This window comes from Amycolatopsis orientalis DSM 40040 = KCTC 9412, assembly GCF_000478275.1.
GTDB classification, from domain to species: Bacteria; Actinomycetota; Actinomycetes; order Mycobacteriales; family Pseudonocardiaceae; genus Amycolatopsis; species Amycolatopsis orientalis.
Map to the genome: position 1 here is coordinate 1 of NZ_ASJB01000091.1, position 115,343 is coordinate 115,343.

102 protein-coding genes, 1 tRNA gene and 2 pseudogenes (1 of these 105 running past the window's edge) are annotated in these 115,343 nt (G+C 68.9%); 73 read left to right on the plus strand and 32 right to left on the minus strand.

Annotated elements, in window-relative coordinates; genetic code table 11:
- The first annotated feature begins 201 nt into the window (after window positions 1–201).
- Window positions 202–1,473: an aminotransferase family protein gene (locus L324_RS36660; RefSeq protein WP_037320094.1), complete on the plus strand. Its 1,272-nt coding sequence runs from the start codon at window positions 202–204 to the stop codon at window positions 1,471–1,473.
- On the opposite strand, the gene L324_RS36665 is transcribed toward L324_RS36660, so the two are convergent.
- Window positions 1,470–2,648 carry an alpha/beta hydrolase fold domain-containing protein gene (locus tag L324_RS36665; RefSeq protein WP_037319890.1) on the minus strand — a complete coding sequence of 393 codons (1,179 nt, stop codon included), beginning with the start codon at window positions 2,646–2,648 and terminating at the stop codon, window positions 1,470–1,472. The genes L324_RS36660 and L324_RS36665 overlap by 4 nt on opposite strands.
- A 107-nt stretch (window positions 2,649–2,755) precedes the next feature.
- On the opposite strand from L324_RS36665, the gene L324_RS36670 reads away from it, so the two are divergent.
- Genes L324_RS36670 through L324_RS36680 form a run of 3 tightly spaced genes read left to right on the plus strand, consistent with a single transcriptional unit; the run spans window position 2,756 to window position 4,678 of the window.
- Window positions 2,756–3,166, plus strand: a complete 411-nt coding sequence (locus tag L324_RS36670; RefSeq protein ID WP_051174313.1) for an alpha/beta hydrolase fold domain-containing protein — start codon at window positions 2,756–2,758, stop codon at window positions 3,164–3,166.
- Window position 3,167: 1 nt separating this feature from the next.
- Entirely contained in the window at window positions 3,168–3,773 is a 606-nt protein-coding gene (locus tag L324_RS36675) for a dihydrofolate reductase family protein (RefSeq protein ID WP_037319894.1), read from the plus strand.
- The gene (locus tag L324_RS36680; RefSeq protein ID WP_037319896.1) at window positions 3,770–4,678 is read left to right on the plus strand and encodes an NAD-dependent epimerase/dehydratase family protein; all 909 of its coding nucleotides are present in this window, start codon (window positions 3,770–3,772) and stop codon (window positions 4,676–4,678) included. The genes L324_RS36675 and L324_RS36680 overlap by 4 nt, the downstream gene beginning before the upstream one ends.
- 226 nt (window positions 4,679–4,904) lie before the next feature.
- Here the strand turns inward: L324_RS36680 and L324_RS36685 are convergent, their stop codons facing one another.
- The 5 genes from L324_RS36685 to L324_RS36705 form a co-directional block, all read right to left on the minus strand.
- Entirely contained in the window at window positions 4,905–5,099 is a 195-nt protein-coding gene (locus L324_RS36685; RefSeq protein ID WP_037319897.1) for a hypothetical protein, read from the minus strand.
- Window positions 5,100–5,231: 132 nt separating this feature from the next.
- Window positions 5,232–5,837 (minus strand): dihydrofolate reductase family protein, encoded by a 606-nt coding sequence (locus L324_RS36690; protein ID WP_037319899.1) that lies wholly within the window; start codon window positions 5,835–5,837, stop codon window positions 5,232–5,234.
- A 73-nt stretch (window positions 5,838–5,910) separates the two neighbouring features.
- A complete protein-coding gene (locus L324_RS36695) occupies window positions 5,911–6,660 on the minus strand; it encodes a helix-turn-helix domain-containing protein (protein WP_037319901.1) in 750 nt (249 codons plus the stop codon).
- 38 nt (window positions 6,661–6,698) lie between these two features.
- The gene (locus L324_RS36700; RefSeq protein ID WP_037319903.1) at window positions 6,699–7,193 is read right to left on the minus strand and encodes a GNAT family N-acetyltransferase; all 495 of its coding nucleotides are present in this window, start codon (window positions 7,191–7,193) and stop codon (window positions 6,699–6,701) included.
- 52 nt (window positions 7,194–7,245) lie between these two features.
- Window positions 7,246–8,025 (minus strand): IclR family transcriptional regulator, encoded by a 780-nt coding sequence (locus tag L324_RS36705; protein ID WP_037319905.1) that lies wholly within the window; start codon window positions 8,023–8,025, stop codon window positions 7,246–7,248.
- A 113-nt stretch (window positions 8,026–8,138) separates the two neighbouring features.
- Here L324_RS36705 and L324_RS36710 point away from each other — a divergent pair, with 113 nt between their 5' ends.
- Entirely contained in the window at window positions 8,139–9,047 is a 909-nt protein-coding gene (locus L324_RS36710; protein ID WP_037319906.1) for an SDR family oxidoreductase, read from the plus strand.
- Here the strand turns inward: L324_RS36710 and L324_RS36715 are convergent.
- Window positions 9,038–10,546, minus strand: coding sequence for a PH domain-containing protein (locus L324_RS36715; RefSeq protein WP_037319908.1), 1,509 nt, complete (start codon window positions 10,544–10,546; stop codon window positions 9,038–9,040). The genes L324_RS36710 and L324_RS36715 overlap by 10 nt on opposite strands.
- Window positions 10,543–11,055, minus strand: coding sequence for a PH domain-containing protein (locus L324_RS36720; RefSeq protein WP_152547111.1), 513 nt, complete (start codon window positions 11,053–11,055; stop codon window positions 10,543–10,545). Before L324_RS36720 ends, L324_RS36715 begins: the two co-directional genes overlap by 4 nt.
- Window positions 11,056–11,202: 147 nt before the next feature.
- On the opposite strand from L324_RS36720, the gene L324_RS36725 reads away from it, so the two are divergent.
- The 3 genes from L324_RS36725 (at window position 11,203) to L324_RS36735 (ending at window position 13,957) form a co-directional block, all read left to right on the plus strand.
- Complete coding sequence (locus L324_RS36725) at window positions 11,203–12,126, plus strand: proteasome assembly chaperone family protein (protein WP_037319912.1); 924 nt, start codon at window positions 11,203–11,205, stop codon at window positions 12,124–12,126.
- 785 nt (window positions 12,127–12,911) lie between these two features.
- Window positions 12,912–13,547 (plus strand): DddA-like double-stranded DNA deaminase toxin, encoded by a 636-nt coding sequence (locus tag L324_RS41115; protein WP_161780907.1) that lies wholly within the window; start codon window positions 12,912–12,914, stop codon window positions 13,545–13,547.
- Window positions 13,544–13,957, plus strand: coding sequence for an Imm1 family immunity protein (locus L324_RS36735; protein ID WP_037319914.1), 414 nt, complete (start codon window positions 13,544–13,546; stop codon window positions 13,955–13,957). Before L324_RS41115 ends, L324_RS36735 begins: the two co-directional genes overlap by 4 nt.
- A 506-nt stretch (window positions 13,958–14,463) precedes the next feature.
- Here the strand turns inward: L324_RS36735 and L324_RS36740 are convergent.
- Entirely contained in the window at window positions 14,464–15,117 is a 654-nt protein-coding gene (locus tag L324_RS36740; protein WP_081736586.1) for an NAD(P)-dependent oxidoreductase, read from the minus strand.
- 140 nt (window positions 15,118–15,257) lie between these two features.
- Here L324_RS36740 and L324_RS36745 point away from each other — a divergent pair, with 140 nt between their 5' ends.
- From L324_RS36745 to L324_RS36755, 4 genes are all read left to right on the plus strand, one after another.
- A complete protein-coding gene (locus tag L324_RS36745) occupies window positions 15,258–16,085 on the plus strand; it encodes a class I SAM-dependent methyltransferase (RefSeq protein ID WP_037319917.1) in 828 nt (275 codons plus the stop codon).
- 215 nt (window positions 16,086–16,300) lie between these two features.
- A complete protein-coding gene (locus L324_RS43785) occupies window positions 16,301–16,861 on the plus strand; it encodes a sigma factor (protein WP_235783754.1) in 561 nt (186 codons plus the stop codon).
- Window positions 16,779–17,078, plus strand: coding sequence for a nuclear transport factor 2 family protein (locus L324_RS43320; RefSeq protein ID WP_328286163.1), 300 nt, complete (start codon window positions 16,779–16,781; stop codon window positions 17,076–17,078). Before L324_RS43785 ends, L324_RS43320 begins: the two co-directional genes overlap by 83 nt.
- A gap of 190 nt (window positions 17,079–17,268) precedes the next feature.
- Window positions 17,269–18,084, plus strand: coding sequence for a DUF11 domain-containing protein (locus L324_RS36755; RefSeq protein ID WP_152547112.1), 816 nt, complete (start codon window positions 17,269–17,271; stop codon window positions 18,082–18,084).
- A 63-nt stretch (window positions 18,085–18,147) separates the two neighbouring features.
- Here L324_RS36755 and L324_RS36760 read toward each other — a convergent pair whose 3' ends face one another.
- From L324_RS36760 to L324_RS36770, 3 genes are all read right to left on the minus strand, one after another.
- A complete protein-coding gene (locus L324_RS36760) occupies window positions 18,148–19,383 on the minus strand; it encodes an RNA polymerase sigma factor (protein ID WP_037319921.1) in 1,236 nt (411 codons plus the stop codon).
- A complete protein-coding gene (locus tag L324_RS36765) occupies window positions 19,384–19,779 on the minus strand; it encodes a YciI family protein (RefSeq protein WP_235783764.1) in 396 nt (131 codons plus the stop codon).
- 169 nt (window positions 19,780–19,948) lie between these two features.
- Window positions 19,949–21,172 (minus strand): MFS transporter, encoded by a 1,224-nt coding sequence (locus tag L324_RS36770; protein WP_051174319.1) that lies wholly within the window; start codon window positions 21,170–21,172, stop codon window positions 19,949–19,951.
- Between the two features lie 233 nt (window positions 21,173–21,405).
- Here L324_RS36770 and L324_RS36775 point away from each other — a divergent pair, with 233 nt between their 5' ends.
- The 16 genes from L324_RS36775 to L324_RS36850 are packed head-to-tail and all read left to right on the plus strand — an operon-like array spanning window position 21,406 to window position 51,021.
- Window positions 21,406–22,095 carry a thioesterase II family protein gene (locus L324_RS36775; RefSeq protein WP_235783755.1) on the plus strand — a complete coding sequence of 230 codons (690 nt, stop codon included), beginning with the start codon at window positions 21,406–21,408 and terminating at the stop codon, window positions 22,093–22,095.
- A 23-nt stretch (window positions 22,096–22,118) separates the two neighbouring features.
- Window positions 22,119–23,444 (plus strand): salicylate synthase, encoded by a 1,326-nt coding sequence (locus L324_RS36780; RefSeq protein WP_235783756.1) that lies wholly within the window; start codon window positions 22,119–22,121, stop codon window positions 23,442–23,444.
- Window positions 23,441–24,526, plus strand: coding sequence for a Gfo/Idh/MocA family oxidoreductase (locus tag L324_RS36785; RefSeq protein WP_037319927.1), 1,086 nt, complete (start codon window positions 23,441–23,443; stop codon window positions 24,524–24,526). The genes L324_RS36780 and L324_RS36785 overlap by 4 nt, the downstream gene beginning before the upstream one ends.
- Window positions 24,527–24,528: 2 nt before the next feature.
- Window positions 24,529–25,206 (plus strand): VOC family protein, encoded by a 678-nt coding sequence (locus L324_RS36790; protein WP_037319929.1) that lies wholly within the window; start codon window positions 24,529–24,531, stop codon window positions 25,204–25,206.
- A gap of 29 nt (window positions 25,207–25,235) precedes the next feature.
- Window positions 25,236–26,780: an ABC transporter substrate-binding protein gene (locus tag L324_RS36795; protein ID WP_037319931.1), complete on the plus strand. Its 1,545-nt coding sequence runs from the start codon at window positions 25,236–25,238 to the stop codon at window positions 26,778–26,780.
- Window positions 26,777–27,724 carry an ABC transporter permease gene (locus L324_RS36800; RefSeq protein WP_037319934.1) on the plus strand — a complete coding sequence of 316 codons (948 nt, stop codon included), beginning with the start codon at window positions 26,777–26,779 and terminating at the stop codon, window positions 27,722–27,724. The genes L324_RS36795 and L324_RS36800 overlap by 4 nt, the downstream gene beginning before the upstream one ends.
- The gene (locus L324_RS36805; RefSeq protein WP_037319937.1) at window positions 27,721–28,482 is read left to right on the plus strand and encodes an ABC transporter permease; all 762 of its coding nucleotides are present in this window, start codon (window positions 27,721–27,723) and stop codon (window positions 28,480–28,482) included. Before L324_RS36800 ends, L324_RS36805 begins: the two co-directional genes overlap by 4 nt.
- Window positions 28,479–29,948, plus strand: a complete 1,470-nt coding sequence (locus L324_RS36810) for an ABC transporter ATP-binding protein (protein ID WP_051174321.1) — start codon at window positions 28,479–28,481, stop codon at window positions 29,946–29,948. The genes L324_RS36805 and L324_RS36810 overlap by 4 nt, the downstream gene beginning before the upstream one ends.
- A complete protein-coding gene (locus tag L324_RS36815; protein WP_037319938.1) occupies window positions 29,945–35,260 on the plus strand; it encodes a non-ribosomal peptide synthetase in 5,316 nt (1,771 codons plus the stop codon). Before L324_RS36810 ends, L324_RS36815 begins: the two co-directional genes overlap by 4 nt.
- Window positions 35,257–36,984 (plus strand): ABC transporter ATP-binding protein, encoded by a 1,728-nt coding sequence (locus L324_RS36820; RefSeq protein ID WP_037319940.1) that lies wholly within the window; start codon window positions 35,257–35,259, stop codon window positions 36,982–36,984. Before L324_RS36815 ends, L324_RS36820 begins: the two co-directional genes overlap by 4 nt.
- Entirely contained in the window at window positions 36,981–38,717 is a 1,737-nt protein-coding gene (locus L324_RS36825; RefSeq protein ID WP_037319943.1) for an ABC transporter ATP-binding protein, read from the plus strand. Before L324_RS36820 ends, L324_RS36825 begins: the two co-directional genes overlap by 4 nt.
- On the plus strand, window positions 38,714–39,706 hold the full coding sequence (locus L324_RS36830) for a saccharopine dehydrogenase family protein (protein ID WP_037319945.1): 993 nt from the start codon (window positions 38,714–38,716) through the stop codon (window positions 39,704–39,706). The genes L324_RS36825 and L324_RS36830 overlap by 4 nt, the downstream gene beginning before the upstream one ends.
- Window positions 39,703–41,949: a class I SAM-dependent methyltransferase gene (locus tag L324_RS36835; protein WP_051174322.1), complete on the plus strand. Its 2,247-nt coding sequence runs from the start codon at window positions 39,703–39,705 to the stop codon at window positions 41,947–41,949. The genes L324_RS36830 and L324_RS36835 overlap by 4 nt, the downstream gene beginning before the upstream one ends.
- Window positions 41,950–41,951: 2 nt before the next feature.
- Entirely contained in the window at window positions 41,952–43,544 is a 1,593-nt protein-coding gene (locus L324_RS36840) for a (2,3-dihydroxybenzoyl)adenylate synthase (protein ID WP_037319947.1), read from the plus strand.
- The gene (locus L324_RS36845; protein ID WP_037319948.1) at window positions 43,541–44,710 is read left to right on the plus strand and encodes a cytochrome P450; all 1,170 of its coding nucleotides are present in this window, start codon (window positions 43,541–43,543) and stop codon (window positions 44,708–44,710) included. Before L324_RS36840 ends, L324_RS36845 begins: the two co-directional genes overlap by 4 nt.
- A 14-nt stretch (window positions 44,711–44,724) precedes the next feature.
- Complete coding sequence (locus L324_RS36850) at window positions 44,725–51,021, plus strand: non-ribosomal peptide synthetase (RefSeq protein WP_201769698.1); 6,297 nt, start codon at window positions 44,725–44,727, stop codon at window positions 51,019–51,021.
- 381 nt (window positions 51,022–51,402) lie between these two features.
- Here the strand turns inward: L324_RS36850 and L324_RS36855 are convergent.
- Window positions 51,403–52,647 (minus strand): annotated as a pseudogene (locus tag L324_RS36855) (HNH endonuclease signature motif containing protein); the annotation flags it as partial.
- 263 nt (window positions 52,648–52,910) lie between these two features.
- Between L324_RS36855 and L324_RS36860 the strand changes: the two are divergent.
- From L324_RS36860 to L324_RS36890, 7 genes are all read left to right on the plus strand, one after another.
- Window positions 52,911–53,651, plus strand: a complete 741-nt coding sequence (locus tag L324_RS36860; protein WP_037319951.1) for a class I SAM-dependent methyltransferase — start codon at window positions 52,911–52,913, stop codon at window positions 53,649–53,651.
- Complete coding sequence (locus L324_RS36865; protein ID WP_438938479.1) at window positions 53,641–54,726, plus strand: FecCD family ABC transporter permease; 1,086 nt, start codon at window positions 53,641–53,643, stop codon at window positions 54,724–54,726. The genes L324_RS36860 and L324_RS36865 overlap by 11 nt, the downstream gene beginning before the upstream one ends.
- Window positions 54,726–55,514, plus strand: coding sequence for an ABC transporter ATP-binding protein (locus L324_RS36870; protein WP_081736588.1), 789 nt, complete (start codon window positions 54,726–54,728; stop codon window positions 55,512–55,514). Before L324_RS36865 ends, L324_RS36870 begins: the two co-directional genes overlap by 1 nt.
- The gene (locus L324_RS36875) at window positions 55,511–56,494 is read left to right on the plus strand and encodes an ABC transporter substrate-binding protein (RefSeq protein ID WP_037319956.1); all 984 of its coding nucleotides are present in this window, start codon (window positions 55,511–55,513) and stop codon (window positions 56,492–56,494) included. Before L324_RS36870 ends, L324_RS36875 begins: the two co-directional genes overlap by 4 nt.
- Complete coding sequence (locus L324_RS36880; RefSeq protein WP_037319958.1) at window positions 56,491–57,546, plus strand: cysteine synthase family protein; 1,056 nt, start codon at window positions 56,491–56,493, stop codon at window positions 57,544–57,546. Before L324_RS36875 ends, L324_RS36880 begins: the two co-directional genes overlap by 4 nt.
- On the plus strand, window positions 57,543–58,745 hold the full coding sequence (locus tag L324_RS36885) for an ATP-grasp domain-containing protein (protein ID WP_037319961.1): 1,203 nt from the start codon (window positions 57,543–57,545) through the stop codon (window positions 58,743–58,745). Before L324_RS36880 ends, L324_RS36885 begins: the two co-directional genes overlap by 4 nt.
- Before the next feature lie 68 nt (window positions 58,746–58,813).
- Complete coding sequence (locus L324_RS36890) at window positions 58,814–59,728, plus strand: SDR family NAD(P)-dependent oxidoreductase (RefSeq protein ID WP_037319963.1); 915 nt, start codon at window positions 58,814–58,816, stop codon at window positions 59,726–59,728.
- A gap of 2 nt (window positions 59,729–59,730) precedes the next feature.
- Here the strand turns inward: L324_RS36890 and L324_RS36895 are convergent, their stop codons facing one another.
- Both L324_RS36895 and L324_RS36900 read right to left on the minus strand, forming a co-directional pair.
- Window positions 59,731–60,318 carry a hypothetical protein gene (locus L324_RS36895; protein ID WP_037319965.1) on the minus strand — a complete coding sequence of 196 codons (588 nt, stop codon included), beginning with the start codon at window positions 60,316–60,318 and terminating at the stop codon, window positions 59,731–59,733.
- 56 nt (window positions 60,319–60,374) lie between these two features.
- The gene (locus L324_RS36900) at window positions 60,375–60,992 is read right to left on the minus strand and encodes a TetR/AcrR family transcriptional regulator (protein WP_037319968.1); all 618 of its coding nucleotides are present in this window, start codon (window positions 60,990–60,992) and stop codon (window positions 60,375–60,377) included.
- A gap of 95 nt (window positions 60,993–61,087) precedes the next feature.
- Between L324_RS36900 and L324_RS36905 the strand changes: the two genes are divergently transcribed.
- Entirely contained in the window at window positions 61,088–61,792 is a 705-nt protein-coding gene (locus L324_RS36905; protein ID WP_037319970.1) for an SDR family NAD(P)-dependent oxidoreductase, read from the plus strand.
- On the opposite strand, the gene L324_RS36910 is transcribed toward L324_RS36905, so the two are convergent.
- On the minus strand, window positions 61,793–62,170 hold the full coding sequence (locus tag L324_RS36910) for a RidA family protein (protein WP_235783757.1): 378 nt from the start codon (window positions 62,168–62,170) through the stop codon (window positions 61,793–61,795).
- Window positions 62,171–62,379: 209 nt separating this feature from the next.
- Between L324_RS36910 and L324_RS36915 the strand changes: the two genes are divergently transcribed.
- The 3 genes from L324_RS36915 to L324_RS36925 are packed head-to-tail and all read left to right on the plus strand — an operon-like array spanning window position 62,380 to window position 64,465.
- Window positions 62,380–62,925, plus strand: coding sequence for a YbaB/EbfC family nucleoid-associated protein (locus tag L324_RS36915; protein ID WP_037319972.1), 546 nt, complete (start codon window positions 62,380–62,382; stop codon window positions 62,923–62,925).
- Entirely contained in the window at window positions 62,922–63,254 is a 333-nt protein-coding gene (locus L324_RS36920) for a DUF2563 family protein (protein ID WP_328286162.1), read from the plus strand. Before L324_RS36915 ends, L324_RS36920 begins: the two co-directional genes overlap by 4 nt.
- A complete protein-coding gene (locus L324_RS36925; RefSeq protein ID WP_037319977.1) occupies window positions 63,251–64,465 on the plus strand; it encodes a WXG100 family type VII secretion target in 1,215 nt (404 codons plus the stop codon). The genes L324_RS36920 and L324_RS36925 overlap by 4 nt, the downstream gene beginning before the upstream one ends.
- A gap of 54 nt (window positions 64,466–64,519) precedes the next feature.
- On the opposite strand, the gene L324_RS36930 is transcribed toward L324_RS36925, so the two are convergent.
- Window positions 64,520–65,161: an SRPBCC family protein gene (locus L324_RS36930; protein WP_037319980.1), complete on the minus strand. Its 642-nt coding sequence runs from the start codon at window positions 65,159–65,161 to the stop codon at window positions 64,520–64,522.
- 431 nt (window positions 65,162–65,592) lie between these two features.
- On the opposite strand from L324_RS36930, the gene L324_RS36935 reads away from it, so the two are divergent.
- Window positions 65,593–66,366 (plus strand): helix-turn-helix domain-containing protein, encoded by a 774-nt coding sequence (locus L324_RS36935; protein ID WP_037319983.1) that lies wholly within the window; start codon window positions 65,593–65,595, stop codon window positions 66,364–66,366.
- A gap of 47 nt (window positions 66,367–66,413) precedes the next feature.
- The gene (locus L324_RS36940) at window positions 66,414–67,322 is read left to right on the plus strand and encodes a sterol desaturase family protein (RefSeq protein ID WP_037319987.1); all 909 of its coding nucleotides are present in this window, start codon (window positions 66,414–66,416) and stop codon (window positions 67,320–67,322) included.
- Between the two features lie 636 nt (window positions 67,323–67,958).
- Here the strand turns inward: L324_RS36940 and L324_RS36945 are convergent.
- The 6 genes and pseudogenes from L324_RS36945 to L324_RS36975 form a co-directional block, all read right to left on the minus strand.
- Window positions 67,959–69,155, minus strand: a complete 1,197-nt coding sequence (locus tag L324_RS36945; RefSeq protein ID WP_235783758.1) for a serine hydrolase domain-containing protein — start codon at window positions 69,153–69,155, stop codon at window positions 67,959–67,961.
- A gap of 11 nt (window positions 69,156–69,166) precedes the next feature.
- Window positions 69,167–70,060 (minus strand): alpha/beta hydrolase, encoded by an 894-nt coding sequence (locus tag L324_RS36950; protein ID WP_173426443.1) that lies wholly within the window; start codon window positions 70,058–70,060, stop codon window positions 69,167–69,169.
- A 633-nt stretch (window positions 70,061–70,693) separates the two neighbouring features.
- Entirely contained in the window at window positions 70,694–71,287 is a 594-nt protein-coding gene (locus L324_RS36955) for a hypothetical protein (protein WP_037319989.1), read from the minus strand.
- 4 nt (window positions 71,288–71,291) lie between these two features.
- A complete protein-coding gene (locus L324_RS36960; RefSeq protein WP_235783759.1) occupies window positions 71,292–72,494 on the minus strand; it encodes a NucA/NucB deoxyribonuclease domain-containing protein in 1,203 nt (400 codons plus the stop codon).
- Window positions 72,495–73,515: 1,021 nt separating this feature from the next.
- Window positions 73,516–73,956, minus strand: a pseudogene (locus L324_RS41935) (transposase); the annotation flags it as partial.
- 561 nt (window positions 73,957–74,517) lie between these two features.
- Window positions 74,518–74,590, minus strand: a tRNA-Arg gene (locus L324_RS36975).
- 209 nt (window positions 74,591–74,799) lie between these two features.
- On the opposite strand from L324_RS36975, the gene L324_RS36980 reads away from it, so the two are divergent.
- Together L324_RS36980 and L324_RS36985 are read left to right on the plus strand one after the other, a co-directional pair.
- Window positions 74,800–75,924, plus strand: coding sequence for an epoxide hydrolase family protein (locus L324_RS36980; protein WP_037320000.1), 1,125 nt, complete (start codon window positions 74,800–74,802; stop codon window positions 75,922–75,924).
- Between the two features lie 151 nt (window positions 75,925–76,075).
- The gene (locus tag L324_RS36985) at window positions 76,076–76,993 is read left to right on the plus strand and encodes a cation diffusion facilitator family transporter (RefSeq protein WP_037320002.1); all 918 of its coding nucleotides are present in this window, start codon (window positions 76,076–76,078) and stop codon (window positions 76,991–76,993) included.
- A 90-nt stretch (window positions 76,994–77,083) separates the two neighbouring features.
- On the opposite strand, the gene L324_RS36990 is transcribed toward L324_RS36985, so the two are convergent.
- Both L324_RS36990 and L324_RS36995 read right to left on the minus strand, forming a co-directional pair.
- Window positions 77,084–77,797 (minus strand): DUF305 domain-containing protein, encoded by a 714-nt coding sequence (locus tag L324_RS36990; RefSeq protein WP_037320004.1) that lies wholly within the window; start codon window positions 77,795–77,797, stop codon window positions 77,084–77,086.
- Between the two features lie 8 nt (window positions 77,798–77,805).
- Window positions 77,806–78,603, minus strand: a complete 798-nt coding sequence (locus L324_RS36995) for a thioredoxin-like domain-containing protein (RefSeq protein ID WP_037320006.1) — start codon at window positions 78,601–78,603, stop codon at window positions 77,806–77,808.
- Window positions 78,604–78,803: 200 nt separating this feature from the next.
- Between L324_RS36995 and argS the strand changes: the two genes are divergently transcribed.
- The 7 genes from argS (at window position 78,804) to L324_RS37030 (ending at window position 88,231) form a co-directional block, all read left to right on the plus strand.
- On the plus strand, window positions 78,804–80,459 hold the full coding sequence (gene argS, locus L324_RS37000; RefSeq protein WP_037320008.1) for an arginine--tRNA ligase: 1,656 nt from the start codon (window positions 78,804–78,806) through the stop codon (window positions 80,457–80,459).
- Between the two features lie 5 nt (window positions 80,460–80,464).
- Entirely contained in the window at window positions 80,465–81,898 is a 1,434-nt protein-coding gene (gene lysA / locus L324_RS37005; protein ID WP_037320010.1) for a diaminopimelate decarboxylase, read from the plus strand.
- A gap of 3 nt (window positions 81,899–81,901) precedes the next feature.
- Window positions 81,902–83,212 (plus strand): homoserine dehydrogenase, encoded by a 1,311-nt coding sequence (locus L324_RS37010; RefSeq protein WP_037320013.1) that lies wholly within the window; start codon window positions 81,902–81,904, stop codon window positions 83,210–83,212.
- Window positions 83,209–84,270, plus strand: a complete 1,062-nt coding sequence (thrC, locus tag L324_RS37015; RefSeq protein WP_037320015.1) for a threonine synthase — start codon at window positions 83,209–83,211, stop codon at window positions 84,268–84,270. The genes L324_RS37010 and thrC overlap by 4 nt, the downstream gene beginning before the upstream one ends.
- Window positions 84,267–85,148 carry a homoserine kinase gene (thrB, locus tag L324_RS37020; protein ID WP_037320017.1) on the plus strand — a complete coding sequence of 294 codons (882 nt, stop codon included), beginning with the start codon at window positions 84,267–84,269 and terminating at the stop codon, window positions 85,146–85,148. Before thrC ends, thrB begins: the two co-directional genes overlap by 4 nt.
- 418 nt (window positions 85,149–85,566) lie before the next feature.
- Complete coding sequence (rho, locus tag L324_RS37025) at window positions 85,567–87,603, plus strand: transcription termination factor Rho (RefSeq protein WP_037320019.1); 2,037 nt, start codon at window positions 85,567–85,569, stop codon at window positions 87,601–87,603.
- 91 nt (window positions 87,604–87,694) lie between these two features.
- Entirely contained in the window at window positions 87,695–88,231 is a 537-nt protein-coding gene (locus tag L324_RS37030; RefSeq protein ID WP_037320021.1) for an AAA family ATPase, read from the plus strand.
- Between the two features lie 48 nt (window positions 88,232–88,279).
- Here the strand turns inward: L324_RS37030 and L324_RS37035 are convergent, their stop codons facing one another.
- On the minus strand, window positions 88,280–88,825 hold the full coding sequence (locus L324_RS37035; RefSeq protein ID WP_037320023.1) for a hypothetical protein: 546 nt from the start codon (window positions 88,823–88,825) through the stop codon (window positions 88,280–88,282).
- A gap of 223 nt (window positions 88,826–89,048) precedes the next feature.
- Here L324_RS37035 and rpmE point away from each other — a divergent pair, with 223 nt between their 5' ends.
- The 3 genes from rpmE to L324_RS37050 all read left to right on the plus strand — a co-directional run bounded on the left by rpmE (window position 89,049) and on the right by L324_RS37050 (window position 91,114).
- Window positions 89,049–89,276, plus strand: a complete 228-nt coding sequence (gene rpmE, locus L324_RS37040) for a 50S ribosomal protein L31 (RefSeq protein WP_007028345.1) — start codon at window positions 89,049–89,051, stop codon at window positions 89,274–89,276.
- Between the two features lie 86 nt (window positions 89,277–89,362).
- A complete protein-coding gene (gene prfA, locus L324_RS37045) occupies window positions 89,363–90,433 on the plus strand; it encodes a peptide chain release factor 1 (protein WP_037320124.1) in 1,071 nt (356 codons plus the stop codon).
- Between the two features lie 6 nt (window positions 90,434–90,439).
- Entirely contained in the window at window positions 90,440–91,114 is a 675-nt protein-coding gene (locus L324_RS37050) for a hypothetical protein (RefSeq protein WP_037320028.1), read from the plus strand.
- On the opposite strand, the gene L324_RS37055 is transcribed toward L324_RS37050, so the two are convergent.
- Window positions 91,111–91,848, minus strand: coding sequence for a hypothetical protein (locus L324_RS37055; protein ID WP_037320031.1), 738 nt, complete (start codon window positions 91,846–91,848; stop codon window positions 91,111–91,113). The two genes, L324_RS37050 and L324_RS37055, sit on opposite strands and share 4 nt — an antisense overlap.
- 146 nt (window positions 91,849–91,994) lie before the next feature.
- On the opposite strand from L324_RS37055, the gene L324_RS37060 reads away from it, so the two are divergent.
- Window positions 91,995–93,449 carry a hypothetical protein gene (locus tag L324_RS37060; protein ID WP_037320033.1) on the plus strand — a complete coding sequence of 485 codons (1,455 nt, stop codon included), beginning with the start codon at window positions 91,995–91,997 and terminating at the stop codon, window positions 93,447–93,449.
- A gap of 3 nt (window positions 93,450–93,452) precedes the next feature.
- Here L324_RS37060 and wsfD read toward each other — a convergent pair whose 3' ends face one another.
- Both wsfD and L324_RS37070 read right to left on the minus strand, forming a co-directional pair.
- Window positions 93,453–94,886, minus strand: coding sequence for a glycan biosynthesis hexose transferase WsfD (gene wsfD, locus L324_RS37065; RefSeq protein ID WP_037320126.1), 1,434 nt, complete (start codon window positions 94,884–94,886; stop codon window positions 93,453–93,455).
- A 31-nt stretch (window positions 94,887–94,917) separates the two neighbouring features.
- Window positions 94,918–95,703 carry an alpha/beta fold hydrolase gene (locus L324_RS37070; RefSeq protein ID WP_037320034.1) on the minus strand — a complete coding sequence of 262 codons (786 nt, stop codon included), beginning with the start codon at window positions 95,701–95,703 and terminating at the stop codon, window positions 94,918–94,920.
- A gap of 59 nt (window positions 95,704–95,762) precedes the next feature.
- Here L324_RS37070 and L324_RS37075 point away from each other — a divergent pair, with 59 nt between their 5' ends.
- The 18 genes from L324_RS37075 to L324_RS43790 all read left to right on the plus strand — a co-directional run bounded on the left by L324_RS37075 (window position 95,763) and on the right by L324_RS43790 (window position 111,751).
- On the plus strand, window positions 95,763–96,110 hold the full coding sequence (locus L324_RS37075; RefSeq protein ID WP_037320036.1) for a MerR family transcriptional regulator: 348 nt from the start codon (window positions 95,763–95,765) through the stop codon (window positions 96,108–96,110).
- An 8-nt stretch (window positions 96,111–96,118) separates the two neighbouring features.
- Entirely contained in the window at window positions 96,119–96,667 is a 549-nt protein-coding gene (locus L324_RS37080) for an HD domain-containing protein (protein WP_037320038.1), read from the plus strand.
- A gap of 84 nt (window positions 96,668–96,751) precedes the next feature.
- Window positions 96,752–97,618 carry a peptide chain release factor N(5)-glutamine methyltransferase gene (prmC, locus tag L324_RS37085; protein WP_037320040.1) on the plus strand — a complete coding sequence of 289 codons (867 nt, stop codon included), beginning with the start codon at window positions 96,752–96,754 and terminating at the stop codon, window positions 97,616–97,618.
- A gap of 195 nt (window positions 97,619–97,813) precedes the next feature.
- Complete coding sequence (locus tag L324_RS37090; RefSeq protein ID WP_037320042.1) at window positions 97,814–99,799, plus strand: M6 family metalloprotease domain-containing protein; 1,986 nt, start codon at window positions 97,814–97,816, stop codon at window positions 99,797–99,799.
- A gap of 79 nt (window positions 99,800–99,878) precedes the next feature.
- Window positions 99,879–100,529, plus strand: a complete 651-nt coding sequence (locus L324_RS37095) for an L-threonylcarbamoyladenylate synthase (RefSeq protein ID WP_037320044.1) — start codon at window positions 99,879–99,881, stop codon at window positions 100,527–100,529.
- A gap of 88 nt (window positions 100,530–100,617) precedes the next feature.
- Window positions 100,618–101,769, plus strand: coding sequence for a glycosyltransferase family 4 protein (locus L324_RS37100; protein WP_037320046.1), 1,152 nt, complete (start codon window positions 100,618–100,620; stop codon window positions 101,767–101,769).
- Between the two features lie 56 nt (window positions 101,770–101,825).
- Entirely contained in the window at window positions 101,826–102,281 is a 456-nt protein-coding gene (locus L324_RS37105) for a Cg1360 family ATP-synthase-associated protein (protein ID WP_037320048.1), read from the plus strand.
- A 379-nt stretch (window positions 102,282–102,660) separates the two neighbouring features.
- A complete protein-coding gene (gene atpB / locus L324_RS37110; RefSeq protein WP_037320050.1) occupies window positions 102,661–103,458 on the plus strand; it encodes a F0F1 ATP synthase subunit A in 798 nt (265 codons plus the stop codon).
- A 62-nt stretch (window positions 103,459–103,520) separates the two neighbouring features.
- Complete coding sequence (locus L324_RS37115) at window positions 103,521–103,775, plus strand: ATP synthase subunit C-like protein (RefSeq protein ID WP_005150354.1); 255 nt, start codon at window positions 103,521–103,523, stop codon at window positions 103,773–103,775.
- 33 nt (window positions 103,776–103,808) lie between these two features.
- Complete coding sequence (locus L324_RS37120; protein ID WP_037320052.1) at window positions 103,809–104,366, plus strand: F0F1 ATP synthase subunit B; 558 nt, start codon at window positions 103,809–103,811, stop codon at window positions 104,364–104,366.
- A gap of 6 nt (window positions 104,367–104,372) precedes the next feature.
- Complete coding sequence (locus L324_RS37125) at window positions 104,373–105,194, plus strand: F0F1 ATP synthase subunit delta (RefSeq protein ID WP_037320055.1); 822 nt, start codon at window positions 104,373–104,375, stop codon at window positions 105,192–105,194.
- A gap of 53 nt (window positions 105,195–105,247) precedes the next feature.
- Window positions 105,248–106,885 carry a F0F1 ATP synthase subunit alpha gene (gene atpA, locus L324_RS37130; RefSeq protein WP_037320057.1) on the plus strand — a complete coding sequence of 546 codons (1,638 nt, stop codon included), beginning with the start codon at window positions 105,248–105,250 and terminating at the stop codon, window positions 106,883–106,885.
- An 11-nt stretch (window positions 106,886–106,896) separates the two neighbouring features.
- A complete protein-coding gene (locus L324_RS37135) occupies window positions 106,897–107,835 on the plus strand; it encodes a F0F1 ATP synthase subunit gamma (RefSeq protein WP_037320059.1) in 939 nt (312 codons plus the stop codon).
- Window positions 107,835–109,259: a F0F1 ATP synthase subunit beta gene (atpD, locus tag L324_RS37140; protein WP_037320060.1), complete on the plus strand. Its 1,425-nt coding sequence runs from the start codon at window positions 107,835–107,837 to the stop codon at window positions 109,257–109,259. The genes L324_RS37135 and atpD overlap by 1 nt, the downstream gene beginning before the upstream one ends.
- Before the next feature lie 114 nt (window positions 109,260–109,373).
- Complete coding sequence (locus L324_RS37145; RefSeq protein ID WP_007028324.1) at window positions 109,374–109,739, plus strand: F0F1 ATP synthase subunit epsilon; 366 nt, start codon at window positions 109,374–109,376, stop codon at window positions 109,737–109,739.
- A 25-nt stretch (window positions 109,740–109,764) separates the two neighbouring features.
- Window positions 109,765–110,199 (plus strand): DUF2550 domain-containing protein, encoded by a 435-nt coding sequence (locus L324_RS37150; RefSeq protein WP_037320063.1) that lies wholly within the window; start codon window positions 109,765–109,767, stop codon window positions 110,197–110,199.
- A 33-nt stretch (window positions 110,200–110,232) separates the two neighbouring features.
- Complete coding sequence (aroA, locus tag L324_RS37155) at window positions 110,233–111,468, plus strand: 3-phosphoshikimate 1-carboxyvinyltransferase (protein ID WP_037320066.1); 1,236 nt, start codon at window positions 110,233–110,235, stop codon at window positions 111,466–111,468.
- A 130-nt stretch (window positions 111,469–111,598) separates the two neighbouring features.
- Window positions 111,599–111,751, plus strand: a complete 153-nt coding sequence (locus L324_RS43790; protein WP_235783760.1) for a hypothetical protein — start codon at window positions 111,599–111,601, stop codon at window positions 111,749–111,751.
- An 80-nt stretch (window positions 111,752–111,831) separates the two neighbouring features.
- Here the strand turns inward: L324_RS43790 and L324_RS37165 are convergent, their stop codons facing one another.
- The gene (locus tag L324_RS37165) at window positions 111,832–112,404 is read right to left on the minus strand and encodes a cob(I)yrinic acid a,c-diamide adenosyltransferase (RefSeq protein WP_037320070.1); all 573 of its coding nucleotides are present in this window, start codon (window positions 112,402–112,404) and stop codon (window positions 111,832–111,834) included.
- Window positions 112,405–112,465: 61 nt separating this feature from the next.
- On the opposite strand from L324_RS37165, the gene murA reads away from it, so the two are divergent.
- Window positions 112,466–113,740 (plus strand): UDP-N-acetylglucosamine 1-carboxyvinyltransferase, encoded by a 1,275-nt coding sequence (murA, locus tag L324_RS37170; RefSeq protein WP_037320072.1) that lies wholly within the window; start codon window positions 112,466–112,468, stop codon window positions 113,738–113,740.
- 76 nt (window positions 113,741–113,816) lie between these two features.
- Here the strand turns inward: murA and L324_RS37175 are convergent, their stop codons facing one another.
- Both L324_RS37175 and L324_RS37180 read right to left on the minus strand, forming a co-directional pair.
- Window positions 113,817–114,689 (minus strand): trypsin-like serine protease, encoded by an 873-nt coding sequence (locus tag L324_RS37175; protein WP_037320074.1) that lies wholly within the window; start codon window positions 114,687–114,689, stop codon window positions 113,817–113,819.
- Window positions 114,690–114,767: 78 nt separating this feature from the next.
- Window positions 114,768–115,343: the 3' portion of a hypothetical protein gene (locus L324_RS37180; RefSeq protein ID WP_235783761.1), read on the minus strand. It continues 96 nt past the right edge of the window; only the last 576 of its 672 coding nucleotides appear in the window; the start codon falls outside the window, past its right edge; its stop codon occupies window positions 114,768–114,770.

Genomic DNA, 115,343 nt, shown 5'->3' on the forward strand with positions numbered 1-115,343 from the left:
TAGGCAAGGGGACCTTCACGGCATCGAGTCGATCACGCCACGTTTGCCTTACCTCTCAAATAACCGTCATCACCACTCACGAGTCCGATGGGGTGCGCCGACAGACCGGCCAGGTCCGCGGCGCGAACTGTGCACGATGGAGTGTTCGCACCCGAGGCCGATCTGGGTGAGGATGGGGGCACGAGCACGAGGAGGAAGATCATGGTGTCGTCGGCATCCGCGCGCAATCCGCTGTGGCACCCCTTCGCGGACATGGGAGCGGTCGACGGCGACCGGCTGGTCATCACCCGCGGCGAGGGTTCCTACGTCTGGGACGACGAGGGGAAGCGCTACTTCGACGCGACGGCGTCGCTCTGGTACGCGAATTTCGGGCACGGGCGCGAGGAGATCGCGGTCGCCGTCGCGGACCAGTTGCGGACGCTCGATTCCTACAATCTCTTCGGATACAACGCCAACGAGCCCGCGCTGAAACTCGCCGAGCGGGTCTCCGCGCTGGCGCCGGAACCGGGCTCGAAGGTGTTCTTCGGTTCGGGTGGCGGCGACGTCATCGACACCGCGGTCAAGATCGCCCGGTCGTATTTCGCGCATACCGGACGGCCGGAGAAGGTGCACGTCATCGGGCGCGTGCAGGGATATCACGGCACGCACGGGTTCGGCACGGCCGTCGGCGGCATCGCGGCCAACGCGGCGGGTTTCGGGCCGCTGCCGGGCGACATCTCGCACGTGCCGTACGACAGCGCCGAAGCACTCGAAGCCGAGATCCAGCGGGTCGGGCCGGATCGCGTCGCGGCGTTCTTCTGTGAACCGGTGATCGGCGCGGGCGGCGTCCTGCTCCCGCCGGACGGGTACATCGAGAGGGTCGCCGAGATCTGCCGCGAGCACGGTGTTCTGTTCGTCGCGGACTGCGTGATCGCCGCGTTCGGGCGGCTGGGGACCTGGTTCGGAATCGACCGCTGGGCGGTGAAACCGGACATGATCACGACCGCCAAGGGCATCACCGGCGGGACGATCCCGCTGGGCGCGCTGATCGTCGCGCCGCGGGTGACCGAGCCGTTCTTCACCGGCGAACCGGGCGCGCCGGTGCTGCGGCACGGCGCGACGTACGCGGGGCATCCGGTCGCGTGCGCCGCGGGGAACGCGACGCTGGACATCTACGAACGCGACGGACTCATCCCGCGCGGACGGGAACTGGAGAAACCGCTGGCGGACGCGCTTTCCGGGCTGGCGTCGCATCCGCTGGTCGCGGAGGTCCGGGCCGGGCTGGGCTTCCTCGGCGCGGTGGAGCTGAAGGCGGACGTCATCGCGGCGAACCCCGGCGCGGCGAACCGGCTGCAGCGGCTGGCGCGGGACGAAGGCGTTCTCGTGCGGAACCTGGCGAAGGGGATCGCGGTGTCGCCGCCGTTGATCGCCGGGGAGGCCGAACTCGACCTGCTCGCGTCGGCCTTGCCGCGCGCACTGGACAAGCTGGCCTAACCGGCTTCGGCCGCGGAACCGTTCTCGTCCGTACGGAGGAAGCCGGCGACCTGTTCGAGGGCGTCGGCCGCCTCCGGCAGGAACGACCAGAACAGATGGAAGACGTGCGTGCTGACCGGGTACAGGTCGAAACACACGTCGAGACCCTGCCCGCGGGCGTGGTCGACGAAGCGGCGCGTCTCGGGCAGGGTCACGTCTTCGGTACCGGACTGGACGAGCAGCGGCGGCAGTACCGACAGGTCGGCCTCGAAGACGTTCAGCAGGGGATCGGTCACCGGGTGGTCGCGGACGTAGAGCGAGAACCACCGGGCGACCGGGCCGCCGCCGGGTGGCTCCACCACGTCCAGCGCCGGGCACAGCAGGACCGCCTTGCCCGGCTGGGGAAGTCCTTCCTCCGCCAGTCTGAGCATGAGGGAAACGGCCAGACCGCCACCCGCCGAGTCGCCGCTGATGGTCAGTTGCCCCGGATCCGTGCCCTGGCCGAGCAGCCAGCGGTACGCGCGGAGCGCGTCTTCCAGCGCGGCGGGGAAGGGATGCTCCGGCGCGAGCCGGTAGTCCGGCACCAGGACGGCGGCGCCGGTCGCCGCCGCCAGCGCGCCGGCCAGCGGGCGGTAACCGAAGGCGGAGCCCGCGATGTACCCGCCGCCGTGCAGGTGCAGCACGGTCGGCCGATGACCCTGTCCGGGGGCGACCAGCAGTGAGGACACGCCGTCCGCCTGGACCGGTCTCACCACGGTGCCCTCCGGGATGGGCAGTTGCGCGTTGAACGCTTCGAAGGCTTCGCGCAACGCCGCGAGACCGCGCGCACCGTCCTCCACGACCGAATTCCACAGCAGCGTGACCCGCGCGTTCACCTCGCCACCGACCGAGCGCGTGAGGGCGATGGCGTCGTCCATGTCGGACAGCAGCGGGAGCGTGGCGCCGAGCAGCGCCTCACCGGCGAGGGTGAGTTCGACACGGTGGGTCGAACGGCGCAGCAACTGACAGCCGATCAGCTGTTCCAGCGCCTTGATCTGGCGGCTGAGGGCGGGCTGGGAGACGAACAGCCGGTTCGCGGCGCGGCTGAAGTTGAGTTCGTCGGCGACCGCGACGAAGGCCCGCAGATGCTTGAGTTCGATCGCGTCGGCAGCCGAGGGCATACCCAGCAGCCGCGGCCCGGCGGGACGTTCGGACATGGCGTCGAGTATCCCCGCCGGGGCCCGCGGGGGTGATGCGTTCCGCGCAAGACGGTGATGCGGGATCGGCCTTTCCCTTCCCCGCCTCGTCCGTGACAGGGTTGCTCATGACCGAAAAAGCAGGTCAGCGCGTTGCGGAACTCCGGATGCGGAGCGGTGTGGCGCGGGTGCATTGGCCTTCCGGGCGGCCTGCCGCCCCGCCGTTGGTGCTCTGGTTCGCCCCGGACGGAGCGGGTGCCGAACGGGTCGCGGCCTGCGGGGCGGTGGTCATCGCCGCCGGAGTGCCCGCGTTCCCGGCGGCGCGGGCGGTGCTCGAGTGGGCGGCGGCCCATCCCCGGAGCCTCGGGGCCGATCCGGGGCCGGTGCTGATCGCCGGGGAGGGGCCGGGGGCCGAACTGGCCGCCCGGGTCGCGAGGTACGCGCGGGAGCAGGGCTGGCCGCCGGTCAGCGAGGTCGACGGTGGTCCGAGGGGGATCGCCGCGCATCTCGGAAGAGCGAAACGAATCGTGGAGGAATGACATGAGCAAGGTCTTCACCGGCCTCGCCGTCTCGGTGGACGGGTACATCAGCGGAAAGCGGCTCGAGGGCGCCGACGAGTTCGGGAGTGGCCTCGGCGACGCGCCGACGTTGTTCGACTGGTACTTCGACGGCGACACCCCGAGCGAGGTGTTCGACGGGTTCAAGCTGAGCGAGCCGAGCGCGCGCTTCTTCGACTCCATCGCGAGCCGGATCGGTGCGATCGTCGTCGGGCGCACCACCTACGAGCACTCCAGCCGGTTCGGTGGCGGAAGCCCGCATCCGGCCGCGCCGATGGTCCTGCTCAGTCACCGGCCCGTGCCCGAAGCCGGCGAAAGACAGACCGTGATCACCACCGGTGTCGAGGACGCCATCGCCGCCGCGCGGGAGATCGCCGGGAGCAAGGACGTCGGCCTGATGGGCGGCGGGCTGGTCAGTTCCGCGCTGGCGGCGGGGCTGGTCGACGAGGTGATCCTTCATCAGGTGCCCATTCTGCTCGGCGGCGGCAGGAGGTTCTTCCACGAACTCCCGGAACAGGTGGAACTCCGTCTGCTGCAGGCGATTCCGGCTCCCGGTGTGACCCACCTGCACTACGGGGTCGGCCGATGATCCTCATCACCGGCGGGCTGGGCATGATCGGCGCGCACACCGCCCGCGCGCTCACCGACCTCGGTCACGACGTCGTGGTCACCGCGCATCGCCGCACCGATGTCCCGTCGTTCCTCGAAGGCCGGGTCACCGTCGAATCCGTCGACGTCACCGACCGGGACGCGTTCCTGGCCCTGGCCGATCGTCACGACATCGGCGACATCGTCTATCTCGCCGGGAGCATCCCCGGTGACGACCCGGTCGGCTTCTTCCGCGCGGACACCACCGCCCTGCTCAACGGGCTGGACGCCGCCCGCGCGTGGGGTGTCCGCCGGTTCGCCGTCGCCGGCAGTCTCGGTGTCTACATCGGACAGAAGGTTTCCCCGTGGCAGGAGGAACTCGCCCTGCCCGCCGTGGAGCTGCCGCATCCGATCGTAGCCTTCAAGAAGGCCGTGGAGCCGATCACCACCCACGCTTTGGCAGGCAGCGGGGTCCAGCCGGTGGTGCTCCGGATCGGGAGCATCTGGGGTCCGCTGATGGATCCGGAATCGCCGTTCAACCCCCTCCCGCCGTACATCAGCGCCGTCCTGCGCGGTGAGCGGCCGCCGCCACTGAACGCCGACGACGGGGGCGACAGCTGCTACGCACCCGACGCCGGCCGTGCGATCGCTTTACTGATGACCGCGGACACCTTGCGGCACACCACTTACAACGTGTCCCGCGGCCGCCCGTTCGTGCATCGCGAGCTCGTGGGCGCGCTGGAGGCGATCATCCCCGGACTCCGGCTCGACCTCCGGCCCGGCGGACAGACCGGGCCGTATCTCGACATCTCGCGACTCGTCGAGGACACCGGCTTCGAACCGGGTTTCGACGTCGCGGCCGCCGTCGCCGACTATGTCGCCTGGCGGGGGAACAACTCGCGGTAAACGACTGAAGTACGTGAAGGCCCCTTCATCACGCTAGGCGCGAAGAAAGGGGCCTTCACGTACTCGTGCACGAGGGCCTCGTGCCCGGTCATGAAGGGCGCGGCCGACGGGACAGTTCCCTTCATGACACCCCCAGTGCGACGGGCCCACGTGGGCCCGCCTCAGCGGAGGCGGAGTGCGAGGCCCCCGGGGTCCGCGATGGTGCTCGACACGGACGATCCCGGCATCACCTGGAAGTCATACGCCATACCGGCACATTAACGACCCGCCCCGACAATTCCGGGAACTCCGGCCCGCCGACCACGGTGAACCGCCACTTGTCGACCCCGCCGCCGATGATCTCGGCGTAGCGGCGGGCGCCGTCAGCGTTGGCGAAGCGCACCTGCTGGCCATTGGTGAGATGGGTGATCTTGACCGCCATCCGTGTCTCCTCTGCTCCGGTGCCGGCCCGCGGAGCTTCCCCCTCCGGGGCCGGCGCGCACAGTAGAACACACGTTCGATCGATGCGGCCAATCGAGTCCCCCGCCCGGGGTAGCCGTCCACCCCATCGGGGTCAGTGGCGCACCTTGAACCGCAGGTGGAGGACGCCCTCGCCCTGGATGACCACATGCGGATCCGCCAACAGATGCTGCCCGTCGATGCCGCCGAAGTAGCGCTTCCCCGAGCCGAACACGACCGGCACCACGTCCATCGCCACCTCGTCCACGAGGCCGGCCGCGAGGATCTGGCCACCCACTTCGCCGGCGTTCACGGCGACGAGCCGGTCTCCCGAGAGCTCCTGTGCCTTGTCGGTCGCGGCCTTCACGTCGTCGACGAAATGGTAGGACGCCTCGGGGTGCCAGCCCTCGGGTTTGGGCCGGTGCGACACCACGACCACGTGGTCGCCCGTGGGCGGACGGCCCTCCCAGCCGTTCACCAGGTCGAACAACGTGCGGCCCATCACGATCGTGCCGATCGCGGTCCACGTCGACCGGACGTATTCGGCCGACGCCTTCGAAACCTTGAAGGGGCTCCCGGATCCGGAATGGTCGAACTCGTCGTCACCCTCGATCGGGGTGTCCCCGTTGAAGTACCACTCGTGGAGCGGGCCGACGTCGTCGTTCTTGTCGGCGATGAAGCCGTCCACCGACACCACGTTGTGCATGATCACCGAGCCCACAGCGTCTCCTCGAGTCTCTTGCGCGTTCGCTTCCGATCCTTCCGGCTCGGGGGTGACCCGGTCTTGTAAAAAATCACTCGGCGGGCATCGGGCCGTTGTCCGGCGGGAAGTCCCGGTCGGCGGGGAACCGGCGCCGCAGGGCCAGGTACTCCGTCGGGGTGTGGCCGGTGAAGTCCTTGAACTCCTTGCTGAAGTGGGCCTGGTCGAAATACCCCGCCGAGTGGGCGTACTCCGACCAGTCGATCGGGCGAAGGGTGTCCACGGAATTGATCAACCGCGCGAACCGGTAGATCCGCGCCAGCCGCTTCGGCGTGATCCCGACATGAGCCTTGAACTGCGCGGCCAGGTGATTGCCGCTCACCCCGGCGGCCTCGGTCAGCGCGGCGACCGCGACGACGCCGTGGGAAATCTCCAGTCGCCCGCCGGTGTGCTGGACCAGCTCCAGGCCGCGCGAAGGTGCGTCGGCGAGTCGCGATCGCAGCTCGTCTTCCACCGCCCGCAGGGTCGCGGCGGGCGAGGCGAGGTCGCCGATCCGGTTGCGGATCCGGTCGACGGAGCGTCGCCAGACGTCGTCGACGGGCACCCATCGGTTCCGCAAACGCCTGGTCCACACGCCCATGAACCATCCGTCGGAGAACACCGCAGGCGGAACCGAGGGGTCGGAATCCCACAGGCGCGCCGGCTCGCCGAGGGTGAGGAACAGATGGGCCGACGGCATGGGCGGGATGTTCATCCGGCGATGGCGCGGCACCCCGGTCAGGCAGTAGATGTCGTCGATGAACCGGTCGAGCGGCGGGGCGGGCACCTGACCGACGTAATCCATGGCCTCAGTGTGGCCGACAAGGGACTCGCGACCGGCCGTTATCGCCGCATCGTCACCCGCGGCCAGGCGTCCAGTCCACGGGCGATCTCCTGGGCACGGATGGCTCGCAGACCGTCGGTGAGATCCCGGTCGTCGAGCGTCACGAAGCCGAGCCGGGAGTAGTACGGCGCGTTCCACGGCACCTCGGCGTACGTCGTCAGCGTCAGCCCCGCGAGGCCTTCCCGCGCCGACCAGTCCGCGGCGTGGTCGATCAGCCGCCGCCCGAGGCCCTTCCGCGCGTGGTCCGGATGCACGGACACCTGCTCGACATGGCCGTGGCCGTCGACGACCTCGGCGATCAGGTACGCCACCGGGCCGTCGCCGTCATCGCAGACCCAGGCCCGGCCCGCGCTCTGGTACACCGCGAGATCCGCGAGCGAGGGCGGGTCGTCGTCGGCGATCGCGGTCATGCCGAGCGCGCGGAACGGTTCGCCCGCGGCGCGTTCGATGTCCTGGAGCACGGGCAGGTCTTCGGGGACGGCGAGTCGGATCACGGATCGAGTTCTACTCCGCCGCGGGTGCCGGCGCGCGCGAATTACCCGCGCATCAGAGGGAAAACGACGAAACGGCGCGGTAGATCCGGTTCGCGTACGACTGGAGCGCGACGATGGCGGCCCGTTTCGCGTCGTCGCCGATGCGGGTCGCCGGGGCGGCGAGGCTCAGCACCGCGGGCCGGTGCCCGGAGCTCGGGATCGGCACCGAACACGACCAGACGCCGTCGTCGAGTTCGCCCCAGCTGACCGCGTACCGGTTGACACCGGCGCGTTTGACCTCTTCCCGCACGCTGGGCCCGCGACGCTGGACGATCGACGAAAGCCGTCTCTCGCGTTCTTCTTCCGGGAGCATGGCGAGCAGCATCTTGCCCGACGCGCCCGCGCCGAGCGGGACGGAATGGCCGGGCTGGAAGGTGAAGCGCATCGCGCGTTCGCATTCGACCCGGTCCGCGCAGACCGCGGCGTCGCCGAAATGCTGGAACAGCAGGACGGTCTCGCCGAGATCGCGCGCGGCCTCCTCCATCGCCGGACGCGCCAGCCGCGCGAGGTCGTTGGCCAGTTGCGCGGCCCGCGCGAGCGGCATCACCTGGCTCGTCACGTGGTAGCGCCCGGTCTTGCCCTCCTCCAGGAGCTGGAGTTCCTTCAGCAGTGCGACATAGCGGTACGTCGTGGCGACCGGGGTGCCGATCCTCGCGGCGAGTTCGGCGACGCTCGCGTCCCAGCGGCGTTCGGAAAACGAAAGCAGGAGCTGCAGGACCTTGCGTGAGCTGCTGGCGCCGGGGGTGCGTTTCGGGGGAGCGGTGGTGTCCAGGGATCGTGCGGCAGGCGTCATCTCGACCTCTCGCCGGGGCAATCACAAAGAGTCAAGAAAGTAGCACATTGTGTGAATTGCGGACCAGGGACTTTGGTCCACGAACAAGCGGACTTCTTGCTAGGTTCGGACGCATGGAAAAGCCATTGGCGGGCAAGATCGCCTTGGTCGCCGGCGCGACTCGCGGGGCCGGGCGGGGAATAGCGGTGCGGCTGGGGGCGGCGGGCGCGACCGTTTACGTGACCGGCCGCAGCACTGCTTCCCGGAGATCGGAAATGAATCGTCCGGAGACGATCGAGGAGACCGCGGCGCTCGTCGACGAGGCGGGCGGCCGGGGGATCGCGATCGGTGTAGACCATTTGGAGGCAGCGCAGGTTCGCGAGCTGGTGGCGAGGATCGACGCCGAACAGGGCGCGCTGGACGTACTCGTCAACGATATCTACGGGGCGCCCATCGAATGGGGCAAGACGGTCTGGGAGTCCACTTTGGACACCGGGTTGCGCACCCTTCGGCTCGCCATCGACACCCATGCCATCACCAGCCATTTCGCGCTGCCGCTCATGATCAGGAAACCGGGGGCGCTGGTCGTCGAGGTCAATGACGGGACCACCGCGTACAACTCGGAGAACTACCGGGTCTCGTTCTTCTACGATCTCGCCAAGACCGCGGTGAACCGGATGGCGTTCGCGCTGGGCCACGAACTGAAACCGCATGGCGGTACCGCGGTGGCGGTCACGCCCGGCTGGTTGCGTTCCGAAGCGATGCTCGACGCTTATCAGGTCACCGAAGAGAATTGGCAAGACGCGACGAAGGTGCAACCACATTTCGCGATTTCTGAAAGCCCTGCGTTCGTCGGCAGGGCGGTCGCGGCGCTCGCCGGTGACGCGGACGTGGCCCGCTGGAACGGGAAATCGGTGTCCAGCGGTGAATTGGCGCGGGAATACGGATTCACCGACCTCGACGGCAGCCGTCCCGACTGCTGGCGCTACCTCGTCGAGGTCCAGGATCCGGGCAAGCCCGCGGACGTCACCGGCTATCGCTGAGGCGTACGACGCAGGAACGGGGTGAGCAGGCCGGGCGAGGCCTGCTCCGCCATCGCCAGCCCGGCCGCTTCGCCGACGTCGACCACCTGATAGCCGCCCCTGCCGGCCGCGAGCGGCGCGGTCACGGTGATCAGCCCGGCGCGGCGCTGGAAGAACGAGCGGCTGACGACGATCCCGGTGATCCCCTCGCGCCGGATCGCCACCGTCGACCTGGCCAGCGAACCGGAGCGGCTGACCAGGTACCGCCCGACGATCGCGTGGCCGAGATTGCGGTAGCGGTCCCAGCCCACGAGCGCGGCGAACGGCAGAAGGCCGAGCGTGACCTGCCACATCCAGCCCGGCAGGAACTCGATCCACGCCAGGCAGGCCAGCACCGTCGCGAGGATCAGCACACCGCCGACGGCCCGGGTGAGCCGCCGGGTCAGCGCGCGCCGCGGATGCCGGTTCAGCGGCACGGTGGCCGGGTCGAAGTTCTCCCGTAGCACCTCGGCGGCGACCTCGTGGACCCGGCCGACGGGCGCGGGCGGCAACAGGAGACCGCCGCCCTTGCCCTCGCGCAGTCCGCCCGCGATCGCGGTGAGCCGCGCCCCGCCCGCGAGCCGCAGCGGCAGCGGTTCCTTCACCTCGACGCCGCGAAGCCGGGCCTCTTCGATGGACACCGAACGCGTGGTGATCAGCCCGCGCCGGATGTGCAGGGTGCCCTCCGTCTCCCGGGTGAGCTTGAAGTTCCAGAACGAAAGGACGTATCCGCCCACGGAAAGCAGCGAGACGACCACCAGCAGGGCGACCGCCGCGACGACGACGATCAGCCAGACCGCGGTGTTCTCCAGGTCGTCCAGGAGATCCCGCAGCGGGCCGACGCTGACCGGGTCGATCTGCAACTGGTTCGCGAAATGCCAGACCGCGGCGAACACCGCGCCCACCACGGCGAGCCCGGACAGCGTGAACGGCGCGTACCGCAGCCATTTCCGGTCCACCTCCGCCACGACCTGCTCCGGCGCGGGCGCCGCTTCGTTGTCGATGACGACTTCCTTGCGGTGCAGGAGAACCGTGCGCAGCCGCTGCGCCTCGGTCCCGCTGACGGCGTCGAGCACCAGCTGGTCGGAGCCCGGCCCCTGCGCATGCCGTCCGGTGCCGATGCGCACGGCGCTGAGGGAGAACAGGCGGTGCTTCGGCTCCGAGGTGACGTCGACCGTGCGGACCCGGTCCAGCGGGATCGCGCGATGCTTGCGCAGCAACAGGCCCGTGGTCCATTCCACCTGGCCGTCGGCGACGCGGTACCGCGACGTGAGGACGTGCGAGATGCCGATCAGCACGGTCAGCGCGGTGATGCCCAGCCCGAACCACTCCCAGCCGTTGCCCCGTCCGAGGATCACCGTCCCGATCAGCACCGGCAATGACTTGACGAGGTCGAGGACCGGCCGGATGAGCAGCATCCGGCGGTCCAGGCGGTGCCAATGGGTCAGCTCGGCGTCGTCGGTCGCCTCGGCGGTGCTCATGTCGCGTCGCCGGGGGTGGCTTGGGTGGTCTTCGTGAGTTCCGCGGCCAGCGCGAGCGCCTCGGTGTGATCGAGACCGGCGATCTTCACCGGACCCGCGGCCGAGGCCGTCGTCACGGTGATCTTCGCGAGCCGGAACAGCTGCTCGACGGGGTCGCGTTCGATGTCGACGGTCTGGATCCGGGAGATCGGCGCGATCCGCCAGTCCTGTTTGAGCCAGCCTTCCTGGGTGTACACGGCCTCGCCGGTGACCTCCCAGCGGTGGATCCGGTACCGCCACTGCGGCATGACCAGCAGATGCAGCGGAGCGAGCACGCAGGAGATAGTCAGCGTCACCGTGAGCCACGTCGGCGGGTCGTCGCTCGTGAGCACGAACACCGTCTGGATCCCGACGAACACCGTCCAGCCGACCGCGGCCCACACCGTCCAGTACCCGATCGCGCGACGGCTCACCCGGTTGGCGGGCGGGCGCAGACTGAGCCGTACGGGCGGTGCTGTCTCCTCGGTCACCCCTCCAGCCTGCACCACTTCGCTATGGACCCCCACGACAACCGTCACGCCATGGATAGGATCTCGGCCACCATCGGCGGAATGGATGCCCCCTGTCGGGGCGTTGCCACCCTGAGACGGTTGTAAGCACGAACGCTGGAGGATCTGGTGGCGCTGGACCCGGAAGACCTGTACGAGGTGGACTCGGACGTCCCTGACCTCGGCGGGGCGGTGCTCCTGCACTACTTCGACGGGTTCATGGACGCTGGTTCGGCGGGCAAGCTCGTCGCCGAGCACCTCCTGAACTCGTTCGAGCACCGGGTGATCGCCCGGTTCGACGTCGACCGCCTCATCGACTACCGCTCGCGCCGCCCGACGATGACCTACTCGATCGACCACTGGGAGGCCTACGACGCCCCCGAACTGGTCGTCCACCTGCTGCACGACGCCGACGGCGTGCCGTTCCTGCTGCTCACCGGCCCGGAACCGGACCACGACTGGGAGCGGTTCTGCGCGGCCGTGCGCGGCCTGGTCGAGCGTTGGGACGTCCGGCTCACCACCGGTTTCCACGGCATCCCGATGGGCGCGCCGCACACCCGCCCGCTCGGGGTGACCGCGCACGCGACCCGCGACGAACTGGTCGGCGAGCACCGGCCGCTGCCGAACCGGATGCAGGTTCCGGGCAGCATCGCGGCCCTCCTGGAGTTCCGCTTCGGCGAATGGGGGCACGACGCCGCCGGTTTCGCCGCGCACGTGCCGCACTACCTGGCGGAGTCGACGTACCCGAGCGCGGCGCTGCACCTGCTCGAGGCGGTCGCCAGGGCGACCGGGCTGAACCTGCCGGACGGGGACCTGCGGGAAGCCTCGCGTGAGGCGGACGCGGAGATCGACCGGCAGGTCGCCGAGTCGGACAAGGTCGCCGACGTCGTGCGCGCGCTGGAGCGGCAGTACGACACGTTCATGGAGGCGTCCGGCAAGGAGAGCCTGCTCGCGGAGTCGGTCGAGCACATGCCGACCGCGGAGGAGCTGGGCAACCAGTTCGAGCGGTTCCTGGCCGAGCAGCAGAACGGTGGCGACACCCCGGAGCGTTAGCCGCTCCTGATGCGCGCGTGAAGGCCTCCTTCCCTCGGCTCAGCCGAGGGAAGGAGGCCTTCACGCGCATCGGGGATCGGTAGCGTCTGGTCTGTTGCTAACACGGCTACCGGCCTTCGGTGGTAAGCAGTGGGCGCGACGGCTGAGTCCGTCCCCGGTTGGTGTGCACACCACAAGACGGCAGGCATCTACATATTCGAGTCGCCGGCGCCCACGTCGTCTGAGGCGGTTGGGCTGCTGACCACGACTCAACCGATTGTTTGAACCGAATCGGGGGGTTAAGGACCTCGGCGATCTTCGGAAGATCCTCCGGTCGGGCCTTGGCTGCGAAAGTTCGCGCGGTCAGCCACTTACAGACCGGTCGAGTGATTCCGCCGATCACTACACCGGAGGCGGCAAGAATCGTCGTCAGTTCGGTTGGACCAATCGCCATCGTCGCACTCTCTGCGTGCCTGACCAGGCAGACAAAGGCGCGTCAAAGCCTGGCCAGTGTTTCCACTGGGCAAGCTAAGGCAAATCCCCGAACTTCCTCAGCGCGGCTGAAAGATGCCTCACCGCATCACCTGCCTCAAGGGCTTTCGCGTTCGTTTCCCCTCGAATCCGCGAACTTGAGACGTGTGGATGCGGTTTGAACTCGCCGCATCGCGCGCCTACCAGGCCACTCCGAGTCGGATGGTCTCATGTCCGCTCCCTGTCGAACTCTCGTGTCATGATCCTCGCCGGGGAGACAAGGAAGCTACTTTGAGCCATGCCGAAGCAGTCGCCGCAGCGCTGACCCTGAGATGGTGGCCTTGCCGGGGGTGTACGACGGACTACGCCAGTCCGCAGAGCAGGCGATCAGCCATTTCAGGACCGTGAAAGCGAGCATTTCGGCATATCTGGGCGATCTCGGCATGTCGGAAACTCCGGCAAATTTCGAGGTCAGCGTGTCGAGGGCCGAAGATGGAGCCCGAGGCCGGCCTGGTGTGCACACGACAACCGCCCAGACGAAGCCAGGCCCGGTCTCACGGGACCGCGTGGATGAGCTGAAGCGAGATCTTCCGCCACGCGTCGACCGTGCGGAAGGGCACAAGACGCACGGGCGGTGGGTCACGGGCTCGGGCGAAGGGGACGTCGGGCACATCGTGAGCGGCCGTGACGACATGGAAGCCGCAGCCGTCCAGTTCTTCAAGGACCAGGGCGCCCGGCGGATGCCTTCCACGACTGCCGACGTCGAGGTCAAGTTGGCGGTTCATATGCAGAAGAATGGCGTCACCAGTGCAACCGTCGTCGTCAACAACGAAGTGTGCAAAGGCCCGTTCGGCTGTGAGACGTTGGTCCCTAAGATCTTTCCTCAAGGAAGCGCGCTCACCGTGTACGGGACAGCGCCGGATGGCACCCCGATCGGGACGACCTACCTCGGACAGAGAAAGAAGCCATGATCGAAGCTTGGTACGACGGCAACGTGACCGGAGCGACCACGGTCACCACGGCGGCCGATCTCGACCGTGTTCTGGACGCTGTGGCGGCTATGAAAGGGCCGACGCTCGCCGAGCTGTACACGGACGGTGACCCGGAAAAGTCGTGGCTTGAGATCGGCTTGCACGGCGAACGGGCGAGCCTGCGGTACGTGGGCGACGACGCACCGAACGGGGCGCACTCGAAGGGCGGGACGTTCCCGCTGCCGCCGGGCGGAGAGGTTCTCTACTACTTCATGAACAACCCTCGGGAGTACCCGGACGACGCGGAGATCCCCGTAGACGTCGCCCGGCAGGCCGCCCATGACTTCCTCACCTCCGGCGGGCAACGGCCGTCCGGCGTGGACTGGACCGAGCAGGATGGGCCGCTGTAGTACTTGGCCCGCGCACGGCTGTGCTACGTTCGTCGCTAGACAAAGTCTTCTGTCCGGGGCATGCCCCGCTGACCAGATCAGCTGGTTCACTTCGACGTGCTGCGGGGTCGGAACTTTGTACGCGCTCCTTATCGGGCTTCCATGCCTGACATTGATCATCTTGGTGTGGCTCACCTACAAATACGATCGGCCAGTGTCGATCTCTGTAGGGCGATGGCTCAAGGTCATCGCACCGCGCCGTAACGACCGGTCGCTGCATCCGCCACCTGCGGGTGCAGCCTCATGGGAATCGGACAGCAGTTCGGCCCGCGGCGCATGATCGACGCCCGGAGACACCACGTCGCCAAGGACGCCGCACCTGCACATCGTCCGCCCGTCGTGTCCCGTGCGCCATGGGCTGGCCATGACCGATAAGGCAGAAGGCCCCCAACTGTCGAAAGCTCCGACGCGTTTGCGCAGGTCGGAAACAAGCCACTGCAGAAGGGGGCCTTCACGCGCATCAGGGATCAGTGGTCGATGGCGACCATTTCCCTCGAATGCTTCGGCCGTTCGATCTCGTCGACCAGCGCGACCGCGAGATCCGCGTAGGAGAACGGTCCGGCGTCCTCGGCGCGCGGCAGCACGCGGTGATCCCCGCTGCGGTACTCGCCCGTGCGGTCGGCGTGCTCGTCGATCATCGCGGGCGGCGGCGCGATGACCACCCAGTCCAGCGTGCCGCCGGACGCACGGAGGACCTCCAGCTCCGCCGTGTGCCCGAGCGAGAACTCGCGGTGCTCCGCGGGCCAGCCGGGTTGGTCGTGGAACGCGACACCCGGTGCTATCTCCAGCGCCGACCCGACGCCGACGACGACGAGCCTCGCGACGCCGGCCCGGCCGAGGCCGTCGATCAGGGCGTGCGCGGCGGCCGGGTAGTACTCCCGCGCCGGGAGATCCGCGCGATAGATGGAACTGATCGCGGCGTCGTGCCCGGCGGCGGCCTTCGCGACGTCGTCCGCGACCGTGACGTCGGCGGCGATCACCGTGACGTTGTCACCGGCGAGATCCGTGTGACGGCGGGGATCCCGGACGGCGGCGGTCACCTGGTGCCCGCGGCTCACGGCTTCGGTGACGGCACGGCGTCCTCCGCGGCCGCCTGCCCCGAAAATGACGATCTTGCTCATCGTGCTCCCTTTTCCGCGCCGGTGACCGGATCACCGGCGGCGAACGCGATGGTAGGAGCGGACCCCTCGGTTACCGCAACGAAACCGGTGCCGGTGTTCTGAAGCCGTTCACCCGAACGGTGCTGGTGTATCGTCCCGGAATGCGTCACCTGGTACCCCATTCGGCCCTGAACACCTTGCGCTATTCGGCCCGCGGCGCCCTCGGCCGCGGCCTGCACCGGCTCGCCCGCCGGTTCCACGATCCCTATACCGAAGAGCTGAACAGGGTCGCCGCGGAACTGCGTGCGGAGATCGTCCGGCAGGGGGATCGCTGTTTCGATCGCGTCATCGAGTTCGAGATCCGGAGCCGCCGCGACATGATCTACGCCGGTGATCAGGAAGCGGCGCGGGACAGCAATCGGTTCGCTCGCGAGCATCTGACCGGCACTCGCCACTTCGCTCGTCCACAAGAGACACTCGCGTACGCGCTTTCCCTTGCCCCGACTGGCGGAATGGCCCTCGAATTCGGCGTCGCGAGCGGGAACACCTTGCGCGTGATCGCCAAGGCGCGCGGCGGTGTCGAGACCTACGGCTTCGACTGGTTCCAGGGCCTGCCCGAGAACTGGCTCAACGGGATGCCCGCCGGTTCGTTCGCCCGCGACGATCTGCCGGACGTTCCCGGTGCCGAACTCGTCGTCGGACTCTTCGCCGACACACTGCCCGGATTCCTGGAGCAGCACGAAGGCGTCGTCGATTTCCTTCACGTGGACGGAGATCTGTACAGCTCGGCGAAAACCGTGCTGGATCTGGCGGGCCCGCGGCTGCGGCCGGGCAGCATCGTGCACTTCGACGAGTTCTTCAATTACCCCGGCTGGCAGCAGCACGAACACAAGGCGTGGCTGGAGTACGTCGAACGCACCGGCGTCGAATTCGAGTACGTGGCCTACACCTACGCCGACAACCAGGTCACCGTGCGCATCACCGGCTAACGAGAGGTCAGCGTGGTTCCACACTGGGCGACGGGAGTCAGTGGCACGCTTTCTGTCCGCAAGGGACAAGCTAGAGATGCGCCGTGTCTTACCGCGGAGTCTCTCACGGTCGCCATGTAGTGAAGGCCTCCTTCCCTACCTTGAGGGTAGGTAAGGGGGCCTTTCACGGCGGCGAGCCGTGCCTTGCCGCCGCGTCGAGCTGGCACGATGTCGCCATGACCGACCTGGATCTGCTGGAGGCCGCCCGCGGTGACGAGGCCGCGTTCGGCCGTCTCGTCCAGCCGTACCGTCGCGAGCTGCACGCGCACTGCTACCGGATGCTCGGCGGTGTCCAGGTCGCGGAGGACGCGGTGCAGAACACGCTCCTCGGCGCGTGGCAAGGGATCGCCGGATTCGAAGGCCGCAGTTCGGTGCGGTCGTGGCTCTACCGGACCACCACCAACGCCTGCCTCCGGCTGGCCGACCGTGCGCCGAAACGGTTGCTGGCGCGGGAGTACGGCCCGCTGCGGACCGGCACGCGGGATCTGGGCGCGCCGGTGACCGAATCGGTGTGGATCGAGCCTGGACGACCGGGTCGGCGGGCCCAGTCGGCAGGCGATCCTGCGCGAGCTGGGGGAGGACAAACAGCGGGAGCTGGTCGACGCTTTTGTCACAGCTTGGGAACAGGCCGACGTCCCCGCGCTGCTCGAACTGCTGACCGAAGACGCGCGGTTCACCATGCCGCCGTTGCCCGCCTGGTTCTCCGGACGGGAGGCCGTCGGCCGGTTCCTTCGTGAACGGGTCGCCGAAACGCGGTGGAAGTTGTTCCCGATCCACGCGAACGGACAGCTCGCTTTCGTGGCCTACCAGGGAGAACACGGTGCGGAGGAGCTGGGGCTCGGTGCCGTCACCGTGCTCACGCTCTCGGCGGGACGGATTCTCGAGATCTCCGGTTTCGCGGACCCGGCCATGTACGCGGGCTTCGGCCTCGCCGAACGGATCTCGGCGCGGTAGGAGGGGAAGACGCGCCAGGGTTACCCCGAGCGGGTGAACGCGGCGGGCCACTTGGCGGGAGACGGCGGTAACGAATGTCCGTTCTGCGGCGACTGATCGTTGTCCGCACCGATCGGCGCGACGCCCCCGACCGGAATAGTGAGAACCGATGAAGCTTCGAAGAGCCTCACTTCTGTCTCTGGTGGCCGCTGTGGCCACGATCATGCTGGTGGCACCGGCCTCCGCGCTCGCGGCGCCGCCGACCAGCGCGGTGGAGGTCTCGCCGACCACAGTCCAACGTGGACAGACGTTCACCGTCACACAGACCGTCTACAACGCCGACCCGACTTCGACCATCGAAGGGGGTAAGGCCACCCTCTACGGCAAGGAATCCTCGCTGCCGGCGCTCGTCGACCTGGTTTCCTGTCCCGGCGCCTTCGCCTGCGACATGCTCGGCAGCAGCATCCGCGGCGGGGTCGGCACCGTGACACCCGGTCAGAGCAAGACCGTGGTGTTCACCTTCCGGGTCAAGGACGACGCCGCCCTGGGCAGTGTCACCCTGCAGCACCAGTTCGTCGGCGACAACTACAGCTTCGAGATCCTCGACGGTCCGGTGCTGACCATCACTGACGTGCCGACCACGGCCGACCTCGGCGTCACGTTGACCGCGTCGCCGCGCGGGATCCTGACCTCGTCGATCGAGTACACGGTCAAGGTCACGAACGCGGGGCCGGCCACGGCGTCCGGGATCCGGGTGGCTTCGACCCTCGGCAACGGGCTGCGCTTCACCGGCTCGTCCACCTGCTCGAACCCGAGCGGTACGAAGGTCGTCAACTGCGACTTCTCCTCGGTCGCGACCGGATCCAGTGGTACGGCCAAGTTCTCGGTGGCCGCCGGACTGCTGACGCTCGGACCGGTCAAGACGACCGCGAAGATCACGCAGAGTTCCGTCACCGACCCTAACGCGGCCAACAACACCGCGTCGTCCACCTGCACCGCGATCACCGGGCTCCTGCTCACCTGCTAGAACCCCGGTTCCGCGAGCAAAGAACTCGTGAGTGGTAATGACGGTTCTAACCGTCATTACCACTCACGAGTCTCGTAGGCGGGCGGCGCGGGCGTGAAGATACCGTTGGTGTGGAAGGCTTGCCGCGTAGCGAGCGGCCTCCATATAGGACTCGACGGCCGCGGCGGTGTCCCCGGCCATTTCGAGCAGATGGCCGTGGGCGGCGTGGAACCGGTGGTCGCCGGAGAGCCGGTCGCCGAGCTTTTCCAACGCCGCCAGGCCTTGCCTCGGACCTTGGGCCATCCCGACGGCGACCGCGTGGTTCAACGTCACCACGGGATTGTCGGACAGCCGCAGCAGAAGTCCGTACAGGGCTTCGATCTGCGGCCAATCCGTCCGTTCGGCGTCCGGTGCCTCGTCGTGCAACGCGGCGATCGCCGCCTGGATCTGGAACGGCCCGGTCGGACCGTGCGGCAACGCCTCGGACAGCAGCGCGACCCCTTCCGCGATGTACTCGGCGTTCCAGCGGCTCCGGTCCTGTTCGGACATCGGGACCGGGACGCCGTCCGGCCCGGTCCTCGCCGGACGCCGGGCGTCGGTGAGCAGCATCAGCGCGAGCAACCCGGTGGCCTCACTGTCTTCCGGCAAGAGCCGGTGCACGATCCTGGCCAGCCTGATGGCTTCGGCGGAAAGCTCGCTCCGCGTCAGGTCAGGGCCCGACGTACTGGCGTAACCCTCGTTGAAGATCAGGTACAGCACGTGGAGCACCGCGTCGAGCCGTGCCGCGCGATCGGCCTCCGGCGGCATGCCGAACGGGACGCCGCTGGTCTTGATGGCGGTCTTCGCGCGGCTGATCCGCCGGGTCATCGTCGCCTCGGGGACCAGGAACGCGCGGGCGATCTCCGCCGTGGTGAGACCGCCGACCGCCCGCAGGGTCAGCGCGATCTGGGAAGCCGGGGACAACGACGGGTGGCAGCACAGGAAGAGCAGGATGAGCGTGTCGTCGGTGTCGGCGGCGCGCCGGTCCGCTGCCGGGGCGAGATGCTCCTCCGGCAGCGTCCATTGGGTGACGGTGTCCTCGCGACGGCGCCGCGCCTGCTCGGCGCGGAGCAGATCGGTCAGCCGTCGCGAGGCGACCGTGATGAGCCACGCCCGCGGATTGTCCGGCGCTCCTTCGGCCGGCCACTGGGTCGACGCGGCGAGCAGCGCTTCCTGCGTCGCGTCCTCCGCCAGGTCGAAGTGGCCGTACCGGCGGACGAGGGCACCGAGGACCTGCGGTGACAGCGCACGCAGCAGCTCCTCGATGCCGCCCTCCGGCACCTAGAGCTCCAGCTCTTCGAAGCTGTCGGCACACGGCCGGATGTCGACGTACCAGTCACGGCCGAGGTCGGTGCCCTCCGGATACGGGGTGTTCGCCAGCTTCGCCGCGATCTCGGTCGCGCGGTCGTAGCTCGCGCAGTCGACGGTCGTGTAACCGACCAGGACTTCCTGCGTCTCGGCGTACGGCCCGTCCGTCACCACGGGCGCGCCGTCACGGAGGGAGATACGGCGGGCGTGGGCCGGCTGGGTGAGCCCCTGCGCGTCGACGAACTCGCCCGACTCGACCAGGTCGTTGTTCCATTTCGCCATGAACTCGTGCAGGGCGGTGATGTCATCGGCGCTCCAGGTGCCGCCGATGCTGTCGAGGTCCTTCTGCGACCCGAACATCATGATCATGTACTTCACGATTTCTCCTCTCGGCCGGCACCGTGTCGGTGCCTTCTGCCGGAGACGTCGGAGCCGCCGGACCCGACCGGACACGGTCGCCGGAATTCTCTCTCAACCAGGTGCCCGGTCGCTCGTGAGTGGTAATGACGGTTAGAACCGCCATTACCACTCACGAGGGTTACTCGGAGACCGTCACCGCCTCGGTCACCTTCGACTCCAGGTGCCGCGCCGCCGGGGAGAACAACGCCAGCAGCAACGCGCCCGCCGCGGCACCGGCGGCGGCGAAGATCGGCGCCGTCGGTTCGGCCTCGTAGAGCGCGGTGCCCAGCAGCGGTCCCACGATGAACGTCACCCCGGTCGTGGCGTTGACCAGGCCCGCCACCGAACCCTGCTGCTCCGGCCCCACCATCAGCGTCGGCGCGGCGGTGAACCCGGGGAGCGCGAGGCCGAGGCCGAGCGCGAGGACGGCGAAGGCGGCGGTGATCGACCACAGCTGGCCCGCGAACGCGAGCAGGACGAACCCCGCGACGGCGATCGGCGCGCCGACGCGCATCAGCCGCACGGCAGGCCAGGCGAGCTTCGGGACGACGGCGCCCTGGACGGCCACGAGGACGAGGCCCGCCGCGAACAGCGCGACCCCGACGGAGCCCGCGGTCTGCTCGGGAGCGAGGTTCAGCCGGTCCGCGATGAGGAATCCGGTGATCACCTGGACCAGCCCGAGCGACAGGTACAACAGGAAACCGATCGCGAAGAACGGCCAGAGCCGCGCGTCCCACGGTTTCACCCCGGCCGCGCGAGGGCCTGCCGGGCGGACGTGCGGGGTGCGGCCCGCCGTCGCGAACACCCAGATCGCGAGCAATGCGGTCAACGCCGGGGCCAGATAAAGCGGCAGGGTCAGCGAAACGACGGCGAGCGCGCCGCCCAAGGCGGGTCCGAGGACCAGCGAGATGCCTTGGACCGCGCCGACGAGGCCGACGGCCTTGGTCCGGTCGGCCTCGTTGGACGTCGCCGCGCTGGCGGCCGCGAGCGCCGCGACCGGGAGGGCCGCGATCCCGGCCCCGAACAACAGACTCCGGGTCGCGAGCATCAGGGCGAGCACCGAGGACGACGACAGGACCTCGGCGAGGCCGAGTGCCGAGGCCACGGCGAATCCGGTCAGGCCGAGGGTGGCCAGCACCAGCCCGGCGAGCAGCACCTTCCGGACGCCGACGCGGTCGAGCGCCCGTCCCCAGAGCGTGCTGGCGATGGTCAGCGCGATCGCGGCCGTGGTGATGACCAGCCCCAGCTGGCTTTCCGTGAGATCCAGCCGCCGCGAGAGCGGCGCCAGGATCGGGGTGATCAGTTGCTGTGCAGAGAAAACCACCAGTACCGCGAGGAGTAGTGGCGCCATGGTCTTGCGCACTGAGTTCCCTTCTAGTTAGGTAAGGCTACCTTAACTATCGCGTCGCAGATCACTGATGCACCTCACGCATTCGACTATGAAAACCGTTATCGTTACTCTAACGTGGGATGGGGTTGAGGGGAAGCGGTCACTGCGGGTATGGGAGGAACGCGATGTCTGGGGGAGCGGATGGCAGAACGGGTGACGTCTGGCTGCATCGGTGGAGACCGCGGCCACGGGCCAGCGCCCGGTTGGTGTGCTTCCCGCACGCCGGCGGGTCCGCCGCGTTCTTCGCGCCATGGAGCACGAAGCTCCCGGCGGAGATCGACGTCGCCGCCGTGCGGTATCCGGGTCGCGCGGACAGGCTGGCCGAGCCGCCCCTGACGTCGATGGCGACGCTGGTCGACGAGATCGCCGGCGCGCTCGAACCACTGGCCGATCGGCCGACCGTCCTTTTCGGACACAGTCTCGGTGCGCTCGTCGCCTACGAGGTGGCCAGGGAACTCACCCGCCGCGACGTACCGCCCGCGCGGCTGATCGTCTCCGGGCGCCGGGCACCCGGAGACGCGCCCGGCGGCACGAAACACCTGCTGTCCGACGACGAGCTGGTCGGTGAACTGGTCCGGCTCGGGGGAACGGAACCCGGACTGCTGGCGAGCGAGGACGCGCGGTCGGTGTTCCTGCCCGCCATCCGCGCCGACTTCCGGCTCGCCGAGAACTACCGCCGGCTCCCCGGCCGCGAGCCGTCCTGCCCGATCACCGTCCTCGTCGGCGACGAGGACACGGAGGTCGACGCCCGCCGCGCCGGACTTTGGGCCGGGCACACGACGAACGGGACGTGCACCACGCATGTCCTGCCCGGCGGCCACTTCTACCTGATACCGCGGGAGAAGACCGTGCTCGCCCTGCTGGTCGAGGCCTGCGCCATCCCCGCAGCGGCCTGACCTCTTTTCTGACAAGGAGTTCCGTGTTGTCGCGATACCGCTATGCCGAGCGGCGGATCCCGCTCGCCGCCGACGCCGTCACCACGCTCGCCGCGCTGGCCCGTGACCGGCCCGGCGCCCAGGTCGGCTACGAGAACCGGGGAACGGTCTCGTGGGCCGAGAACGCCTGGGCGACGGTCGAACTCCACGACGGCGGGGCCAGGCTGATCACCGAGGACCGGGAAACCGAGTTCGCCGGAAAACCGCTCGACGTCGTGGGAAAGGCGCTCGCCGCGGCCGGGATCGCGGACTGGCGGGCGTACGGATGGGCCGCCTTCGAACTGGCACACGTCCTGCACGACACCGCTTCGGCGTCGGGTCCGCTGGCCTGCCTGATGATCCCGCGGGCAGAGGTCCGGCTCGATGGTGCGAGCGCGCTGGTCCGTGCGGCTACTGAGTCCGAAGTGGACGAACTCGCCGAGCGCCTCGCCGTCGCCATCGCCCCCGAAACGCCTGCGGACGCTCGCGTCCCGGCCGACCTCGACCATGACGCGGCCGCGTATCGGGAAATGGTCGCCGCCGCGGTGGGTGACATCCGCGCGGGCAAGCTCGACAAGGTGATCCTGTCCCGGGTTGTCCCGGTCGAGGGCGACCTCGACCTCGCGGCCACGTATCTCGCGGGGCGCCGCGGCAACGATCCCGCCCGGTCCTATCTTCTGCGGCTCGGCGGCTGGGAGGCGGCGGGGTTCAGCCCGGAGATCGTCGCGCGGGTGACCGCGGACGGCCGCGCCAGGACCCAGCCGCTGGCCGGGACCAGGGCACTCGACGGTGACGCGCTCGACGTCGCCCGCCGTGCGGAGCTTTACCGCGACGCCAAGGAGGTCTTCGAGCACGCCATCTCGGTGCGGCTGGCCGCGGCCGAACTGGACGAGGTGTGCGCCCCGGATTCCGTGGGGGTCAGCGAATTCATGTCGGTCCGCGAACGCGGCAGCGTCCAGCATCTCGGCTCGGACGTGGCGGGTGACCTGGCAGACGGCAAGACCGCCTGGGACGCGCTGACCGCGTTGTTCCCCGCCGTCACCGCCTCCGGCATCCCGAAGGCGGCGGCGTGCGAAGCCATCGGACGGCTGGAACCGGGACCGCGCGGGCTCTACAGCGGCGCCGTCCTGACCGCCGACGCCGACGGCTCGCTCGACGCGGCTTTGGTCCTGCGCAGCGTGTTCCGGTACGAGGGACGGACGTGGCTGCGGGCCGGGGCGGGGATCGTCGCACAGTCCACTCCGGACCGGGAACTCGAAGAGACCCGCGAGAAACTGCGCAGTGTCTCGCGGTTCCTGGTGCCCGCACTGGCCCCGGCCGTGCTCCCGTGACCCGGCGCAAGGTCGTGGTGGCGGGCACCGCGTTCGGCCGGATCTACCTCGACGCCGTCCGGTCGGACCCGGAATCCTTCGAGCTGGCGGGCGTTCTCGCCGCCGGGAGCGCGTATTCCGCCGAGTGCGCACGCCGGTACGGGGTTCCGTTGTACACCTCGCCGGACGAGGTACCGGACGTCGACATCGTCTGCGTGGTCGTCCGTTCCGGGGCGCTGGGAGGAAGCGGGTCGGAACTGGCCCGGACCTTCCTGCGCCGGGGAATCCCGGTGCTGCAGGAACATCCGGTGCACGCCGAGGAGATCGCCGCCTGCCTGCGGGCGGCCCGCGCCGGTGGCACCGCGTACTCGGTCAACACGCTGTATCCCCGGCTGCGGCCGGTCCGTCGGTTCCTCGCCGCGGCGAAGGCGTTGCGCGAACGGCAGAAGATCGCCTTCATCGACGCCGCCTGCAACAGCCAGGTCGCCTACCCGCTGCTCGACGTCCTCGGCCGGGTCGCGGGCGGGTTGCGGCCCTGGGCGTTCGGCACGGTCCAGCCGTTCCCGTTCGCCGATCTCGCCGCACCGCAACCGTTCCGTCAGCTGCACGCCGTCGTCGGCGGGATCCCGGTGACCCTGCGCGTGCAGAACCAGGTCGATCCGGACGACGCCGACAACCACTCCTTCCTGCTGCACCGGATCTCCCTCGGTGCCGAGGGCGGCGTGCTCACCCTCGCCGACACCCACGGACCCGTGCTGTGGAATCCGAGGCTGCACGCCGGACGCGACGAGACCGGACGGCTGGTGATGGCCGGGCCGGGGACCGAACGCCTCGGCGTCACGACCACCGTGCCGCTGGGCGACGAGGAACCCGGCACCTATCACGACGTCTTCGCCGAGCTGTGGCCGGACGCGGTCGCCGAGAGCCTGCGGGAACTGTGCCGGGACATCGACGAACCGGCACGGCGTGCCGCGTCGGGGCAGTGGGCGCTCGGCGTCTCGACGGCCTGGCGCGACCTCACCGCGGCGATCGGGCTGCCCGAACTCATCCATCCCGGTGTGCCCGCCGAGATCCCCTTGTCCGTTCTGTCCACAAAGGAGTGACGATGGCCCGCTGCAGTCATGTGCTGCTGAAGGTCGACGACCTGCACCAGGCCGTGCGCGACTTCCGTGAGCTGGGGTTCGTCGTCGACTACGCCAGCGCGGAGGACAAGGCCAAACACGCGCACATCTGGTTCGAGGACGGTCCGATCATCGAACTGCTGACCACGCCACCGGGAGCGCACCGGCTGAAGTGGCCGATCGAGTTCGCGTTCGGCCGCGGCGCCGGGGTGCGGATGACGCGCTGGGCCGTGGCGAACGAAGGATTCTGCGACGTCGCCGTGCTGATCGACGAGCCGGATCTCGCCGGTCCGGTGAAGACGCTGCGGGCGGAGGGGATCCGCGCGGGCCGGGTGGTGCGCTGGACCCGGACCAAACCGGACGGCGAGCGGACGCGGTTCCAGTTCGCCTACCCACGCCAGGATCGGTTGCCGTTCCTGGTGAGCCCCTACGACCCGCCGCAGCATCCGCCGGAGGTCGACCATCCGAACGGCGCGAAGGGCCTGCGCACCGTCGTGATCGACGTCGCCGCGACCGATCGTCCCGCCTTCGACCGGATCACCGGGGGCGACCCGGCGTTCGCCGTCACCACGGCGGCCACCACCCGGATCCGCGCGATCGAACTCGAAGGCCTGTCCGGCCCGCTCGATCCCGCTTTGCTGCACGGCGCCGAAATTCACTGAACCACCCCCGAGAACCCTGGAGTAGCACCATGTCCTTCACCCGCCGCGATCTGTTCCGGACGGCCGGAATCGCCGGTGCCGGATTCCTGCTGGCCGCCTGCGGTACTTCGGCTCCGGCGTCCGCCCCGGTCGCCGGTGCGGGAACTTCGGCCGCCAGGCGTGGTGGAGTGCTGAGGGCCGTGTTCACCGGTGGCGGCGCCGGGGAGAGCCTCGACCCGTACGCGGGCGGATCACCGATCGACTTCGTACGCCACGACGTCCTTTTCGACTCACTGTTCACTTTGGACAACGCCGAGGTCGTGCCCGGACTCGCACTGGCGGCGGAACCCGCGCCGGACGGCCGTTCGTTCGTGCTCCGCCTGCGCGAGGGCGTCCGCTGGCACGACGGGTCGACGTTCACCGCGCAGGACGTCGCCTACAGCTTCCGTTACATGAACGCGCCGGAACGGGCGTACCCGAGCCAACTGGGGTCCTTTGTGGACTCCGCTGCGGTACGGGTCCGGGATCCGCTGACCCTGGAAGTGCCCACCAAGCAGGCACTCGGCGATCCGGCGCTGTTCCTGGCCGCCTTCCCGGCGAAGATGGTCAAGGACGGCGCGACGTCGTTCACCGCGGCCACCGCCGTCGGCACCGGCGCCTACCGGGTGACGGCGTTCGAAGCCGGCCGGGAAGCCCGGCTCGCCAGGTTCGACGGCTACTGGGGCGGCGCCGCCCCGGCGGACGAGCTGGTCCTGCTCAGCCTCACCGACCCGCAGGCCAAGGTGAACACCGTCCTCACCGGACAGTCCGACTTCGCCGGGGACATCCCCTTCACCACGGCCAAGACCGGGGTCGCGAACGCCGACCTCGAAATCCGGACGGCGGGCGAGAACAACCGCACCGCGTTCGGCTTCGTGCTCAACCCCGCGCTCAAGCCGTTCGACGATCCGCGCGTCCGCAAGGCCGTCCGGCTGGCGATCGACCGGCAGGCGCTGGTCGACACGATCCTGCTCGGCTACGGCTCGGTGGGCAACGACCTGCTCTGCGCGGGCGCGAAGTACTTCGCCGCCAAGGAACCACTCGCCCGCGACCTCGACAAGGCGCGCGGGCTCGTCCGCGAGGCCGGGGCAGAGGGCGCGGAAGTGACCATCCGGACGGCGGAATACGAGATCGGCTACAACGCCTCCACCCAGCTGCTCGCCGAGCAGCTGAAGGCCATCGGTCTCGTGGTGAAACCACAGATCGTCGGCCCGGCCGAGTTCTTCCGCCCCGAGGCGGTGGCCGCCGCGCACGGCGTGTCGTTCTCCAGCGGCGCGGTCCCGCTCGCGGTGATGTACGGCAGGCTCACCGGGTTCCCGGGACTGGCCTTCCCGGACGAGCGGCTCAAGACGGCGTTCGGCACCGCGATCGCCAGTACCGACGAAGGCGTCCGCGCCCAGGCGTGGGCCGAGGTCCAGGACGTGATGTTCGACCGCGGCAACACGATCGTCTGGGGGCAGGCGGATGTGCTGAGCCTCGCGCGCAAATCCGTCGCCGGGATCACCGTGCGGGATCAGGCCAAGTACCCGTATCTGGGCAAGGCGGGCCTGGCGTGACGGGTCTCGCCCGGAAACTCGTGACCCGGCTCGGCATGCTGGTGGCGTTGTCGATCCTGGTGTTCGCCGGGGTCGACCTGCTGCCCGGCGACCCGGTCACGAGCAGGCTCGGGATCTCCGCGACGCCGGAGCAGGCGGCCGCGTTGCGTGCCCGGCTCGGCCTCGACCGGCCGTTGCCGGTGCGCTACGCCGACTGGGCTTCCGGTCTGTTCGGCGGAAATCTCGGGACGTCGGTGAGCGGACGTCCGGTGACGGAGCTGCTTTCGGACCGGGTCGGCAACTCGGCGTTGCTCGCCGGGCTGGCCGTCCTGCTGCTGGCCCCGCTCTCGCTGGGACTCGGGTTGTGGGCGGCCTGGCGCCGCGGCCGGGCCGTGGACAAGACGATCTCGGCCGGCTCGCTGCTGCTGGTGTCCGTGCCGGAGTTCGTCGCGGCGGGCGGGCTGGTGCTGCTGTTCGCGGTGACGCTGCGATGGTTCCCCGCGGTGTCGCTGCTGCCCGCCGGCGCGAGCCCGCTCGCGTATCCCGAAGTGCTCGTCCTGCCGGTGGCCAGCCTGGTGCTGGCCGGATCCGCCTACGCGGTCCGGGTCATCCGCGGCGCGGCGGCGCAAACCCTCGCGGGCCCGCAGGCGGAGTTCCTGCGGCTCAACGGGGTCCGGTGGCCGGTGCTGGCGCGACGGCTCGTCGTCCCGGCCGTGCTGCCGGTCGCGGTCCAGGTCTGGCTCGTCACCGGGGTCGCGCTCGTCGGCGGCGCGGTGCTGGTGGAGAAGGTGTTCGGCTATCCGGGGATCGGCGAGCTGCTCGTGTCCTCGGTGCAGACCGGGGACCTGCCGGTGGTGCAGGCCGTCGTACTCGTCCTGGGCGCGCTGATGCTGCTGGCGCTGCTGCTGGCCGATTTCGCCGTCGTCCTGCTGACCCCTCGCCTGCGGACGGGAGGCGCGCGATGATCCGCCGTACCCTCGTCGTGGCGGGGCTCGTGCTCCTCGGAATCGTCCTTTTAGGACCCGAGCTGGCTCCGCATTCCGCGACCGCGCCGGTCGCCCCGCCGTATTCGCCACCGGGGACCGGCGGGATCTTCGGCACCGACCACCTCGGTCGCGACGTCCTCTCCCGCGTGCTCCACGGCGGTAGGCCCCTCCTGCTGACGAGTCTCGTGTCCGCGTTCGCGGGGGCGGGTCTCGGCGCCGCGATCGGCCTGGTCACCGCGCTGGCGCGCCGCCGCTGGGTGGAACCGGTGCTCATGCGGCCGCTCGACACGCTCGCCGCCGTCCCGCCGATCCTGGTGTCGCTGCTCGTGCTGACCGCCGTGCCGAACCGCGCCGGGCTGATCCTCGCGGTCGCCGTGGCGAGCATCCCGCTCTCCGCCCGGGTCGCGCGGGCAGCCGCCGAACAGGTCCGCGGCCGGGCGCACGTCGAAGCCGCGATCGCCAGGGGCGAGCGCTGGACCTGGCTGCTGGGGCGGGAAGTCCTGCCGCTGGTGGCCGGTCCGCTGGCCGCCGACCTCGGCGTCCGGTTCGTCACGGCGGTCTACCTGGTCGCGGCGGCGGGATTCCTCGGCCTCAGCACCTCGGATTCGGATTGGGGACTGCTCATCGTGGAGGCCTTGCCCGGCGCCGCGCTGCAACCGTGGGCGCTGCTCGTCCCGGTCGCCGGTATCGCGATCCTGGCGGTGGCCGCCAACCGGACCGCGGAGCGGCTGACATGAGCCTGGTGCGTATCTCCGGCCTCCGGTTGTCAGCCGGGGACCACGAAATCCTCGACGGGGTCGACCTGACGATCGCCGAGGGCGAGGCCGTCGCGCTGGCCGGGCCGTCCGGCGCGGGGAAGACCTCGCTGGCGCTGGCGGTGCTCGGGCACCAGCGGCCCGGTGTCCGGCGGACCGCCGGGACGGTCGAGATCACCGGCCCGGTCGGCTACCTGGGGCAGGACCCGGGTTCGCTGCTGAACCCCTACGCGCGGGTCGCGTCGATCCTGCGGACCGCGGCCGGCCGCCGGGTGCCGCGCGAGTTCGTCGACACCCTGCTGGACCGGGTCGCGCTCCCCGCGAGCCTCGCGCGCCGGTACCCGCACCAGCTCTCGGGCGGGCAGCAGCAACGGGTCGCGCTCGCCGTCGCGCTGGCGCGCTCACCCCGGCTGCTGGTGCTGGACGAGCCGACGACGGCACTGGACCTGTTGGCCAAGGCGGAGGTCCTCGCCGAGATCCGGCGGCTGCGGGAGGACGGCGTCGCGCTGCTGTGGATCACGCACGATCTGGCCACCGTCCGTGAACAGGTGGACCGGGTCGTGATGCTCGACGGGGGCCGGGTTTCCGGTCCCGAGACTGCAATGAAAGGTCCTTTCCTCGCAAAATTTGCCAGGAAAGGACCTTTCCTGGCGCGCGCGGGCGCCCAAACCGAGGTCCTGAGGGCCGAAAAGCTCACCGCGGGATATCGCGGAAACCCCGTCCTCACCGACGTCGGCCTCAGTATCAGCCCGGGTGAGTGCCTGGCTGTTCTCGGCGTCTCCGGCGCGGGCAAGAGCACCCTCGCCCGCTGCCTCGCCGGGCTCCACCGACCCACTTCGGGAACCGTCACGCTCCACGACGGCCCGCTCGCGCCCGACGTCCGCGACCGCGCCACAACGGAAAAGGCCGCGATCGCCCTCGTCGCCCAGAATCCGGCGGAAGCCCTGCATCCGCGCCAGACCGTCCGCACCGCGCTCACCCGCCCGATGCGGCTGCTTCGCGGAGTCAAGTCCCGCGCGGAGCAGGACGCCCGAGTCGCCGAACTGCTCGAAGCGGTCGGCCTCGACTCCACAATGGACAAACGACTGCCCGGTGAACTGTCCGGAGGGCAAAGGCAGCGCGTCGCGCTGGCGCGGGCGCTCGCCGCGGAGCCGGAAGTCCTCATCTGTGACGAGGTCACCTCCGCGCTCGACACCGAAACCCAGACGGAAGTCCTCAACCTGCTGAACGGACTCCGCGCGGAACTCGGCCTCGCGGTCGTCCTGATCACCCACGACGCCGCCGTGGCGGTGTCCACATCGGACCGATTGCTGGTACTGCACGCGGGCCGGTCCGTCCTCACCGCGCCGACCGCCGAACTGGCCGAAGCGGGCGCCGACCCGGACCGCGTCATCGCCCGCCTGCTGACCGACCCGTCCCGAACCGAACAAGGAGCTTCGCTGGTATGACCGAGCAGATCATCGACGAGCTGCGCGCACTGGGCGTCCGGTTGTGGGCCGAGGCCGGGCAGCTGAGGTTCCGCGCTCCCCGCGGCGTCCTGACCGACGCGCACAAGGCGACCCTCAAAGCGAACAAGGCGACGATCCTCGCCCTCCTCCGAACCGACGAACAGGTCATCAGCCACGACGCGGAGGCCCGCCACGAGCCGTTCCCGCTCACCGACGTCCAGACCGCGTACCTCCTGGGCAGGCGGGATCCCTTCGGGTACGGCGGAGTCGCGTGTCACGGCTACCTCGAAGTCGCCTACCCCGGTCTGGACCACGAGCGGGTCGAGGAGGCGTGGAACATCCTCATCGCCCGCCACGACATGCTCAGGGCGGTCGTCGAGCCGGACGGCTACCAGCATGTCCTGCCCGAGGTCCCGCGCTTCCGCGTCGGGCGGTCGGAGGATCCGGCCGCCGTCCGCGCGGAACTGGGGCACCGCGTCTACGAGACCACGCGCTGGCCGCTGTTCGATCTGCACGTCACCCCCGGCACGCTGCACATCTCCATGGACTCGCTGATCGCGGACTGGGCGAGCGCCGGGATCCTCCTCGGGGAACTCGAGACGCTCCTCGCCGACCCTCACGCGGAGCTGCCGCCGCTCGACATCACCTTCCGCGACCATCTGCTGGCCGAACGGGCCCTGCGGGACACCGACCGGTACCGCCGCGATCGCGAGTACTGGCAGGCACGCGTCGACGAGCTGCCCGCCGCGCCCGAACTCCCGAGGAAACCGGGGGAGAGCACCGGTCCGGTCCGGTTCGAACGACGGCACACCCGGCTCGACGCCCCGACTTGGACGGCGTTGTGCGAGCGGGCGAAACAGTACGGTCTCACGCCGTCGAACGTCGTCCTCGCCGCCTACGCCGACGTGCTCCGCCGCTGGTCCCGGCGGCCCCGGTTCGGGCTCAACCTGACGCTGCTCAACCGGCGGCCGACGCATCCGCAGGTCGGCAAGCTCGTCGGCGACTTCACCTCGGTGACCCTTCTGGCGGTCGAAAACCAGGCAGGGCACCCCTTCCACGAACGCGCCCGCGGGCTCGCCGAGCGGCTGTTCACCGATCTGGACCACCGGCTGTTCTCCGGCGTCGAGGTGGTGCGGGAGATCGCCCGCCGCCGCGGCCGCGAAGCCGCGCTGATGCCGGTCGTGTTCACCAGCGGGATCGGCCTCGGTTCGGGTGACCGGCCCACCGGGTACGGCATCACCCAGACCCCGCAGGTGTTCCTCGACTGCCAGGTGACCGACGACGCCGGCGGCCTCGCGATCAGCTGGGACGTCCGGCGGGGGATCTTCCCGGACGGCCTGATCGACGACATGTTCGCCGCGTTCGAAACCCACCTGCTCGGCCTGGCCGCGTCCGGTGACGCCTGGGAAGGCACCGGCCCGGTTCCGCTGCCGGAGTGGCAGGCCGCCGAACGCGCCGCGGTGAACGACACGGCCGCGCCGCTGCCGGAGACGTCGCTGCACGAGGAGTTCTTCGCCCGCGCCGCGCGGGAACCCGAGGCGATCGCGGTCACCGGCCCCGCCGGGACCCTGACCTACGGCGAACTCGCGCGCGGGGCCGGCGCGGTCGCGGAAGCCTTGCGCGGCAAGCAGCTGGGCCGCGTCGCCGTCGTGATGGACAAGGGGCCCGAGCAGGTCGCCGCGGTACTCGGCATCCTGCTGGCGGGCGGCGCGTACCTGCCGGTGGACACCACACAACCCGCGCTGCGCCGGGAAAAGGTCCTCGCCTTGGCCGGGGTCCGGGTGGTGCTCAGCCAATCGTGGGTCGGGCGGCCGGACGGCGTCGAGGTCATCGACGTCGACACGCTCGAACCCGCCGACGAGATTCCCGGTGTGACGCCTGTTGATCCGGACGCACTGGCGTACGTGATCTACACGTCCGGCTCGACCGGTGAGCCCAAGGGCGTGATGATCACGCACCGCGCGGCACGGAACACCATCGAGGACATCACCCGCCGGTTCGGCGTCACCGACGGGGACCGGGTGCTCGGGCTCGCGCAGCTCGGGTTCGACCTGTCGGTGTACGACATCTTCGGCACGCTCTCGGCCGGGGCCGCCCTCGTCCTGCCGGACGCGGGACGGCCGGGCGATCCGTCCCATTGGGCGCGACTGGTCGCGGACCACGGCGTCACGGTGTGGAACTCGGTACCCGCCCAGCTCCAGATGCTGGCGAACTACCTCGAATCGGAGCCGCTGGCGATTCCGAGTCTGCGCCTGGCGCTGTTGTCCGGCGACTGGATCCCGGTGACGCTGCCCGCGCAGTTCGCGAAGCTGGCGAACGCCGGTCTGGTCAGCCTCGGCGGGGCCACCGAAGCGGCGATCTGGTCGATCTTCCATCCCATCGAGGAAGTCGATCCGGAGTGGGTGAGCATCCCGTACGGGAAGCCGCTGACGAATCAGGGCTTCCGTGTCCTCGACGAGTCCTATCACGACTGTCCGGTGTGGACTCCCGGTGAGCTGTACGTCACCGGCGCCGGTCTCGCCCTCGGGTACTTCGGCGATGAGGAGTTGACCGCGTCGAGGTTCGTCACGCACGACGGGACCAGGCTCTATCGCACCGGCGACCTCGGCCGCTACCTGCCCGGCGGCGAGATCGAATTCCTGGGCCGTGAAGACGATCAGGTCAAGCTCAGGGGTCACCGCATCGAACTCGGCGAGGTCGAGTCCGCGTTGCTGGCGCACGAGGACGTCGGCGCGGCCGCGGTCGTGCTCACCGGTGATCGGCACGGTGAACGCGCGCTGCTCGGTTTCGCCGAACCCGCGCGGCGGTCCGAAAAGGACGCAGTTCCGCCACGGCTGGCCGAAACCGTCCGCAAGTTCGCCGACCGCCAGGTCGCCGGAATCGGTGAAGACCAGGTCACCGGGCATGTCGGCGATCTGCACGAGGCCGCACTGCTGTCCATGCTCACCGCGCTGACCGAGCGCGGCGCGTTCGAGACACCGCAGGACGCGGACGGCGTCCTGGAGACGGCGAGGATCCACGAACAGCACCACTGGCTGGTCCGCCGCTGGCTCGCTCTTCTCACCGCCGCGGGAAAACTCGGCTTCGACGGCCACTACACCCGTATCGCCGACGCCACTCCGGAACTGGTCACCGAGGCGTGGCGGCGGGTCGAACGGGGACTGGCGACGCCCGAGTTCGTGCGCTACCACGAACTCCACGTCGAGCACATCCACGCTCTGCTGGACGGCGACCAGAACCCGTTCGAGCTGCTGTTCCCCGAGGGGCGGCTGGGCACCGCGCGGGCGATCTACCGCGACGACACGATCACCCGCTACCTCAACCACGGCGCCGCCGCGCTGCTGAACCGGATCGCGGCGGCGAGCGACCGGCCGCTGCGGGTACTGGAAGCGGGCGCGGGCACCGGGGCGACGACGTCGGCGGTCCTGCCGATGCTCGAAGGCTTCGACGTCGACTACCTCTTCACCGACCTCACGCCGTTCTTCCTGACCCCCGCCCGCGAGGAGTTCCCACGCGCCCGGTTCGGCCTGTTCGACCTCGACCAGGAATTCCGGGCGCAGGGTTACGCGCCCAACTCGTTCGACGTCGTCCTCTGCGCGGGTGTCCTGAACAGCACCCGCGATCCGGCGGCCGCCATCGCCGCGGCGACCGAACTGCTGGCACCCGGCGGCTGGCTCGTGTTCACCGAACCGACCGAGGAACATCCGCACATCCTGCTGACCCAGGGCTTCATGATGGAACCCAGTGGTGGCGATCACCGGACCGGCGCGACCCCGCTTCTGTCCACAGAGGACTGGTTGAGTCTGGTCGACGCCGACGTCGTCCTCCCCGACGACGGGCATCCGCAGGCCGCCCAGGGGATGCGGCTGTTCGCGACTCGTGTCAAGACCGACCGGTGCCACGTCACCGCCGACGACTTCACCGCCTTCCTCGCCGAACGTCTTCCCGCGCATATGGTCCCCGCGCACGTCCAGATCGTCGACGAACTGCCGCTCACCGGCAACGGGAAGGTCGACCGCAAAACCCTCGCGGGTTGGCGGCCGGTTCTCCCCGATGACGACCTCGCCGCCGAGGACGGCCCGCCGGACGAACTGGAAGGCAGGCTCACCGCGTTGTGGGCGGGCGCCCTCGGTTTGCCGCGGATCGGCCGTGACGACAACTTCTACGACCGCGGCGCCGATTCCCTCGTGCTCGCCAGGGTCGCCGGGCGGTTGCGTGAGGAGATCCCGGAGGCCGGACCGTTCACCTACGACACGCTGCTCCGTCAGATGCTCAACGAGCCGACGGTGTCCGCGCTGGCCAGAGCCCTGCGTGCACAACCGTTGTCCACACCTGTGGATGACTCCGACCGGTCGGGCAACGCGCTCCTGATTCCGTTCGGTGGCGGGGAAGAGGGTCCGGCGCGGGTGCTCTTCCACGCGGCGCTCGGCACCCTCGACTACTTCCAGTCGCTCGGGAAGGCACTGGCGGCGCAGGAACTCGGGCCGGTGATCGGCGTGGCCGTCGCCGATCAGGAAGCCTACTGCGAGATCGACCCGAAGCGGCTGATCGGCCGGGTCGCCGACGACTACGCCGACCGCCTGCTCGCCGCGGGGCACACGCGGTTTCAGCTGATCGGCTACTGCCTCGGTGGGCTGCTGGCCACCGAGGTCGCCCGGCGGCTGCTGGAACGCGGGGTGCCGGTCGACGACCTGACCCTCGTCGACAGCATTCCGATGTTCCTCGAAACCGGGGAAGAGCTGGCGTTCGAGGCGATCTTCGTCCCGAACCTCAACCTCGATCCGGTCGCCGCCGTCTTCGGGTCCGATGTGGACAGTGCCGACGTCTACCGGGCGATCGAAAAACTCATGACCGACCACGACCGGAACGTCCCCGCCGGGGCGATGGGCGCGCTCACCGGAGACCCCGGTCTGGAGGCCGTCGCGGCGGCCGTGCGGCGGCGGCACGAAGTGGACCAGGAGACCCGGCTCGCGCAATACGCCGAAGCAGCCTCGGAACAGGCCGGGATCCCGGTCGACCCCGAACTGGTCCCGGCGTTGTTCCGCGTCTGCCGCCACAGCATGCGTGCGGCCAGGTACGACCCCGAGCCGTACGTCGGCGACATGACCTTCCTGCGGGCGACCGAACAGCAGTCGTTCGGCGTCACCGCCGGGGTCGGGCATCTCGCGGCCCCGTTCTGGGAGCAGACCTGCCTCGGCGAATTCACCGTGATCGACGTCCCCGGCAACCATTTCAGCGTCATCGAACCGCCCAACGTCGACGTCGTCGTCGCCCATCTCGGCGCCGCCATCACCTCGGGAGTGACCGCATGACCCCGTTGAAGGAACTGCGGAAACCCGTCGCCGGGCTGACCCGGCTCGGCATGCTCGTCGGCGCGATCGGGTCGCTGACCACGCTCGTCCCGTTCGCCGGGCTCGCCGAACTAGGGCGCGTGCTGCTGGAGGACGGACCGCCGGACGGCGGGCGGCTCACCGTCGTCGCGCTCGTCGTCGTGGCCGCGCTGATCGTGGGGTCACTGCTGAACGGCTTCGCCCTGTGGCTGACCCATATCGCCGACGCGCGGTTGCAGGCGCTCGTGCGCCGCCGGATGGTGGACCGGCTCGGCGCGGTGCCGCTCGGCTGGTACACCGACGTCACCTCCGGGCAGGTGCGCAAGGCCGCGCAGGACGACGTCGAGGAGCTGCACCATCTGGTGGCGCACCACGACGTCGAGATGACCGGCGCGATCGTGCTGCCGCTCGGCGGGATCGCCTACCTGTGCTGGCTGGACTGGCGGCTCGCGCTGCTCGCGATCGTCACGTTGCCCGTCTACCTGGTCGCCTACGCCTCGATGATGCGCGGGTTCGCCGACAAGATGCGCGAACTCGACTCCGGTTTCGCGAAGGTGAGCGCGGCGATCGTCGAGTTCGTGCACGGCATCACCGTGGTGAAGGCGTTCGGTCAGGCGGGGCGTGCCCACCGCGGCTACCGGCAAGCCGTCGTCGACTACGGCGAGCGGTACGCCGGGTGGGTCCGACCGATACTCAGACTCGAAGCCCTGACGTCGCTGGCTCTCTCGGCGCCGGTGATCGCCTTGGTGAGCCTGGCGGGCGGGACCTGGTTCGTCGCACAGGGCTGGGTGAGCCCGGTCGACGTCCTCGCCGAAGTGCTGGTCGCGATGATCATCCCGTCCACCCTGCTCACCCTCAACAACGGCTTCACCGCGCAGCGCAAGGCGGTGGCGGCCGCCGAACGGATCGGCGCGCTGCTGGACACGCCGGTGCTGCCGATCGTGGACGAACCCGAAGAACCCCGGGGACATCTGGTCGAGTTCGACCGGGTCTCGTTCGGGTACAACGAAGGCGAGACCGTGCTGGCGGACGTCAGCCTCGTCTGCCGTCCCGGGACGGTGACCGCGCTCGTCGGCAGTTCGGGCGCGGGGAAGTCGACGCTCGCGAAGCTGGTGCCCCGCTTCTACGACGTCACCCGCGGTGCGGTCCGGCTCGGCGGTGTCGACGTCCGGCGGATCGCGCCGGAAGTGCTGTACCGCAAGGTCGGCTTCGTCCTGCAGGACGTCCAGCTGCTGCACGGGACCGTCGCCGACAACCTGCGGCTCGGCCGTCCACAAGCGACGGACGCCGAGGTCGAAGCCGCCGCGGAAGCTGCGCGGATCCACGATCGGATCCTCGCGCTGCCCCGGGGATACGACTCGGTGATCGGGGAGGACGCGGTGTTCTCCGGCGGCGAGGCACAGCGGATCTCGATCGCGCGGGCGCTGCTCGCCGACACCCCGGTGCTCGTCCTCGACGAGGCGACCGCCTACGCCGACGCGGAATCCGAAGCGCGGATCCAGCAGGCGCTGTCCACGCTCGCGCGCGGCCGCACGGTACTGGTGATCGCGCATCGGCTGGCCACCATCGCCGGAGCCGACCGGATCGCGGTCCTCGATCGCGGGGTGGTCGCCGAATCCGGGACCCACGAAGAACTACTGGCCGCCGACGGGCGCTACGCCCGGATGTGGCACGCGCACGCCGGTGCCGAGGAGGGCGTCCGATGATCAAGGATCTGCTGGCGATCATGGGGCCGGAACACCGCCGCGCGATCCGCGGCTATTTCGCTTGGCTGGCCGCGTACGCCGTGTTGCAGGGGCTCGCGATGGCTTCGCTCGTCCCGGTACTGCAAGCGCTGCTGTCGGGTTCGCCCGACGACGCGTGGAGCAGGCTGGTGGTGACGGCGGTGATCGTCGTCCTCGCCTGCGTCGCGCACTACCGGCAGGCGATGAAGGGGTTCGCGCTGTCCCTGGTCACGCTGACCAGCCTGCACACCCGGCTCGGCGACCATGTCGCGAGCCTGCCGCTGGGCTGGTTCTCGTCGGAGAAGGTCGGCAGGCTTTCCCGCAGCGCCACCGGCGGCACGCTGATGGTCACCAGCGTCACCGCGCATCTGCTCACCCCGGTCGCCACCGGGACCATCACGCCGGCGACCGTCGCGATCACGATGTTCTTCTTCGACTGGCGCCTCGCCGTGGCCACCGTCCTGTGCGCGCCGGTGCTGTATCTCGTGCACCGCTGGGCGGCGACGTCGGTCGGCCGGTCCGAGGAGCGGACCGACGCGGCGAGCACGGTGGCCAGCAGCCGGGTCGTGGAGTTCGCCCGCACCCAGCAGGCGTTGCGCGCGTTCGGCCGGACGACCGACGGCTACCCGCCGCTCGACGAGGCCATCGAAACGCAGCGCAAGGCGTGGGGCGGGATGCTCCGCACGACGGCACCCCGCCTGCTCGCCAGCGGCCTCGCCGCGCAACTGGCGTTCGCCGCGCTGATCGCGGTCGGGGTGTCGCTCGCGGCGAGCGGGTCCATCGATCCGGTGGTGCTGGTGGCGTTGCTCGCGCTCGCGGCGCGGTTCACCGGGCCGCTCGGCGAACTCGCCGGGCAGAGCGGGATGCTGCGCATGGCGGCGAACGATCTGCGGCGGCTGGCAGCGATCTTCGACGAGAAACCGCTGGTGGAACCGGCGGAGTCCCGGCCGGGCGCGGTGCCGGGCGAAGTCGCGCTGCGCGGGGTGACCTTCGGCTACCGGCCGGGCGAACCGGTGCTGCGCGACGTCTCGCTGCGGATCCCGCCGGGCACGATGACCGCGATCGTCGGTGCCTCCGGTTCGGGCAAGACCACCATCACGCGGCTGGTCATGCGGTTCTTCGACGTCGACGACGGGGTGGTCTCGGTCGGCGGCGCTGACGTCCGTGATCTGTCCACTGTGGATCTCATGGCGCAGTTGTCGGTGGTGATGCAGGACGTCTACCTCTTCGACGACACCCTGGAGGCGAACATCCGGCTCGGCAGGCCGGACGCCTCCGACGAGGACGTACGGGAGGCGGCGAGGCTGGCCGGGGTCGACGAGATCGTCGACCGGTTGCCGGGCGGCTGGCAGAGCAAGGTCGGCGAGGGTGGCACGTCGTTGTCCGGTGGTGAGCGCCAGCGCGTCTCGATCGCCAGGGCGCTGCTCAAGAACGCGCCGATCGTGCTGCTCGACGAGGCGACCGCGGCGCTCGACCCGGAGAACGAGCGATACGTCCAGAACGCGTTGCGCTCTCTGAAGAACTCGTCGACGTTGCTGGTCATCGCGCACAAGCTGCCCACGGTGATGGCGGCCGACCAGATCCTCGTGCTCGACAGCGGGGAGATCGCCGAATCCGGGACACACGAGGAACTCCTCGCCGCGGGCGGCCGGTACACGAGTTTCTGGCAGGAACGCCGGGAAGCGCGGGGCTGGCGTCTGGTGGGCGGCGCGTGATCGGCGTACTGGGCGCGACCGGCGACGTCGGCCGTCACGCGGTGGGATTCCTGGAGCGGCTCGGGATCGGCCCGGTGCGCGCGGCCGGATCCGCCGTCGCGGACTTCCGGGACCCGGCCTCACTGGACCGGTTCGCCTCCGGCTGCGAAGTGCTGGTGAACTGCGCCGGACCCGCGCACGCCATCGGTGACAGCGTCGCCGAGGCGGCCCGCCGGGCCGGGGCGCATTACGTCGACGCGTCCGGCGACGAACCGGTCGATGTCCATAGTGGACGGACCGCACTGCTGTCCGCCGGTCTTCAACCAGGGCTCACCGCGGCGCTGCCCCGCTGGCTGACCCGCGACGCCGAAGTCCACGGCCTCAAGGTCTGGCTCGGTGTCTCGGATCTGTTCAGCCGCTCGGCCGCCGAGGACTACCTGCACGCGGCCGCCACCGGTCACGGCGAGGCGCTGGCGGCCTGGCGGGGCGAACGGCGCTCGCGGGCGCTGACCCGTGAAACCGGGGTCACGCTGCCGTTCTTCCCGGAGCCGGTGACCCTGTTGCCGTACTTCACCCCGGAGGCCGAACGGCTCGCGCGGGCACTGCGCGTCGCCGAGGGTGACTGGTACACGGTGCTGGCCGGCGACCACGTCGGCCGTGCCTTCGACCGGGTCCACGGCATCGGCCGGGAGGAGGCTGTGGCGGACCTGTGCCGCGCGAGCCGTCTCGACCTCGCCGGCCGGGCGCCGCGCGTGGTGCTGATCGCCGAAGCCGACGGCCGCACCGCCGTGCTCCGCGCGAAGGGGAACGGCGTGGTGACCGGAGCCGTCGTCGCGCTGGCCGTATCCGCCGTCGACCGTGGCGAACTCCCGCCCGGTTCCTACTTCGCGGGCGACGTCCTCCGAACCCAGTCCCTTGTGGACTGTCTGACTGGACTGGGTGTCGCCGACGTCGGCGTCTTCGACCGCCCGCTGAGCCGTCTCGTGCTGGAAGAGGAGGGCGCGCTGTGAACGGCGAAGACATCCCGAAGGCGTTGCGGGTGATCGAAGAGATCAGCCTGCGCGCGATGGCCGCCGCCCTGTCCGCGGGTGTTCCGGCGCCCCGGCACGAGTGGCTGGCCGAACGCTGGCGCGCCGCGTTGTCGGCGGAAGACACGTCGCCCGAAGCCGTCGAGCCCGGCCCCGAGTTCGAGGAAGCCTATGCGGCACTGGGCTTTCCGCCCGCGATGGCCGTGGTCCACCGGGTGACGCTGAGCAGGCTGCCGGATCTGCTGGCCGACCGGGTGACGCTGCTCGACCTGTTCGACGCCGCTGAACTGGCGGCCTACCAGGACAACGTGTTCACCCGGTATCTCAACGCGGCCGCCGCGCACGTGCTCAGCGGCACCCATGACGTCCTCGAACTCGGCGGCGGCGAAGGGTTCGCCACCGCGACGATCCTTCCGGCGGTGGAAGGGAAGTACCTGTTCACCGACGTGTCGCGCGGGTTCACCGTCGCCGCGGCCGAGCGGTACCGGCACCGGCAGGGATTCGCCACGGCGGTACTCGACATGGACCGCGATTTCGGTGACCAGGGGGTCACGGCCGCGTCCGCGGTGTTCGCGGGGAACGCGTTGCACAACGCGGCGCATCTCGGCCGGACGCTGCGCCGGATCCGCGGCCTGCTCGAACCCGGCGCCAGGCTGGTGTTCACCGAGTCCGGTCACGAGAACCACGCCCTCCTGACGTCCATGGCCTTCCTGTTGTCCGCCCCGGCGGGGAAGCCCCGGCCCGGTACGGCCGATCGCCGCGCGGGCGCGCCGTTCCTCGACGAACCCGGCTGGCGGGCCGAACTCGCGGCGGCCGGGTTCACCCTGGAATCGGTCCTGCCCGAACCGGATTCCCCGCTGGCCGTCGCGGGGCAACGGCTGTTCTCCGCCGTGGCCACCGACGAGATCCCGGCCGGCTGGAGTCCCGCGAAGGTGCTCGCGCATCTCGAACGGACCGGCGCCGAGCACGCCGTACTGTCCGCGGCCACGCTTCGGGAACTGCCGGATCATCCGGCCGCGCTGCTCGCGGATCTGCCGCGCCTGCGCCGGATCGAGAGCACCGGATGGCTCACCGACGCGGAAGCAGACGCCGTGCGGGACACGTTCGGGGTCGAGGTCGTGCGGCATACGGCCCCCGAAACGCGGGTCGACGTCGCCGCGGCCGGTGCCGCCGCGGACCTGGCGCTGGCGCATATCGACCTCGCCGCCGCCGTCCGGGCCGTCGAAGATTTCGGGCGCACGGCGCTGCTGTCGATGCTCAACGTGCTCAGCCCGGTGCTGGGCAGGCCGGAGGACGAGATCCTCGCCATCACCCCCGGCCATCGGCGGTTGCTCAAACGCTGGCTCGACGTCCTGAAGGCCGAGGGCCTGCTGACCGAAGATCATCACCCGGTGCCGGATCCGGCCGAATACTCGGACGAGGCGCTGGAAAACGCCTGGCAGCGCGCTCGGCAGGCGTGGCTCGACACCGTCGGTTCGGCGGGCACCGTCGACTACGCCATGGCCAACGCGCGTAAACTGCCCGAGCTGCTGGCCGGCCGCGAGCAGGCGGTCAACCTCCTGTTCCCCCAGGGCCGGACCGACCTCGCCGCGGCGCTCTACCGCGAGAACGTGACCGGCCGCTACCAGCACCACGCGGTCAGCGCGCTGGCCGCCGGGATCACGGCCGGACGGCGGGCGCGGATCCTCGAGGTCGGCGCGGGCACCGGTGCCACCACCGAGCACGTGCTCCCGGCACTGGACGACGTCGAGTACCTGTATACCGACGTCTCGGCGTACTTCCTGGACCAGGCGCGAGAGCGGCTGAAGGGGGATCCCCGTGTCCACTTCGGACGGTTCGACATCGACGTCCCGATCGCGGACCAGGGCTTCTCGCCGGAGTCGTTCGACCTCGTCATCGGCGGTGGAGTGCTCAACGCCGCCCAGGACACCGACGCGTCCGTCGCCCGGTTGACCGAGATCTTGGTCCCCGGGGGCTGGCTGCTGCTCACCGAACCGACCGTCGAAGAGTTCTGGATCCTGACCTCGCAGGCGTTCCTGATGGCCGACGCCGCCGACGACCGGGCGGAGGACCGCGCCAGCTTCCTGACGCTGCCGCAGTGGAACGCCGTCCTCGACCGCGCCGGACTCGTCCGCGCGGACGGCCTGCCCGCCACCGGACATCCGCTCGAACCACTGGGCCACCGCGTGTTCGCCGCACGCAAACCGCCCCGGAAGGAAGACTGACCATGGAAGGTTTCACCGGCTGGCCACCCGAGTTCGCCGATCGCTACCGCGCCAAGGGGTACTGGCAGGGAAGCACGCTCGGCTCGATCCTCACCGACGGCGCCGCGAAGTGGCCGGACCGCGTCGCGCTCGTCGACGGTGACCGCAAGTGGACTTATCGACAATTGGCCGACTGGGCTGGTCAAGTGGCCGCCGGACTTCACGTCAGGGGGATCGGCCGAGGTGACCGGGTCCTGGTCCACCTGCCGAATCTCGCGGAGTTCGTGGCGCTGGTCTTCGGTCTGTTCCGGGTCGGGGCCGTTCCCGTGCTCGCCCTGCCGCCGCACCGGGAAAACGAGATCACCCACCTGGCCGCACTCGCCGAGGCCGTCGCCTATGTCGCGCCGGACGTCCACGGCGGCTTCGATCACCGCCCGCTCGCCCGGAAGCTGACCGGGGTCGAGCACGTGGTCATCGTCGGGGAGCCGCAGGAGTTCACCGGGTTCCAGGATCTTGCCGCGGAGACCACTGTGGACATTCCGGAGCCCGAACCCGGTGATGTCGCGGTCCTCCTGCTGTCCGGCGGGACCACCGGACTGCCGAAGCTGATCCCGCGCACCCACGACGACTATCACTACAACCTGCGTGCCAGCGCGGAAGCGGCCGGATTCGACGGTGAGACCCGGTATCTCGCCGCTTTGCCCGCCGCGCACAACTTCGCCTTCGCCTGCCCCGGTGTGCTCGGCACGCTTTGGGCGGGCGGCACGGTCACGCTCACCACGTCGGCCGATCCGGAGACGACGTTCGGCCTGATCGAACGCGAGCGGATCACCGCCACCGCGCTCGTCCCGCCGCTGGTCCTGGTCTGGCTGGACGCGGCCGAGGAGACCGACGCCGATCTGAGCAGCCTGCGGCTGGTGCAGGCGGGCGGCGCCCGGCTCAAGGACGAGGCCGCGCGCCGGGTCCGGCCTGGTCTGGGCTGTGCCCTCCAGCAGGTGTACGGGATGGCCGAGGGGCTGCTCAACTACACCGGTCTCGACGATCCCGAGGAACTGGTCACCGGAACCCAGGGGCGTCCGCTCAGCCCGGACGACGAGGTCCGCGTGGTCGACCGGGACGGGAAGCCCGTCGCCGACGGCGAGGTCGGGGAGCTGCTGGTCCGGGGCCCGTACACGATCCGCGGCTACTACCGGGCCGCCGAACACAACAAGAAGTCGTTCACAGAGGACGGCTTCTATCGCTCCGGCGATCTCGTCCGGAGGCTGCCCGGCGGCGAACTCGTCGTCGAGGGGCGCGTGAAGGACGTGATCAACCGCGGTGGCGACAAGGTCCCGGTCGAAGAGGTCGAGAACCTGCTGCTGACCCATCCCGGCGTGCACGACGTCGCGATCGTCGGCTTCCCCGACGAGGTGATGGGCGAGCGCACTTGCGCCTTCGTCATCCCCAAGGGGGAACCGCCCACCAGGCGCGCTCTCGTCGCGCATCTGACCGGACTCGGCGTGGCCGCGTTCAAGCTCCCCGACAAGGTCCGTGTCGTGGAGTCCTTTCCCCGCACCGGTCTCGGCAAGGTCGATCGCGGCGCACTCGGCGCTTTCGGACAGGAGGTCCGCTCATGACGGCGTTCGACTATCCCTTCAATTCCTTCACCGGGCTCGACCTCGCGGACGGTTATGCCGAAGCCCGCGAGCGTCCGGGCCTGACCAGGGTGCGGCTGCCGTTCGGCGAACCCGCCTGGCTGGTGACGCGGTACGAGGAGGCCAAGCAGGTCCTCGCCGACCGTCGCTTCAGCCGGGCGGAGGCGCACCGGCGCGACGCGCCGCGTGCGCTGTCGCGGATCCCCGGCGGGATCGTGACCATGGACCCACCGGAGCTGACGAGGATCCGCGGGCTGGCGGTGAAGACCTTCACGCCGCAACGGGTCGAACGGCTGCGGCCGCACGTCCGGCGGCTGGCGAACGAGTTGATCGATCTGATGGAGGACGTCGGCGCGCCCGCGGATCTGGTCAAGGACTTCTCCCTACCCATCCCGATTTCGGTGATCTGCGAACTGCTCGGGGTGCCGTCACGGGACCACGAACGGTTCCGGCTGTGGAACGACGCCCTGCTCGCCACCGATCTCCCGCCCGAGGAGGTGCAGCGCAACCTCGGTGAGCTGGCCGGGTACTTCACGCAGCTCATCGTGCGGCGCCGGGAGGAACCGGCCGAAGACCTGATCTCGGCGCTGGTCGAGGCGTGCGACGCCGACGACGAACTGTCCGAAAAGGACCTGATGCTGTTGTGTATCGCCTTGCTCGTCGCCGGGTACGAGGCGACGGCGTCCCAGATCCCGAACTTCCTCCATGTACTGCTGCGGAATCCGGAGCAGCTCGCCCGGTTGCGAGCCGAACCGGAGCTGATCCCGGACGCGGTCGAGGAACTGCTCAGGTTCGTCCCGCTGGCGTCGAGCGCGATGTTCGCGCACTACCCGTCCGAAGACGTTCAAGTCGGGGGAACGCTGGTACGCCAGGGAGAGCCGGTGCTGGTGTCGATCGGCTCGGCCAACCGTGACGCCGCGCGCTTCGAAGAAGGAGAGGCGCTCGACCTGGGCCGGAACGCCCAAGGACATCTGGCCTTCGGGTACGGGATCCACCACTGCGTCGGCGCGCCGCTCGGCCGCGTCGAACTGCAGGAAGCGGTGCGGGCACTGGTGACCCGGTTGCCGGGACTCCGGCAGGCCGGCGAGATCGAGTGGAAGACCGCGACCTTCTTCCGCGGCCCCCTGAGCATGCCCGTCACCTGGTGAGAAAGGACTTCTCCGTGTCTGTCGAAGATTTGCGCGGGCAGGTCGCCGAACTGCTCGAACTGGACGAGATCGGCGCCGACGACAACCTGATCGAGCTGGGGATGGACTCGATCACGATGATGCGGCTGGCCGGCGGCTGGCGGAAGGCCGGGGCGAAGGTCAAGTTCGCCGATCTGGTCACCACGCCCACCCTCTCGGCCTGGGAAAAGCTCCTCGCCGATGGCACTCCGGAATCCGAGCCGGTATCCCAGTCCACTGTGGACGAGTCGGGTTCCTTCCCGCTGGCGCTCATGCAGCACGCCTACTGGGTCGGCCGGGAACCGGGACAGCGGCTCGGCGGGGTCGCGGCGCACTTCTACCACGAGTTCGACGGCACCGGCGTCGAACCGGACAGGCTGGAACCGGCGGTGCGCGCGGTACTCGCGCGACACGGGATGCTGCGGGTGGTGATCAACGACGACGGCACCCAGCGCATCGCCGGACCGGGTGGCTGGCCGGGGCTGCGGGTCCACGACTTCCGCGACGCCACCGACCTCTCTGTGCTGGACGATCTCCGTGACCGGCTTTCCCATCGCCGGATGGACATCGGCGCGGGCGAGGTGTTCGACGTCCAGTTGTCGTTGCTGCCGGACGGCCGCACCCGGACGCACGTCAACCTCGACATGATCGCTGCCGACGCGCTGAGCCTGCGGGTCCTGCTGGCCGATCTCGCGCGCGCCTACCGGGGCGAACCCTTGCCGCCGCTGGACTACAGCTATCCGCGTTACCTGGCCGAACGTCGCCGTACCGGTGCCGGAGCGGAGTACTGGCGGGACCGGCTGCCGACCATGCCCGGAGCGCCGCAGCTCCCGGTCGCCGGGCAGCCCGGCGACACCGCCCGGGTGACCCGGCTGCACCGGAAGCTCACCGCGGACGAGGTCCGGACGCTGGAACACGGCGCCCGCCGTCACGGCCTGACCACCGCCATGGCACTGGCCGCGGTCTTCGCCGAGACGCTGACCGCGTGGAGTGCCGAACCCCGGTTCCTGCTCAACCTCCCGCTGTTCGACCGCGATCCACTGCACGAGGACGTGGACGCCCTCGTCGGTGACTTCACCTCGTCGGTCCTGCTGGAATGGGACGGGAGTGTGCAGGGCACCTTCGCCGAACGCGCGCGGCGGTTGCAGGACCGATTCCACACCGACGTCGCCTACACCGGGTACTCCGGCGTCGAGGTGCTGCGCGATCTCTCGCGTTCGCACGGGGAACAGGTACTCGCGCCGGTGGTGTACACCAGCGCGCTCGGGCTGGGTGAGCTGTTCTCCCGCGAGGTCCGCGAGTGTTTCGGTGACGCCGTCTGGATCATTTCGCAGGGCCCGCAGGTCTGGCTGGACGCACAGGTCACCGAACTCGACGGCGGCCTGCTGGTGAACTGGGACGTCCGCGAGGACGCGTTCGTCCCCGGGGTGCCGCAGGCGATGTTCGCCGCCTACGGCCGCTTGCTCGATCGGTTGCTCGCCGGTGCCGAGGCGTGGTCGGAGCCGGTACCGGCGTTGCTGCCGTCGTCCCAGGCCGAGGTACGCGCGGTCGCCAACGACACCACGGTCGACCGGCCGGCGCACACGCTGCACGAACCGTTCTTCTCACTCGCCGAGGCGAATCCCGGCGCTCCCGCGTTGTTGTGGGAGACCGACGGGGTCCTGAGCTATGGCGAACTTTCCGCGCGGGCACTGGAGGTCGCGGGGTATCTGCGTTCGTGCGGAGTCGAGGCCGGTGACCTCGTGGCGGTGTCCCTGCCCAAGGGGCCAGAGCAGGTCGTGGCGGTGCTCGGGGTCCTCGCCGCGGGCTGCGCGTACGTGCCGATCGGGGTGGACCAGCCGCCCGCGCGCCGCGAACGCATCCTCTCGTCGGCGGGCGTCCGGTTCGTGCTCGACTCGCTTCCGGCGGCCGGGGATCCGTTGGCGAGACCCGAGTTCGGCACGGAACTCGCGTACGTCATCTACACCTCCGGCTCGACGGGAGAGCCGAAGGGAGTCGAGATCTCCCACCCGGCCGCGGTGAACACGATCGACGACCTCAACGCCCGCTTCGGGATCGGCGCCGGGGATCGGACGCTGGCGTTGTCCGCGCTGGAATTCGACCTCTCGGTGTACGACATCTTCGGCCCGCTGTCGGTAGGTGGCGCGGTGATCTGCCCGCGTGACACAGGCCGCCGTGACGCGACCGTCTGGGCGGAGCTGGCGCGGCGGCATCACGCGACGGTGCTCAACTGCGTCCCCGCGCTGCTGGACATGCTGATGCTGGTGACCGATGAGCTGCCAGTGCTGCCGCTGCGGGTGGTGCTGCTCGGCGGCGACCGGGTCACAACGGATCTTCCAGGCAGGCTTGCCGCCCGCGCGCCGGGCTGCCGGTTCGCCGGTCTCGGTGGGACGACGGAGACCGCGATCCACTCGACGCTCCTCGAAGTCGAGACTGTCGATCCACAGTGGACTTGCGTACCGTACGGGACACCGCTGGACAACGTCGTCTGCCGCGTGGTGGACGGCCTCGGCCGGGACCGGCCGGACTGGGTCCCCGGCGAGCTGTGGATCGGCGGCGCCGGTGTCGCGCTCGGCTACCGGGGCGATCCGGACCGCACGGCGGACCGCTTCGTCGAGGTCGACGGCACGCGCTGGTATCGCACGGGCGACCTGGCCAGGTACCTGCCGGACGGGACGCTGGATTTCCTCGGCCGGGCCGATCATCAGGTCAAGCTTCGCGGCCACCGGATCGAACCGGGGGAGATCGAAGCCGCGGTGGCCGCGCATCCCGAGGTGTCCCAAGCCGTCGCCGTGGTGACCGATGACGGCAGGCTGGCCGTCGCGACGGTCGGTTCGCCGGAAGGCCTCACGGACTTCCTCGCCCAGCGGCTGCCCACGCCTATGCTGCCGGACGTCGTCGTCACACTCGACGCGTTCCCTTTGACCGCCAACGGGAAGATCGACCGGACGGCGCTGCGGCGGAGGCTGGCCGAACACCGCGACGAGCGTCCGGTCACCGCACCGGAAGGGGAGATCGAACGCCTGGTCGCCGCCGCCTGGGCCGAGATCCTGCGGGTCCCCGAGATCGGTCGCGAGCACGATTTCTTCGCGTTGGGCGGGGATTCGCTCCTGGCCACCCGGCTGATCGGCAGGCTCCGTTCCGACGGCTTGACCGGGGTATCGCTGAGCGCGTTGTTCGCCGCCCCGGTACTCCGGGACTTCGCGGCCTCGCTCGGACTCGACAAGTCCATTGTGGACGGCGGTGCTCTGGTCGCCGACCCGGAGAACCGGCACGAGCCGTTCCCGCCGACACCGGTCCAGCGTGCCTATTGGCTCGGCCGGGACAGCGGGTTCACCCTCGGCGGCATCGGCTGTCATTTCTATCGCGAGTACGACGTCGACGATCTCGACGTGCCGAGGCTGGAGGACGCGCTCGGAAAGCTGATCCGGCGGCACGAAATGCTCCGCGCGGTCTTCGACGAACGTGGTGATCAGCGGATTCTGCCGGAAGTACCCCCGCTGCGGGTGGAAGTGACCGACGAGACGCCCGAAGCGTTGCGCGAAGCCTTGTCCCATCAGGTGTTCGACCCGTCCTCCTGGCCGCTCTTCACGGTGCGCGGAGTACGGCACGGCAACCGGACCAGGCTCGCGATCGGCATGGACAATCTGGTGCTCGACGCGTTGAGCATCCTCACCTTCTACGCCGAACTCGCCGCCCTGTACGAGAATCCGGACGCCGAGCTGCCACCCGTCGACCTTTCGTTCCGCGACTACGTCCTCTCCACCCCGCCTCCTTCCCCGGCGGCGGAGCGCTATTGGAGCGAGCAGCTGCCGACACTGCCGCCCGCGCCGCAACTGCCGCTGGCCAAGGAACCGGCCGAGGTCGGCGTCCCGCGCTTCAGCCGTCGCGCCGCCGTCATCGAGGCCGCCCGGTGGACGAGGATCACGGACCAGGCGCGGGAGCACGGCGTGACGCCGTCGGCGGTGCTGCTGAGCGCCTTCTCCGAGGTGGTCGGCCGGTGGAGTGCCCGTGCCGACCTCACGCTGAACCTCACCCTGTTCGACCGCCGTGAGGTGCATCCGGATATCGGCCGGGTGATGGGCGACTTCACGTCGCTGCTGCTCGTCGGCTACCGGCCCGAACCCGGCGACGGCTGGCTGGATCGCGCCCGCCGGGTGCAGGAGGAACTGTGGGCGGCGCTGGACCACCGCGACGTTTCGGCAGTGCACCTGCGCCGGGAGCTCGCGCGGACCACGGGCGACCCCGAGGTCGTCATGCCGGTGGTGTTCACGAGCGCGCTGGGCGTGGGCGCGGACCGGTCGTCCGGCGGGTTGTTCGCCGACCAGGTCTGGGGTGTCTCGCAGACCCCGCAGGTGTGGCTCGACCACCAGGTCACCGAGGCCGACGGCGGGATCGCGATCAACTGGGACGCCGTCGACGAACTGTTCCCGCCGGGGCTGCTCGACGCGATGTTCGAGGCGTACCTGAAGCTGATCGACCTCCTGGTGACCGAGGACTGGCGTGCGCCGGTGGCCGATCTGCTGCCCGCCGCGCAAGCTTCGGTGCGGGCCGCGGTCAACGCCACCGAAGGTCCGCTGCCGGAGCGCGCCCTGCACGCGGACTTCTTCCGGCTGGCCGCCTCGGATCCCGGCCGTGTCGCCCTGGTGGGGAGCCTGACCTACGGCGAACTCGCCGAACGGGCCCTGCGGACGGCGTCCGCGCTGGTTGCGCAGGGGGCACGACCCGGCGACCGGATCGCGGTCGTGCTGCCGAAGGGCCCGGAGCAGGTCGTCGCCGTGCTCGGGGTGCTCGCGGCGGGATGCGCGTATGTGCCGATCGGTGTCGATCAGCCGCCCGCCAGGCGTAATCGCATCCTGAAACTGGCGGAGGTCCGGCTGGCGATCACCGATGACACGTCCCGGGCGGGCACGGCCGTCGCCGTCGTCCCCGCCGCCGCGGCGTCGTTCCCGCCGTTGCCCGCCGCGGCGATGCCCGATCCCGACGAGTCGGCGTACGTGATCTTCACGTCGGGCTCGACCGGCGAGCCGAAGGGCGTCGAGATCACCCATCGGTCGGCGTTGAACACCATCGACGACCTCAACGCCCGCTTCGGCGTCGGCCGGGACGACCGGGTGCTCGCGGTGTCGGCGCTGGACTTCGACCTGTCGGTGTACGACGTCTTCGGCCTGCTTTCCGTGGGCGGCTCGGTCGTCACGATCGACGAGGACGACCGTCGCGACGCGCGGCGCTGGCACGAACTGGTGACCGGGCACGGGGTGACGATCTGGAACACCGTGCCCGCGCTGCTGGACATGCTGCTGGTCGTCGCGCCGTCGGTCCCGTCGCTGCGGCTCGTGCTCGTCTCCGGTGACTGGGTCGGCCTCGACCTGCCCGGCCGGGCGGCTGACCTCCGGTTCGTCGCGCTCGGCGGGGCGACCGAGGCGTCGATCTGGTCGAACTTCACCGAAGTGACCGAGGTGGATCCGGAGTGGCGGTCCATTCCGTACGGGAAACCGTTGCGCAACCAGGCTTTCCGGGTGGTCGACGAGCTGGGACGCGACTGCCCGGACTGGGTGCCCGGCGAGCTGTGGATCGGCGGCGCCGGTGTCGCGCGTGGCTATCGCGGCGCCCCGGACCTGACCGCCGACCGGTTCGTCGAGGTCGGCGGCACACGCTGGTACCGGACCGGCGACCTCGGCCGCTACTGGCCCGACGGCACCCTGGAGTTCCTGGGCAGGCGGGATCAGCAGGTGAAGATCCGCGGCCACCGCATCGAGCTGGGCGAGATCGAGGCGGCGCTGCTCGAAGCGCCCGGCGTCACGCAGGCCGTCGCCGCGGTCCACGGCACGGGCGCGGACCGGCGGCTGGTCGCGGCCGTCACCGGAACGTCCGAAGTGGACAGTGTACTCGCCGACGCCGCCACCCGGTTGCCGTCGCATATGGTGCCGGAACGCCTCGTCCCGGTGGACCGGATCCCGCTGAGCGCCAACGGGAAACTCGACCGTGCCGCGGTCGCCGCACTGGCCGCGCCCGCACCCGTCGAGGTCATGGAGGAGCCGCGGGGTGAGTGGGAACCGGCGGTGGCCGGGCTGTGGAGGGAACTGCTGGGCCTGGAGACCGTCGGGCGTCGGCAGAACTTCTTCACGCTCGGCGGCGACAGCCTGCGCGCGACCCGGATGCTGGAGACGGTGCGGCAGCGCTACGACGTCGTCCTGCCGCTGCGGTCGCTGTTCGCCGAGCCGACGGTGGAGGGAGTCGCGCGAGAACTGGCCGCCTTGGTGCCCGGGGAATCGGAGGAAGGAACCCTCTGACCCTTCGCCCGTCGCCACGCGTTTAGTCGACTAACCGCGGCCAGGTAGTGAAGGCCTCCTTGCCTACCTTGAGGGTAGGGAAGGAGGCCTTCACGTACTGGGGAAGGTGTGAAGGCCAAGTTTCCTCGGCTGAGCCGATGGAAGGGAGCCTTCACGCGCTACAGGTCTCGGTCACGCCACCCTTGACTTACCCCTCACTAGAACGGCACTTAGCACTCACGATCCACCCGGTCCGGTGCGGTCGGGGAGCGCGTTTAGTCGGCTAAATGCGCTCGGGGCGTGGCCGAGGGGGTGTGGGCATGCCGAGGGGCCCGTCGCCGGTGTGGCTGGCGGGCTCCTCGGGTGGTGCAGGGTCAGGCGGCGCGGTGGNNAGGCGGCGCGGTGGAGGGTGTTGCGCCGGGTTCTTCGGAGCGGGTCCAGATACTGGGGCGGAATGAACTCGGGCAGGCCGTCGGCGGCCATGCGGACTTCCCAGTCGCCGTGGTGGATCAACCTGTGATGGAACCCGCACAGCAGGGTGAGATTCCGCAGGTCAGTGGGTCCGCCGTCTGCCCAGTGATGAATGTGGTGGGCGTGACAGTTCTTCGGCCGCCGATGACAGCCCGGGAAGGCGCAGCCCCCGTCACGGATGTTCAACGCCCGTCGCTGGCCTGGGGTGACGAACCGTCGCATGCGTCCCACGTCCAGCGGCTCACCAGCCGCGTTGAGAACGACCGGAAGCATGAGGCAGTCGCAGGCCGCCATCCGGGCGTCGCGGGCGGTCATCGTCCCGACGAAATCCACACACGCGGTGCCGAGACCCGACTTCAGCTCCTCCAGGCCGATGGTGACATGGACGAGGGTGCGGTAGCCGGAGGTCCCCGGTTGGTCGGGGCAGGCGACCGCCAAATCGACCAGGTCCACCCACGCATCACCGAGACGTTCGGGTTTGGTCCGCAGATCGGCCTGTCCGAACTCGTCGACCGGGCGCGGCGCAGCGTAGGCCTCCAGGGCCGCGGCGGTGCGGGCACCGGCTTCGTCGTCGAGGAGCCCGTTGAGTTTCCAGAACCCGTCTTTGCGGCGCTCCAACGTCAACTCGCGGCGGGGCTGCTTCGGCTCAGGCTCTTTCGGCTCAGCCCCGTCAGGATCCAGCCAGCCGAGTAGGTTCTGTTCGGCTTCCGCCAGTTGCCGGGGACCGGCGTGCCGGGCCAGGTCGGCCAAGGTCTTCTCCGCGCTCTCCCGGTCCTCTATCGACGTATCCAGCGGCAGGCTCGCCAGGAAGTCCAGAACCTGCTGGATCCGTTCGTCCCCGACCGCCCCCTCAGCAGCAGCGGCCGCGGTAGCGGGCGCCAAGGGAGGAAGCTCGGTCCCATCCAAACCACGCGTGGGATTCAACGCGATCGCCCGATTCACCACCGGCCGCGCCTCACCGAAGGAAAGTCCCGCCACATCAGCGAACCATTTGATCGTCGATCCGTAGCCGTACAAGTCTTTCGCGCCCCGAGACTCGATCTCCGCCAGATACCGCCCCAGTCCGGCGGTGGCGACCCGGATCACCTGCAGGAACTGTTGCACGCCATGGGCAAGCTCCAGCTTGCCAGCGCGCCACAGCTCCTGCGGCAACTCGGGAAGGATCGTCTCGGACACCCCACGATAATACCAAAGAAATTCGAACACATGTTCGTAATTTTGAGCAACAATAAAACGGCGAACTTAATACTGAAGAGTGATTCGCGGGGAACGCCACGGCTACTCTGTGAAGCGGAACGTCGGCGGTCCAGACCACTGCCGCCCGGCACGCAGCGTGGCGAAGGTGATCACTCCACGAGAAAGGTCGCCACCCCGGGAACCGGGGACGACCTTCCGACGACTTGTGGGGCTGGATCCTGTGGCCCGGCGAGCGGAGAGAGATGCACTGGTACGAGGACGACGACCTGTGGGTCGGCTTCGCGGACGTGATGTTCCCGCCCAGCCGGGCCGAAGAGGCCGAACGCCTGATGGCCACGTCGCCGCTGCTCAAGGTGGCCGACGGCGCGAGGGTGCTCGATCTCGCGTGCGGTCCGGCGACCCACGTCCTGCCACTGGCGAGGAAGGGCGCCGAGGTGACCGGCGTCGACCTCAGCCCGGCCATGCTCGAACGCGCGCGCGAAGTGTGTGAAGCGGCCGAAGTCAGCGTCAAGCTCGTACAGGCCGACATGCTCGAGTACGTCGAGCCCGGCACGTACGACCTGATCATCAACATGTACACGTCGTTCGGCTACTTCACCGAGCCCGGCGACAACCGGACGGTGCTGCGCAACGCCTTCGCCAGTCTCGCGCCCGGCGGCTCGCTGCTGGTCGACGTGCTCGGCAAGGAGGTGCTGGCCGGCTGGGTGGGCCGCCCCCAAGCGGTCGACGTCGACCGCGGGACGGTGTTCATGCGCGACACCATTCTCGACGACTGGACCCGCCTCAAGACCGACTGGACCCTGGTCCGGGATGGTGAAGTGAAGCAGGCGTCGATTCTGTCCTTCCTCTACAGCGCGGCGGAACTGAAGGCGCTGTTCGAGGCGGTGGGCTTCACGGACGTCGAGTGCTTCGGCGACTTCGACGGCTCGCCGTACGACGACAGCGCGCGCCGCCTGATCGTGCGTGGCGTCCGTGCGGGCTGAGCCGCTCCGCCTCTTCGCGGAGCCCGACGACGAGACCGTCCGATCGCTCCGGCTCACCGGTCCGGTGATCCTGCTGTCGGCGGCACTCGTGCTTTCGCTGGTCGCGGGCATCGCGCTCGGCCCGACCACCGTCGCCCTCCCGGATGTCCTGCGCTACCTGGGCAAGGCGATCACCGGCGGCACCATCACCGCCGACGACGTCACCGGGTACTCGATCGTCTGGCAGGTTCGCACCCCCCGCGTCCTGCTCGCGGCCGTGGTCGGCGCCGGGCTCGCGGTGGTGGGGGTCGCGGTGCAGGCCCTGGTGCGCAACGCCCTCGCCGATCCGTTCGTGCTCGGGATCTCCTCGGGTGCCTCGGTCGGCGCGGCCGCGGTGGTGGTGTTCGGCCTGTTCGCGGGGCTCGGGGTGCTGGCGCTGTCCACGGCCGCGTTCCTCGGGGCACTGGGTGCGACGGCGCTGGTGTACCTCGCCGCCCGCAGCAAATTCGGCCTGACGCCGTTGCGTCTCGTGCTCACCGGCGTCGCGCTCACCTACGCCTTCCAAGCCGTGATGAGCGTGCTCGTCTACCTGTCGCCGAACGGCCAGGCCGCGCAGACCGTGCTGTTCTGGCTGCTCGGCAGCCTCGGGGCGGCGACCTGGGCGTCCCTGCCGCTGGCCGCGCTGGGGGTGGCCGTCGCGATCGTGGTCCTCCTGCGCTACGGCACCGCGCTCGACGTCCTGTCCATGGGCGACGAGACCGCGGTCAGCCTGGGCATCGACGCGGCCGCGTTGCGCCGCTGGCTCTTCCTGCTCACCGCGATCGTCACCGGGTTGCTGGTGGCGGTGAGCGGATCGATCGGGTTCGTGGGGCTGGTCCTGCCGCATGTGGTGCGGATGGTCGCCGGTTCGGGGCATCGTCGCGTACTCGCGCTCGCCCCGCTGGTGGGCGCGGTCTTCCTGGTCTGGGTCGACCTGCTCGCCCGCACCCTCGTCGCGCCGGAGGAGCTGCCGCTCGGCGTGATCACCGCGCTGATCGGCGTCCCGGTGTTCCTCGTGGTGATGCGGCGCCGCGGTTACGCGTTCGGGGGCCGCTGATGTTGTCCCTGCGCGAACTGTCGGTCGAAGTCGCGGGTTCGACGTTGATCCGCGCGCTGAACCTGGACGTCGGCGCGGGTGAGGTCGTCGGCCTCCTCGGGCCCAACGGCAGCGGCAAGTCGACAGCGCTGCGCTGTGTCTACCGGGCGTTGACACCGTCCAGCGGCGTCGTCCTGCTCGACGGCGCCGACATCGCGGAGCAGGGCCTGCGCGACACCGCCCGCCGGATCGCCGCGCTCACCCAGGACAGCCGCGCGGATCTGGATTTCACCGTCGAGGAGGTCGTCGCGCTCGGCCGGTCGCCGCATCAGCGCGGCAATCTCCGGCTCTCGGCCCGCGAACGCGCGTTGTGCCGGGAAGCGTTGCGCCGCATGGACATCACCCACCTCGCCCAGCGCAGTGTGCTGACGCTTTCGGGTGGCGAGCGCCAGCGGGTGCTGGTGGCGCGGGCGCTGGTCGGGGAGCCGGAGGTGCTGATCCTCGACGAGCCGACCAACCATCTCGACGTCCGCCATCAGGTCGAACTGCTGAAGTTCCTGCGCGACTGCGGGCTCACCGTGCTCGTCGCGCTGCACGACCTGAACCTCGCCGCCGCCGTCTGTCACCGGATCGCGTTGCTGCGCGGTGGATCCCTCGCCGCCTGCGGTACCCCGGCCGAAGTCCTCACGCCCGAAACGGTCCAGGCGGTGTTCGGCGTCCAGGTCACGCCGGTGACCCATCCCGCGACAGGCGCGCTCCAGCTGCTCTACGACCTTTCGACCGAAGAAACCGAGGGGATCTCACGATGAAGCCGTCCAGGGTGACCGCGCTCTTCGCCGCGGCACTGCTCCTGAGCGCCTGCGGTGCCCAGGTCGAGGCCGGGCCCGCCGCCCCGGCGCAGGCCACGGTGACCAACTGTGGCGCGCAGGTCACTTTCCCCGTGCCGCAACGTCCGGTGGCCTACGACGTCTCCGGCGCCGAGAAGATGTTCGCGCTCGGGCTCGCCGGCCGGATGCGCGGGTACGTCATGAACTCACTCGGCGACCCGTCGATCGCCGGTTCGCCGTGGAGGGACGACTACGCGCGGGTCGAGCGGCTCGGCACGTCGCGTGTCACCCGCGAGATCCTGGTCAACGCCAAGGCGGACTGGGTGATCGCCGGATGGAACTCCGGGTTCAGCGAGGAACGCGGGATCACCCCGAAGCTGCTCGACCAGATCGGCATCCGCAGCTATCTGCATACCGAGACCTGCTGGGAATACCCGGCCGCGAAGGCCGAGGTGACACCGCTGGAGGCGCTCTACACCGATCTGCGCAACCTCGGCGACATCTTCGGCGTCCGCCAGCGGGCCGACGAACTGGTCGCGGAACTGAAGGGGCGCTTCGACAAGGTCCGTGCCGGAGCGCCGAAGACCCCGCCCGCCAAGGTGTTCGTCTACGACTCCGGCACCGATCAGCCCTTCACCTCCGGGAAACACGCCGCTCCCAACGACATCATCGACGCCGCGGGCGGGACGAACGTCTTCCGTGAGCTCCAGGACGGCTGGGGCAGCGTCGGCTGGGAAGCGGTGGTGAAGGCCGAGCCCGAGGTGATCGTCGTGGTCGACTACGCCGACCAGCCTGCCAAGGACAAGATCGCGTTCATCAAATCGGCGCCACAGCTGAAGAACACGCCCGCCGTACGCGACAACCGGTTCCACGTCATCTCCTACGGCGACCTCGTGAGCGGCCCGCGCAACGCGGCGGGCGCCGAATCGCTGGCCGCGTACCTGCGTTCGATCGGCCGGTGACCGCGATGACCGGGCTGATCCACGACCACGTCACCGACGCGATCAAGACACCGGCGCTGATCCGCCTCGCGCCGAACATCGTGCTGCTCCGGTTCGAAACCCTCAAGGTCTACGCGGCGCTCGGCGCGGTCCGCTCACTCCTCGCCGACGGCACGGTCCGAAAAGGACAGACGCTGATCGACAGCTCCAGTGGGATCTACGCGCTCGCACTGGCGATGGCATGTCACCGTTACGGCCTGCGGTGCCACATCGTCGCGTCCACCACCGTCGACCTCACGATGCGCTCGCAGCTGGAGATCCTGGGTGCGACGGTGGACCAAATGCCGCCGTCGGAGGATCTCCGCCTCGATCAGCGGCGCCGCGTCGCCCGCGTGCACGAACTGCTGGCGTGCCATCCGGACATGCACTGGATGCGCCAGTACCACGATCCCGTGCACTACCTGGGCTACGGCGAAGTCGCCGGTCTGGTCGCCCGCGCCCTGCCGTCCGGGCCGCTGACCGTCGTCGGCAGCGTGGGCACCGGCGCCTCGACCGGCGGGATCGCCCGGGTGCTGCGCGAACGCGATCCGGACGTCCGCCTGGTCGGGGTCCAGCCGTTCGGCAGCGTCACGTTCGGCAGCGATCGGTTCACCGATCCGGACGCGATCATCGCGGGGATCGGCTCGGCCATCCCGTTCGACAACGTCGATCACGAGCTGTACGACCGGATCCACTGGCTCGACTTCGTGCACGCGATGGCCGCGACCGTCGGCCTGATGCGCGAGCACGCCGTGTTCGCCGGGCTTTCGACCGGTGCCGCGTATCTCGTCGCGGGCTGGGAGGCCGCCCGGAATCCGGATCGGACCCACGTCGTGATCGGCGCCGACACCGGGCATCGTTACACGGCAAGGGTCTTCGCCCGGCATCGCGAGGCGCTCGATCCGGCGGGGCTCGCGCCGCGTGAGATCGTGTCACTGGACGACCTCGCCCTGCCGTGGGCGGCGATGGACTGGCGGCGCCGCCGATTCGGGAAACCCGCACAACCGCTGTACCGGAAGGAACGAGCGTCATGACCATCGTGCTGCTGGAGGCGCTCACCTTCGGCCTGGGCAGGCTGGCCGACGCCGCGGCGGAGGCCGGGCGGAAACTGGTGCTGTTCACCGGAAACCGCGACATCTACCGCTACGAACTCGGGATGCTCGCCCCCGACAGGGTCGCGGTCGTCGACATCGACACCACCGATCTCACGGCCTGCGAAGCCGCGTTCCACGCCATCCCGGATCTCGCCGGGATCATCAACTCCACCGACACCTGGGCCCTGCCGGGCGCCGAACTCACCGCCCGGTTCGGCCTGCCCGGTCCTGACGCGGCGGCCGTCCGCGTGCTGCGGGACAAGGGCGCGGTGCGTGAGCTGCTGTACGAACACGGGCTCACCCGCGGCCGCCCGGCGCCCGTGATGGTCGCCGAAGAACTCGGTTTTCCTTTGGTGATCAAGGATTCCTCGGGTACGTCGTCACGCGGTGTATGGCTGGTCCGCGACGCCGCCGAACTCGAACGAGTCAGGTCGGCGGCGAAGGACACGCCGCTCAAGGGACATCTGATCGCCGAACCCTATTTCGCCGGCCCGCTCTACAGCGCCGAAACCCTTACCTGGCAGGGAAGGACCAGGCTGCTCGGGATACTGTCCCGTCAGTTGTCGCCGGAACCCGTGCGGCGCGAGGAGGCCGCGGCGTTCCCGGTGGCCTTCCCGCACACCGAGCACGCCCAGCTGGCCGAATGGATCGGTCAGGTGCTCAAGGCCGCCGGGCACGAGCAGGGCTTCGCGCATACCGAATTCGTCCTCACCGCCGACGGGCCGGAGGTCGTCGAGATCAACATCCGGATCGGCGGGGCGATGCTCGGCGAGGCGCTGTGCCGGTCGCTGGGCACCAACGTCTATTCGGCGATGATCTCCCTGGCGCTCGGCGAAGAACCCGCGCTGCTCACGCAGGAAATCGGTGGGGGACCCGGGATCGGGTTCGTCCTGGCGTATCCCGCGGTGGAAGGCGTGCTCAAGGGCTGGTCCGGGCTCGATCGGCTGCCCGGCCTTCCCGGAGCGCCGGAGTGGTACCCGACGGCGAGTCCCGGTGACGAGATCCGGCACCTCACGGATCAGCGGTCCTGTACCGGGATCGTGCTGGCCGAGGGGCCGACGGCGGAACTCGCCCTGCATCGCGCGCTCGCCGCGGCGGGCGGGATCACCCCCGAGATCGAGCCGTTCCCCGGTTCTTGAGAATTCTCTCAGATGGATAGCTCTACTTTCTGTTTTGGGAAGTGAAGCTATCCATCCGGGAGGAAACTGTGGGCGAAGCAGTGGGCAGGCGCGCGGTGCTCGGGGGTGCGGCGGCCGCCGGTGTGGCGATGCTGGCCGGGAACACCGCCACGGCGCAGGAAGCTCAGCGAAGCAGGGGGCGGTTCGCGGGCAAGGTCGTGCTCGTCACGGGGGCGACGTCGGGTATCGGCCGCGAGACGGCAATCGCCTTCGCCGCGGCCGGAGCCAAGGTCGGTTTCTGTGGCAGGCGGGAAGAACTCGGCCGCGAGGTCGAGCGGGAGATCCGCCGTGCGGGCGGGGAGGCGACCTACCTCAAGGCGGACGTCCGGGTGCCGGAGCAGGTCCAGGCGTTCGTGGACGACGTCGCCCGCCGATACGGCAGGCTCGACATCGCGTTCAACAACGCCGGGATCCATCTCGCGAAGCCGGTGCACGAGATCTCGCTCGATGACTGGGAGGACGTCCAGCGCACCAACGCGCGCGGCATGTTCCTCGCGATCAAGTACGAGGTCCCGCATCTGCTGAAGGCGGGCGGCGGGGTGATCGTCTGCACGGCTTCCGCGCAGGCGGACCACACCCGGCCAGGCCACGCCGCCTACACCGCGAGCAAACGGGCCGTCCAGGGTCTGGTGCGCGCGGCCGCCCTGGACTACGGCGCCAAGGACATCCGGGTGCTTTCGATCGACCCGGGGACGACCGACACGCGACTGGTGCGCCCGCCGGGGATCCCGGACGACCTGTGGGCGCGGTTCAAGCGGGCTTGGGGACCGCTGAATGTCCACGGCCTGCCGAGGATGGGTGAGGCCAAGGAGATCGCTTCGGCCGTGCTGGCGTTGTCCTCACCGGACTTCGCCTACCTGACCGGTACTTCCGTCCTCGTCGACGGCGGGTTGAACGCCGGGCGGCCGATGACGATGCCGCCCGGCTTCACCCCGCCGGCCTGAGTTCAGGAGGAAGGAGCGCATTTCTTGGCGGCTGCGGCGGCGGCCAGCAGTTCCGGCGAGTCCATTTTGAGGCTCGCGAAGGGATCGGTGGTCTCCATCAGCGGCTTCTGGGCCGCTTCCAGGGCCTTGAGTCCCTGGTCCAGCGCGGTTTTGCCGGTGGAGGCGTCGAGTTTCCGTTTCCCTTCGGCCGCCGCGTCCCGTGCCGCGACGAAGCGATCCACAGTGGACTTCTTCGCCGCGTCCCCGCCCGGGATCGGTGACGCGGGCAGGGCGGTCAGCTCGTCGACGACCTTGCCCGCGAGTCCGGCGCGAACCCCGAGGTTTTCGCTCAGCCAGCTGCGCGTCACCTCGACGCCCGATCCCTGCTTGCTCGCGTGATCGTTGCTGGCCTTGATATAGCCGAACAGTGCGCCGCACATTCCGTCGAGCCAGGCCACCGTCTTCGGGTCGGGCCCGGCGGGTGACGAGGGTGCCGGGGACGACGGGGTGACGGTGACGGTCACCGGTGCCGCCTGCGGCGCCTCCCCCGAACACGCCGTCACCACGAACAGCGCACCTGCCAGGGATGCGAGCAGAAGTTTCGTCTTCATGGGATCTCCCTCCGGGGTGAATACGCACCGAAGGGGCCCGAGGTTGCCACGGGTTCTCAGCCGCAGTGCCCCATGAGCCGTGCCAGCTCCTCGGGCCGCAACGGTGGTTCCGGCAACCGGTTCGCGGCCGCGGCCCGCATCCCGTCGAACAAGAGCGCGAGGTGGCGGCGCCAGGCGTCCGGTCGGAGGGCCGCGGTCGCCTCCACCGTGCGAGCGATGCCCCAGGTCACGAAGGCCATGTCCTCCAGGGTGAAGTCGGCGCGCAGAGCGCCGCTCTCCTTGGCGCGGTCGACGATCCGGGTCATCAGCTCGTACCCGCGTTCGTGGTCGCCCGCCGGCGGCGGCCGGGTCGAGGCCAGTTCGTTGTAGCCGCGGTCCGCGGCCTGCAGTTCGCAGATCCGTTCCACGAAATGCGTCAGCCCGGCCCAGGGGTCGTCGAGGGCCAGCGCGTGTTCCGCGATGCTCACGACGGTCTTCGTCCGGTCCGCGAACACGGCGTCCACCAGCTCCGCGCGCTGGGGGAAGTGGTTGTACAGCGTGCCGATGCTGACGCCCGCCGTCTTGGCGATCTCTTCGAGCGCGACGTCGAGACCGCGCACCGCGTAAAGGCCCCTGGCGGCCTCGACCAGCAGGTCGCGGTTGCGCTGGGCGTCCTTCCGCAGTGGTTTGGCCATACCGGGATCCTAGCCAAGTTGAAGGCGGCCTCAACTTGTGTGTACCTTCGAAGAAGTTGAGGGCATCCTCAACTTAATTCTTCTGGGAGGACGACATGACCAAGACGCTCGCGATCTTCGGCGCCGGACCGGTGCTGGGGCTGTCGCTCGCGCGGCGCTTCGGCCGGGAGGGGTTCCGCGTCGCGCTGGTCGCGCGGACCACGAAGAATCTCGACGCGCTCGTCGCCGAACTCGCCCGCGACGGCATCGAGGCGACCGGGTTCGCCGCCGACGTCTACGAACCCGAGCAGATCGAAGCGGCCGTCGCCGCCATCGGGCGGATCGACGTGGCCGCCTTCAATCCCGGCGGGGGGAACATGGGGGAGGGCATCGTGCCGGTGCTCGACGTCGATCCGGACAATCTGCGGCTGATCCTCGACCGGTTCCTGGTGTCCGCGGTGGCGCTGGTGCGCGCCGTGCTGCCGGGGATGGCCGACCGGGGCGACGGCGCGATCCTGTTCACCGCGGGACAATCCGGTCTGCACCCGGCGCCGTTCCTCGGGAACGCGGGGATGGCGCAGGCCGCGCTGCGGAACTACTTCCACAATCTGAATTCCGTGCTCGCCGAGAAGGGCGTCTACGCCGGAGCCGTCAACGTCGGGGCGCTGATCGAGGGCAGCGTTCCGCACCTGACGCTCACTTCGGGGCCGCTGGACTTCGAGCCCGAGGTGATCCACCCCGACGTCTTCGCCGACGCCTTCTGGAAGCTCCAGGCCGAGCGCGACGCGCCCGAAGCGCTGGTCGGCTCGTTCGGGAAGTAGCTATTTCTCGATGGCGTAGGCCTCGATCTCGACCTTCATCTTCGGGTCGAGCAACGCCGAGACCTCGACCATGGTGGCCGCGGGCAGCACGTCACCGAAGGCTTCACGGTGTGCCCGCGCCACCAGTTCGGCGTCCTTGATGTCGGTCACGTAGGTGACCGTGCGGACCACCGCGGCCAAGCTGGACCCGGCCTCCTGGAGCGCCGTCGCGATGATCGAGAGCACGGCCGTCGCCTGTTCGTAGGCGTCTCCCGAGCGGAACGGCTCCCGCGCCGTCGTCCCGGAAACGTGGATGTGCTCGCCGACGCGCACCGCCCGGCTGTAGCCGAAAATCTTCTCGAAGTCCCCGCCGGAGGCGATGTTCAGCCGCTCAGTCATGATCCGAACGAAAGCACATCCGGGTGAATCCGGTCCAGTGTGTTCCGGTGCGGCGCCGAGGCAGGGGTTGCGTTCTCGGGCAAGGCGCAAGGTTCGTACGGGCAAGGTTGATGCCCGGTAGTCCGCGAAATCGGCGGCGCTGCCCTAGGCTCCGCGTCGTCGGCCCCTTCCCCAGTGGCGACCCTGTCGGATCGAGCCCAAGGCGGCGCATGCACCCCAATTTCGAAGCTGGCGAGGACTTCGCTCTGCTCTTGGAGCGGGAGGCCAGGAAACTCCAGGAAAAGGCCAGCGCCCTGACCGCCGCGTTCACCGCGTCCGCGTCCACGGCACGATCCGCGGACGGCTCGGTGACGGTGAAGGTCGAGGCCAACGGCTCGCTGAGCTCCATCGAGTTCGGCAACCGGGCGTGCGCGCTGGGCCCGGCGAGACTCTCCGCGCTCGTCATGCAGACCGTGCGCGAGGCCCAGCGCATGACCGCGGTGCGGGTCGCGGAGTCCTACACCGAGATCAACGGCGACGACGAGGCCGCGCAGCTGGTCCGCACGTTCCTGCCGAAGATCGAGGACGACGAGGAAGCCGTCCCGGACCACCCGGAGCAGAACAAGTGGGCTCCGGAGGCGCACGACGAGGAACGGCCGCCGCAGCCGGGCCGCTGGACCCCGCCGCCACCACCGCCACCGAGCCCGCCGAAGCCACCGGCGCCGCGGACCCGCCGGCCCGCCAGCCCCGACGACGACGAAATGAGCCCGTGGTGAGCGGATTCGATGTCACGACGGAGGCGCTGAAGAAGTACGCCACCCATCTCGACCAACTCGAAGAAGCGCTGCGGAAGAGCGCCGACATGGTGGGCAGCTGCGTCGCCGACCCCGGCCTTTTCGGCATCTTCGGCGGCCAGGCCTACGGTGCCGGCGCGAGCATGCACTGCGCCAAGGCGCGCGACCATCTGCACAAGTATTCGGAGAACGTCCAGGAGTTCTCGGACAAGGTCCGCGACGCCGCGAAGAAGTACGAGGCCAACGAACAGGAAACCGAAAAGCTGATCACCGCCGCCGGTGACGGGATCGGGGACGTGAAGGTCAAGTGAGCGACGAATACCACCGCAACGATTTCGGGAACGGCAGCGGGGTCCACGCCGACGACTTCAAGGATCCGAAGAACAATTTCCTCGCAGGCAGCGGGGACACCGCGGGCGCGGGCTTCTTCGATTCCGCGTTCGCGCTGAAAAGGGCGGTCAACGAAGGCGACAGCCTCAGCATCGGCATGGCCTCGGCCGGCATGGCGATCGAGATCCTCGGCATGGTCCTCGATCCGATCGGATCGCTGCTCACCGCCGGGATCGGCTGGCTGATCGAGCACATCGTCATCTTCCGCTGGCCACTGGACTTCCTGCTGGGCGACCCGAAGGGCATCGAGGCGGCCAAGGCGGCGATCTACGCCGAGGGCCAGACCGTGAAGCAGTGGTCGGAAGACCACGCGAAAGCCACCAAAAACCTCATGGAGTCCTGGCAGGGTGCGGCCGCGGACCAGTTCCGGGCCGACATGGAGGGCGTGGCCGCGCAGATCGACGCGCTCTCCGACTACGTCAATTTCGCCGGTAAGCAGATGGGCATCGCGGGTGCCATGATCGGCGCCGTCCGCGGCATCGTCCGCGACATCATCGCCATGACCCTCGCGGGCATCCTCAAGGCCGCGATCGTCGCGGTGGCACTGGCGCCCGTCACCTTCGGCGGCTCGATCATCGCGGCGATCACCTCCATCATGACCACGGTCGGCGTGGCCATCGCCAAGATCGCCAAGCAGATCGCCGACGTCGCCAAGCGGCTCGCCGAGATGCTCAAGCTGCTGGCGAAGACGCGGGGGAAGGCCGACGAGGTCGTCAAGCTGAAGCTCAGCGGCAACATCGACAAGATCAAGGTGCCCAAGCCCGGTTCCGGTGGTGCCAAACCACCGCCGAGCGGCGGCGCCGGTGGGCACAAGCCGATCGAGGACGTGAAGAAACCCGACCTGTCCACGGAGAAGCCGAAGAAGCTCAGCGACATCGCCACCTGGGTGGTGCGGGACAAGCTGTCGAAGATGCCCGACGCGACCCCGGAGATGATGAAGAAGTTCGACTACTGGACCAGCATGCCGATGCCCGAGCTGACCAAGAGGCTCGGCAAGAGCGCGGAAGTGCTCGAAAAGGTGGTCAAGATCCTGAGCGACCCGACCTACGGCGCCTCGGGGATGGCGGGCAAGACCGTCATCGAGATGATGAAGTCCATCCCGCCCGCCGCGAAAGAGCCGCCGCCGGAATGATCACCGGCACCGGAGCCCGTACCGTTCGCGGTACGGGGCTTCCGTGTTTTCCGGTCAGCGGCAAGGGTCGGCTTCGGCGGCGGTCTTGAGGTCCTTCAGCCAGATTTCGAGGCCTTGGCCGAGCATCTCGGTGGAATTGGGCACGTCCTTGTCGACCTGGGGCCCGGTGTGGCTCTCCTCGGTGCGGACGATGACGCCGCCGGGCACCTTCACGAAGTTCCAGACGTGGATGCCGTCGATATGCATGCCGCCAGGGCCGTCGAGGGGGCCGGTCCAGCGGATGCACTTCCCGGACTGAAGCTGCCGGACGGTCGAGGTGATGACCACGTCGCCGGGCGGGAAGGGGGTGCCGGGCGGGACCGGAATGGTCCACTGGAACTGGGAATGCTTACGCAGCGGACCCGGATCCAGGCGCTTCATGGTGATGGGGACGACGGGGTTCTGCCAGGTCGGCCAAGCCTCCACATCGGTCTGCAGGTTCCAGATCGTGCGCAGCGGCGCCTTGATGAAGGTCTCGGTCCGATAGTGCACCTTGGCCGCCGGGTCGATGCCTTTGCTTTGGCAGGTAAGCGAAGCGGGTTTGGTGTCGTGAGCGGGAGCGGCGGCCTGGGCGGGCACCGTGCCACCGAGGACCCCGGCGATGGCCAGCGGGAGCGCGAGCAGAGCGGCGCGCGCTCCGATGCGAGTTCCGAACATGATCTTCCTCCGATTCCCGGCCGTTCCAGCCCGCCGGGTTAGTGGCTCTTGCTGTAGTTAGAAGCTATAACCGAGCGGAGGTGAGTGTCAAGAGGAAGAGTGAGAGGTTCTAACTCGGTTGGGTCAAACGTGGCGCGCTCGTGTCCGGTGATGCGAGGGCTCACCCGTGGACTCAGTGGCACCACCAGTCACACCGATGGCGCGTGAAGGCTCCCTTCCTTCGGCTCAGCCGAGAAAACTCGACCTTCACACCTTCACTACCTGGCCGCCGGTGAGAGACTCTTCGACGAGGCATGTAGCACCTCACGAGTGTCCCTTGTGGACAGGCAGTGTCCGGCAGACTCCCGTCGCGCCGACCGTTACTCTCGGCAACCTGCGGTGATTCACACATGTCAACGCACCTTGGTGGGCGAAGGAATCGAGGTTGACCGATGTTGACTCGCCGGAGAACCTGGCAGGGACGGGCGATGCTCCGTCCCGGCATGCTGATCTACGCGGGTGAGATCGCGTCCGCGCACCGGCATCGGCACGCCGCGGTGCAGATCGTCGCCACCAGTGACGCGGTCGAGTTGCGCGACGCGTCGGGCGACCGGGTCCGCGGCGGCTCGATGGTGATTCCGGCCGGTGCGGAACACGAGATGGTCGGCGGGTCGGCCGGGCTGCTCGTGTTCGTCGATCCGGCCGGCGTCATCGGGCACGCGCTGACCGCGCGGGTGCGGCGAACCGGGCTGCCTGTCGACTCGGCCGCGGCATGGGCCGCCGCGGGCCTGGCACCACCCGACGTCGAATTGTCCTCCCTCGAACCGGCGCAGTGGGCGGACCGGCTGCTCGGTGAGGTCGGGGGTGACATCCCGCCGCGCTCGGTGCACCCGGCTTTGCGCCAGGCGATGGCGCTGCTTCCGTCGATGCTCGACGGTGAGGCCGGACTCGCTCGGTTGTCCGCGGCCGTGGGCCTGTCGGCATCGCGGCTAGGACATCTGTTCGGCGAGGAACTCGGATTGCCGTTTCGCGCGTATGTGCGGTGGGCTCGGCTCCGGCGCGCGATCGATCACGCGCGTGCGGGTGGAACGCTGACCGCGGCGGCGCATGCCGCCGGGTTCGCCGACAGTGCCCATCTCACCCGGGTCAGCCACGAGATGTTCGGCCTGGCGCCCTCGCATCTGGTCGACACGGTGCGCTGGTGTGAGCCGGATCGCGAGGGTTAGCGAGTTCGTTCAAGCCGCCGCACGCCTGTGGCCAGCAGGCTCGGGACATGCGAAAACTCGTGAGATACGGCTACGTGCCGTTCATGCTCCTTGCCGTCAACGGCGCCGGCGTCGCCATCGCCGCGGCCGGGGCTTCCAAATTATGGTTGGTCGGTCTGGTCTTGCTGGCCATCGCCGTGTCCTTCGCCGCCGAGCGCGTCCTGCCCTACCGGCAGGAGTGGAACGCGGCGCGTGGCGACGACCGGCGCGATGCCGTCCATGCGGCGGTCAACGAATCGCTCACCATCGCCAGTCTCGCCGTGGTGCCCGTGCTCACCGCGATCACGCCGTTCGACGGGATCTGGCCCGGCGAGTGGCCGTTCGTCGTGCAGGTGCTGGCCGCGATACTCGTGGCCGATCTCGGTATCACGCTGGTCCACCTGGCCAGCCACAAGATTCCGGCACTGTGGCGGCTGCACGCGGTGCACCACAGCGTGAAACGCGCCTACGGGTTCAACGGGCTGATGAAACACCCACTGCACCAGACCCTGGAGACCGCCGTGGGATTCGCCCCGCTCATTCTCCTGGGCATGCCCACCAGCGTGGCCTACGCGGTCGCGCTCTGCGCCGTCGTGCAACTGTTGCTGCAACACTCCAATGTGGACTATCGGGTCGGGCCGCTGCGTGTCGTGCTGGCGCTGAACCAGGCTCACCGCTTCCATCACCTCAAATGGGCGGGCGTCGGCGACGTCAACTTCGGACTGTTCACGCTGCTGTGGGATCACCTGTTCCGCACCTACTCCTACGATCCCCAGCGTCAATTCACCAGCGACGACCTCGGTATGGCCGCCAAGCCCAACTACCCGGACGCCTACCTGGCCCAACTCGCCGAACCATTCCGCTCCAGCGGAGCCTGCACGTCCGACGACCTCGACGCGAAGGCGCCCACCGAACCGGCAGCATCCACTTCACACTGACCGCCCACGTGAGCTCGCTGCAGGCCGCCGCCTGCAGCGAGCTCACGTGTTTTATTTGAGGGGGAGCCGGGCATGTCTCCAATGTGGCATTGGGGACGCTGAGTGCCCCCAATGCCACATTGGAGACATCAGACCGCGGCACGAACCGGCCGCCGAGTAGTGAAGGTCTCCTTCGCTACTTTGAGGGTAGGTAAGGGGACCTTCACGGCATTGAGTCGATCACGCCACGTTTGCCTTACCTCTCAATATCAACGCGGCACGCCATCAGGCGTTCGATGCCCTCGTGGGCAGCCGCCTCGTTCACCGAGCCCACTTCGCCAGCAGCACGATGGGCGCGTTCTGCAACAGTGATCGGGCGATGGAGACACGTTGGCGTTCCCCGCCGAGAGCAGTGCGCCGCGGAGTTCGCGGGCGACAGCAGCAGGACGAACAAACCGGGCGCACCCGCTATCACCGTGATCCTGATCGATCAGGCCAGGTGACAACAGGGTGCGCCCGGTTCGGCGACCGCCGGCAGAAGCGCCAGACCCGCGACAGCGCCGAGGATTTACAGGACCATCACGGTGATGAAGCTCCCGAAACAGGGGCGAAGCAGCCGCGCCATGCTCGTTTCCGCCTCGGCAAGGTCAGTCGCGCTCATCGCGCATCGCACATCGCGCGCTGCTTGAAGGCCGCCAGCGCGCCGTCGATGGGGTGGGGCCGCGGATTCCCGGAGGAGTCCAGCTTGTTCCACCGCGCCAGGTTCACCGCGAAGGACGTCTGCCGCTTCCCATCGGCTCGGATCCAGGACTCCGACTGGGCTCCCCATGTCGAGCCGTCGTGGCCCCAGAAGGTCCCACAGCCCGGGATCTCGGCCTTGTGCAGCCCCAGGCCATAGTCGATCAGCTGCCCGTTCTGGGCGATGACCGGGACCGTGTGCTGCATCTGCGCCAGCGATGACCGATTCACGATCTCGCCCGCGAGCAGCTTGCCGAAGAAGCGGTTGAGGTCCTCGACAGTCGAGACCAGACCGGCTCCCATCATCACCCAGGACATGTTGTAGACGCTGTAGTCGCGCGGCGGGTCGACCAGGCCGAACAGCGCCTCGTACATCCGCGAGTGCGGTCCCTTGACCCACGGCCCGTCCGGGAACTCGGTGTGCCGGAGCCCGGCGCGCTCGATGACGTTGCGGGTGATGTACCTCTCCGCCGTCGTGCCGGTTACCCGCTCCAGGAGCTCGCCGAGCAACAGGTAGTTGGTGTTGGAGTACACGCCCGGGGTGCTCCCGGGCTCGCCGGTGGCGGGCGCCTTGACCCCCATCTCGATCAGGTCGGCCGTGCGGAACTGCTTGAACCGGTTGTCGTCCACGCTCTGCGCCGAGATATCCGGCAGTGAAGGCCACGCCTTGAACGACGGGTACGCGTAGGGAAGGTATTCGGCGAGGCCGCTGGTGTGGTTGATCAGCATCCGAACCGTGATCTTGTCGCCGCGCTCACCTGGCACCAGGTGCGGCAGGTAGCCGCCGATCGGCGCGTCGAGCCGGATCCGGCCCTGTTCGACCTGCTGCATGACCGCGGCGGCGACGAAGGTCTTGGTGATGCTGCCGACGCGCTGTCGCATGTCCGCCCGGATGGGGCGGCCGGTCCGGACATCGGCGACCCCGGACGCGCCGCGCCAGGTCTGGCCCGCGTTGCGCACGTCGGCGTAGACGCCCGGCATCCCGGCGCGATGCACAGCGTCCAATGTGGACTGCAGTGCGGCGCGATCGAGGCGGGGCGCGGGGGCCGCCGCCGCCGTACTCGTACCGACGACCAGCGCGGCCACGCTTGCCATTACCACCAGTTGGATCTTCAAGACTCGTCCTCTCAATGGGCCAGGGCGCGGCGCACGGCCGCGGTGATTTCGGCGAACTGCCGCTGCGAGACGTCGGCGGGGATCGCCCCCGACCCGTGGAAGGTGCCGGGCCACTGGTGCAGCTCGACCGACACGCCCGCCTGCAGCAGCCGCAGCGCGTAGGCGATCGACTCGTCACGGTTCGGGTCGAACTCCGCGCTGGCGATGTAGGCCGGTGGCAGGCCGGACAGGTCGGTGGCCCGAGCCGGGGCGGCGTACTGCGTGGCGGGCGTGGAGCCCAGGTAGTACGCCCATGACCGGGCGACCTTGTCGCGATACAGCCAGGGCGTCTCGGTGAAGTTCCGGGCCGACCACGTCTCCAGCCGGTCATCGAGGCCGGGCTCGTTGAGCACCTGGAAGCGGATCGCGGGGCCCTGCTCGTCGCGAGCCCGCAGCGCCACCGCGGCCGCGAGGTTCGCGCCCGCGCTGTGGCCTCCGACCGCGATCCGTTCCGGGTCGATGCCGAGTTCGGCCGCGTTCTCGGCCGCCCAGGTCAGCACGGCGTAGACGTCGTCAAGGGCGGCCGGGTACCGGTGCTCGGGGGCCCGGCGGTAGTCCACCGAGATCACCACCGCGCCCGCCCCGTCGGCGATCCGGATCGCCAGCGGGTGCTCGGTGTCGAGGTCGCCCATGACATGTCCGCCGCCGTGCGACCAGATGATCGCGCCCTGTGCCTGGAGAGGGCGATAGATCCGCACGGGCACGTCCGGATCGGCGGGCACCGTGCGGTCTTCGATCTCCATTCCGGTCGTATCCGGTGCGGGCCGCGCGCCTGCCAGCTCGGAGTAGGTCTTGCGGTCGGCGACCGGGTCGGTCAGGTCGGACGGCGGGAGGAACGGGATGAATGCTTCGAGTTCGGGATCCATGGCGACCATCCTTCTGGCCGCCACCGCCGGGATCACCCGCCACGCGTCGGGCATTCCGCCCAGATCACGCGCCGATCGTCGCTATCCCCTGTCAGGCGGGCACTTGTCGCACGACTGTCGCAAGTGGACTCGGAAGCGGACATGCTCTGCCCTGCGCGACGACGCTTGGCGGCATGAAGAGCGCGAGGTCTCAGAAATTTCGCCAGATCGCTCGGGTTCATGTCGCGAAAACTCGGCTGGACAAGCTCGCGGAAATCACTCAAGCGGGCGCGGTGCATCGGGGCGTCTCTTGGCAGCCGGGCGCTCGTCTCTACCGAAGACGGTGTCACGGTGCTGCCCGGGTGGTAAAGCGTCAGGTTGGACCTTCGGACGCGCGCGCATGCGGCCATCCGGCTGACTTCTTGTCTGGTGACGACCATCGATCACGGGCACTCATGCTGACGAGCGGAGATTGCCGTAGGTTGTATGCCGGTTCCGGAGTTCGAAGCACCGGCGGCTTGGCCTGAACCGGGCGTGCGGTCGACGGTCGGTGTGGAGGAACGCCACCGCGGGACGGTGATCCGCGCGCGGCGCGACCAGTAGGGAGAGGTTGGGCTTCGGGGGCTGCCGAGTCATCTGTCCTGCGGCACCCGGTCAATGCGTGTCGTGGGCCCGCTGTCGCCGTTCTCGGGTGGTTCGCTCGAGTGTGGTGACTTCGGTGAACCGGTCGGGGATGTGCGGTTCGGCCGCTGTCGAGGTGCGGTCGCGGGGGTGTTCTGGTGCTGGCCAGAACTGGATGAGGAACTTTTCGATGCCGTGGATGGGTTGATCTCCGGCGGTGGTCGCGGCGTTGTCGAGCATGCGTCTGGTGTTGTCTCGGTCGGTTGTGTGGGCGCGTATGTGGTACGAGCCTGGCGTCTCGAGGTCGAAGGTGCCGAAGATTTCTTCGCGTGCGGGGTTCAGGATGTTGAGGACGCCGCTGGAGAAGTGGCATTGCCGCTGCTGGTGAATCTCCCAGCCGGGGCCGGGGGCAGGCGGTGCGGTGGTCCACCGCTGAAGCAGCGCTTCGGGGACGTGCCATTCTCCCGAAGCGCTGCAGACAGCGATTTGGTTGTCGGTGGTGAGCAGCCAGTCGTCGGCCTCCGCGAAGGCCGGGAAGGTCGGTGGGTCGATGTCGTCGTCTTCGATGAGGAAGTGCCCCTCGACGATCCTGACCTGGATGGTGGCCTGAGCGATCGGCTGGCTCATGGGCTCAATCTATGATGTTGACGTAGTAACTGTCCATGTCGCGGTAGAGCATGCGATCCCAGAACACGTACCAGCGCAGATAGCCGCCGGCACGGGTGTTCTCGCGGCCGTTTACGGATTTCGCGGAGAAGTCCCAGTCGGGGCTGGCGGCGCCCTCCATGGTCGAGGCGAACGGGTATTCGTCGCACTGTTCGTCACTCGGGATCGGTCTGAGCTGGTTGCAGGCTTGGCGCACCACGGCACGGTTGGGGCCTTCGTCGGCTTCGGGGATGCGCCGGAGCCCGTTGTCTTTGGGGTTCTCGTAGATGTATTTGCCGGGGATTCTCTTCGGTGTGGGTGAGGGCGGGAAGGTCAAATCGGGTGTGTCTTGTGCCTCGCGGATATGGACCGCGATGTCGTGAACGCTGATGGCCGGGGCGGAGTTGATCTCGTAGGTGATGTAGGGGAGTACCTCGTCGTTAATGCAGGCTTTGGGGCGGCCGGCGAAGTAGGTGGCCGAGTCGCAGCGGATCAGGTGATAGGGCGTGGGGGACGGGTAGGGGCCGCCGTTGCCTCCGGGTACTTCGACGCTCGCGGAGAGGTTCCAGCGGTGCCGCAGCACGAGGTCGGGGGATGTGCTCTTGCTTTCGTCGGAGGTGATCAGCCAGTTATGCCATTCCTGGTCGTTCCCCCACTCGGTCAAGGTCTTGTTCACCGTGGGGTAGTGCACGGCGCATCCGTTTCCGGTGCCGGTGTCGGCGCAGTTCGCGCCGATGATGAAGCGGACGGCATCCGGGTCGGAGAAGACTCCCGTGGGTTTGCCGAGGGTGGTTTTCTGCAATTCGATGAGGATGTCTCGGCTGGTGTAGCTGCCCCAGGCGATCGCGAGGTAGTTGACCGAGGCCTCACCGAGGAGGTTTCCGTTCGTGTCGGTTGCTCTTGCTGTGAATCCGTGTTCCTGGCACCACCACAACCGGTGGAATACGTGTCCTTTTCCGCCATCGGCGCGAGGGTCGTTGCGGCAGGTGTCGATGATCGGCTGAGGCGGATTCTGTTCGGCGATCCGCTTGCTGTTGTTCGCTGACCCGAGTTCTTCGATCTGCTGTCGCACGGTGGCATCGGCGGGCGACACGTAGGAGTGGGCGCCGGTCTTAGCTGCTGCCTCGCGGCCCTCGGCGAACGTAGCTTCTCGAGGGAGAGGCTGCGTATCGGTGCCTGGAGCGCTCACCTGAGCGGGCTGATCATTGTTGGTGACGGTGACAATGAAGCCCTCGCTGCGAGACTCAGCGGAGGCGATCCCTGCGTGCTGGGAAATGAGCAAAAAAGCGCAAGTCAAGACTATGGTGAAATAATGTCTTCGCGAATTTCCGAAACGCACATTTACCCCAATTGTGGTAGCGGGAACCGTGAATCGCAACCAGGCGGGGATGCTGAGAACAATGACGACTGCGTGCAGTCTGGCTATTTCGAATTTATTCTCATTTCCCCCTGGTTGAGAACTAACGATATCTGTCTACCGGGAGTTGTTCTACCGCGTCAAGCGCTGATTGGCTACGAGGTCGATGGAAGTGCGACGTCTCTGAATTTCGTAGAGTCGACGTCGAGATATTCTGCTATTCGGATCGGTCGGAAGATGCATGAAAGTGTTCGGCGAACGACGAGAGCGGCACGGCGCCCTGGGATCCTTGCCGTACTTCGCCGGCAAGACGCGCATTGTCATGATCGAGTCGGCGATGAGTTTGTGCTCACGCCGACGAGCGCCAGGAAGGGAGTGCGGTTCGCCGACTGCCGGGGGCCCTGTGTTGGTTGTCAACTGGGAGCCAGCTTGCTGGTCACCATAGTTCATCGAGGGTTGCGAGTTGTTGCCGGAAGGTTCTGGCGTCCTTGGGCGGAAGGGCGTGTGCGACGAGGTCGAGGGTTCGTCGCAGTTCAGCCGGGTCGGGGCAGCAATGCGGCACACCGCAGCCACCTTGAGGGTCCCAGAGTCGATGCATGGGTTCGTGGACGAACAGTCTCCAAGCTTGAAGTGCTTCGGCGGAGGCGCCGGGCCAAAGCCGGGTGCGTTCGAGGCGGGCGATGCTGGCTCGCCCTCGGGGTGAGAGGCCCTGAAGCGTGAAAATCCGCTCATCAGTGCGGCAGCGGCGATGCATATCCGCCCGGACACGGGCTGGTGATCTACGCGGCATTGCCCTTTCGGATGGTCGACATGGCGTTGATTGTGTCACGCGCGGACTTCCGTGCGGTGACGTTCAAGCGGCTGATGCCGTGGGATGTTGGTAGTGGGTTTGGTCGCGGAGCATGGCGTAGAGGACGTCGCAGCGTCCTCGTGCGAGGCAGATGAGGGCGGCATTGCGGTTTCTTGCCTTCGTCGCGTTTGCCCTGGTAGTAGGTGTGGCTGGTGGGGTTGGACAGGGCTGCGAAGGTTGACAGGAAGAACGCGTGTTGAGCCCGCGGTTGCCGGTGCGGGCGGCGGCCCCGACGCCGATGCCGGGCATCGAGGTCAAGACCTGGACAAGAGGGTGCGCGTCAAGGATCTCCTCGACTTCGATAGCAACGTGTTTCGTTGCTGCAGAACAGTTTTCAGGCTGCCGGCGAGCCTGGGTAGGATCTTGTCCGCGACGGCGGCGCCGGGCGACGGTCTGCTCGTCCAGGGCGGCGAGGATGTCGTCGACCAGGTTCGCGCCCATGCGCGCATTGATCAGAGCTGAACGGATACCGGTGCGTATCAGCGGCAGAGAAGGCCATGGGCGCCGACCGAACCTTCTGGGCGCGCTCGTTGCCAAAGCGGCTGCGGCTGTTGCGGACACCCGCGAGCCTGAGCGCCGTCAAGACGACGTCACGGTATTGGCCGGATCGCTCTCGCGACATCGGCCCACCGCGCTATGCGGGCATCGTGCAATCCGAAAAACCGTAGGCGCCTGCGTCGAGCATTGGAAGCGATGCCGTCAGGTCACTGTAAGCCGCATCCGCGGTGACCCATACGGTCGAGCCGCTCCCTGTGATGGTTCGGTAGCGGTTGGACCCTTCAATGGCAGTCCAGTCGAAGGAGTGACCCACGTCCATGTTCTCGACCAGGAGTCGCCCGAGGGAGCGTTCCACAACGTTGGCCCAGTTGGCAGCAAGACCTAAGAGGCCATACGCAATCGAGTGAAGCCAGTCAAAGGGGCAGAGCCCGCCCATTTGGCGAGTTCATGTCACGAATCATGGTATGACCGATATGGATGAGCAGCTGAAAACACTGTTCATCAGTGTGCCCTCGGCAGGATTCGAACCTGCGACACCTGCCTCCGGAGGGCAGTGCTCTATCCCCTGAGCTACGAGGGCGTTGCCGCCTGGGCGACGTGGGAAGCTTAGCGCATCCCGTCCGGCGTCCTCGCGCGCGGTGGCCCTTAACCGCGGCGGTGTTCTGCGGCGTGGACGACGAAGACGCCTGAGGTGCCTCTGACCAGCGATTTCAGTCGCTTCGGTCGTCGCTGCGGAGAGGTCCCGTCAGCCGCTAGCGTTGGTGGGGACCAACGAACCGGGAGGACGTCGTGATCGAACCGTTCGAGGTGCGGATCCCCGAAGCCGCCATCGCCGATCTGCGGGCCCGGCTGCGTGCGACACGCTGGCCCGAGCCCGCGACGGTGGACGATTGGACGCAGGGTGTCCCGCTGGCGTTCGCCCGCGAGCTGTGCCGGTACTGGGCCGAGGACTACGACTTCGGTTTGGCGGACCGGGTCAACGCTTTCCCGGCGTTCAAGACCACTGTGGACGGTCTGGGGATCCACTTCCTGCACGTCCGCTCGCCGGAGCCGGACGCGACGCCGCTCGTGCTGACGCACGGCTGGCCGGGTTCGGTGGTCGAGTTCCTCGACGTGCTCGGCCCGCTGACCGATCCCGTCGCGCACGGCGGCGAGCCCGCGGACGCGTTCCACGTCGTGGCGCCCTCACTGCCCGGCTTCGGCTGGAGCGACAAGCCGTCGTCGACCGGGTGGAACGTCGAGCGTATCGCCAGGGCCTGGGACGAGTTGATGGACCGCCTCGGCTACGAGCGCTACGTCGCGCAGGGCGGCGACTGGGGTGCCGGGGTGACGAACATGCTCGCCAAGCTCGTCCCGGAACGGCTGATCGGCGTCCACGTGAACATGGCGGGCGTGGCGTACGACGCGGCCGCGCTGGGGGAGCCGACGGCGGACGAAAAGGAGTCGATCGCCGACCTCGCGCGCTTCCGGGAGGTCGGCTCCGCGTACGCCCAGCAGCAGGCCACGCGCCCGCAGACGCTCGGCTACGGGCTCGCCGACTCGCCGGCGGCGCAGGCGGCGTGGATCGCCGAGAAGTTCTGGGAGTGGACCGACAACGACGGCTCGCCGGAGACGGCGCTGTCGTGGCGTCAGATGCTCGACGCGATCTCCGTCTACTGGTTCACCGGGACCGCGGCGTCGTCGGCGCGGATCTACTGGGAGAACAAGGAGCGGGACGTCTCCGAAGTCGAGGTCCCTTCGGGTATCTCGATCTTCCCCCGCGAGATCATCCGGCCGTCCCGGCGCTGGGCGGAGCTGCGCTACACCGATCTCCGCTGGTACGAGGTGCTGGACAAGGGTGGTCACTTCGCCGCGTTCGAGCAACCTGAGGCCTTCGTCGGCCAGCTGAGGGGGTTCTTCCGGGCGCTTCGGTAGCGGTGCGTGTCGGTTTCAGGTTTCGGGAAGGCCCTCCTGGGGGATGGCTTCCTTGTGTGGCTTAAGACATGGTGAACTTAGGCTCACCTGTATTGCACATATGCGCATGTGACAATATATTCGGCCTGTCGACTTCACGAGAGGCGGAGCAATGGGTCACGGGCACGGGCATGGGACGGCCTCGCCGTCGAGCGCGTCAGGCCGCTACCTCAAGAGCCTGACGATCGCCCTGGTCATCGGCGCCGGCTTCATGGTCATGGAGTTCATCGTCGGGTTCGCCACCGGCTCGCTCGCGCTGATCTCCGACGCCGCGCACATGTTCACCGACGTCCTCGGGGTCGGTATGGCGCTGGCGGCGATCATGCTGGCCAGGCGCAGCGGCCCGACCCACACCCGCACGTTCGGGTTCTACCGGGCCGAGGTGCTCGCGGCGCTGGCCAACGCCATCCTGCTGTTCGGCGTCGCGGGCTACGTCCTGTTCGAGGCCGTCGGCCGGATCAGCGACCCGCCCGCCGTGCCCGGTCTGCCCGTGCTGCTGGCCGCGGCCGCCGGCCTGGTCGCGAACATCGTCTCGTTCCTGATCCTGCGCAAGGGCGCCGAGGAGAGCATCAACGTCCGGGGCGCGTACCTGGAAGTCCTCGCCGACCTGATCGGCTCCGTCGGCGTACTGCTGAGCGGCGCGATCACGCTGCTGACCGGCTGGCGCTACGCCGACCCGATCATCGGTGTCGCGATCGGCCTGTTCGTCCTGCCCCGCACCTACGCCCTCGCCCGCCGTGCGCTACGGATCCTGTTCCAGCACGCGCCGAAGGGGGTCGACGTCGCCGGGATCCAGACCGAGCTGGGCGCGTTGAAGGGTGTCGAGGACGTCCACGACCTGCACGTCTGGACGCTGACTTCGGGGATGGAGGTCGCTTCGGCGCACCTCACCATCGCGCCCACCGTTGAGCAGTCCGCGGTCTTGACCGAGGCGCAGAACCTGTTGGCGAACCGCTACTCGATCGAGCACGCGACCCTGCAGATAGAAGTGCCCCAGTGCGCGCGGCGCTGCCGGGAACTCTCCTGGTAGCCGCCCGGCCGCCCGCCCCGTCATGCGTTTCGTCCTCTGGATGCGGTAGTTCGCGTTGCCAACTACCGCATCCAGAGGACGAAACGCGTTCTAGTCGGGGAGGGGAGCGGCGCCGCGCTCCTGCAGCAGGCTCTTCATCAGGGTGACTTCGGCGCCCTGCGAGACCAGCATGCTCTGAGTCAGCGACTTCACGTCCGGCACGGAAGTGTGGTCGTGGCCGTACTGCGCCATCGCCGTCCCGCCCAGGTGGTGCCGCAGCATCAACTGCAGGAAGAAGACGTCCATCTCCTTGCCGGTCAGCGACCGCAGTTTGGCCAGTTCGGCCGACGTCGCCATCCCCGGCATCGGCGCGCCGTTCGACGGCTTCATGTCGGCGCCCCCATGGCCGGGGTGGCCGGACATCGGCTCGGTCATCCAGGTCATGTAGGCGCCGGTCGCCTGTTCGGGCTGGCCCCACAGGCCCAGCCAGCCCTTCATCCGGCCGACCTGACCGGTCTGTGTGCGCTCGATGTCGAACGCGAGGGTCTTGATCGCCGGATCGGTCGTGTGGTCCCGCGCCCAGCCCGCCATGGTGACGGCCTGGAGGTGGTGCACCGACATGTCCTGCGCGAAGCCGACCTCGACCGAGCCCGCCCCCGGGGTCGTCGCTTCCGGATCGGAGTCGATCAGCCTGGTCGTCAGCGCGCCGAGGCCGAAGCCCAGGATCAGCATGACGACCAGGGCGGCCCCGATCACCAGCCATCGGCTCTTGGCCGACCGCGAAGTGTCGTCCGGTTCGTCGACGTACTGGAGATCGGGGTCCATCTGGCTCATTACTTGGTCGCGGGCGCCGACGGCTGGCTGGCGGGCGGCTGCGAGGGCTGTCCGGCGCCGGGCTGGCCGTCCTGCTGCGTGCCCGCGGTGCCCTTGTAGTCCATCGGCTTGGCGTCCGGTCCCGGCGGGGCCGGGTTGAACTCGCCCGGCTCGATCTGCGCGTCGCAGGTGGCGTCACGTTCGGGGTACGCGCCGTACGGGTTGGTGCGCAGGGCGGCGATGAACTGGTCGATGCGCTCGTCCGAAGCGCTGTCCAGCTTCAGCTGGTGACCCCAGGACTGCAGCGAGATCGGCTTGTCCAGGTTCGGGTACGGCGACATCACCGTGTACGGCTTGCCCTCGACGCGGACCTTCAGCAGGTCGAGCTGCTCACCGGTGACCTGCTGCGGGTTGTAGGCGATCCAGACCGCGCCGTGCTCGAGACCGTGGACCATGTTCTCGTTGCGGACGGCGTTCGGGTAGACGACCCCGTTGCACGCGGCCCAGGCCTGGTCGTGCGGGCCGCCGTAGGGCGGGGTCTTGTCGTAGGCGACGCGCTCGGCGGCCGTGACGTGGACACTGCCCTCGTACTTCGTGGTGACGACCCCGTTGATCCGCTTGGAGGGGTCCGGGTCCTGCTGCGAAGGCGCGAAGGCGGCAGCGGCCTCTTCACGGGTCTTCTGCTCGCGCTTCGGCGCCGAGGCGACCATGTAATAGGTGACCACCGAGGCCGCCAGGGCGACGATCGCGACGACCGCGATGATCGTGCCCCACGGCGTGCCCTTCTTGGACACGACGGAACTACGGGCTGCCTTCATGGCGTTCTTCGGCGCGCCCTTTTTTCTGGTTGTCCCGTTAGCCATGGCTCCTGCGTTCTCCAAAGGGGGTGGTCCCTGCGCGGGCCAGTGTAGAGACCGCGCGTCTGATCACGGTGAACAGCCGCAAGATCACCGGCTTGGCTCACACCTTCCGGCGGTCGCTGCGAAGCCCGGACCTGGTCACACCTAGAATTCCGCGAGTGACTCCCGCAGCTCTCGCCGACCTGGTCCGTAACTCAGCCGTGCAGGTTCTCACCGCGCGCGGCCTCGACGATTCCGTGCTGCCGGAGAAGGTGACGATCGAACGTCCCCGCAACCCCGAGCACGGCGATTACGCGACCAACCTGGCGTTGCAGGTGGCCAAGAAGGCGGGCATGAAGCCCCGCGACTTCGCCGACGCGCTGGCCGGGGCGCTCGCGGCCGCGGACGGGATCGACTCGGCCGAGGTCGCCGGGCCGGGCTTCCTCAACCTGCGGCTCGCCGCCGACGCGCAGGGCCAGATCGTCCAGCAGGTCCTCGACGCCGGGGAGAAGTACGGCCTCGGTGACGCGATGGCCGGCGTCAAGATCAACCTCGAGTTCGTCTCGGCGAACCCGACCGGCCCGATCCACCTCGGCGGCACCCGCTGGGCCGCGGTCGGCGACGCGCTGGGCCGCGTGCTGTCCGCGCAGGGCGCCCTGGTCACCCGCGAGTACTACTTCAACGACCACGGCGCGCAGATCGACCGCTTCGTCCGCTCCCTGATCGCGGCCGCCAAGGGCGACCCCGCCCCGGAGGACGGCTACGCGGGCGGCTACATCAACGACATCGCCGCCGAGGTCATCCGCCAGGAGCCGAGCGCGCTGTCGCTGCCGGACGACGAACGCGCCGAGACCTTCCGCCGGGTCGGCATCGAGCTGATGTTCACCGAGATCAAGCAGAGCCTCCACGACTTCGGCACCGACTTCGACGTCTACTTCCACGAGAACTCGCTGCACGAGTCCGGCGCGGTCTCGTCGTCGGTCCAGCAGTTGAAGGACTCCGGGAACCTCTACTTCGAAGACGGCGCCTGGTGGCTGAAGTCCAAGGAACACGGCGACGACAAGGACCGCGTCGTCATCAAGAAGGACGGCAACCCGGCCTACATCGCCGGTGACCTCGCCTACTTCCAGGACAAGCGCAAACGCGGCTTCGACCTCTGCATCTACATGCTCGGCGCGGACCACCACGGCTACATCGCCCGGCTCAAGGCCGCCGCGGCCGCCTTCGGTGACGACCCGGCCGTGGTCGAGGTGCTGATCGGCCAGATGGTCAACCTGGTCTCCGAGGGCAAGCCGGTCCGGATGAGCAAACGCGCCGGCACCGTGATCACCATGGAGGACCTGGTCGGCACGGTCGGGGTCGACGCGGCCCGCTACGAGCTGATCCGCTACTCCGTCGATTCCACTTTGGACATCGACCTCGATCTGCTGCGCAAGCATTCGAACGACAACCCGGTCTACTACGTCCAGTACGCCCACGCCCGGCTGGCCTCCTTGCAGCGCAACGCTTCCGACCTCGGCCTCAAATTCGATGGCGACGTCGACTTCGGTCTGCTTACGTTGCCCGCGGAGGGCGATCTGATCCGCACGATCGGCGAATTCCCGACCGTCCTCCGCCGAGCGGCGCAGCTGCGCGAACCGCACCGCGTCGCCCGGTATCTCGAAGAACTCGCCGGCGCCTACCACAAGTGGAACGCCGTCGGCCGGGTCCTGCCGAAGGGCGACGAGGAGACCACCCCTCTCACGTTTTCCCGGCTCGCGCTGTGTGAAGCGACCCGCCAGGTGCTGGCGAACGGCCTCACCGTGCTCGGTGTCTCCGCTCCGGAACGGATGTAAAAGCAATGGCTCACCCCGCGGGCCCCCGCCACGCCGACGTCTACCCCCACGCCGACGCTTCCGGTTTCCCGCCGTCGAGTCCCGAAGAACTCGACAGGCTGTATCCGAAGGTCTGGCCCCGTAACACCTTCCGCGGCGGAGACGGTGTCGTGCGCATCGCCGGCGTCGACGTCCGCGAACTCGCCGAGAAGTACGGCACGCCGCTGTTCGTCGTCGACGAGGCCGACTTCAAGTCGCGCTGCGCCGACTACGCCGAGGCGTTCGACGACCCGGCGCTCGTGCACTACGCGTCCAAGGCATTCCTGTCCATCGAGATCGCCCGCTGGGTGGCCGAGCAGGGACTGAGCCTGGACGTCTGCAGCGGCGGCGAACTCGCCGTCGCGCAGCGCGCGAACTTCCCGGCCGAGCGGATCACCTTCCACGGCAACAACAAATCGGTCGCCGAACTCGAAGCCGCCATCGAGGCGGGCGTCGGCACGGTCGTGGTCGACTCCTATTACGAGATCGCGCGGCTGGCCGATGTCGCCGCCCGGCACGACATCGTCCAGAACGTGCTGATCCGGGTCACGGTCGGCGTCGAGGCGCACACCCACGAGTTCATCGCGACCGCGCACGAGGACCAGAAGTTCGGTTTCTCGCTGGCCTCCGGTGACGCGGCCGAGGCCGTGCGCCGCGTGCTCAACGCGCCGTCGCTGAAGCTGATCGGCCTGCACAGCCACATCGGTTCGCAGATCTTCGACGCCGACGGCTTCGAGGTCGCCGCCCGCCGGGTGGTCGGCCTGCTGGCCGAACTCGCCAAGGAACACGGCACCGACCTGCTCGACCAGCTGGCGATCGTCGACCTCGGCGGCGGTTTCGGTATCGCCTACACCGACAAGGACAACCCGCCGCCGCCCGCGCAGATGATCACGCAGATCCGCGAGATCGTCCGCAAGGAATGCGAATACGCCGGTCTCCCGGTGCCGAAGATCGCCGGCGAGCCGGGCCGCGCCATCGCCGGTCCCGGCACGATCACGCTGTACGAGGTCGGCACCATCAAGGACGTCTCGCTCGGCGACAAGGCCGCCCGGCGCTACGTCAGCGTCGACGGCGGGATGAGCGACAACATCCGCACCGCGCTCTACGACGCGGTGTACGACTGCCGTCTCGTATCCCGGACCTCGGACGACGACGGGGACGGCCAGGTCTCCGCGGCGCTGTCCCGGGTCGTGGGAAAACACTGTGAGTCCGGCGACATCGTCGTCCGGGACTGCTGGCTCCCCGACACTCTTGCTCCCGGCGACCTGCTCGCCGTGGCGGCCACCGGGGCGTACTGCTACTCGATGGCCAGCGGGTACAACCGGCAGCCGCGGCCCGCGGTGGTGGCCGTGCGCAACGGCAGCGCCCGCGTGCTGCTGCGGCGGGAGACGACGGACGACATGCTGCGCCTGGAGGTCTAGCAAGTGTCTACTGTGGACGGACGTGTGATCAGGGTCGCCCTCCTGGGCTGCGGGACGGTCGGCGGGGAGGTCGTCCGGCTGCTCACCGAACAGGCCGAGGAGCTGGCCGCCAGGGCCGGTGCCAGGGTGGAGCTGGCTGGGATCGCGGTCCGGCGTCCCGACAAGCACCCCGAGCTGCCGCCGGAACTGGTGACCTCCGACGTGACGAAGCTCGTCACCTCCGACGACGTCGACGTCGTCGTCGAACTGGTCGGCGGGATCGAGCCGGTGCGGCAGTGGCTGCTCGACGCGCTCAAGGCCGGGAAGTCCGTCGTCACGGCCAACAAGGCGTTGATGGCCGAGCATTCGGCGGAGCTGTTCGAGGCCGCCGACGCGTCCGGCGTGGACCTGTACTTCGAGGCGGCGGTGGCCGGGGCGATCCCGTTGCTGCGCCCGCTGCGCGAATCGCTGGCCGGTGACCGCATCACCCGCGTGATGGGCATCGTCAACGGCACCACCAACTTCATCCTCTCCGCGATGGACTCCACCGGCGCGGGCTACGCGGAAACGCTGGAAGAGGCCAGCAGGCTCGGGTACGCGGAGGCGGACCCGACGGCCGACGTCGACGGCTACGACGCCGCGTCCAAGGCCGCGATCCTCGCCTCGCTCGCGTTCCACACCCGGGTCACGGCCTCCGACGTGCACCGCGAGGGCATCGCCGACGTCACCGCGTCGGACCTCGCCGCGGCGAAGGTGCTGGGCCGCACGGTGAAACTGCTCGCCATCTGCGAGCGCGTCACCTCCGACGACGGCACCGAATCCGTTTCGGCGCGCGTGCATCCGGTGATGATCCCGCGCAACCACCAGCTCGCCGGGGTCGGCGGCGCGTACAACGCCGTCTACGTCGAGGCCGACGCCGCCGGTGAGCTGATGTTCTACGGTCAGGGCGCCGGTGGCGCGCCGACCGCGAGTGCCGTGCTCGGCGACCTCGTCGCGGTGGCTCGAAACCGGGTCGTCGGCGGCCGTGGCCCGCGCGAATCCGCGCACGCCGCGCTCCCGGTCAGGCCGATGGGCCAGACGCCGACGCGGTACCACGTCAGTCTCGACGTGGCCGATCGAGCGGGCGTCCTCGCCCAGGTGGCCCAGGCGTTCGCCGGGCACGGCGTCAGCATCGCCGCGGTGCGGCAGCGGGACGCCAACGACACGGCCAGCCTGGTCGTCGTCACCCACCTGGCGCCGGACGCGGCACTGCGGTCCACTGTGGACGACATTGCCAAGCTCGATGTGGTGAACCAGGTCGTCAGTGTGATGCGGGTGGAAGGCGAAGACCAGTGATTCCCCAACCATGGCCAGGAATCATCCAGGCCTACCCGGACCGGATCCCGGTCCCGTCCGGCGCGAAGGTGATCACCCTCGGCGAGGGCAACACCCCGTTGCTGCCCGCGCCGCACCTTTCGGAACTCACCGGCTGCGAGGTCTTCCTCAAGGTCGAAGGGGCGAACCCGACCGGGTCGTTCAAGGACCGCGGGATGACCGTGGCCATCACGCACGCGCTCGCCAGCGGGCTCCAGGCGGTCATCTGCGCCTCCACGGGCAACACCTCGGCGTCGGCCGCGGCCTACGCGGCGCGTGCCGGGCTCACCTGCGCGGTGCTCGTCCCGCAGGGCAAGATCGCGATGGGCAAGCTCGCCCAGGCCGTGCTGCACGGCGCGCGGATCCTGCAGGTGGACGGCAACTTCGACGACTGTCTCGAACTGGCGCAGAAGACCGCGATCGACTACCCGGTGACCTTGGTCAACTCGGTCAACCCGGTGCGCATCGCCGGCCAGAAGTCGGCCGCGTTCGAAATCTGCGACGCGCTCGGCCGGGCACCCGACATCCACTGTCTCCCGGTCGGCAACGCGGGCAACATCACCGCGTACTGGGCGGGCTATTCCGAGTACGCGGGCGACGGTGTGGTGAAGAACACCCCGCGGATGTTCGGTTTCCAGGCGGCGGGCGCCGCGCCGCTCGTGCACGGCGAGCCGGTGGCCGATCCGGACACCATCGCGACCGCGATCCGCATCGGCAGCCCCGCTTCCTGGGACGGCGCGATGAAGGCGAAGAACGCCTCCGCCGGGCTGTTCGAAGCGATCACCGACGAGAAGATCCTCGAGGCGTATCGCCTGCTCGCCCGCAAGGAGGGCGTGTTCGTCGAGCCCGCCTCGGCGACCAGCGTCGCGGGCCTGCTCGCCACGGCCGCCGACGGCCGCCTGCCGAAGGGCTCCACCGTCGTCTGCACCGTCACCGGGCACGGCCTCAAGGACCCGGCCACGGCGCTGGAGGGCAACGTCGAGGTCGAGCCGCTCGCCGTCGACCCGACCGCCGTCGCCGCCGCGCTGGACCTGCGATGACGCTGCTCAAGGTCACCGTCCCGGCGTCTTCGGCGAACCTCGGCCCGGGGTTCGACACGCTGGGTCTCGCGCTGGCGCTGTACGACAAGGTCGAACTCCGGATCACCGACGCCGGGCTCAAGATCGAAGTGATCGACGCCGGCGCGGGTGACGTGGACGACGTGCCGACCGACGAATCGCACCTGGTCGTGCGTGCTTTCCGGCGGGGCTGCGAGCATCTCGGGCTCCGGCCGCCCGGCCTGCACCTGCGCTGCTTCAACGCCATCCCGCACGCCCGCGGCCTCGGCTCGTCGGCGGCTGCCGTCGTGACCGGTGTCGCGGCCGCGTACGCGCTGGCGGAGAAGGCCCTGGACGACGACGCGCTGCAGCTGGCGGCCGAGTTCGAGGGACACGCCGACAACGCCGCGGCGAGCCTGCTGGGCGGCTTCGTGGTGGCCTGGAACGAAGGCGAGCGGTTCCGCGCCGAACGACTCCAGCCGCATCACGACATCCGGCCCGTGGTGGCGATCCCGGCGTTGCGGTCCTCGACCGACGCGACGCGCGGGCTGCTGCCCGACCGGGTCCCGCATGCCGACGCGGCGTTCACCGCGGGCCGTGCGGCGCTCGCGGTCCACGCGCTCACGGCGCGCCCCGACCTGTTGCTCTCCGCTACCGAAGATCGGCTCCATCAGCACTATCGGGCATCCGCGTACCCGGCGAGCAGTGAACTGGTGCGCGCGCTGCGGGCCGAAGGGGTGGCGGCGGCCATCTCCGGGGCCGGTCCGACCGTGCTCGCGCTGACCACCGGCGGAATACTCCCGGCCGCTGTCGACGTTACATCTTTCGACGTCACCGAGCTGCCGATCGATCCGGGCGGCGTTCAGGTTGCGGCTCAGTAAAGCCTCGGTCACGTGCGGGAGCCCCGGACCGCCACGCGGGGGGTGGTTGTTGCACGGGGCCGTGGCGCGGTCTACCCTCGGGGGCGTTCGATCACCGTGCGTTTCCGCACCCGGTGCCGGTCCAGGTGAACAGTGACATCCTTGGCCCGCATCCTTCGTTGATCCGCCAGTTCCGCACACCGTCTGGCAAACGGGAGTGGCGGAGGGACGCAGGCGGGTTCCCGGTTCCGGCGGTGCCGAATTCCGCTTCCTCCATTTGGAGGACGCAAACCCCTGTGCTGGAGGCCTTCTAGCTGTGTTCAACACGGCCGAGGAGTTGCTCGCCCGTATCGGGGGCCAATTACGCCGTTTCGCAATCGGACGCGAGCGGCGGTCCGCTGATCCACCTGGAGGCGTGGATCGGTCAGGAAGGACATTTGTGAGCAACACCGATCTTTTGAGCGACGTCGAAGGTGGCGCCGCCGAGTCGAACGGCGTCGTCGCTCCCAAGCGCACGGTCGGCGGATTGACCGGCAAGACCGTCGCCGAACTGCGCTCGATCGCTGGGGACCTCGGCATCGGCGAGACGACGGGTATGCGTAAGGGCGACCTGATCGCGGCCATTCGCGAACGCCAGGGCAAGACCAAGCGCAAGTCCCCCGCCGCGGCGAGCGAAACGCTTCCGCTCGAGGGGATCGAAGCACCACGGAAGGCTCCCAAGGCCGAAGCTCCCAAGGCCGAGGCCCCGAAGGCCGACGCGCCGAAGACCGACGCGCCGAAGGCGGAAGCCGCTCCGGCCGAAGCCCCGCGCGCCGAGAAGGCGGAGAAGGTTTCGGAGAACGGCTCCGCGCCGTCCGCCGAGCGGCCCGCCCAGCAGGAGAACGGGCAGCAGGACGGCCAGCCGCAGCAGGAAGAGGGCGGCCGCAGCCGTCGTCGTCGTGGCTCCAACCGCGCCGCGGGCTCGCCCGACCAGGGTGGCCAGCAGCGTGAGCGCGGGGAGCAGCGGGAACGCGGCGACCAGCGTGAGCGTGGCGAGCGCAACGAACGTGGCGACCGCAACGAGCGCAACGACCGCGGCGACCGCCAGGGCAACCGGGACGGCGGCCGCGACGGCAACCGTGATGGCAACCGGGACAACCGGGGCCAGGACAACCGGGGCCAGCGCAACCAGCAGGGCGGCCAGGACAACAGCCAGCGTCAGGGCCAGAACCCGCAGGGTGACGACGACGAGGAAGGCGGCCGTCGCGGCCGTCGCTTCCGCGACCGTCGCCGCCGGGGTTCCGGCGGGGGCCGCGAGCAGGGCGGTTCGCCCGACACGGAGATCCGCGAGGACGACGTCCTCCTGCCCGTCGCGGGCATCCTGGACGTGCTCGACAACTACGCGTTCGTGCGTACCTCGGGCTACCTCGCCGGGCCGAACGACGTGTACGTCTCGCTTTCGCTGGTCCGCAAGTACGGCCTGCGCCGCGGTGACGCCATCACCGGTGTCGTGCGCCAGCCGCGTGACGGTGAGCAGCAGCGGCAGAAGTTCAACCCGCTGGTGCGCGTCGACTCGATCAACGGCCTGGAGCCGGACGAGGCCAAGCGCCGCCCCGACTTCACCAAGCTGACCCCGCTGTACCCGAACGAGCGCCTGCGTCTCGAGACCGAGTCGCACAAGCTCACCACCCGCGTCATCGACCTGGTGATGCCGGTCGGCAAGGGACAGCGTGCACTGATCGTGTCGCCGCCGAAGGCCGGTAAGACCACGATCATGCAGGACATCGCGAACGCGATCTCCACGAACAACCCCGAGTGCCACCTGATGGTCGTCCTCGTCGACGAGCGTCCGGAAGAGGTCACCGACATGCAGCGGTCGGTGAAGGGAGAGGTCATCGCCTCGACCTTCGACCGCCCGCCGTCCGACCACACGTCGGTCGCGGAGCTGTCGATCGAGCGGGCGAAGCGCCTGGTCGAGATGGGCCACGACGTCGTCGTGCTGCTCGACTCGATCACCCGCCTCGGCCGTGCGTACAACCTCGCGGCCCCGGCTTCCGGCCGGATCCTCTCCGGTGGTGTCGACTCGACCGCGCTCTTCCCGCCGAAGCGTTTCCTCGGCGCGGCGCGCAACATCGAGAACGGCGGCTCGCTCACGATCTTCGCCACGGCGATGGTCGAGACCGGGTCCACCGGTGACACGGTCATCTTCGAGGAGTTCAAGGGCACCGGTAACGCGGAGCTCAAGCTCGACCGGAAGATCGCCGAGCGCCGGGTGTTCCCCGCGGTGGACGTCAACCCGTCCGGTACCCGCAAGGAAGACCTGCTGCTCTCGCCGGACGAGCTCGCGGTCACCCACAAGCTGCACCGGGTGCTGCACGCGCTGGACTCGCAGCAGGCCATAGACCTGCTCATCTCGCGACTGCGCAAGACGAAGACCAACATCGAGTTCCTCATGCAGGTCTCGAAGACGGCCCTCGGCTCGAACGACGACGACTGATCTTCGGTCTGGTAAGTACATGAAGGCCCCCTTCCTTGCGCCTGACTCAAGGAAGGGGGCCTTCATGTACTTCGGCTGAGGGGACGGCGCCGTGAGTTCGCTGCCTGATCGGATCGTGGTCTACGGCGTCACCGGTTCGGGGAAGACGACACTCGCCCGGCGACTGGCGGCACATACCGGGTCGCCCTGGCATTCGGTGGACGACGATCTCGCCTGGCGGCCAGGCTGGGTGGCCGTGCCCACCGAGGAGCAGCGCCGCCGGATCGCCCTGCTGGTCGCCAAGGAGCACTGGATCATCGACGGCATGTTCTCCCAATGGCGTGACATCGCGCTGCCTCGCGCCGAACTGGTCGTGGCGCTGGACTACCCGCGCTGGGTTTCACTGAGCAGGCTGGTGCGGCGGACGGTGATGCGCTGTGTCACCCGCCGCCGGATCTGCAACGGCAACGTCGAAACGGTACGAGGAGTGCTTTCAGGCGACTCGATCATCGCCTGGCACTTCCGGTCCTTCGCCCGTAAACGGCGCACGATCCGCGAGTGGGAGAACGATCCGGCGGTGCCGTTGGTGCGGCTCACGTCACCGCGCGCGACAAGGCGCTGGCTGGCAGCCTGGCCGGCGGGCTCGTGAGTGGTAATGACGGTTCTAACCGTCATTACCACTCACGAGCCCGAGGGCTCAGCGGTGCGGGACGGCCGCGGGGGTCCAGCCGCGGTAGTTGTTGAAGTAGTGCACGCTCGAAGCGTGGCCGATCTTGCCGCCGATGCTGGAGGCGTAGATCCCGCCGGAGCCGTCGGCGATGCCGACGTGGCCCCACTGGCTGATGTTCCAGTACACGAAGGCGCCCTTCGGTGGCGTCCCGGTCGTGTGCTTCGGGCTCGCGCCGTTCCAGTGCGCGTTGGCCGAGGCCCAGACGCCGGTGGTGCCGTAGGCGTTCTCGACGGCCTTCTCGCAGAGGCCCTGGTACGCGGTGGAACCGGCGTGGTTCTTGAACCACTGGACGGCGCCGGCGGGCGTGCCGTCCCCGGCGCCCTGGATCGCGAAGTCGCCTTCGGGCACCGTGGTGAACGTGCCGGCCGCCGGGTTGATGTCGGCGGCGGTGATGACGGCGCCCGTTTCGGGGGCGGCCGGAGCGGCCCCGGCCACGGGAGCGATGGCGAGAGCCGCGATGGCCAGCGCGGCGACGGACGCCGGCTTCGCCACCTTGGCGAGGATGGTGCGCATGATCAGTACCTCCTGTTGAGGAATAACCAACTGGAGGACCGTCCCGTGAACGAATACAAATTTCGTACAACCAGGCGTCGATAGTTGATAACTCAACGTGATGGAATACGCCGGGGGAGGGGTGCGTTAACCCCACTGCCAGCGCATCTGGCAAAATCATCCGCTGAAGTCCGGCACCGGTTCACCCCGCACTGGGGACCCGGGGCCAACGAGAGAGGACACCATGAAGAGCGGTATTCACCCCGAGTACGTGGTCACGCACGTCAACTGTGACTGTGGCAACGAATTCACCACGCGCAGCACCAAGACCTCCGGCAACCTCCACGTCGAGATCTGCTCGAACTGCCACCCGTTCTACACCGGCAAGCAGAAGCTCATGGACACCGGCGGCCGCGTCGCGCGCTTCGAGGCTCGCTACGGCAAGCGCAAGAAGGCCGAAGACGCCAAGTAGCTTGAACGACGGCGCCTACCCGCATGTCCGGGTGGGCGCCGTTTTTCATGGTTTTTTGTCCGTCCAGGCCGTTGAGAGGTGGAGTGGTGGATTCGAGTTCGCTGAAGGGTCTGCTCGAAGAGCACGCCCAGCTGGAAGAGCAGCTGGCCGACCCGTCCGTGCACGCCGACCAGGCGCGCGCACGCAAGCTCGGTCGCCGGTACGCGGAGCTGAGCCCGGTCGTCAAGACGATCCGTGAGCTAGACGCCGCCCGCGAAGACCTCGAAGCGGCGAAGGAACTCGCCTCGGAAGACGCCGCCTTCGCGGCCGAGGCCGAGGAGATCACCGCCAAGATCCCCGTACTCGAGGCCAAACTCTCCGAGCTTCTCGTGCCGCGCGACCCGTACGACGGGTCCGACGTGGTCATGGAGATCAAATCCGGTGAAGGCGGCGAGGAGTCGGCGCTGTTCGCCGGCGACCTGCTGCGCATGTACCTGCGCTACGCCGAGCGTCACGGCTGGAAGGCCGAAGTCCTCGACTCGGTGGACTCGGACCTCGGCGGCTTCAAGGACGTCACCGTGTCCATCAAGAGCCGTTCGGCCGACGTCGACGGTGTCTGGGCCCGGCTGAAGTTCGAAGGCGGGGTGCACCGCGTGCAGCGCGTGCCCGCCACCGAATCGCAGGGCCGCATCCACACCTCCGCGTCCGGCGTGCTCATCTACCCCGAACCCGAGGACGTCGAGGTCGAGATCGACCCGAACGACCTGCGGATCGACGTCTACCGGTCCTCCGGCCCCGGCGGCCAGAGCGTGAACACCACCGACTCGGCCGTGCGGATCACGCACCTCCCGACCGGTGTGGTCGTCTCGTGCCAGAACGAGAAGTCGCAGATCCAGAACCGGGCCCGCGCCCTGCAGGTGCTGCAGGCCCGCCTTCAGGCGATCGCCGAGGAGGAGGCCGCCGCGAAGGCGTCGGACGCGCGCCGCTCGCAGGTCCGGACCGTCGACCGCTCCGAGCGGGTCCGCACGTACAACTTCGCCGAGAACCGCATCGCCGACCACCGGGTGAACTACAAGGCGTACAACCTGGACCAGGTCCTCGACGGCGACCTCGACGGTGTGCTGGACGCGCTCATCACCGCGGACCGCGAGGAACGGCTCGCCGCTCACGCGGGCTGACGGCCGTTGTCCGGCGACATCTACCTCGACACCGCCGAGCCGTCTCACCCGGATTTCTGGTGGAACGCCTCGAGCGGGGTGATCGGCTGGGTCATCGACGTGCTCATCGAGCACGTGACCGATCCCGGGCTGAAGGCCGAGCTGGTCGAGTACCGGGGCATCACCCTGTTCGGGGTCGGCTTGTTCGAGGAGCGGGCACCGGAACTCGTCCGGGTGCTGCGCACGGAGCTCTACGCCGCGGCCGAAAGCGCGGTCGCCGCGGGCGGCCTGGCCGACTGGATGCTTCCGCGTATCGCCGAACTGGCCCGGTACGCGGACTGGTGGGCGGAGCTGAACTGGGATTCCACCGAACTCATGCCGGGACGATCACCGCTCGGATACTTCTTGTTCTGTGGAGAACAGCTCACCGAATCCTGGTGGATCGCGCCGCGGGAACTGGTGCTGTGGGTGCTGGATGTGTTGCTGGAGAACGCTTCTTCGCCCGGCCTCGTGGCGAAACTCGGCAGGCTGCGCGAGGCACGGCAAGCCCTTCTGTCGACGCTTCTGTTCGACGAGCACGAACTCGCGGAGGTGCTCGCGATCCTTCGGTGGCGGCTCCGCCCCGCGGCCGAGCGGACGTTCAGCGATCAGCGGCGCACCGAGGTGGAACGCCTGGCGTCTCTCGCCGCCCGCACGGCCTAGCCGGGTTCGGTGTAGAACGGGTCGTCTTCCAAGCCGGTGTGGATGGCCCGGACGGACATGCTCACCTCGGAGAGCCGCTCGGTCACCTCGTTCGTGACCCGGTCGAGCGCCTCTTCGCCGGTTTCTCCCGCGACAGCGGGAAAAGCCGACAACAGCACCGCTTCGCACGGACCAGCGTCCGTGCTGATCCGGATCAGCGACGCCGAAAGGTCGGCCGCGGGCCGGTCGCACAGCGCCACGGCCAAGCTCAGGTCGTCGGTGGGGACGTAAAGGTGCACCCGCGAGATGACGTCGGTTTCCGCGCGCGGGGTGAAATCGTGCCGGGGGACGTAGGCGGGTTCGCGCGGATCGGTGCCGCCGACGGCCGCCATGAGTGAATAGAGCGTGTAGCCGTCGGCCGGGGTGTCGTAAGCGTCGTAGCTTCCGTATTGGCCGGTTTCGGGTGTTCCGTGGATTTCGAAGAATTCCGCATTGAGACCGAAGTGGAAAAGCGCCGGTATCGCGGCACGACGCAGGGTGCCGGCGGGTTCTTCGCCGTCGGCGGGCGCGGTGCGATAACCGACGGAGACCGAGTAGCCCGTCCAGCCGCCCTCGGGGTCGGCCCGGCAGATCTCCAGCTCGGTGGCCTTGAACTCGGTGATCAAGCGCTCGCCGAGCGCGGCAGCCGCCGCGAAATCATCGGTATCGATATTTGCGGATATCCGCGTGACGACTTCCGTTTCTCGGAGATCCATGGCTCTTTCGCTGGCCCTTCGGCGACAACAGGTGCGTTCAGCCTACGGGCGCCGTGGGACGGGTGCCGATCGGGCCTGTCGTGGATTCCCCGCTTCCGCTGCGGTCCCTTGGCGATGAGGAGCCCTGCCTTGGGGGACGCGAATTCATGACGCGTGTTTCCGACGTGAACGTCGCGGAAAGATCGTTTCCGGAAAGCCGGAAACGTGTTCCGCGTGCCTTCGTGCTCGGCATCGGAATCGTCCTGCTCAGCGTGTCCGTCGTCGCCAGGGTCGGCCGGTTCGGCTTCAACCCGACCGATCAGGGATTCGTGCTCGCCCAGATGTGGCGCGTCCTGCACGGCGAGCTTCCGCAGGTCGATTTCCTCGGGCCGAGGCCGTTCGGATCCGCCTATCTGCATCTGGTCGACCGGCTCGTCCCGGCGCCGCTGATGATCGGGTCGAGTTTCGTGATGATGGTGCAACTGACCGTCGCCACGTTCGCGCTCGCCGCGTTCCTGACCGGGACTTCGCCGCTGGAGTGGGGGCCGCTGCGGACCGGGCTGGTCTTCACCGCCGCGTTGGTCAGCCTGAACACCTACCCGCTGATGGCCTGGCACACCGTCGACGGCGTCTTCCTCGTCGCGGTCGGCTGGTGGCTGGTCGACAGCGGGCTGCGCTCGGATTCACGATGGCGACGATGGCTCGGCCTGTTCTGCATCGGCTTCGCGGTCATCGTCAAACAGAGTTTCCTCTTCGCCGCACCGATCGGGCTGCTGATCCTGCTGTTCCACCCTGCCGCTCAGTCGAAGAAAGTGCCGCGTCTGCTCGGTGATCTTCTCGTGCTCGGTGCGGCGCCCTCGCTCTACTTCGGCATGGTCACGGTCGCCGGGGGACTGCGTTCGGCGATCGCGCAGCTTTCCGGTGGGCAGCAGACCTGGGGTGAGGGCCTCGCTGTGGCTTGGTCCGCCCGGGAACACCTCGGCGAATTCGGCCGGTGGCTTCGCGTCGCGACCGCGACGTGCGTCGCCGCCGTCGTCCGAAGACGGCTGCCGTGGCGGTACCTGTCGATCGCCGCTCTCGGCTGGATGGCCGCCCTGTCGTGGGGCTATCCATTTCCGGGGCTGCTCGCCGGGATCTTCGCGCTGGGCGTGCTGGAAGCCGTGGTGCCCCCAGATCCGCCGCGGCCGCCCAAGATCGCAGGTGCCGCACTCGCCGCCGTCACGTTCGTACTCGTCGCTCTGCTCTTGTTGTCCGCGCATGACAAAGCGCCGTACGCGGACAGGCCACAGGGGGAACTGACGAAGGATCCTTTCGTGGCACCGGTTTTCGGGGTGCGCAATCCCTTCCCGCTGGATTGGCCGCTGCCCATGGAGCTGACCGGCGACAGTCCGGAAAGGATGGTCGAGGCCGCGGAACGCCTTGACCGGGAAGGGAACTATCTCGTGCTGTTCCAGACGGTCAAGGCCGTTTCGCTGACCGCCGGCCTTCCGGTGCCCGATGCCGTGGCCCCGGACGCGCCGACGATCGCCTTGAGCGGCGTGGAGAAGCGGATCCAGGAGAAGCTCACGGGTGCGAAGGTCGCGTGTGGCAGCTTCGTCGGATTCTGGGTACCGGCACGATGAGCGTCAGCCCGAGACGGACGCCGTCTCCGGCTCGCGTTCCTCGACGACCGGCGGCTCCTCTTTGCGCCGCGGCAGAAACGAGAGCGCGGCGAAGGCGGCGGCCAGGAGGGTCGGGTAGATCGTCAGTTGCTGGTGCTTGATGTTCTCGATGCCTTCCGCGAGGCCGGAGACCAGGATCTGGCCCATCGCGAAGAACAGGAACATCAGCACCACGATGCCGACGTCGCGGCGGCCGGTGCGGTTGCGGAAGGCGCGGAAGCCCGCCCAGCCGATGAGCAGCCAGATCGGCAGCAGGGCGAACAGGCCGAGCGGTGCGATCCAGCCGGTGAATCCGGACAGGACCGGGATCCGGTACTCCTTGGCGAGCGGCGGCTGCCCGGCGTGTTCGCCGAAGCTGCCCAGGTTCGGCACCCGCGCGGTCAGCGTCTCCTGCGCGGACCGGTGCAGCATCTCGACCACACGCACCGGATGCTCCAGGTAGTACTGGGCGACATTGCGGCGGCTGATCTTGTCGCGGTACTGGGCGTACTCGGGGGAGCGCCAGGCCGCGTTCGCGCTCCACCAGCCCGTCCCGACGTACTTCGCGAACTCCGGCGGGAGCCCCAGCGCGGCGAGATCGCCGGTGGTGTCGTGCTTGCCGTCCACGATCCCGTTGAACACGACGTGGTACATGTTGGCCTCGCGGTATTCCGCGTTGGCCGAATCGCCCGCGCCCTGCACCAGCGCGGTACCCGTGCCGACTACGGCGAGGACGGCCAGCGGCAGCGCCCACCGCGCCAGGCCCCGGGCGCCCGGCGGGCGGACGAACAGCAGCGCGAGCGCGAACAGCGGGATCAGCAGCAGCGTCTGCGACTTCGCGTTGATCCCGATCATCGCGCCGAGCACGGTGACCGCGGCGCCGGTGTAGCGCCACGGCCCGGTGCGGTGCATCAGCAGGAGCCCGCCGGCGAGCAGGAGCATCCCGACGAACGCGGCGCCCTCGCTCAGCACGGAGGCGAAGTACCCGAAGAAGGCCGAATCCGCGGCGACCAGCAGCAGCGCGACCGTGGCGATGACGCTGTTCCGGACCGAAAGGCGGAGGCCGACGACGATCGCGGCGATCCCGCCCGCGACCAGCAGACAGCCCAGCACACCCAGGACGAGCAGGTTCAGGATCGCGGACGAACCGAGCAACTGCCCGATCTCACTGGCGATCTTGTCGATCCAGCTCTGGCTGGAGATGTACTCGCTGTTGCAGGCCGGGGCGGGGCCGTAGGAGAAGCGGACGAAGTACTCCGAAGGCCTGTCGAGTTCTCGGGCGCCGAGCTGGCACAGAATCCGCCAGCCGTCGCCGTTGTCCGCCATACCGATCGGGCGCGGCACCAGGAAACGCACGAGTAACACCCCGAGGGCGACGAAAAACACGCCGAGGGTCAGTCGGATTTCCCGGATCTTCACCCGCGTCACCTTAGAAGATTCCGCAGGGTGATCAGTTCGTACCCTCTCTAACACTTGCGTGGAGGAACTTTTGAATCGCGGCGAGCCATTCGTCGCGGGCCTCGACGCCGATGCCGTGTCCGGCCTCGATTTCGATCAGTTCGGCACCCGGGATCCCGGCCGCGAGTTCGCGGGAATGCGCGGGCGGGGCGAGGCCGTCCTGTGTCGTGGCGATGACCAGAGCCGGGACCGAGATCCCGGCCAGCTCGGCGCGGGTGTCGACGCCGGCGACCAGGCCGACGTGCTCGGGGCTGCCCACCGGGATGTACCCGGCCAGCCCGTCGATGGCGGCTTCGAGTTCGGCCGGGGTGAGGGAGTTCAGATGCCGCTCGCCGGTGGCGGCGAAGGTGAGGAACTTCGCCAGCAGCCTGCGGTCGCCGTCCAGCAGCTCGCGCCAGATGTCGACGGCCAGCAGGAGCCGGTTGTCCGGCTTCGTGAACCCGGCGGTCAGGATGAGGCCGGTGACACGTTCGGGGTGCCGGGTCGCGATCCGCACGGCGACGCCGGTACCCAGTGAGTAGCCGAGGATCGCGAAGCGTTCGAGCCCGGCGTCGACGGCGATGGCGACGAGTTCGTCGGCGACGGAGTCGAGGTCCAGCGGGCCGGTGGCGCGCGGCGTGGCCCCGGAACCGGGATAGTCGGGGCCGACGACGGTGTGGGTGCGCGCGAGGTCGTCGAGGATGGCGCCGAAGTTGCCCTCGACGCTGCCGCCGCCACCGTGGGCGAGCAGCAGGCCGGGGCCGGAACCGCGGACGACGTGGGCGAAATGATTCGTCATGCCGGCGACGTTAAGTACTGACATCGATGTGAAGGTCAACCACGGATGATGGGGGTCACATGCTGATCGGCGAGCTCTCCCGCCGCACCGGCGTGAGCCAGCGGCTGCTGCGCTACTACGAAGAGCAGGGATTGCTGGTCTCGCGGCGCGACTTCAACGGCTACCGCACCTTCGACGACGACGCGGTCACCACCGTGCGGCAGATCCGCGCGCTGCTCGGGGCCGGGCTGAGCACCCAGGTCATCGCCAAGGTGCTGCCCTGCGCGAACGGGGAACTCCCGGAACTGGACCTGTGCCCGACGGTGGTGACGGAGATCCGCCGTGAACTGGCCGAGATGGACGACCGGATCGACACGCTCCGGCAGCGGCGGGGGACACTGGCCGGATATCTCGTCGTCGACGCGTAGGGAGCAGCGTGGAAGCCCTGGCCAGATTCGGATTCGAACTCGGCGTGCTCAAGCGGATCCGGCGGGCGGGCTGGTGGCAGGCCGGGGTCCGCGATCCCGAATCCGTCGCCGAGCACACCACGCGGGTCGCGCAGCTGGCCGGGCTGCTGGCTGCCGAGGGCGGCGCCGACCCGGCGCGGGCGGCGTACCTCGCGCTCTGGCACGACACGCAGGAGACGCGGACCGGTGACCTCCCGCATACGATCAAGGGTTTCGTCGAGAAGCCGGACCCGCGGGCGATCACCGCGGCGCAGACGTCGGCCCTGCCCGCCGCCGCCCGTGACTCGGTGCGAGACGCCGTCGAGGAGTACGAAACCGCGCAGAGCCCGGAGGCCCTGTACGCGCGCGACGCCGACAAGCTCGAGATGCTGCTTCAGGCCGTCGAGTACCGCGATATCGGCGTAAAGAACGTCGACGAGTGGATCGCTTCGGCGACGAAGAGCCTTCAGACCGACCTCGCGCGGCGAGTGGCCGAAGCGGCGCTGACGTTGTCGTCGCTCTCGTGGCGGGTGCGCTGAAGGGAATCGATACCCTGAGCCCGCGTGTATCGACCCCGGCACGCGTGCCTCGTGTGTCAGGCTTGACTCTGTGAAGGAACATCAGTGAACCGGCAGCCGTTGCGCCTCGCCATCATGGAAGCGACCCGGATCCTCACCGAGGCCGGTGTGGCGTCACCGCGCTCGGACGCGGAGATCATCGCCTCCCATGTCCTCGGCGTCGACCGCGGCCGCCTGCCGATGGTTCCGCTGGTGGACCCGCCGGTCATCGACGCGATCGGCCAGCTGGTGAACCAGCGCGCCAAACGGATCCCCCTGCAGTACCTGACCGGATGGGCCGCGCTGGGCGACATCACGGTCAACGTCGGCGCCGGGGTGTTCGTCCCGCGCCCGGAGACCGAACTGCTCCTGGAATGGGGCCTCAAACTGCTGCACGGGCGCGAGTACCCGGTCGTGGTCGATCTGTGCACCGGCTCCGGCGCGCTGGCGCTGGCCGTGCAGCACGCGCGGCCGGACGCCGTCGTCTACGCCGTCGACATCGACGCGCAGGCGCTCGCCTGGGCCCGGCACAACGCCGACGTGCACGCCGACGCTGGGGATACCCCCATCCGGCTGTACTCCGGCGATGTCGCGGACAGCACGATGTTCGCCGAACTCGACGGGCTCGTCGACCTGGTCCTGTGCAATCCGCCGTACGTGCCGGAGGGGACGCCGGTGCCGCCGGAGGTCGCCGAGCACGACCCGGCGCGGGCGGTGTTCGCGGAGGAGAGCGGCCTGGCGGTGATCCGGCACGCGATCGCCGCCGCCGCGCGGCTGCTGCGGCCGACCGGCGGGATGGCGATCGAGCACGACGACACGCACGGCTCCGCTGTCCCAGCACTGGTCCGGGCGCGCCGGGTGCTGACCGACGTCCAGGGGCACGTCGACCTCGCGGGACGCCCTCGGTTCGTCACCGCCCTGCGCGTCTCCTGACGTCCTTTCCCTCGCGTTTCGTCCTCTGGATGCGGTACTTGCGCGTGCAACTACCGCATCCAGAGGACGAAACGCGAGAAAGCGGAGCGGGTAGTTAGCGGGACTCACGACTTCCGGCGGTGCCCAGGGCAAAGCCCACCTCCTAACGTCGACCAAGGCCGCCTGATCGGCGGTCCGACTGGGAGGTGTACCCCGATGCGATCGTCTCTCCGACGAACCCCACTCAGAACACTCGCCGTCCTCGCCACCGCCGTACTGCTGCCGGGCCTCGTCGCCCAGCCCGCGTCCGCCGCGGCGCCCGTGCGAGGCTGGCCTGCCCCGATCGACGGGTCGACCTGGGAGAACCAGGACCACATGACGTGGGACGACTACCGCAAGCCGCCCGGCACCAACTGGGCCGATCCCGCGCTGAAGCCGACGAAACGGATGTTCAAGGGCGCCGTGGTGCTCGCGGACTACCCGGATCAGGAATTCGCCGTCACGCAGGCCCCGCACTCGACGGTGTTCGGCAACCCCGGTCCCGCCGCCAGCGGTATCCCGAGGGACGGCGTCGCGAAGTTCTATCAGGACTTCCTCAACAAGCCGCAGGCGCTCAACCACGGCCACACGATCAACGAATACTGGATGGAGGACTCCGGCGGCAGGCTGGGCGTCGAACTGACCGCGTTCGGGCCGTACCGGTTGCCGGGCAAGTCCTTCGAGTACGGCATGGAGTTCCAGCCCGACGCCTGCCCGCCCACCGCGAACTGCAAGCGTGACCTGCGCGCCGACGCGGGCGCGGCCTGGCGGGCCGACGTCGGTGACGTCGCCAAGCAGTTCGACTTCATCTTCTATCTTTCCGCCGGTCAGGACGAGAGTTCGACCTGGCAGGAATTCGGTGTGATGAAATTCGGCGAACCGGGCAACGTCCCCGACGAATTCGGTCCCGGTGTCGAAGGAATGCCGAACGCCGCGTCCACCCGGTACGTTCCGTGGACGTCGTGGAAATCCGCGTCGAGCATCTGGCCGAACGCGGTCACCGGCTCCTCGACCCAGGCCGAAAGCTCGGGACAGGCCGTTTACGCGCACGAATTCAGCCACATTCTCGGCATCGGCGACAACTACAACAACCCGTTCGGTGTCCCGCCGTCCCGGTCGTACACCGGGCCATGGGAGATGATGTCCCGCGGCACGTTCAACGGCCCGGGCGGACCGCACACCCGCTGGCAGATCCCGGCGACACAGGGCGGTTCGATGGGGGCGCACCACATGCTGCGCACCAAGATGAAGCTCGACATCATCGACCCCGAAGACGTGCTCAAACTCGACCGTAACCAGCTCGCGAAGTCCGGCCCGGTTTCGGCGCGGATCACCGCGCGTTCGGTTCTGCCGGGACAGGGCGCGTACAGCGGGATCAACATCGCGTTGACCGGCGGGGACCTTTCGCCGAAATGCGATCGCTCGAAGGATCCGTTCTGCGACGGCGGCGGATACAACAATTACACCGTCGAGGTCGTCGACCGGATGGGCAGCGATTCCTTCGCGCCCGATTCCGGTGTCCTCATCGCGAAGACCAAGAACCAGGACAACGCGCCGTTCGAATGGATCGTCGACGCGAACCCGGCCGACATCGGCATGACCGACTACAAGAAGCCGGACGGCACCCCGGTGCCGATCCCCATCGGCGACTACCGCCAGCTCAACGACGCCGCGTTCAAGGCGGGCACCGGTTCGGCGAGCAAGTACGAGTACACCGATCAGGCGAACCGACTGAAGTTCCTGGTCTCGGACGTCGAGCGCGACCGCAAGGGCGTGCTGTCCTACGTCGTCACGGTGGCCTCGCTCGACGGCGCCGGGGCGCAGGCCAGGGGTGTCTCGCTGTGGCCCTCGGCCCCGGCGTTCGCCAAGAACGGCCTCGCGAGCTGCTCGTTCCCGGTGTTCAACACCGGTGACGCGAAGGGCGCGGCGGCGCCGTACGACACCGACACCTATCGCCTGAGCGCGTCCACCAGCGCGAAGGGCTGGGAGGTGCGGTTGCCGAACGAGCTGTCCACCGTCCCGTTCGGCGGACGGTCGTCGGCGACGGCACACGCCAAGCGGGCCGCGGGCGGTGACCACGTCGCGCACATCAAGCTGACCGCGACGTCGATCGCCGACCCGGCGAAGACGGCGACGTCGGTCTGTACCGCGTTCGCCTTCTGATCCGAGTGGGCTCGTGAGTGGTAATGGTGGTTCTAACCGTCATTACCACTCACGAGGCCGCAGGCTAGGCTCCTCTGCCATGAGTGCGGTGTACGACTGCAGCAAGCGTGAAACGCGGGCCGACGGGCTCGCCGCGGCGGCGAGCGCGGTGCGCTCCAGCCGCCTCGTCGTCCTCCCGACCGACACGGTCTACGGCATCGGCGCGGACGCCTTCGACGCCGGCGCCGTCCAGTCCCTCCTGCGGGCCAAGAACCGCGGCCCGGACATGCCGGTCGGCGTCCTCGTCGGCTCCTGGTCCACTGTGGACGGACTCGTGCTCGGCACACCGCCGCAGGCACGCGCGCTCATCGAAGCCTTCTGGCCCGGCGACCTGTCCATCATCCTTCCGCACGCGCCGAGCCTGCAGTGGGATCTCGGCCAGTCGCGCGGGACGGTGATGCTGCGCATGCCGCTGCACCCGGTCGCGCTGGAACTGCTCCGCGACGTCGGCCCGATGGCGGTCTCCAGCGCCAACGTCTCGGGCCGCCCGCCCGCCACCACCGCGCAGGAAGCGGTCGACCAGCTCGGCGACAGCGTCGCGGTCTATCTCGACGGTGGCTCGTCCGGTGAGCCCGTTCCGTCCACGATGGTCGATCTCACCGGCGACGACCCGGTCATCCTGCGGGAGGGCGCGGTCAGCCGTGCCGCGGTCGCGGAAGTACTGGGTGTGCCCGCGGAGTCACTCGCCTGATTCACCGGGTGTCAGTACCGTGTCCGGGCGTATCCCCCGAGCGCGGTAGCGTGTTCAGGTGACTTGGACCTCGGCGGCGTAACGCACCATGCCTCCCACGCAAGGCCTCCCGATCCGGGAATACCTCCTCGTCGCCCTCACCGCGGCGGCCGTTACCTTCCTGCTCACCGGCGTGGTGCGCCGGGTCGCCATCCGGATCGGGGCGATCGCCAACCCGCGGGCCCGTGACGTGCACGTCACGCCGATCCCGCGGATGGGCGGGATCGGCATCTTCCTGGGTGTCGCCGCCGCGATGGGGCTCGCGCACCAGCTGCCCGCGCTGAGCCGCGGCTTCGACTTCTCCTTCGACTCGCTGGGTGTCCTGCTCGCCGCGGGGGTCATCTCCCTGATCGGCGCGCTCGACGACCGGTTCGAGCTGGACGCCTGGACGAAACTCGCGGGCCAGGTCATGTGCGCCGGGATCCTGGTGATCTTCGGCGTGCAGTGGGTGTCGTTCTGGGTCCCGTGGGGCGGTGGCGGCGAGTCCTTCGGCCAGGTGCTGGTGCTGGACAAGAACCAGGGTGCGCTGCTGACGGTCGTGCTGGTGGTCGTCATGGTCAACGCGATGAACTTCGTCGACGGCCTCGACGGGCTCGCCGGCGGCCTCGGCTTCATCGCCGCGGCGGCGACGTGCTCGTTCTCCCTCGGCCTGCTCGACTCCTCGGGCGGCGACGTCGGCGCGTACCCGCCCGCCCTCATCGCGGCCACGCTCGCCGGGGCCTGTCTGGGCTTCCTGCCGTACAACTTCCAGCCCGCGAAGATCTTCATGGGCGACTCCGGCTCGATGATGATCGGGCTCATGCTGGCCGGTGCGACGACGTCCGCGTCGGGCCGCGTGCCCTATCCGCAGTTCAGCGGCAAGGACGCGCTCGCGTTGCTCTCGCCGCTCGTCGTGGTCGCCGCGGTGCTGTTCGTGCCGATGCTCGACCTGATCATGGCGGTCGTCCGCCGCACCCGTCGCGGCGAGAGCCCGTTCGCCGCGGACAAGATGCACCTGCACCACCGTCTGCTGGAGATCGGCCATTCGCAGCGCCGCGCGGTACTGCTCATCTACTTGTGGGCGGGCCTGCTCGCGTTCGGCGCGGTTTCGGTGACGCTCTTCGACAGTGTCGCGGTTTTCTGGATTGTCGGATTCGGCTTCCTGCTGGCGACACTGGTGTCGGTCATCCCCAGACTGCGTTCGCGGAACCGGACCGCCTGAAAGACGCGATCCGCACGGGCCTACACTGGCGGGCTGAGACGACCAGGGAGCTTTCTGTGAGCGAGACCGAGAAGACCGTCGAGGCGGAGGAGAACCCCCACGCCAAGGTGGTTCTGCAGGCGGCCAACGCGATGATGAAGGCATCCCTGAAGCTGGTCCCGCCCGCGGTGCTCGTGTGCGTCGTGGTGTTCACCATCCTCAAAGGACAGCCGGGTCTGCTCGGCTCGGCCATCGGTGGCGTGCTCGCCGTCGGATCCGCTCTCGCGACGCTGGGCCTGATGCGGTTCAGCGCGGGGCTGGACCCGATGTTCGTGATGGTGATCGCTCTCGGTGGTTACGTACTCAAGCTCATCCTTCTTTTCGGGGCGCTGACCCTGCTGCGCGGAGTGGACTCGGTCCACCCGATGGCCTTGGGCGTCACCATGATCGTCGCCATTCTCGTGGCCGCCGCGGTGGAGTTCGCGGCCTTCCGCAAGACCAAGATCCCGACGATCATCCCGGCTTCCCGCTGATTTCGGGACCCAGGTCCTGACCTGGGACGGGACCTAGGTCCTCGGCCGATCAGGGGCAATGTAGTACGCCTGTACGGCCCGTCGGTACCTGCTGATATGGTCCGCGTATGGGCGGCGGCCTCGGCTGCCGGCTCCTGATGACGAACCCCGAACAGCAGTGTGGCGACGGTGTTGAATCGTCCCTCGTTACCCGCTGGTAGGCGTCTGTCTCCCGGGAGCACTGCATCGAGAATCCTCGTGTGCGGAACGTGAAACCGTGTTCAGCACATCGTGGGGTGGCCGCCTCCGACGGCCCGATACGTGTCGGGTACGTTAAGTCCAGATCGTGACGATTCCCCCGGCGGAGTGAACGCCGGCCGGGAGAACCGGAAGGAGCCCAGTGGGCGCGCTGGTACTAGCCGAGGGTGCGGAGTTCGCGCCGCCCGGTGTCAAAGACTTCAACCTGCCGCCGTTGTTCGGTTCCGGCTATTGGTTGAGCTTCACCAAGCCGATGCTGCTGGTGGTCATCTCCCTGATCATCCTCATCACCTACTTCATGGTGTCTTCGCGCCGGCTGAAGGTCGTCCCGGGCAAGGGACAGTTCATCGCCGAATCGATTTACAACTTCGGCCGCAACAACATCGCGCGTGAGCAGATCGGTTCGGCCGACTTCAAGCCGTTCATCCCGCTGATCCTGGGGCTGTTCAGCTTCGTGCTGGTGAACAACCTCTTCGGGATCATTCCGTTCTTCCAGTTCCCGACCATGGCGCGAATCGGCTTCCCGGTCGCTCTCGCGTTCCTTGTCGTTTACCCGGTGTACCACTACGTCGGGTTCAAGCGCCACGGTTTCAAGGGTTACCTGAAGAAGGAACTGGCGCCGGCCGGTATTCCCGGGTTCGTTCTGCCGCTGTACTCCACCATCGAGTTCGCGCAGAAGTTCTTCATCGCCCCCGCCACCCTGGCCATCCGGGTGTTCGCCGCGATGTTCGCCGGTCACCTCATCATCATGGTCTTCACGCTCGGTGGCAGCTTCCTGCTGACCGAGGGCGAAGGTCTCGTGAAGGTCGCGTCGCCGGTGGCGTTCCTCTTCGCCATCGCGATGACCTTCCTGGAGGCATTCATCCAGGTCCTGCAGGCATTCATCTTCGCACTGCTGTCCGCAGGGTACATCGGCGCCGCGCTGGCGTCGGAGCACTGAGAGAACACCAAAAGCCCCCGATCCGCGTGAGTCGCGCGGACCGAGTTTGAAGGGAAACGCACGTGAGCAACATCGTTCTTGCGCAGCAGGCTGCCGAGGCCGTCAGCATCAACAAGGGTCTCGCCGCCATCGGTTACGGCCTCGGCGCGATCGGCCCCGGTATCGGTGTGGGTCTCATCTTCGCCGCCGTCATCAACGGCACCGCCCGTCAGCCGGAGGCCCAGGGCAAGCTGCAGAGCATCGCCTTCTCGACCTTCGTTCTGACCGAGGTTCTGGCGCTGATCGGTATCGTCATCTACTTCCTCGCCTCCGCCTAAGGCTGAGTTCCGCTCATCGCTTAAGGAGACGTTGTGCTGAAGACCGAATTGGTGTTGGCCTCCGAAGAGGTGCCCAACCCGATCGTGCCGCACGTTCCCGAGCTCATCCTCGGGTTCATCGCCTTCCTTCTGCTGCTGTTCGTTCTGAAGAAGTACGTCGTTCCGCGTTTCGAGGCGACCTACGAAGAGCGGACGAAGCTGATCGAGGGTGGCATCGAGCGGGCCGAGAAGGCACAGGCCGAAGCCGAAGAAAACCTTGCGCAGTACAAGGCGCAGCTGGCGGAAGCCCGTTCCGAGGCCGCGAAGATCCGCGACGACGCCCGGCTCGAAGCCGAGCAGATCAAGGCGGAGCTGCGGGCCGAGGCCGAAGCCGAGTCCCAGCGCATCGTCGCCCAGGGGCAGGCTCAGCTGCAGGCCCAGAAGGCGCAGATCATCGCCGAGCTGCGCGCCGAACTCGGCCGTAACTCCGTCGAGCTGGCCAGCCGCATCGTCGGCGAGTCGCTCGCGGACGACGCGCGCCGTCACGGCACCGTGGACCGGTTCCTTGCCGAGCTGGAGACCGCGGGCGCCTCCAACGGAGCGGGAAAGTAGACCAGAATGACGCTGCATGCTGCGAGCCGTGAAGCGCTCGACCTCGCCGAGAATCGTCTCGGCGAGGTACTGGCCGCCGCGGGTACGGACCCGGCGACGGTCGGCGACGAGCTGCTTTCGGTCGTCGCCCTGCTGGACCGGGAGATCGGCCTGCGCCGGGCCGTCGCCGACGGTTCGGCCACGTCCGAGGCCCGGATCGGCCTCGCCCGCGGCATCCTCGCGGGCAAGGTTTCCGAACCGGCCCTGCAGGTGCTCGACTCCGTGGCTGGCAGCCGCTGGTCGAGCCCGCGCGAACTGACCGACGGGCTCGAGGCCCTCGGCCGCTCGGCGCTGCTCACCAGTGCGGAGAAGTCCGGGAACATCGACGCTGTCGAAGACCAGCTGTTCCGGGTCACTCGTATCGTTGCGGGTGCGCCGGAGCTCGAACAGGCGTTGTCCGACCTGTCCGCTCCCGCCGAGGCGAAGCGGACCCTCGTCCGCACCCTGTTCGCCGACAAGGTGGACGTGGTCACCGAGACCCTCGTCGAGCAGGTCGTCCTGCGCGCCAAGGGACGTGGGGTCGCCAATGCCCTCGAGCGGCTGGTCCAGCTGGCCGCGGAACGCCGTCAGCGCTCGGTCGCCCAGGTGACCAGCGCGAGCGCGCTGTCCGACGAGCAGCAGGCTCGGCTGAGCGAGAAGCTCAACGCCCTCTACGGGCGGCAGCTCGCGCTGCACGTCGAGGTCGACCCGTCACTGGGCGGCGGACTCGTCGTCCGCGTCGGCGACGAGGTCATCGACGGCAGCACCGCTGGGCGCATCGACGCCCTGCGTCGCCGGCTGGCCGGCTGACCCACAACAACGACTTTGCACACTGGCACGAACGAAGCGAGAGCGGGATTGAAATGGCGGAGCTGACGATCTCCTCGGATGAGATCCGTAGCGCGATCGAGAACTACGTCTCGAGTTACGCCCCGGACGTGAGCCGGGAAGAAGTTGGCGTCGTCATCGACGCCGGTGACGGCATCGCCCACGTAGAGGGCCTTCCCTCGGCGATGGCCAACGAGCTGCTCGAGTTCCCCGGCGGGGTCCTCGGGGTGGCGCTGAACCTGGACGCGCGCTCCATCGGTGCCGCGATCCTCGGTGACTTCGAGACCGTCGTCGAAGGCCAGCAGGTCAAGCGGACCGGTCAGGTCCTCTCGGTTCCGGTCGGCGAGGGCTACCTCGGCCGCGTCGTGAACCCGCTGGGCGCCCCGATCGACGGCCTCGGCGAGATCGAGACCACCGACCGTCGTCCGCTGGAGGTCAAGGCCGCTTCGGTGGTCGAGCGCCAGCCGGTGTCGGAGCCGCTGCAGACCGGTATCACCGCCATCGACGCGATGACCCCGATCGGCCGTGGCCAGCGTCAGCTGATCATCGGTGACCGCAAGACCGGCAAGACCGCGGTCGCGGTGGACACGATCATCAACCAGAAGGCCAACTGGGAGTCCGGCGACCCGAAGCAGCAGGTCCGCTGCATCTACGTCGCGGTCGGCCAGAAGGGCTCCACGATCGCCGCGGTGAAGAAGTCCCTCGAGGACGCCGGCGCGATGGAGTACACCACCATCGTCGCGGCCCCCGCGTCGGACTCCGCCGGCTTCAAGTGGATCGCGCCGTACACCGGTTCGGCCATCGGCCAGCACTGGATGTACGAGGGCAAGCACGTCCTCATCGTGTTCGACGACCTGACCAAGCAGGCCGACGCCTACCGCGCGATCTCGCTGCTGCTGCGCCGCCCGCCGGGCCGTGAAGCCTTCCCCGGCGACGTCTTCTACTTGCACTCCCGTCTCCTCGAGCGTTGCGCGAAGCTCTCGGACGACCTGGGCGCCGGTTCGCTGACCGGTCTCCCGATCATCGAGACCAAGGCGAACGACGTGTCGGCCTACATCCCGACCAACGTCATCTCGATCACCGACGGTCAGTGCTTCTTCCAGTCGGACCTGTTCAACGCCGGTCAGCGCCCGGCCATCGACGTGGGTATCTCGGTTTCCCGCGTGGGTGGTGCCGCGCAGGTCAAGGCGATGAAGGACGTTTCGGGTTCGCTCCGTATCGACCTGTCGCAGTACCGTGAGCTGGAGGCCTTCGCGGCCTTCGCCTCGGACCTCGACGACGCGTCGAAGGCGCAGCTCGAGCGTGGAGCGCGGCTGTACGAGGTGCTCAAGCAGCCGCAGTACTCGCCGATCCCGGTCGAGGAGCAGGTCGTCACCGTGTACCTCGGTACCAACGGCCACTTCGACACCGTCCCGACCGAGGACGTGCGCCGCTTCCGCGACGAGTTCGTCGACTCCGCGCGCCGCAAGCACGGTGAGCTGCTCAAGGACATCCGCGAGTCGGGCAAGTTCTCCAAGGAGACCGCTTCCGGGCTGGTCGACGCGGTGAACGAGTTCAAGAAGGAGTTCACCACCTCCGAGGGCAAGAGCCTCGTCGAGGTCTCCGACGCCATGGACGCCGAGAAGGTCGGGCAGGAGACCGTCAAGGTCAACAAGCCCGCACCGAAGAAGTGAGCTGATAGCTCATGGCCGCACAACTCCGAGAACTCCGGTCGCGTATCAAGGCGACCAAGTCCATCGGCAAGATCACCAAGGCGATGGAGCTCATCGCCACCGCGCGCATCACCAAGGCGCGGGCGAAGGTCGCGGCGTCCCGGCCCTACTCGGACGAGATCACGAACGTGCTCTCGGCCCTGGCCGGCGCCTCGGCCAACCTCGACCACCCGCTGCTGGTCGAGCGCCCCAACCCGAAGCGCGCGGCGGTCCTCGTGATCACCAGCGACAAGGGTCAGTGCGGTGGATACAACTCCAACGTGCTGAAGGCGACCGAGGAGCTCCTCACGCTGCTGCGTGAGCAGGGCAAGGAGCCGGTGCTGTACGTGACCGGCAACAAGGGCCTGAGCTACTACCGCTTCCGTGGCCGCGAGGTGACCGAAAGCTGGACGGGCTTCTCCGACCAGCCCGGTTACGTCAACGCCGCGGAGGCCGGTGAGCTCATCGTCGAGTCGTTCCTGAACGGCGCCGACGACGAGGCCGGTAACGCCGACGGCATCCTGGGTGTCGACGAGATCCACGTCGTCTACACCGAGTTCGTCTCGATGCTGACCCAGCGTCCGACCGCCAAGCGTGTCGCGCCGCTCGAGGTCGAGTACGTCGAGGGCGAAGAGGAGAAGCCGGAAAGCCTGCTCCCGAGCTACGAGTTCGAGCCCAGCGCCGAAAAGTTGCTCGGCGCGTTGCTGCCGAAGTACATCAACACGCGGATCTTCGCGGCGATGCTCGAGTCGGCGGCGTCCGAACTCGCTGCCCGCCGTACCGCGATGAAGGCGGCGTCGGACAACGCGAACGAACTGGTGAACACGCTGACGCGGGAGGCGAACCAGGCCCGCCAGGCGCAGATCACCCAGGAGATCTCCGAAATCGTCGGTGGAGCGAACGCTCTCACCGCAGCAGGAAGTGATGACTGATGACCAGTACTGAAGCCCGTGCCAAGGGGCGCATCGTCTCGGTGACCGGCCCGGTCGTCGACGTCGAATTCCCGCGCGGTTCCGTTCCCGACCAGTTCAACGCGCTCAAGGTCGAAATCGAGTTCGAGCAGCTCCGCAAGACGGTGACGCTCGAGGTCGCCAGCCACCTCGGTGACAACCTCGTCCGCACCATCTCGCTCCAGCCGCAGGACGGCCTCGTCCGTGGCGCCGAGGTCACCGACACCGGCGGCCCCATCACGGTGCCGGTCGGCGACAAGGTCAAGGGCCACGTCTACAACGCGCTCGGCGAGTGCCTCGACGAGCCCGGCTACGGCGACGACCTCGAGCGCTGGGGCATCCACCGCAACCCGCCGGCCTTCGACCAGCTCGAGGGCAAGACCAAGATGCTGGAGACCGGCCTCAAGGTCGTCGACCTGCTGACCCCGTACGTCGAGGGTGGCAAGATCGGCCTGTTCGGCGGTGCCGGCGTCGGCAAGACGGTGCTCATCAAGGAGATGATCACCCGTGTCGCCCGGAACTTCGGTGGTACCTCGGTGTTCGCCGGTGTCGGCGAGCGCACCCGTGAGGGCAACGACCTCTTCCTGGAGATGTCCGAGGACGGCGTCATCAACGACACCGCCCTCGTCTTCGGCCAGATGGACGAGCCGCCGGGCACCCGTATGCGGGTCGCGCTGTCCGCGCTGACCATGGCGGAGTACTTCCGCGATGTGCAGAACCAGGACGTGCTGCTCTTCATCGACAACATCTTCCGGTTCACCCAGGCCGGTTCCGAGGTGTCGACCCTGCTGGGCCGCATGCCTTCGGCCGTGGGTTACCAGCCGACGCTGGCCGACGAGATGGGTCAGCTCCAGGAGCGGATCACCTCGACCCGCGGTCGTTCGATCACCTCGATGCAGGCGATCTACGTCCCCGCGGACGACTACACCGACCCGGCCCCGGCGACGACGTTCGCCCACCTGGACGCCACCACGGAGCTTTCGCGTGGCGTGTTCCAGAAGGGCATCTTCCCGGCGGTGGACCCGCTGGCGTCGACGTCGACCATTCTCGACCCGGCCATCGTCGGTGAGGACCACTACCGCGTGGCCTCCGAGGTCATCCGGATCCTGCAGAAGTACAAGGAGCTGCAGGACATCATCGCGATCCTCGGTATGGACGAGCTCTCGGAAGAGGACAAGCTCACCGTTCAGCGCGCGCGCCGCATCGAGCGGTTCCTGTCGCAGAACATGCTGGTCGCCGAGGCCTTCACCGGTCAGCCGGGTTCGACCGTGCCGCTGTCGGAGACCATCGAGTCGTTCGACCGCATCACCAAGGGTGACTTCGACCACTACCCGGAGCAGGCGTTCCTGGGTATCGGTGGCCTCGAAGACCTCGAGAAGAAGTACAAGGAAATCACCAAGAAGTGATGTTCCGATGAGCGGCGGGATCAGTGTCTACTGTGGACGCTGGTCCCGCCGTTCGCATAGTTGGAACTTTGACTATTAGACTCGGTGGCAGCACCTGAGGTGAAGGGAAGCTACGTGGCTGAGATTTCTGTCGAGCTGGTAGCCGTCGAGCGCCGTCTCTGGTCCGGTACCGCCACGTTCGTGGTGGCGCAGACCACCGAGGGCGAGATCGGCATCATGGCCGGTCACGAGCCCGTGCTCGGGCAGCTCGTCGAGGGTGGCGTCGTCAAGGTGACGACCACGGACGGCGAGACCGTGACCGCCGCGGTGCACGGCGGTTTCCTGTCGGTCACCGCGACCGGCGTGAGCATCCTCGCCGAGAGCGCGGAGCTTTCGCACGAGATCGACGTCGATGCGGCCAAGAAGGCGTTGAGCGGCGAAGACGAGCAAGAGCGGGCTAGGGCGACCGCCCAGCTCCGCGCGGCCGGTCAGTCAGTCTGACCGGGCGAGAGGCAGGGGCCGGGCCGTGGAAATCGCCGTGGGTGTTCTCGGGGCCCTGACCATCCTGGCCGTTGTCGTGGCCTGGTATTCGCTGCGATGGGTCCGGATGCGCCGCGGTGGTGGCGTGAGCGTCGCACTGCGGTGGCGTCCGGACGAGGCGCGGTCCAGCTGGCATCTGGGGCTGGGCCGCTACGAGGGCGAGCAGTTCGTCTGGTTCCGGGTCTGGAGCCTGCGGACCGGCCCGGATCGCGTGTTCGAACGCGTGAGCATGGAGATCGCGGACCGGCGCGATCCGTCCGGCACGGAGGCGTACGCCGTCCCCGAAGGTTCGATCGTCCTGCGGTGTGAGTCCGCCACGCAGGAGGCGATCGAGATCGCGATGGGCCCGGGCGCCCTCACCGGTTTCCTTTCCTGGCTCGAGTCGGCTCCGCCGGGCCGTCGGCTGCCCCGCGCTTCCTGAATCGGTTCCGCGCGCACGTCGTATGCTCACGGCGTGACCATCGTCGACATCCCCGGTTCGAAGTCGATCACCGCCCGAGGCCTGTTCCTCGCGGCCGCCGCCCACGGGACGACCGTGCTGGGCAGGCCGCTGCGTTCGGACGACTCCGAGGGCTTCGCCGAAGGACTTCTCAAGCTCGGCTATCAGGTCTCCCGCTCCGATGCGGAGTGGACCATTGCCGGCAGGCCCGAGGGCCCCGCCGTCGACCGCGCCGACGTCTTCTGCCGGGACGGCGCCACCACCGCGCGATTCCTCCCGGCGCTGGCCGCCGCCGGGCACGGGACCTTCCGCTTCGACGCGTCCGAGCAGATGCGCGCCCGGCCGCTGGGGCCGCTCACCGACGCGCTGCTCGAACTGGGCGTCGACCTCACCTTCGAGGGTTCGCCGGGCCATCACCCGCTGGTGGTGCGGGCAGCCGGGATCAAGGGCGGTGACCTCACGCTGGACGCGGGTCTGTCGTCGCAGTTCCTGACCGCGTTGCTGCTGGTCGGCCCGCTGACCGCCGAGGGGCTGCGGATCACCGTCACCGACCTCGTCTCGGTGCCCTACGTCGAGATCACCATCGCGATGATGCGCCGCTTCGGCGTCGAGGTCGTCCGGGACGGGGACACGTTCGTCGTTCCGCCCGCGCCGTACCGGGCCTGCCGGTACGAGATCGAGCCCGACGCTTCGACGTCCAGTTACTTCTTCGCGGCGGCGGCCTTGACCGGCCGCTCGGTGACCGTGCCGGGGCTGGGCGCCGGCGCCCTGCAAGGGGATCTGGCCTTCGTCGAGGTCCTGCGGAAGATGGGCGCGGACGTCGAGGTCGGCCCGGACGTCGTCACCGTGACCGGGACGGGCGGGCTGCGCGGCGTCACGGTGAACATGCGCGACATCTCCGACACCGTGCCGACGCTCGCCGCCATCGCGCCGTTCGCGGACGGGCCGGTGCGGATCGAGGACGTCTACAACACGCGGATCAAGGAATGCGACCGGCTGGCCGCGTGCGAGGAGAACCTGCGCGCGATGGGCGTCTCGGTCGAGACGGGGCGGGATTGGATCGAGATCCAGCCGGGCGTGCCGACGGGGGCGCTCGTGAAGTGCCGGCGGGATCACCGGATCGCGATGGCGTTCAGCGTCACGGGGCTGCGTACGCCCGGGATCACGCTGGACGATCCGGGTTGCGTGAAGAAGACCTTCCCCGGATTCCATGACGCTCTGGCCGCACTCCGCGCTTCCTGGGGCGTTTAGTCCTCTGGATGCGGTGGTTTGGCTTGCGAACCACCGCATCCAGAGGACGAAATGCGGTCGACCGGCATTTTCTCCGGCTTCGGACGTGTTCTACCGGGCTTCGGACGTGATCCACGTCTATTCTCGGACCATGACTCAGAGCGAGGACGCGAACCGCTGGAGCCACCTTCCCGAGTCCGTGTCCCTGGAGGACACGATCACGATGAAGGCGATCGACCCGGGCAAGGACGGCACGCCCGACGTCGACCTCGAGCGCTATTGGGCAGCACGAGAACAGGGCTGAACGTGAGCTGAAGGGCGCTTTCCCCGCATCCGATGCGAGGAAAGCGTCCTTCACTACGTCTTATGCGAGGAAAGCGTCCTTCAGCTCGCGCCGCCGGGCTGCCACAGGATGTCCCCGTCCGGGTTCGCCAGCCGCGACAGGATGAACAGCAGGTCCGAAAGCCGGTTCAGGTACTTGATCGCCAGCTGGTTCGTCGTCGCCTGCTCGGCCTCGTACAGCGCCCAGCCGGAGCGCTCGGCCCGCCGGGCGACCGTGCGGGCCTGATGCAGGAAGGCCGCACCCGGGGTCCCGCCCGGCAGGATGAACGACGTCAGCTTCGGCACGCGCTCGTTGAACTCGTCGCACCAGCCTTCGAGCCGCTCGATGTACCGCTCGGTGATGCGCAACGGTTCGTACGGCGGGTTCTCCACGATGGGCGCGCACAGATCCGCGCCGACGTCGAAGAGATCGTTCTGCACCCCGCGCAGGACGTCGGCGATCTCGGCGGGCAGACCGCCCATCGCGAGCGCGAGCCCGATGACGGAGTTGGCTTCGTCGACATCGGCGTAGGCGGCCAGCCGCGGCGACGTCTTCGGCACTCGCGAGCCGTCCCCGAGCGCCGTGGTGCCGTTGTCGCCGACCTTCGTGTACACGCGGTTGATGCGAACGACCATGAAGCCGACTCTACCGGCCCGGCGTAAGGCAAATCGGGACGAGAGGGCATGATTGGCGCCCATGAGTGAGCACTTCGACGTGCACGGCGGAGCACGGCTGGTCGGCGAGGTCGACGTGGTCGGGGCGAAGAACAGTGTCCTGAAACTGATGGCCGCGGCCCTGCTGGCCGAGGGCACCACCACCATCACGAACTGCCCCCAGATCCTGGACGTCCCGCTGATGGGCGACGTCCTCCGCAGCGTGGGTTGCGACGTCGTCATCGACGGTGACACCGCGAAGATCACCACCCCGGCCGAGCTGTCGCACCGCGCCGATTCGGCCGCGATGGGCAAGCTGCGCGCGTCCGTCTGCGTGCTGGGACCGCTGGTCGGCAGGCTCAAGCAGGCCGTCGTCGCACTGCCCGGCGGTGACGCGATCGGCTCGCGGCCGCTCGACATGCACCAGAACGGCCTCCGCAAACTGGGCGCCACCAGCACCATCGAGCACGGCTGCGTGGTGGCGAAGGCCGAGGGCCTGCGCGGCGCGCAGATCTGGCTGGACTTCCCGAGTGTCGGCGCCACCGAGAACATCCTGATGGCCGCCGTGCTCGCCGAGGGCACCACGGTCATCGACAACGCCGCGCGCGAACCCGAGATCGTCGACATCTGCACGATGCTCATCGAGATGGGCGCGAAGATCGAGGGCGCGGGCACCTCGACGCTCACCGTCGAGGGCGTCGAGAAGCTGAACCCGACCGAGCACCGCGTGATCGGCGACCGGATCGTCGGCGCGACCTGGGCGTTCGCCGCCGCGATGACCCGGGGCGACCTGACCGTCCGCGGCGTCAACCCGCACCACCTCGACCTGGTCCTCGACAAGCTCCGGCTGGCGGGTGCCGAGGTCGAGACGTTCGACGAGAAGGGTTTCCGGATCTCGCAGGCCGAACGCCCGAAGGCGGTCGACTGGGTGACGTTGCCGTACCCCGGTTTCGCGACCGACCTGCAGCCGTTCGCGGTGGCGCTCTCGGCGGTGGCCGACGGGACGTCGATGATCACCGAGAACATCTACGAGGCGCGGTTCCGCTTCATCGAGGAGATGATGCGGCTCTCCGGCGACGCGCGTACCGACGGTCACCACGCGGTCGTCCGCGGGGTGGAGAGGCTTTCCAGCGCGCCGGTGTGGGCGTCGGACATCCGGGCGGGCGCCGGGCTGGTCCTCGCCGGACTGTGCGCGGACGGCGTCACCGAGGTCTGGGACGTCTTCCACATCGACCGCGGCTACCCGCACTTCGTGGAGAACCTGAACCGCCTCGGCGCCCGCATCGAACGCGTCTCGGGCGAGCCCGAACGAGCCTGACCCGGGAAGCCTCGTGAGTGGTAATGACGGTTCTAACCGTCATTACCACTCACGAGACCAGCTGTACCGGCAGCTGTCAGGGCAGGGCGACGAACGCCGCGAGGAAGTCGCGGGACGTCGGTGAGTCCAGCCGGTAAGTGACGTTCGTGGCGTAGCAGGGCCCGTCACCGGTGATGGTGGTCGACACCAGGACACGCACGCCGCCGATGGTGGCGAAGTTCGGCCCGCCGGAGTCGCCGTAGCACGCGCCGCCGTTGCCCTGGGGCGCCGTCATCGCGAGCCGGACCCAGGTCTTGTTGAGCGCGTCGAAGGTGACGGGGGCCTTCATCCGGACACCGCCGCCCGGATGGGTGTGCCCGCCCGGCCCGTTCACGGCTTCCTGCGTGCCGTATCCCGCGACCACGAACGGCGTCGAGTTCAGCGCCTGCGGTCCGAGCTTGTCGAGCTGACCGGCGCTGGGCAGCTTCGCGGGGGTGAAGCTCCAGCGTGCGGCGACCTGTTTCGCGGGCAGCTGGACGACGGCGATGTCGTGCGAGTCGGCGGAGTTGCCCGGGTAGCCGGGCTCGCTGTGCGCGACGCCCTCCACGGCGACGGCCTTGGCGATCGCCGCCGGATCGCCGGGGTACTTCTTCGCGGCCGCGTCGAGACCCGCCTGGACGTCCTGGTCGAGTGAAACGAAGAACCGCACGTTGGACGGCCAGTCGGTGGTGCAGTGCGCGGCGGTGAGGAACGTGTCCGCGTCGACCATGGTGCCGGAGCACACCCAGTCGACCCGGTCGGGTGTCGCCGGGTCGCCGTCGTTGTCCCAGGTGGCGACGAGGGCGCCGACTTCGGTGCGCTCCGGCGCCGGGGTGGCGTTGTAGGAGTTGATCGCGGTCGCGGCGTCGGCGCCGCCCAGCAGCAGGGCGGCGGCCAGCGCCGCGACGGTGGCGGCAGGGGTGAACCTCACGAACGGCCTCCTCGTCTCGGTGCTTCTGGAGACGGGATTCAACGTGGTGGACGGCCGAAAGTCATCCGCCGAAAGTAGTCACGCGTCCCGGCGCCGCCGGGTACCCGCGAACACCGCGGCACCGCCCGCGGTCAGCAAGCCCAATCCGGCCGGCAGTGCGGGTTCGAGATCGAAACCGGTCTTGGCCAGCGAAGGGGAGCTCGCCACGGCGACGTCGGCGCGGGGTGCGGCGGCAGCAGCGGCCGCGGCGGGGGCCGCCACCGGCAGGACCGCGGGAGGCGCGACTTCGGCCCGCGGTCCCCCGGGCGGGGGAGGGCCGGCGGGCGGCTTCGTGGCGGGCGGTGTCCGGTCCGGCACGCAGGCGGTATGCGCCGGGTTGCCGCGCCCGACGCCGTGGTTGCGGTCGCATTCGTAGCCCGCGTTCGCGTCGGAGCCGCCGGGCAGCTGCCCGGGCGGGTTCTTGTTGTCCGCCTTGCCGACGCAGCCGGCGCAGGGCTTCCCGACGGCGTCGCCACCGCCGTTGCCGTTGGCGGACGGCGAACCGTCCCTGGTGGAGTCGTACGGGCCGTGCTTGTTCGCGCCGTGGCCGGAGAAGTCCGCTTTGGACGGTGGCTGGGGTTTGGTGGTGTCCTGGGCGTGGCCGGGCGGCGTGCC

Coding starts and splice junctions, on each gene's coding strand:
- L324_RS36660 (WP_037320094.1), top strand. CDS start 202: ATGGTGTCGTCGGCATCCGCGCGCAATCCGCTGTGGCACCCCTTCGCG.
- L324_RS36665 (WP_037319890.1), bottom strand. CDS start 2,648: ATGTCCGAACGTCCCGCCGGGCCGCGGCTGCTGGGTATGCCCTCGGCT.
- L324_RS36670 (WP_051174313.1), top strand. CDS start 2,756: ATGACCGAAAAAGCAGGTCAGCGCGTTGCGGAACTCCGGATGCGGAGC.
- L324_RS36675 (WP_037319894.1), top strand. CDS start 3,168: ATGAGCAAGGTCTTCACCGGCCTCGCCGTCTCGGTGGACGGGTACATC.
- L324_RS36680 (WP_037319896.1), top strand. CDS start 3,770: ATGATCCTCATCACCGGCGGGCTGGGCATGATCGGCGCGCACACCGCC.
- L324_RS36685 (WP_037319897.1), bottom strand. CDS start 5,099: ATGGCGGTCAAGATCACCCATCTCACCAATGGCCAGCAGGTGCGCTTC.
- L324_RS36695 (WP_037319901.1), bottom strand. CDS start 6,660: ATGGATTACGTCGGTCAGGTGCCCGCCCCGCCGCTCGACCGGTTCATC.
- L324_RS36705 (WP_037319905.1), bottom strand. CDS start 8,025: ATGACGCCTGCCGCACGATCCCTGGACACCACCGCTCCCCCGAAACGC.
- L324_RS36710 (WP_037319906.1), top strand. CDS start 8,139: ATGGAAAAGCCATTGGCGGGCAAGATCGCCTTGGTCGCCGGCGCGACT.
- L324_RS36715 (WP_037319908.1), bottom strand. CDS start 10,546: ATGAGCACCGCCGAGGCGACCGACGACGCCGAGCTGACCCATTGGCAC.
- L324_RS36735 (WP_037319914.1), top strand. CDS start 13,544: ATGATCGAAGCTTGGTACGACGGCAACGTGACCGGAGCGACCACGGTC.
- L324_RS36740 (WP_081736586.1), bottom strand. CDS start 15,117: ATGAGCAAGATCGTCATTTTCGGGGCAGGCGGCCGCGGAGGACGCCGT.
- L324_RS36745 (WP_037319917.1), top strand. CDS start 15,258: ATGCGTCACCTGGTACCCCATTCGGCCCTGAACACCTTGCGCTATTCG.
- L324_RS43785 (WP_235783754.1), top strand. CDS start 16,301: ATGACCGACCTGGATCTGCTGGAGGCCGCCCGCGGTGACGAGGCCGCG.
- L324_RS36765 (WP_235783764.1), bottom strand. CDS start 19,779: ATGATCATGATGTTCGGGTCGCAGAAGGACCTCGACAGCATCGGCGGC.
- L324_RS36790 (WP_037319929.1), top strand. CDS start 24,529: ATGGCCCGCTGCAGTCATGTGCTGCTGAAGGTCGACGACCTGCACCAG.
- L324_RS36795 (WP_037319931.1), top strand. CDS start 25,236: ATGTCCTTCACCCGCCGCGATCTGTTCCGGACGGCCGGAATCGCCGGT.
- L324_RS36805 (WP_037319937.1), top strand. CDS start 27,721: ATGATCCGCCGTACCCTCGTCGTGGCGGGGCTCGTGCTCCTCGGAATC.
- L324_RS36810 (WP_051174321.1), top strand. CDS start 28,479: ATGAGCCTGGTGCGTATCTCCGGCCTCCGGTTGTCAGCCGGGGACCAC.
- L324_RS36815 (WP_037319938.1), top strand. CDS start 29,945: ATGACCGAGCAGATCATCGACGAGCTGCGCGCACTGGGCGTCCGGTTG.
- L324_RS36820 (WP_037319940.1), top strand. CDS start 35,257: ATGACCCCGTTGAAGGAACTGCGGAAACCCGTCGCCGGGCTGACCCGG.
- L324_RS36825 (WP_037319943.1), top strand. CDS start 36,981: ATGATCAAGGATCTGCTGGCGATCATGGGGCCGGAACACCGCCGCGCG.
- L324_RS36840 (WP_037319947.1), top strand. CDS start 41,952: ATGGAAGGTTTCACCGGCTGGCCACCCGAGTTCGCCGATCGCTACCGC.
- L324_RS36845 (WP_037319948.1), top strand. CDS start 43,541: ATGACGGCGTTCGACTATCCCTTCAATTCCTTCACCGGGCTCGACCTC.
- L324_RS36860 (WP_037319951.1), top strand. CDS start 52,911: ATGCACTGGTACGAGGACGACGACCTGTGGGTCGGCTTCGCGGACGTG.
- L324_RS36870 (WP_081736588.1), top strand. CDS start 54,726: ATGTTGTCCCTGCGCGAACTGTCGGTCGAAGTCGCGGGTTCGACGTTG.
- L324_RS36875 (WP_037319956.1), top strand. CDS start 55,511: ATGAAGCCGTCCAGGGTGACCGCGCTCTTCGCCGCGGCACTGCTCCTG.
- L324_RS36885 (WP_037319961.1), top strand. CDS start 57,543: ATGACCATCGTGCTGCTGGAGGCGCTCACCTTCGGCCTGGGCAGGCTG.
- L324_RS36895 (WP_037319965.1), bottom strand. CDS start 60,318: ATGAAGACGAAACTTCTGCTCGCATCCCTGGCAGGTGCGCTGTTCGTG.
- L324_RS36900 (WP_037319968.1), bottom strand. CDS start 60,992: ATGGCCAAACCACTGCGGAAGGACGCCCAGCGCAACCGCGACCTGCTG.
- L324_RS36905 (WP_037319970.1), top strand. CDS start 61,088: ATGACCAAGACGCTCGCGATCTTCGGCGCCGGACCGGTGCTGGGGCTG.
- L324_RS36910 (WP_235783757.1), bottom strand. CDS start 62,170: ATGACTGAGCGGCTGAACATCGCCTCCGGCGGGGACTTCGAGAAGATT.
- L324_RS36915 (WP_037319972.1), top strand. CDS start 62,380: ATGCACCCCAATTTCGAAGCTGGCGAGGACTTCGCTCTGCTCTTGGAG.
- L324_RS36930 (WP_037319980.1), bottom strand. CDS start 65,161: ATGTTCGGAACTCGCATCGGAGCGCGCGCCGCTCTGCTCGCGCTCCCG.
- L324_RS36935 (WP_037319983.1), top strand. CDS start 65,593: ATGTTGACTCGCCGGAGAACCTGGCAGGGACGGGCGATGCTCCGTCCC.
- L324_RS36940 (WP_037319987.1), top strand. CDS start 66,414: ATGCGAAAACTCGTGAGATACGGCTACGTGCCGTTCATGCTCCTTGCC.
- L324_RS36950 (WP_173426443.1), bottom strand. CDS start 70,060: ATGGATCCCGAACTCGAAGCATTCATCCCGTTCCTCCCGCCGTCCGAC.
- L324_RS36955 (WP_037319989.1), bottom strand. CDS start 71,287: ATGAGCCAGCCGATCGCTCAGGCCACCATCCAGGTCAGGATCGTCGAG.
- L324_RS36985 (WP_037320002.1), top strand. CDS start 76,076: ATGGGTCACGGGCACGGGCATGGGACGGCCTCGCCGTCGAGCGCGTCA.
- L324_RS36990 (WP_037320004.1), bottom strand. CDS start 77,797: ATGGACCCCGATCTCCAGTACGTCGACGAACCGGACGACACTTCGCGG.
- L324_RS36995 (WP_037320006.1), bottom strand. CDS start 78,603: ATGAAGGCAGCCCGTAGTTCCGTCGTGTCCAAGAAGGGCACGCCGTGG.
- lysA (WP_037320010.1), top strand. CDS start 80,465: ATGGCTCACCCCGCGGGCCCCCGCCACGCCGACGTCTACCCCCACGCC.
- thrB (WP_037320017.1), top strand. CDS start 84,267: ATGACGCTGCTCAAGGTCACCGTCCCGGCGTCTTCGGCGAACCTCGGC.
- L324_RS37035 (WP_037320023.1), bottom strand. CDS start 88,825: ATGCGCACCATCCTCGCCAAGGTGGCGAAGCCGGCGTCCGTCGCCGCG.
- rpmE (WP_007028345.1), top strand. CDS start 89,049: ATGAAGAGCGGTATTCACCCCGAGTACGTGGTCACGCACGTCAACTGT.
- L324_RS37055 (WP_037320031.1), bottom strand. CDS start 91,848: ATGGATCTCCGAGAAACGGAAGTCGTCACGCGGATATCCGCAAATATC.
- L324_RS37060 (WP_037320033.1), top strand. CDS start 91,995: ATGACGCGTGTTTCCGACGTGAACGTCGCGGAAAGATCGTTTCCGGAA.
- L324_RS37070 (WP_037320034.1), bottom strand. CDS start 95,703: ATGACGAATCATTTCGCCCACGTCGTCCGCGGTTCCGGCCCCGGCCTG.
- L324_RS37075 (WP_037320036.1), top strand. CDS start 95,763: ATGCTGATCGGCGAGCTCTCCCGCCGCACCGGCGTGAGCCAGCGGCTG.
- L324_RS37090 (WP_037320042.1), top strand. CDS start 97,814: ATGCGATCGTCTCTCCGACGAACCCCACTCAGAACACTCGCCGTCCTC.
- L324_RS37095 (WP_037320044.1), top strand. CDS start 99,879: ATGAGTGCGGTGTACGACTGCAGCAAGCGTGAAACGCGGGCCGACGGG.
- L324_RS37100 (WP_037320046.1), top strand. CDS start 100,618: ATGCCTCCCACGCAAGGCCTCCCGATCCGGGAATACCTCCTCGTCGCC.
- L324_RS37125 (WP_037320055.1), top strand. CDS start 104,373: ATGACGCTGCATGCTGCGAGCCGTGAAGCGCTCGACCTCGCCGAGAAT.
- atpA (WP_037320057.1), top strand. CDS start 105,248: ATGGCGGAGCTGACGATCTCCTCGGATGAGATCCGTAGCGCGATCGAG.
- L324_RS37135 (WP_037320059.1), top strand. CDS start 106,897: ATGGCCGCACAACTCCGAGAACTCCGGTCGCGTATCAAGGCGACCAAG.
- atpD (WP_037320060.1), top strand. CDS start 107,835: ATGACCAGTACTGAAGCCCGTGCCAAGGGGCGCATCGTCTCGGTGACC.
- L324_RS43790 (WP_235783760.1), top strand. CDS start 111,599: ATGACTCAGAGCGAGGACGCGAACCGCTGGAGCCACCTTCCCGAGTCC.
- L324_RS37165 (WP_037320070.1), bottom strand. CDS start 112,404: ATGGTCGTTCGCATCAACCGCGTGTACACGAAGGTCGGCGACAACGGC.
- murA (WP_037320072.1), top strand. CDS start 112,466: ATGAGTGAGCACTTCGACGTGCACGGCGGAGCACGGCTGGTCGGCGAG.